Origin of the sequence: Methylobacterium sp. CB376 (assembly GCF_029714205.1) — a bacterium.
Lineage (GTDB): Bacteria > Pseudomonadota > Alphaproteobacteria > Rhizobiales > Beijerinckiaceae > Methylobacterium.
Genome location: NZ_CP121648.1, coordinates 4,330,644 through 4,442,750 on the forward strand (window position 1 = coordinate 4,330,644; position 112,107 = coordinate 4,442,750).

109 protein-coding genes, 2 tRNA genes and 6 pseudogenes (2 of these 117 running past the window's edge) are annotated in these 112,107 nt (G+C 70.4%); 60 read left to right on the plus strand and 57 right to left on the minus strand.

All coding sequences use genetic code 11. The features are described 5' to 3' along the window. From QA634_RS19570 to QA634_RS19620, 11 genes are all read right to left on the minus strand, one after another. Positions 1-253, minus strand: the 5' portion of a protein-coding gene (locus QA634_RS19570) for an ABC transporter permease (protein WP_012333627.1). Its footprint begins 560 nt before the window's first position; the window shows 253 of its 813 coding nt (coding positions 1-253); it begins with the start codon at positions 251-253; the stop codon falls past the left edge of the window. Between the two features lie 10 nt (positions 254-263). Further along, positions 264-1,097: an ABC transporter permease gene (locus QA634_RS19575; RefSeq protein WP_012333628.1), complete on the minus strand. Its 834-nt coding sequence runs from the start codon at positions 1,095-1,097 to the stop codon at positions 264-266. An 89-nt stretch (positions 1,098-1,186) separates the two neighbouring features. Then, on the minus strand, positions 1,187-2,263 hold the full coding sequence (locus QA634_RS19580) for an ABC transporter substrate-binding protein (protein WP_012333629.1): 1,077 nt from the start codon (positions 2,261-2,263) through the stop codon (positions 1,187-1,189). Between the two features lie 116 nt (positions 2,264-2,379). Continuing rightward, complete coding sequence (locus tag QA634_RS19585; RefSeq protein ID WP_012333630.1) at positions 2,380-3,873, minus strand: aldehyde dehydrogenase; 1,494 nt, start codon at positions 3,871-3,873, stop codon at positions 2,380-2,382. 120 nt (positions 3,874-3,993) lie between these two features. Beyond that, a complete protein-coding gene (locus QA634_RS19590; protein ID WP_012333631.1) occupies positions 3,994-4,914 on the minus strand; it encodes a LysR family transcriptional regulator in 921 nt (306 codons plus the stop codon). 239 nt (positions 4,915-5,153) lie between these two features. Beyond that, positions 5,154-7,109: an oxidoreductase gene (locus tag QA634_RS19595; protein WP_012333632.1), complete on the minus strand. Its 1,956-nt coding sequence runs from the start codon at positions 7,107-7,109 to the stop codon at positions 5,154-5,156. A gap of 56 nt (positions 7,110-7,165) precedes the next feature. After that, positions 7,166-8,212 carry an ABC transporter substrate-binding protein gene (locus QA634_RS19600; RefSeq protein ID WP_012333633.1) on the minus strand — a complete coding sequence of 349 codons (1,047 nt, stop codon included), beginning with the start codon at positions 8,210-8,212 and terminating at the stop codon, positions 7,166-7,168. A gap of 15 nt (positions 8,213-8,227) precedes the next feature. Further along, a complete protein-coding gene (locus tag QA634_RS19605; RefSeq protein WP_012333634.1) occupies positions 8,228-9,307 on the minus strand; it encodes an ABC transporter ATP-binding protein in 1,080 nt (359 codons plus the stop codon). A gap of 5 nt (positions 9,308-9,312) precedes the next feature. Further along, a complete protein-coding gene (locus QA634_RS19610; RefSeq protein ID WP_012333635.1) occupies positions 9,313-10,098 on the minus strand; it encodes an ABC transporter permease in 786 nt (261 codons plus the stop codon). Then, the gene (locus QA634_RS19615) at positions 10,095-10,946 is read right to left on the minus strand and encodes an ABC transporter permease (RefSeq protein ID WP_012333636.1); all 852 of its coding nucleotides are present in this window, start codon (positions 10,944-10,946) and stop codon (positions 10,095-10,097) included. The genes QA634_RS19610 and QA634_RS19615 overlap by 4 nt, the downstream gene beginning before the upstream one ends. After that, positions 10,943-13,474, minus strand: a complete 2,532-nt coding sequence (locus tag QA634_RS19620) for a GcvT family protein (protein ID WP_012333637.1) — start codon at positions 13,472-13,474, stop codon at positions 10,943-10,945. The genes QA634_RS19615 and QA634_RS19620 overlap by 4 nt, the downstream gene beginning before the upstream one ends. 362 nt (positions 13,475-13,836) lie before the next feature. On the opposite strand from QA634_RS19620, the gene QA634_RS19625 reads away from it, so the two are divergent. Next, the gene (locus tag QA634_RS19625) at positions 13,837-14,442 is read left to right on the plus strand and encodes a helix-turn-helix domain-containing protein (protein ID WP_012333638.1); all 606 of its coding nucleotides are present in this window, start codon (positions 13,837-13,839) and stop codon (positions 14,440-14,442) included. A gap of 56 nt (positions 14,443-14,498) precedes the next feature. On the opposite strand, the gene QA634_RS19630 is transcribed toward QA634_RS19625, so the two are convergent. Further along, complete coding sequence (locus QA634_RS19630) at positions 14,499-15,836, minus strand: aspartate aminotransferase family protein (RefSeq protein ID WP_012333639.1); 1,338 nt, start codon at positions 15,834-15,836, stop codon at positions 14,499-14,501. 145 nt (positions 15,837-15,981) lie between these two features. Between QA634_RS19630 and QA634_RS19635 the strand changes: the two genes are divergently transcribed. Continuing rightward, positions 15,982-16,533, plus strand: coding sequence for a cupin domain-containing protein (locus QA634_RS19635; protein WP_012333640.1), 552 nt, complete (start codon positions 15,982-15,984; stop codon positions 16,531-16,533). 386 nt (positions 16,534-16,919) lie between these two features. Here QA634_RS19635 and QA634_RS19640 read toward each other — a convergent pair whose 3' ends face one another. Further along, a complete protein-coding gene (locus QA634_RS19640) occupies positions 16,920-17,330 on the minus strand; it encodes a hypothetical protein (RefSeq protein ID WP_012333641.1) in 411 nt (136 codons plus the stop codon). A gap of 253 nt (positions 17,331-17,583) precedes the next feature. Between QA634_RS19640 and QA634_RS19645 the strand changes: the two genes are divergently transcribed. Then, the gene (locus QA634_RS19645) at positions 17,584-17,805 is read left to right on the plus strand and encodes a DUF3606 domain-containing protein (protein ID WP_043701396.1); all 222 of its coding nucleotides are present in this window, start codon (positions 17,584-17,586) and stop codon (positions 17,803-17,805) included. A gap of 41 nt (positions 17,806-17,846) precedes the next feature. Here the strand turns inward: QA634_RS19645 and QA634_RS19650 are convergent, their stop codons facing one another. The 7 genes from QA634_RS19650 to QA634_RS19680 all read right to left on the minus strand — a co-directional run bounded on the left by QA634_RS19650 (position 17,847) and on the right by QA634_RS19680 (position 21,176). Then, positions 17,847-18,317, minus strand: a complete 471-nt coding sequence (locus QA634_RS19650) for a hypothetical protein (RefSeq protein WP_043701399.1) — start codon at positions 18,315-18,317, stop codon at positions 17,847-17,849. Positions 18,318-18,407: 90 nt separating this feature from the next. After that, positions 18,408-18,536, minus strand: a complete 129-nt coding sequence (locus QA634_RS35895) for a hypothetical protein (RefSeq protein WP_445928371.1) — start codon at positions 18,534-18,536, stop codon at positions 18,408-18,410. Between the two features lie 55 nt (positions 18,537-18,591). After that, the gene (locus tag QA634_RS19660; protein WP_150108696.1) at positions 18,592-18,990 is read right to left on the minus strand and encodes a hypothetical protein; all 399 of its coding nucleotides are present in this window, start codon (positions 18,988-18,990) and stop codon (positions 18,592-18,594) included. Between the two features lie 556 nt (positions 18,991-19,546). Then, entirely contained in the window at positions 19,547-20,095 is a 549-nt protein-coding gene (locus tag QA634_RS19665) for a hypothetical protein (RefSeq protein ID WP_012333645.1), read from the minus strand. Beyond that, positions 20,092-20,346: a DUF6074 family protein gene (locus QA634_RS19670; protein WP_012333646.1), complete on the minus strand. Its 255-nt coding sequence runs from the start codon at positions 20,344-20,346 to the stop codon at positions 20,092-20,094. Before QA634_RS19670 ends, QA634_RS19665 begins: the two co-directional genes overlap by 4 nt. Continuing rightward, entirely contained in the window at positions 20,343-20,591 is a 249-nt protein-coding gene (locus QA634_RS19675) for a DNA-binding protein (protein WP_043701402.1), read from the minus strand. The genes QA634_RS19670 and QA634_RS19675 overlap by 4 nt, the downstream gene beginning before the upstream one ends. A gap of 12 nt (positions 20,592-20,603) precedes the next feature. Further along, positions 20,604-21,176 (minus strand): hypothetical protein, encoded by a 573-nt coding sequence (locus QA634_RS19680; RefSeq protein ID WP_012333648.1) that lies wholly within the window; start codon positions 21,174-21,176, stop codon positions 20,604-20,606. 119 nt (positions 21,177-21,295) lie between these two features. Between QA634_RS19680 and QA634_RS19685 the strand changes: the two genes are divergently transcribed. Beyond that, on the plus strand, positions 21,296-22,438 hold the full coding sequence (locus QA634_RS19685; RefSeq protein ID WP_012333649.1) for a tyrosine-type recombinase/integrase: 1,143 nt from the start codon (positions 21,296-21,298) through the stop codon (positions 22,436-22,438). A 147-nt stretch (positions 22,439-22,585) separates the two neighbouring features. Here QA634_RS19685 and QA634_RS19690 read toward each other — a convergent pair whose 3' ends face one another. Genes QA634_RS19690 through QA634_RS19700 form a run of 3 tightly spaced genes read right to left on the minus strand, consistent with a single transcriptional unit; the run spans position 22,586 to position 24,403 of the window. Continuing rightward, positions 22,586-23,635 (minus strand): tyrosine-type recombinase/integrase, encoded by a 1,050-nt coding sequence (locus tag QA634_RS19690; RefSeq protein ID WP_012333650.1) that lies wholly within the window; start codon positions 23,633-23,635, stop codon positions 22,586-22,588. Continuing rightward, positions 23,619-23,813 carry a hypothetical protein gene (locus tag QA634_RS19695; RefSeq protein WP_012333651.1) on the minus strand — a complete coding sequence of 65 codons (195 nt, stop codon included), beginning with the start codon at positions 23,811-23,813 and terminating at the stop codon, positions 23,619-23,621. The genes QA634_RS19690 and QA634_RS19695 overlap by 17 nt, the downstream gene beginning before the upstream one ends. A gap of 11 nt (positions 23,814-23,824) precedes the next feature. Continuing rightward, positions 23,825-24,403, minus strand: a complete 579-nt coding sequence (locus QA634_RS19700) for a hypothetical protein (protein ID WP_150108697.1) — start codon at positions 24,401-24,403, stop codon at positions 23,825-23,827. 577 nt (positions 24,404-24,980) lie between these two features. Here QA634_RS19700 and QA634_RS19705 point away from each other — a divergent pair. The 7 genes and pseudogenes from QA634_RS19705 to QA634_RS19735 form a co-directional block, all read left to right on the plus strand. Beyond that, positions 24,981-25,403 (plus strand): hypothetical protein, encoded by a 423-nt coding sequence (locus tag QA634_RS19705; protein WP_415926889.1) that lies wholly within the window; start codon positions 24,981-24,983, stop codon positions 25,401-25,403. 160 nt (positions 25,404-25,563) lie between these two features. After that, a pseudogene (locus QA634_RS19710) lies at positions 25,564-25,710 on the plus strand (divalent metal cation transporter); the annotation flags it as partial. A gap of 130 nt (positions 25,711-25,840) precedes the next feature. Then, positions 25,841-26,065: a hypothetical protein gene (locus QA634_RS19715; protein WP_265576380.1), complete on the plus strand. Its 225-nt coding sequence runs from the start codon at positions 25,841-25,843 to the stop codon at positions 26,063-26,065. A 51-nt stretch (positions 26,066-26,116) separates the two neighbouring features. Continuing rightward, positions 26,117-26,323 carry a hypothetical protein gene (locus tag QA634_RS19720; RefSeq protein WP_265576381.1) on the plus strand — a complete coding sequence of 69 codons (207 nt, stop codon included), beginning with the start codon at positions 26,117-26,119 and terminating at the stop codon, positions 26,321-26,323. 193 nt (positions 26,324-26,516) lie between these two features. Further along, a complete protein-coding gene (locus QA634_RS19725) occupies positions 26,517-27,116 on the plus strand; it encodes a cysteine hydrolase family protein (protein ID WP_012333652.1) in 600 nt (199 codons plus the stop codon). A 504-nt stretch (positions 27,117-27,620) separates the two neighbouring features. After that, on the plus strand, positions 27,621-28,793 hold the full coding sequence (locus QA634_RS19730; RefSeq protein ID WP_012333653.1) for a hypothetical protein: 1,173 nt from the start codon (positions 27,621-27,623) through the stop codon (positions 28,791-28,793). Positions 28,794-28,969: 176 nt separating this feature from the next. Further along, positions 28,970-29,566: pseudogene (locus QA634_RS19735) on the plus strand (IS6 family transposase); the annotation flags it as partial. Positions 29,567-29,634: 68 nt separating this feature from the next. On the opposite strand, the gene istB reads toward QA634_RS19735, so the two are convergent. Continuing rightward, the gene (gene istB / locus QA634_RS19740) at positions 29,635-30,510 is read right to left on the minus strand and encodes an IS21-like element ISMtsp8 family helper ATPase IstB (RefSeq protein WP_012290057.1); all 876 of its coding nucleotides are present in this window, start codon (positions 30,508-30,510) and stop codon (positions 29,635-29,637) included. Further along, positions 30,507-31,790 carry an IS21-like element ISMtsp8 family transposase gene (istA, locus tag QA634_RS19745; protein WP_012290058.1) on the minus strand — a complete coding sequence of 428 codons (1,284 nt, stop codon included), beginning with the start codon at positions 31,788-31,790 and terminating at the stop codon, positions 30,507-30,509. The genes istB and istA overlap by 4 nt, the downstream gene beginning before the upstream one ends. 144 nt (positions 31,791-31,934) lie before the next feature. Here istA and QA634_RS19750 point away from each other — a divergent pair. The 3 genes and pseudogenes from QA634_RS19750 to QA634_RS19760 form a co-directional block, all read left to right on the plus strand. Continuing rightward, a pseudogene (locus QA634_RS19750) lies at positions 31,935-32,099 on the plus strand (IS6 family transposase); the annotation flags it as partial. 312 nt (positions 32,100-32,411) lie between these two features. After that, entirely contained in the window at positions 32,412-32,669 is a 258-nt protein-coding gene (locus tag QA634_RS19755; protein WP_150108698.1) for a hypothetical protein, read from the plus strand. Positions 32,670-32,878: 209 nt separating this feature from the next. Next, positions 32,879-34,072 carry an oxidoreductase gene (locus QA634_RS19760; RefSeq protein WP_012333655.1) on the plus strand — a complete coding sequence of 398 codons (1,194 nt, stop codon included), beginning with the start codon at positions 32,879-32,881 and terminating at the stop codon, positions 34,070-34,072. Positions 34,073-34,133: 61 nt separating this feature from the next. Here QA634_RS19760 and QA634_RS19765 read toward each other — a convergent pair whose 3' ends face one another. Together QA634_RS19765 and QA634_RS19770 are read right to left on the minus strand one after the other, a co-directional pair. After that, positions 34,134-35,354 (minus strand): ABC transporter substrate-binding protein, encoded by a 1,221-nt coding sequence (locus tag QA634_RS19765; RefSeq protein WP_012333656.1) that lies wholly within the window; start codon positions 35,352-35,354, stop codon positions 34,134-34,136. 563 nt (positions 35,355-35,917) lie between these two features. Then, positions 35,918-36,778, minus strand: a complete 861-nt coding sequence (locus tag QA634_RS19770) for a class II aldolase/adducin family protein (RefSeq protein ID WP_012333657.1) — start codon at positions 36,776-36,778, stop codon at positions 35,918-35,920. Between the two features lie 591 nt (positions 36,779-37,369). Here QA634_RS19770 and QA634_RS19775 point away from each other — a divergent pair. Next, positions 37,370-38,275, plus strand: a complete 906-nt coding sequence (locus tag QA634_RS19775) for a LysR family transcriptional regulator (protein ID WP_012333658.1) — start codon at positions 37,370-37,372, stop codon at positions 38,273-38,275. 217 nt (positions 38,276-38,492) lie between these two features. Here the strand turns inward: QA634_RS19775 and QA634_RS19780 are convergent, their stop codons facing one another. The 9 genes and pseudogenes from QA634_RS19780 to QA634_RS19820 all read right to left on the minus strand — a co-directional run. Beyond that, positions 38,493-38,822: a cytochrome C oxidase subunit IV family protein gene (locus QA634_RS19780; RefSeq protein WP_012333659.1), complete on the minus strand. Its 330-nt coding sequence runs from the start codon at positions 38,820-38,822 to the stop codon at positions 38,493-38,495. Positions 38,823-38,831: 9 nt separating this feature from the next. Further along, positions 38,832-39,530, minus strand: coding sequence for a heme-copper oxidase subunit III family protein (locus tag QA634_RS19785; RefSeq protein ID WP_085984498.1), 699 nt, complete (start codon positions 39,528-39,530; stop codon positions 38,832-38,834). Positions 39,531-39,572: 42 nt separating this feature from the next. Beyond that, the gene (locus tag QA634_RS19790) at positions 39,573-40,376 is read right to left on the minus strand and encodes a cytochrome c oxidase subunit 3 (protein WP_012333661.1); all 804 of its coding nucleotides are present in this window, start codon (positions 40,374-40,376) and stop codon (positions 39,573-39,575) included. Then, positions 40,373-42,142, minus strand: a complete 1,770-nt coding sequence (gene ctaD / locus QA634_RS19795; protein WP_012333662.1) for a cytochrome c oxidase subunit I — start codon at positions 42,140-42,142, stop codon at positions 40,373-40,375. Before ctaD ends, QA634_RS19790 begins: the two co-directional genes overlap by 4 nt. Before the next feature lie 11 nt (positions 42,143-42,153). Continuing rightward, positions 42,154-43,002, minus strand: coding sequence for a cytochrome c oxidase subunit II (locus QA634_RS19800; protein ID WP_198293052.1), 849 nt, complete (start codon positions 43,000-43,002; stop codon positions 42,154-42,156). Between the two features lie 128 nt (positions 43,003-43,130). Next, positions 43,131-43,922 carry a DUF2189 domain-containing protein gene (locus QA634_RS19805; RefSeq protein ID WP_236728660.1) on the minus strand — a complete coding sequence of 264 codons (792 nt, stop codon included), beginning with the start codon at positions 43,920-43,922 and terminating at the stop codon, positions 43,131-43,133. Positions 43,923-44,384: 462 nt separating this feature from the next. After that, complete coding sequence (locus QA634_RS19810; protein WP_043701405.1) at positions 44,385-44,582, minus strand: hypothetical protein; 198 nt, start codon at positions 44,580-44,582, stop codon at positions 44,385-44,387. A 445-nt stretch (positions 44,583-45,027) separates the two neighbouring features. After that, positions 45,028-45,279: pseudogene (locus QA634_RS19815) on the minus strand (integrase core domain-containing protein); the annotation flags it as partial. A gap of 51 nt (positions 45,280-45,330) precedes the next feature. Continuing rightward, positions 45,331-45,942, minus strand: a pseudogene (locus QA634_RS19820) (cache domain-containing protein); the annotation flags it as partial. Between the two features lie 588 nt (positions 45,943-46,530). On the opposite strand from QA634_RS19820, the gene QA634_RS19825 reads away from it, so the two are divergent. Both QA634_RS19825 and QA634_RS19830 read left to right on the plus strand, forming a co-directional pair. Next, positions 46,531-49,503 carry an EAL domain-containing protein gene (locus QA634_RS19825; RefSeq protein ID WP_012333666.1) on the plus strand — a complete coding sequence of 991 codons (2,973 nt, stop codon included), beginning with the start codon at positions 46,531-46,533 and terminating at the stop codon, positions 49,501-49,503. A gap of 29 nt (positions 49,504-49,532) precedes the next feature. After that, positions 49,533-50,156, plus strand: coding sequence for an Hsp20/alpha crystallin family protein (locus tag QA634_RS19830; protein ID WP_265576383.1), 624 nt, complete (start codon positions 49,533-49,535; stop codon positions 50,154-50,156). A gap of 479 nt (positions 50,157-50,635) precedes the next feature. Here QA634_RS19830 and QA634_RS19835 read toward each other — a convergent pair whose 3' ends face one another. Then, entirely contained in the window at positions 50,636-51,418 is a 783-nt protein-coding gene (locus QA634_RS19835) for a DUF6629 family protein (protein WP_265576384.1), read from the minus strand. A gap of 143 nt (positions 51,419-51,561) precedes the next feature. On the opposite strand from QA634_RS19835, the pseudogene QA634_RS19840 reads away from it, so the two are divergent. Together QA634_RS19840 and QA634_RS19845 are read left to right on the plus strand one after the other, a co-directional pair. Then, positions 51,562-51,702 (plus strand): annotated as a pseudogene (locus QA634_RS19840) (ATP-binding protein); the annotation flags it as partial. A 7-nt stretch (positions 51,703-51,709) separates the two neighbouring features. Then, entirely contained in the window at positions 51,710-52,057 is a 348-nt protein-coding gene (locus tag QA634_RS19845; protein WP_150108699.1) for a hypothetical protein, read from the plus strand. 25 nt (positions 52,058-52,082) lie between these two features. Here the strand turns inward: QA634_RS19845 and QA634_RS19850 are convergent, their stop codons facing one another. Then, a complete protein-coding gene (locus QA634_RS19850) occupies positions 52,083-52,322 on the minus strand; it encodes a hypothetical protein (RefSeq protein ID WP_012333669.1) in 240 nt (79 codons plus the stop codon). A 235-nt stretch (positions 52,323-52,557) separates the two neighbouring features. Here QA634_RS19850 and QA634_RS19855 point away from each other — a divergent pair, with 235 nt between their 5' ends. The 13 genes from QA634_RS19855 to QA634_RS19915 all read left to right on the plus strand — a co-directional run bounded on the left by QA634_RS19855 (position 52,558) and on the right by QA634_RS19915 (position 66,023). After that, positions 52,558-52,833 (plus strand): hypothetical protein, encoded by a 276-nt coding sequence (locus tag QA634_RS19855; protein WP_012333670.1) that lies wholly within the window; start codon positions 52,558-52,560, stop codon positions 52,831-52,833. A 528-nt stretch (positions 52,834-53,361) separates the two neighbouring features. Further along, positions 53,362-54,606 (plus strand): FAD binding domain-containing protein, encoded by a 1,245-nt coding sequence (locus QA634_RS19860; RefSeq protein ID WP_012333671.1) that lies wholly within the window; start codon positions 53,362-53,364, stop codon positions 54,604-54,606. 32 nt (positions 54,607-54,638) lie between these two features. Then, complete coding sequence (locus tag QA634_RS19865; RefSeq protein ID WP_012333672.1) at positions 54,639-54,938, plus strand: DUF485 domain-containing protein; 300 nt, start codon at positions 54,639-54,641, stop codon at positions 54,936-54,938. Further along, complete coding sequence (actP, locus tag QA634_RS19870) at positions 54,935-56,599, plus strand: cation/acetate symporter ActP (protein WP_012333673.1); 1,665 nt, start codon at positions 54,935-54,937, stop codon at positions 56,597-56,599. Before QA634_RS19865 ends, actP begins: the two co-directional genes overlap by 4 nt. Before the next feature lie 13 nt (positions 56,600-56,612). After that, positions 56,613-57,056 carry a hypothetical protein gene (locus QA634_RS19875; RefSeq protein WP_012333674.1) on the plus strand — a complete coding sequence of 148 codons (444 nt, stop codon included), beginning with the start codon at positions 56,613-56,615 and terminating at the stop codon, positions 57,054-57,056. Positions 57,057-57,167: 111 nt separating this feature from the next. After that, entirely contained in the window at positions 57,168-57,866 is a 699-nt protein-coding gene (locus tag QA634_RS19880) for a TetR/AcrR family transcriptional regulator (protein ID WP_018259910.1), read from the plus strand. Positions 57,867-58,275: 409 nt separating this feature from the next. Beyond that, positions 58,276-61,344 carry a GAF domain-containing hybrid sensor histidine kinase/response regulator gene (locus QA634_RS19885; RefSeq protein WP_012333676.1) on the plus strand — a complete coding sequence of 1,023 codons (3,069 nt, stop codon included), beginning with the start codon at positions 58,276-58,278 and terminating at the stop codon, positions 61,342-61,344. A 285-nt stretch (positions 61,345-61,629) separates the two neighbouring features. Beyond that, positions 61,630-61,944, plus strand: coding sequence for a hypothetical protein (locus tag QA634_RS19890; protein ID WP_012333677.1), 315 nt, complete (start codon positions 61,630-61,632; stop codon positions 61,942-61,944). 205 nt (positions 61,945-62,149) lie between these two features. Beyond that, a complete protein-coding gene (locus QA634_RS19895; RefSeq protein WP_012333678.1) occupies positions 62,150-63,193 on the plus strand; it encodes a phosphatase PAP2 family protein in 1,044 nt (347 codons plus the stop codon). A 119-nt stretch (positions 63,194-63,312) separates the two neighbouring features. Continuing rightward, positions 63,313-63,561 carry a hypothetical protein gene (locus QA634_RS19900; protein ID WP_012333679.1) on the plus strand — a complete coding sequence of 83 codons (249 nt, stop codon included), beginning with the start codon at positions 63,313-63,315 and terminating at the stop codon, positions 63,559-63,561. Between the two features lie 107 nt (positions 63,562-63,668). After that, on the plus strand, positions 63,669-64,049 hold the full coding sequence (locus tag QA634_RS19905) for a hypothetical protein (protein ID WP_018259908.1): 381 nt from the start codon (positions 63,669-63,671) through the stop codon (positions 64,047-64,049). A gap of 352 nt (positions 64,050-64,401) precedes the next feature. Continuing rightward, a complete protein-coding gene (locus tag QA634_RS19910) occupies positions 64,402-64,770 on the plus strand; it encodes a TadE family protein (protein WP_012333681.1) in 369 nt (122 codons plus the stop codon). Next, positions 64,767-66,023 (plus strand): TadG family pilus assembly protein, encoded by a 1,257-nt coding sequence (locus QA634_RS19915; RefSeq protein WP_012333682.1) that lies wholly within the window; start codon positions 64,767-64,769, stop codon positions 66,021-66,023. The genes QA634_RS19910 and QA634_RS19915 overlap by 4 nt, the downstream gene beginning before the upstream one ends. Before the next feature lie 385 nt (positions 66,024-66,408). On the opposite strand, the gene QA634_RS19920 is transcribed toward QA634_RS19915, so the two are convergent. Further along, positions 66,409-66,606: a hypothetical protein gene (locus tag QA634_RS19920; protein WP_018259907.1), complete on the minus strand. Its 198-nt coding sequence runs from the start codon at positions 66,604-66,606 to the stop codon at positions 66,409-66,411. Positions 66,607-66,873: 267 nt separating this feature from the next. On the opposite strand from QA634_RS19920, the gene QA634_RS19925 reads away from it, so the two are divergent. Further along, positions 66,874-68,454 carry an ABC transporter substrate-binding protein gene (locus QA634_RS19925; protein WP_012333684.1) on the plus strand — a complete coding sequence of 527 codons (1,581 nt, stop codon included), beginning with the start codon at positions 66,874-66,876 and terminating at the stop codon, positions 68,452-68,454. Positions 68,455-68,650: 196 nt separating this feature from the next. On the opposite strand, the gene QA634_RS19930 is transcribed toward QA634_RS19925, so the two are convergent. The 7 genes from QA634_RS19930 to QA634_RS19960 form a co-directional block, all read right to left on the minus strand. Next, positions 68,651-69,628 carry an ABC transporter ATP-binding protein gene (locus tag QA634_RS19930; RefSeq protein ID WP_012333685.1) on the minus strand — a complete coding sequence of 326 codons (978 nt, stop codon included), beginning with the start codon at positions 69,626-69,628 and terminating at the stop codon, positions 68,651-68,653. Beyond that, a complete protein-coding gene (locus QA634_RS19935) occupies positions 69,625-70,614 on the minus strand; it encodes an ABC transporter ATP-binding protein (RefSeq protein ID WP_012333686.1) in 990 nt (329 codons plus the stop codon). The genes QA634_RS19930 and QA634_RS19935 overlap by 4 nt, the downstream gene beginning before the upstream one ends. Positions 70,615-70,683: 69 nt before the next feature. Next, a complete protein-coding gene (locus QA634_RS19940) occupies positions 70,684-71,595 on the minus strand; it encodes an ABC transporter permease (RefSeq protein ID WP_012333687.1) in 912 nt (303 codons plus the stop codon). Continuing rightward, complete coding sequence (locus QA634_RS19945; RefSeq protein WP_012333688.1) at positions 71,592-72,533, minus strand: ABC transporter permease; 942 nt, start codon at positions 72,531-72,533, stop codon at positions 71,592-71,594. Before QA634_RS19945 ends, QA634_RS19940 begins: the two co-directional genes overlap by 4 nt. A gap of 16 nt (positions 72,534-72,549) precedes the next feature. Further along, a complete protein-coding gene (locus QA634_RS19950) occupies positions 72,550-74,151 on the minus strand; it encodes an ABC transporter substrate-binding protein (protein ID WP_012333689.1) in 1,602 nt (533 codons plus the stop codon). Between the two features lie 85 nt (positions 74,152-74,236). Beyond that, positions 74,237-75,376: an amidohydrolase/deacetylase family metallohydrolase gene (locus QA634_RS19955; RefSeq protein WP_012333690.1), complete on the minus strand. Its 1,140-nt coding sequence runs from the start codon at positions 75,374-75,376 to the stop codon at positions 74,237-74,239. Between the two features lie 131 nt (positions 75,377-75,507). After that, positions 75,508-75,987, minus strand: coding sequence for a hypothetical protein (locus tag QA634_RS19960; RefSeq protein WP_012333691.1), 480 nt, complete (start codon positions 75,985-75,987; stop codon positions 75,508-75,510). A gap of 149 nt (positions 75,988-76,136) precedes the next feature. Here QA634_RS19960 and QA634_RS19965 point away from each other — a divergent pair, with 149 nt between their 5' ends. Further along, a complete protein-coding gene (locus QA634_RS19965) occupies positions 76,137-76,853 on the plus strand; it encodes a 2-keto-4-pentenoate hydratase (RefSeq protein WP_012333692.1) in 717 nt (238 codons plus the stop codon). A gap of 24 nt (positions 76,854-76,877) precedes the next feature. On the opposite strand, the gene QA634_RS19970 is transcribed toward QA634_RS19965, so the two are convergent. Continuing rightward, positions 76,878-78,377, minus strand: coding sequence for a carboxypeptidase M32 (locus QA634_RS19970; protein WP_012333693.1), 1,500 nt, complete (start codon positions 78,375-78,377; stop codon positions 76,878-76,880). Between the two features lie 126 nt (positions 78,378-78,503). Between QA634_RS19970 and QA634_RS19975 the strand changes: the two genes are divergently transcribed. The 3 genes from QA634_RS19975 (at position 78,504) to QA634_RS19985 (ending at position 79,766) form a co-directional block, all read left to right on the plus strand. Then, positions 78,504-78,761, plus strand: a complete 258-nt coding sequence (locus QA634_RS19975; protein WP_012333694.1) for a hypothetical protein — start codon at positions 78,504-78,506, stop codon at positions 78,759-78,761. 92 nt (positions 78,762-78,853) lie between these two features. After that, a complete protein-coding gene (locus QA634_RS19980) occupies positions 78,854-79,498 on the plus strand; it encodes an RNA polymerase sigma factor (protein ID WP_012333695.1) in 645 nt (214 codons plus the stop codon). A gap of 13 nt (positions 79,499-79,511) precedes the next feature. Beyond that, positions 79,512-79,766 (plus strand): zf-HC2 domain-containing protein, encoded by a 255-nt coding sequence (locus QA634_RS19985; protein WP_012333696.1) that lies wholly within the window; start codon positions 79,512-79,514, stop codon positions 79,764-79,766. A 14-nt stretch (positions 79,767-79,780) separates the two neighbouring features. Here QA634_RS19985 and QA634_RS19990 read toward each other — a convergent pair whose 3' ends face one another. Beyond that, positions 79,781-80,881 (minus strand): CaiB/BaiF CoA transferase family protein, encoded by a 1,101-nt coding sequence (locus QA634_RS19990; protein ID WP_012333697.1) that lies wholly within the window; start codon positions 80,879-80,881, stop codon positions 79,781-79,783. Between the two features lie 179 nt (positions 80,882-81,060). Between QA634_RS19990 and QA634_RS19995 the strand changes: the two genes are divergently transcribed. Both QA634_RS19995 and QA634_RS20000 read left to right on the plus strand, forming a co-directional pair. Beyond that, a complete protein-coding gene (locus tag QA634_RS19995) occupies positions 81,061-82,191 on the plus strand; it encodes an acyl-CoA dehydrogenase family protein (protein WP_012333698.1) in 1,131 nt (376 codons plus the stop codon). A 607-nt stretch (positions 82,192-82,798) separates the two neighbouring features. Then, entirely contained in the window at positions 82,799-84,283 is a 1,485-nt protein-coding gene (locus tag QA634_RS20000; protein ID WP_012333699.1) for a flagellin N-terminal helical domain-containing protein, read from the plus strand. 400 nt (positions 84,284-84,683) lie between these two features. Here the strand turns inward: QA634_RS20000 and QA634_RS20005 are convergent. Next, positions 84,684-84,759, minus strand: a tRNA-Ala gene (locus QA634_RS20005). Between the two features lie 107 nt (positions 84,760-84,866). On the opposite strand from QA634_RS20005, the gene QA634_RS20010 reads away from it, so the two are divergent. The 3 genes from QA634_RS20010 to QA634_RS20020 all read left to right on the plus strand — a co-directional run bounded on the left by QA634_RS20010 (position 84,867) and on the right by QA634_RS20020 (position 86,593). Beyond that, positions 84,867-85,154 carry a YggT family protein gene (locus QA634_RS20010; RefSeq protein WP_012333700.1) on the plus strand — a complete coding sequence of 96 codons (288 nt, stop codon included), beginning with the start codon at positions 84,867-84,869 and terminating at the stop codon, positions 85,152-85,154. Position 85,155: 1 nt separating this feature from the next. Next, a complete protein-coding gene (locus QA634_RS20015; protein WP_012333701.1) occupies positions 85,156-85,470 on the plus strand; it encodes a DUF167 family protein in 315 nt (104 codons plus the stop codon). 76 nt (positions 85,471-85,546) lie between these two features. Beyond that, positions 85,547-86,593, plus strand: coding sequence for a MaoC family dehydratase (locus QA634_RS20020; RefSeq protein ID WP_012333702.1), 1,047 nt, complete (start codon positions 85,547-85,549; stop codon positions 86,591-86,593). Between the two features lie 12 nt (positions 86,594-86,605). Here the strand turns inward: QA634_RS20020 and mntR are convergent, their stop codons facing one another. Then, a complete protein-coding gene (gene mntR / locus QA634_RS20025; protein WP_012333703.1) occupies positions 86,606-87,097 on the minus strand; it encodes a manganese-binding transcriptional regulator MntR in 492 nt (163 codons plus the stop codon). 210 nt (positions 87,098-87,307) lie between these two features. Between mntR and QA634_RS20030 the strand changes: the two genes are divergently transcribed. The 4 genes from QA634_RS20030 to QA634_RS20045 all read left to right on the plus strand — a co-directional run bounded on the left by QA634_RS20030 (position 87,308) and on the right by QA634_RS20045 (position 91,233). Further along, entirely contained in the window at positions 87,308-88,003 is a 696-nt protein-coding gene (locus QA634_RS20030; protein ID WP_012333704.1) for an ABC transporter permease, read from the plus strand. Further along, entirely contained in the window at positions 88,000-88,731 is a 732-nt protein-coding gene (locus tag QA634_RS20035; RefSeq protein WP_012333705.1) for an ATP-binding cassette domain-containing protein, read from the plus strand. Before QA634_RS20030 ends, QA634_RS20035 begins: the two co-directional genes overlap by 4 nt. Continuing rightward, a complete protein-coding gene (locus QA634_RS20040) occupies positions 88,701-89,516 on the plus strand; it encodes a substrate-binding domain-containing protein (protein WP_012333706.1) in 816 nt (271 codons plus the stop codon). Before QA634_RS20035 ends, QA634_RS20040 begins: the two co-directional genes overlap by 31 nt. Positions 89,517-89,589: 73 nt before the next feature. Continuing rightward, positions 89,590-91,233, plus strand: a complete 1,644-nt coding sequence (locus QA634_RS20045; RefSeq protein WP_012333707.1) for a hypothetical protein — start codon at positions 89,590-89,592, stop codon at positions 91,231-91,233. A gap of 60 nt (positions 91,234-91,293) precedes the next feature. On the opposite strand, the gene ctrA is transcribed toward QA634_RS20045, so the two are convergent. Next, positions 91,294-91,995, minus strand: a complete 702-nt coding sequence (gene ctrA / locus QA634_RS20050; protein WP_012333708.1) for a response regulator transcription factor CtrA — start codon at positions 91,993-91,995, stop codon at positions 91,294-91,296. A gap of 576 nt (positions 91,996-92,571) precedes the next feature. Here ctrA and fliI point away from each other — a divergent pair. After that, positions 92,572-93,852, plus strand: coding sequence for a flagellar protein export ATPase FliI (fliI, locus tag QA634_RS20055; protein WP_283026727.1), 1,281 nt, complete (start codon positions 92,572-92,574; stop codon positions 93,850-93,852). A 126-nt stretch (positions 93,853-93,978) separates the two neighbouring features. Beyond that, positions 93,979-94,386, plus strand: a complete 408-nt coding sequence (gene fliJ, locus QA634_RS20060; RefSeq protein WP_012333710.1) for a flagellar export protein FliJ — start codon at positions 93,979-93,981, stop codon at positions 94,384-94,386. A gap of 273 nt (positions 94,387-94,659) precedes the next feature. Here fliJ and QA634_RS20065 read toward each other — a convergent pair whose 3' ends face one another. Continuing rightward, the gene (locus QA634_RS20065) at positions 94,660-95,250 is read right to left on the minus strand and encodes a GNAT family N-acetyltransferase (RefSeq protein ID WP_198292998.1); all 591 of its coding nucleotides are present in this window, start codon (positions 95,248-95,250) and stop codon (positions 94,660-94,662) included. A 150-nt stretch (positions 95,251-95,400) separates the two neighbouring features. Between QA634_RS20065 and QA634_RS20070 the strand changes: the two genes are divergently transcribed. The 3 genes from QA634_RS20070 (at position 95,401) to QA634_RS20080 (ending at position 98,328) form a co-directional block, all read left to right on the plus strand. Further along, positions 95,401-96,288 (plus strand): alpha/beta hydrolase, encoded by an 888-nt coding sequence (locus QA634_RS20070; RefSeq protein ID WP_012333712.1) that lies wholly within the window; start codon positions 95,401-95,403, stop codon positions 96,286-96,288. Between the two features lie 129 nt (positions 96,289-96,417). Further along, positions 96,418-97,470 (plus strand): lysylphosphatidylglycerol synthase domain-containing protein, encoded by a 1,053-nt coding sequence (locus QA634_RS20075; protein ID WP_012333713.1) that lies wholly within the window; start codon positions 96,418-96,420, stop codon positions 97,468-97,470. A gap of 6 nt (positions 97,471-97,476) precedes the next feature. Next, positions 97,477-98,328: a class I SAM-dependent methyltransferase gene (locus QA634_RS20080; protein ID WP_012333714.1), complete on the plus strand. Its 852-nt coding sequence runs from the start codon at positions 97,477-97,479 to the stop codon at positions 98,326-98,328. A gap of 240 nt (positions 98,329-98,568) precedes the next feature. Here QA634_RS20080 and QA634_RS20085 read toward each other — a convergent pair whose 3' ends face one another. Then, positions 98,569-99,513, minus strand: a complete 945-nt coding sequence (locus QA634_RS20085) for a cation diffusion facilitator family transporter (RefSeq protein ID WP_012333715.1) — start codon at positions 99,511-99,513, stop codon at positions 98,569-98,571. A gap of 89 nt (positions 99,514-99,602) precedes the next feature. Then, on the minus strand, positions 99,603-101,039 hold the full coding sequence (locus tag QA634_RS20090) for a CoA transferase (RefSeq protein WP_012333716.1): 1,437 nt from the start codon (positions 101,037-101,039) through the stop codon (positions 99,603-99,605). A 60-nt stretch (positions 101,040-101,099) separates the two neighbouring features. Here QA634_RS20090 and QA634_RS20095 point away from each other — a divergent pair, with 60 nt between their 5' ends. Then, positions 101,100-102,260, plus strand: a complete 1,161-nt coding sequence (locus tag QA634_RS20095) for a citrate synthase (RefSeq protein WP_012333717.1) — start codon at positions 101,100-101,102, stop codon at positions 102,258-102,260. Between the two features lie 155 nt (positions 102,261-102,415). On the opposite strand, the gene flhA is transcribed toward QA634_RS20095, so the two are convergent. Continuing rightward, positions 102,416-104,542: a flagellar biosynthesis protein FlhA gene (gene flhA, locus QA634_RS20100; protein WP_012333718.1), complete on the minus strand. Its 2,127-nt coding sequence runs from the start codon at positions 104,540-104,542 to the stop codon at positions 102,416-102,418. Between the two features lie 337 nt (positions 104,543-104,879). On the opposite strand from flhA, the gene QA634_RS20105 reads away from it, so the two are divergent. The 3 genes from QA634_RS20105 to QA634_RS20115 all read left to right on the plus strand — a co-directional run bounded on the left by QA634_RS20105 (position 104,880) and on the right by QA634_RS20115 (position 106,987). Next, positions 104,880-105,269: a hypothetical protein gene (locus QA634_RS20105; protein ID WP_012333719.1), complete on the plus strand. Its 390-nt coding sequence runs from the start codon at positions 104,880-104,882 to the stop codon at positions 105,267-105,269. 45 nt (positions 105,270-105,314) lie between these two features. Further along, complete coding sequence (locus QA634_RS35900; protein ID WP_012333720.1) at positions 105,315-106,139, plus strand: hypothetical protein; 825 nt, start codon at positions 105,315-105,317, stop codon at positions 106,137-106,139. Positions 106,140-106,675: 536 nt separating this feature from the next. Further along, positions 106,676-106,987 carry a hypothetical protein gene (locus QA634_RS20115; RefSeq protein WP_012333721.1) on the plus strand — a complete coding sequence of 104 codons (312 nt, stop codon included), beginning with the start codon at positions 106,676-106,678 and terminating at the stop codon, positions 106,985-106,987. Between the two features lie 221 nt (positions 106,988-107,208). On the opposite strand, the gene QA634_RS20120 is transcribed toward QA634_RS20115, so the two are convergent. After that, positions 107,209-108,513, minus strand: a complete 1,305-nt coding sequence (locus QA634_RS20120; RefSeq protein WP_283026729.1) for a hypothetical protein — start codon at positions 108,511-108,513, stop codon at positions 107,209-107,211. 98 nt (positions 108,514-108,611) lie between these two features. Here QA634_RS20120 and QA634_RS20125 point away from each other — a divergent pair, with 98 nt between their 5' ends. Together QA634_RS20125 and QA634_RS20130 are read left to right on the plus strand one after the other, a co-directional pair. After that, positions 108,612-108,821 carry a hypothetical protein gene (locus QA634_RS20125; RefSeq protein ID WP_012333723.1) on the plus strand — a complete coding sequence of 70 codons (210 nt, stop codon included), beginning with the start codon at positions 108,612-108,614 and terminating at the stop codon, positions 108,819-108,821. A 304-nt stretch (positions 108,822-109,125) separates the two neighbouring features. Further along, positions 109,126-109,356, plus strand: a complete 231-nt coding sequence (locus tag QA634_RS20130; RefSeq protein ID WP_012333724.1) for a hypothetical protein — start codon at positions 109,126-109,128, stop codon at positions 109,354-109,356. On the opposite strand, the gene QA634_RS20135 is transcribed toward QA634_RS20130, so the two are convergent. Then, positions 109,331-109,732, minus strand: coding sequence for a response regulator (locus tag QA634_RS20135; RefSeq protein ID WP_012333725.1), 402 nt, complete (start codon positions 109,730-109,732; stop codon positions 109,331-109,333). The genes QA634_RS20130 and QA634_RS20135 overlap by 26 nt on opposite strands. Positions 109,733-110,134: 402 nt before the next feature. Here QA634_RS20135 and QA634_RS20140 point away from each other — a divergent pair. The 3 genes from QA634_RS20140 to QA634_RS20150 all read left to right on the plus strand — a co-directional run. Next, positions 110,135-110,224, plus strand: a tRNA-Ser gene (locus QA634_RS20140). Between the two features lie 462 nt (positions 110,225-110,686). After that, positions 110,687-111,514: a DUF4344 domain-containing metallopeptidase gene (locus tag QA634_RS20145; protein ID WP_012333726.1), complete on the plus strand. Its 828-nt coding sequence runs from the start codon at positions 110,687-110,689 to the stop codon at positions 111,512-111,514. 244 nt (positions 111,515-111,758) lie between these two features. Next, positions 111,759-112,107 carry the beginning of a VOC family protein gene (locus QA634_RS20150; protein ID WP_012333727.1) on the plus strand. 602 nt of this gene lie beyond the right edge of the window, so the window shows 349 of its 951 coding nt (coding positions 1-349); its start codon is at positions 111,759-111,761; its stop codon lies off the right edge, out of view.

The window sequence follows — 112,107 nt, forward strand, 5'->3', positions numbered from 1 at the left end:
TCGTCACCATCGTGAGAATGCCGATCTTCAGGCTCTGGAGTGTCGCGCCCCACCAGGACGGGTCCGTGAAGAACTCCCGGTAGAGGCCGAACGAGAGCTCCCGCGGCGGGAAGCTGAGCTCGCGCGCCCCGCCGAGCGAGATCGGGACGATGATCAGCGTCGGCATGAGCAGGAACAGGAACCCGGCCCAGGCCGCCAAGCCCCCGGCGAGGCGCCATGCGCGGGTCGGTCGATCGACGAGAGCGCGGTTCACGGCGCGCGGCTCACAGGATCGCGGCGTCGCCACGGCGAACGCGCGTGAGGAGCAGCACCATCGCGCCCGTGATGGCGAGCAGCACCATCGCGACCGCGGACGCCATTGGCCAGTCGAGGGTCTGGCGCGTGTAGAAGTCGATGAGGTTGGCCATCATCATGTCGGTGCGCCCGCCGAGCAGGGCCGGCGTGATGTAGGACCCCACGGACAGGGCGAACGACATGATCACGCCCGACAGCACGCCCGGCAGGCTGAGCGGGAGCGTGATGCGCCAGAAGATGCGCACCGGCCCCGCCCCCATTGTCTCCGCCGCGCGGCGCAGGGCCGGATCCTGCGCGAGGAGGTTCGCGAAGATCGGCAGGACCATGAACGGCAGCAGGAAGTTCATCATCCCGAGCAGCACGCCGACGCGGTTGAACAGCATCGAGACCGAGACCGCCCCGCCCGAGATCCAGCGGAGTGCCGTATTGACGAGCCCGGCATCGCCGAGGACGATCGTGAAGGCGAAGCTCTTCACCAGGATGCTGGTCCAGAACGGCAGCATCACCAGGATCATCAGGAGGGCGCGGCGGCGCGGCGGTTGCCGCATCAAGTATATCGCCATGGCGTAGCCGAGGACGAGGCTCGCCGCCGTGGCCTCCAGGCTGATCTCGAACGTGGCCGAGAGCACCCGCCGGATGAGGGTGCTCGTGGCCATCTCGCGGTAGGCTGTCGGGTCGAGCGCGGCTCCCCCGACGCTCGTCCAGGCGATGGTCAGCGTCGGGAACAGAAAGAACGCCAGCATCACGAGGACGAGCGGGGCGAGCAGCAGCACGGCGGCCCGCGTGTCGATGGCGTGGCTCACATCCCTCTCCGTTGATATCCGACCATGACCGCTCGGTCGCTGACCGCGGCCCTCGCGCAGGCGTCGCGTCATTAAGTCCGGGGATTCCGTCAGACCAGGAGCCACTCCGTGAAGCGCTTCTGAAGCGGCGTGTAGCGGTCCGCCCACCAATCGTCGTTGAGGATCGCGTTCTTCGGGCTCGCCATGTCGGGCATGTACTGGCGGGCGGCCGGGGTGGAGGCCTCGAATCCCTTGCGCGAATTTGGGCTGAAGAACAGCATTTCGCCGAAGGCCGCTTGGCGGTCGGGCCTCAGGCAGAACGCGATGTAGCGGAACGCGGCCTCCCGGTTGCGGGAGCCTTTGGCGACGGCCAGATATTCGAGGGAGTTGAGCGTCTGCTGCGTCGACAGGGAGACGGAGCTCCCGGCCAGCTGCGCCGGCCGCACGCGCGACATGTAGGTGTAGGAGAAGTCGATTTCGTTCGTGGTGACGAGAGACAGCGATTGTGGCGTGGTCTCGATCCACTTCTTCACGGCAGGCTTGATCTGATCGAGCAACCGAAAGGCTCTCTCGACGTCCAGCGGATAGAGGTCCTTCGGGGCGACGCCGTCGGCGAGCAGCGCGATCTCAAGGTTCTCGCTCACCCTGGTGCGCAGGCCGCGGCGGCCCGGAAAGCCGTCGACGTTCCAGAAATCCTTGAAGGTGACGGGATACTTGCCTTCGGGAAACCGCTTGGGATCGTACGCGATCCCGCCCGCGAACAGGTAGGTCCCGACATAGCTCGGCCCGCCGGGAGCGGTGAGGTCCGAGCGGTCCACGATCTTGCCGTCGACCTCCTCCCAGAGGCCCTCCTTCGCGCCGGCCGTGATCTGCGGTCCGACACTGTCGAAAACGTCCCATTCGACGCGGCCGGTCTGGACCTGCGCCTTCATGCGAGCGAGGTCGGCATTGTCAACGAGACGGACGGCGATCCCGGTTTCCTTCGTGAAGGGCTGCGCGAAGATCCTGTCGATGCCCGCCCGGTAGTCGCCGCCCCAGCAGGTCACCGTCAGGGTCGTGTCCGCGCGCGCTCTGCCGGTGAGGACGGCCGGGGCCGCCAGGAATCCGGCGGCTCCGGCGAGGAGAGAGCGGCGCGTCGGCCGCGTTCCACTCGCGACACCAAGTCCGGGTGCGCTCGGCTTCGACATGTCGGCTCTCCATCGCTAGAGCTGGCTTCGTTCGTAGTGCCTGGTGCTGCTGTGCGCCTCGTTCCGCAGCATCCTGCGAGGGGCCGGGCTCCGGTCCGTCGCAGGAGGCTGAAGGCTCAGGTCGCGAACCAGACCGCCTTCAGGTCCATGTACTTGTCGATGGCGTGCAAGGACTTGTCGCGTCCGAAGCCGGACTGTTTGAAGCCGCCGAAGGGCACGGACATCGACCCTTTGTCGAAGCAGTTCACGTAGACGACGCCGGACCGGATCGCGCGGGCCGCCCGGTGCGCCTTGGTCAGGTCAGTCGTCCAGATCGAAGCGGCGAGGCCGTAGATCGTGTCGTTCGCGACGGCGATCGCCTCGTCGAAGCCGGACACGGAGATCGTGGAGAGGACCGGCCCGAAGATCTCCTCCTGGGCGATCGCCATGCGGTTCTCGACGCGGTCGAACACGGTCGGCTCGACGAAGTAGCCGCCGGTGTCGAGCAGGGTGCGCCCGCCGCCGGCGACGACCGCCGCGCCTGCCTCCTGGCCCTTCCGGATGTAGCCGAGCACGCGCTCCATCTGGGGCTCGCTGACCAGCGGCCCCAGCCGGGTCTCGGGATCGAGCGGGTCGCCGGGCTTGAGCGCGCGGGCGCGGGCCACCACCTTCTCGAGCAGTTCCTCGCGGACGCTCTCCTGGACGATCAGCCGCGAGCCCGCGTTGCAGACCTGCCCGGCATTGGTGAAGATCCCGGCGGCGACCGCCTGCGCGGCGGCGTCGAGATCCGCGCAATCCGCCATGACGATCTGGGGCGACTTGCCGCCGAGTTCGAGGCTCACCCGCTTCGCGTTCGATCGTCCCGCATATTGCAGGAAGAGCTTCCCGACCTCCGTCGATCCGGTGAAGGTAACGCAGTCGACGTCCATGTGGAGGCCGAGCGCTCGGCCGGCCGTCTCGCCCAGGCCCGGCACGACGTTGAGCACCCCCGGCGGGAGTCCGGCCTCCATCGCGAGTTCGGCGATCCGCAGCGCCGTGAACGGCGACTGCTCGGCCGGCTTCACGACGACCGAGTTCCCGGCGGCCAGGGCGGGGCCGAGCTTCCAGGCCGTCATCGACAGGGGGTAGTTCCACGGCACCACGGCCGCGACCACCCCGAGGGGCTCGCGCGTCACCAGGGTGGTGAAGTCGGCGGGCGCGGGGGCGACCTCGCCGTAGATCTTGTCGATCGCCTCGCCGTAGAACGCGATGCAGTTCGCCGCGCTCGGGATGTCTCCGGACAGCGCGCTCGTGATGGGCTTGCCGACGTTCAGGGTCTCCAGCAGCGCGAGTTCGTCGCGGTTCGCCAGGAGGAGGTCCGCGAAGCGCAGCATGACGCGCTTGCGATCGGCCGGCGCCATCCGCGACCAGGATCCCGCCTCGAAGGCGCGCCGGGCCGAGCGGACCGCGCGATCGACGTCGTCCGCTTCGCAGGCCGCCACCTGGCTCACCCGCCGTCCGGTGCCCGGGAAGACGCAGTCGAACGTCCGGCCCGATGCCGCAGGTACGAAGCGGCCCTCGACGAACGCGTCGTTGCGGATAGAGAGGGCCCGTGCCCGCTCGCTCCAGCTGCCTAGGGTTTGATCCGTCATGAGAGCCCGCGACTTCGTTGGTCAGCCGACGCTATAGGGCCGCGCCTATAGCTCCCAATACAAAATCCGCAGCGAGTTCGTGCGCAAAAGCTATGGTTACCGGAACGGACGGGCGAGGGCTCAGGCCCGCGCCCGAATGTTCGGGTCCGAGGCGGCGAACAGGGCGATGACCGCGCGAAGCTCCTGCTCGAACGCCAGGGCGGGCTGGGAGGGCGGACGGTCGAAGCGGCGCAGGACGGCCGGCCGGACCAGGATGTGGGGAACGAAGGGCCGGGTGATCAGGCCGCCGAAGGCGCCGGCCGCGACCGGGAACGGGTCGATCAGCGCCACCCCGACCCCCTGTCCGACCAGCGCGCAGGCCACGGTGGACTGGTTGATCGTGCTGGCGACCTGGTAGCGGGGGTTGCGCTCGTTCAGCGCCTCGCGGATGGCGCGGCCGAGCACAGTGTCCTCGGAGAAGGCGATCACGGGCTCGGCGAGCAGGTCCGACACCCTCACCTCGGCGTGCCCGGCCAGGGGATGGTCGGCGCGCATCACGCAGACCATCTGGGCTTCGCAGAGCTCCTCCACCCGCAGTTCGGGGTCCCGCACGGGCGTGTCAGCGATGCCGAGATCGGCCTCGTTGCGGGCGACGCGCTCGACCACCTCCTTCGTGGCGTAGGCCATGACGTCGACGGTGACGCCGGGCCACAGCGCCCGGAAGCGGGCCACGGCCTCGGGCACGACCGAGTTCGCGACCGTGGAGTTGCAGACGATCCGGATCCGGCCCGTCCTCCCGTCGCGGATCTGGTCGGCGAGCTCCTTCAGGGTCTCGACGAAGCCGGACAGGCGCCTGACCTCGGGCAGGAGGAGCCGGGCTTCCGGCGTCGGCTGGAGGCGCCCTCCGACCCGCAGGAAGAGGCTGATGCCGAGTTCCTGCTCCGCCATCCGGACGGTCTTGGTGATGGAGGGCTGGGAGATGCGCAGCCGCCGGGCTGCCGCGCTCACGGAGCCGAGTTCCATCACGAGGTTCACGACGAGGAGGTGGCGGATGTTGATCACGGGGACACGGCGGCGTGCGCGCGGCCCCGCTCCCCCGTGTCGAGCCCCTGCATCCCGCTATCCGCGGGTCGCAGGAGCCCGGCGCGCGGGAGGTCGAGCGGGCTCGAGGGCATCGGACTCTCCCTTCCGGCGGCCGCCGGAGCGACGCAGCACCTTGCCACCGTCATGCTGAACGATCGCTGCGGAGGGCGTCGCCGTCGTAGTCCGGCGCATGCCCGAGCCGTCGCACCGGCGGCCGATCAGAGGCCACGCGCGACCACGAACCCTTCCAGGATGGCTTCCTCCGCGCTGCGGGGCGAGAGGCAATCCCCGATGGGATGAACCGGCACCGGCAGGCCGTCGAGCTCCCGCTCCAGATCGGTCGCGGAGGCGTGGCCGGTGGCCAGCACGATCGTGTCGACGTCGTCCCGGACGATCGCCTCGTTCGACGCATTGTGGACCAGGTAGGCGGTCGTTCCGTCGGCGCCGTAGATGCGCGCATCCGTGACGATCTGGACACCGAGCTTGTGCAGCTTGGAGATCCAGTAGTTGCGCAGGTAGATCTGCAGATTGTAACCGGCATGGGGCGCATTGACCGCCAGCGTCACCTGATGCCCGTCGCGCACCAGCTTCTCGGCCACGCCCATCCCGACCCAGTCGGCGCGCCAATCCGCGACCAGGACCCGGGTCCCGAGATTGGCGCCGCCGTTCAGCACCGCCCAGGCGCCGACGACGTGGGCGTCCTCCCGGCCCTCGATCGCGGGTTCGTACGGGAGGGCGCCGGTGGCCACCACCACCTCGTCGGGCCGCAGCTCCTCCACGAGGGCGCGGTCGACTCGGGTGTCGAGGCGGATCTCGATGCCGGCCTGCGCGATCTCGCGCTCCAAGTTGGTGATCAGGCCGCCGAACTCGGCGCGGTCGGGAAGCAGCTGCGCGAGCAGCGCCTGGCCGCCGAGCCGACGTCCCGCCTCGCACAGGACGACGTCGTGTCCGCGCGCGGCCGCGGTGGCGGCGGCCTTCATGCCCCCGGGGCCGCCGCCCGCCACGAGGACGCGCTTGCGCCCCGACCGGGGCATCGCGGGCAGCCGCGCCTCGCGGCCCGTGACCGGGTTCTGGATACACGAGATGGAGTAGCCGGCGTGAAAATGGCCGATGCAGGCCTGATTGCAGGCGATGCAGGCCCGGATGTCGTCGAAGCGGCCCGCCGCGGCCTTGTTGCCCAGGTCTGGGTCGGAGATCATCGCGCGGGTCATGCCGCACATGTCGGCGAGGCCTGCCCGCAGGACCTCCTCGGCGACCTGCGGCTGGTTGATCCGGCCGGCGACGAAGACCGGCAGGCCGACCTGCGCGCGCAGGGTCCCGGCCTGCGGCGCCACATAGGCCGGTGCGATCCCCATCGGCGGCACGACGTGGACCGAGCCGCCGGGCCCCGCCATCGATCCCGTCGTGGTGTTGACGTAGTCGAGGATCCCCAGCGCCGCCAGCGCCTTGCAGGCGGCCAGCACCTCGGCCGCGTCGAGGCCGTCGAGCTCCACCTCCTCGACCGAGATCCGCATGCCGACAACGCGGCCGCCCACCGCCTTGCGGACGGCCGAGAGGCACTCGGCCAGGAAGCGGAGCCGGTTCTCGGGCGTCCCGCCGTATCGGTCGGTGCGCAGGTTGGTCCGCGGGTTCAGGAACTGGGCGAAGAGCAGCCCGTGGCTGGCCACGATCTCGACCCCGTCCAGGCCGGCCTCGGCGAAGCGGCCCGCCGCCGCCCCGCAGGCCTCGACCACCTCCTCGACCATCGCCGTCGGCATCTCCCGTGGCATGGTCTGGAAGCGGTTGTCGGGCACCGCGGAGGGCGCGAACGCGACCTCGCGCACGCCGCCCCGGATCCGCCGCGTCAGGCGCCCGGCGTGGGAGAGCTGCCCGAACACCCTGCCGCCGTGACGGTGGACCGCCTCGGCGAGCGCCCGGTAGCCCGGGATGCAGCGGTCGTCGCTGACGTTCAGTTCGGGCGCGTCGCTCAGGGCCGAGGCGTGAAAGCGGGCCGACTCGACGATGATGAGGCCGGCGCCCCCCCGCGCCCGGGCCTCGTGGTAGGCGACCAAGTCCTCGCCGGGCACGCCATCCCGGGCGAGGAAGGTCTGATGCCCCGTCGAGAGGATCCGGTTGCGGATCTCGACGTCGCGGATCCGCAGCGGTGAGAACAGGTGTTCGAGCCGGCGTGACATGTTCTCTCGCTCCTCCGTATCCTGGCCTTTGCAGAGTCCGTCGATGTCGAGGCGCCTCAGGACAGCAGGAACTTCTGCCACTCCTGTTCGTACCGGGTCGCGTAGCGCGCCACTTCCTCGTCGTTGAAGATGCAGGCCTGCGCGAGGTTGGCCGGATAGCTGACGTAGGCCTTGGCTTGGTCCGGGGTCGCCTTGGCGGCCGCGCTCTTCAGCACGGGCCCGTAGACGCCGAGCGGCAGGAGGGCCTCCTGGGCCTCCTCGGAGATCGCGTAGTTGATGACCCTCATCGCCGTCTCGGCGTTCGGGGCGCCCTTGGGCACCACGAACGCCTCGCCCCAGGCGATCGAGTCCTCGTACGTGAAGGCGACCGGCGCGCCCTCCTTGATGACGTCGAGCACCCGTCCGCTCCAGACCAGCGCCATTGCCACCTCGCCGGTCGAGACGAGCTGGGCCGGCTGCGCGCCCGTCGTCCACCAGACCTTCACGTGCGGCTTGATCTCGCGCAGCTTCTCTAAGGCGAGCTTGATCTTGTCCTCGGTCGCCGGGTAGACCTCGCCGCGCGGCACCCCCGCGGCCAGCAGGGCCGCCTCGTAATTGTAATAGAATCGTGTGTAGAGCGTCCGAGGACCCGGGAAGCTCTTCACATCCCAGAAATCCTTCCAGGTGTTCGGAGTGGCGCCGGCCGGCATCTGCTTCGTGTTGTAGGCCATCACGGTCGCCCCGACCAGGACGTAGATGCCATAGTCGGTGACCCAGGCGCGATCGAGCCGGGACGCGTCGATGATCGAGTAGTCGAGTTTCTCCAGCAGGCCCTGGTCGCGGCCCTGGAAGATGAATTGGCCGCCGGTATCGACCAGATCCCACTCGACGGCCTTGGCCTCGACCATCGCCTTGAGCTTGGCGTAATTGGTGGGAGAGGTGTTGGCGATGCGGATGCCGAACTTCCGTGCGGCCGGATCCATGAAGGCGGTCTTGAACACGGTGCCGATGGCGCCGCCGAAGGAGCAGAAGGTGAAGGGCCGCCCCTGTGCGGCGGCCGGCGCCACGCCTCCGGCGAAGGCGGCACCGGTCAGCCCCTGGAGGAGGATGCGTCTGTTGAGCATGGTCGGCCTCTCGTGTCAGGTGGGGTCAGCGGGAAGGATCAGGATCGCGGCCGGATCGCACGCGAGTGTCGTCTGCGCCCCTTCCGCGGGCTGATCGCCCGAGGAGAAGGTGCGCACCCAGACGGACTGCCCGGGTGCCAGTTCCACCCGGGCGGCGAAGATCTCGCCGAGGAAGATCGTCTCCTCGACCCGGCCCCTGAAACCGCCGTGGGGTGCGAAAGACAGGGTCTCGGGCCGCAGCAGCGCCGCCGCCTCCTCGCCGACCCGGAACGGCCGGGCCGCGCGCCCGCGCAGCGTAGTGCGCAGGGCCGGCAGGTCGATCGCGGCCGCGCCGCCCTCGCACCGCGTCACCCGCCCGCGCAGCAGGTTCGATTCGCCGAGGAAGGCCGCCACGAAGGCATTGGCTGGGCGGGCGTAGAGGTCCCGTGGGCTGCCGACCTGTTCGAGGCGGCCGGCCCGCATGACACCGACGCGGTCGGCCATCATCAGCGCCTCCTCCTGGTCGTGGGTCACGAAGACCGTGGTGCAGCCGAGGGCGCGATGGAGGCGGCGGATCTCGAGCTGCACATGCTTGCGCAACTGCCGATCGAGCGCGCCGAGCGGCTCGTCCATCAGCAGCACGTCCGGCTCGGTCACGACCGCCCGAGCCAGGGCGACGCGCTGCTGCTGGCCGCCCGAGAGCCCGCGGATCCGCCGCTGGCCCAGTCCGTCGAGCTGCACCATGGCGAGCGCCGCCTCGACGCGCTCCGCGACCTCGGCCCGCGGCCGGTTGCGGACCCGCAGCCCGTAGGCGACGTTCTCGAACACGCTCAGGTGCGGGAACAGGGCGTAGCTCTGGAACATCATGCCGATATTCCGCTTGCGCGGCGGCAGCGGCGTCACGTCCTGGCCGGCGATAACGACCCGGCCGGCGCTCGGGGCGACGAAGCCGGCCGCGATGTTGAGAAGTGTCGTCTTACCCGATCCGCTCGGCCCGAGCAGTGCCAGGAACTCGCCGGGTTCGAGGGCGATGTCGATGGCGGACAACGCCTCGAAGCTGCCGTAGCGCTTCGCGATGCCCGCGAACGCGACCGGGCGTCCCGCCTTGGTGTGCATGGCGTTCACCCTTCCGTCTCGCTGCGGCCGCGGATCGCCTGGACGGCGGCGAACAGCACCACCGTGATGGCGATGAGGATCGTCGCGGCGACGGCCGAGACCGGCGTGAACTCGACCCGGATGACCTCCCACATCTTCACCGGCAGGGTCTTGGCTTCGATCCCGGAGAGGAAGATCGACAGCACGACCTCGTCGAAGGAGGTGATAAAGGCGAAAGCGGCGGCACCGGCGAGGCCCGGGGCGATTAGCGGCAGCGTGACGGTGCGGAACACGCGCCAGGGCGCGGCACCGAGGCATTCGGCCGCCCGGGCGTAGTTCGGATCGAGGGCAGAGAGTGCCAGGCCGACATTGATGACCACGAAGGGCAGGGCGAGCAGCGTGTGGCCCAGCGCGAGCCCGAGGACCGTGCCGTGCAGCCCGAGCGGGCGCGCCACGGCGTACAGCGCGATGCTGATCATGATGACCGGCACGATCAGCGGCGAGAGCACGACCGCCATGATGGCGGCGCGCGGCCTGGGCGAGACCTGCTGCAGGCCGAGCGCCGCGAGCGTCCCGATCCCCAGGGAGAGCGCGCTCGCGAGCACGGCGACCCGGATGCTGGTCTCGAACGAGCTGAACCATTCCGGATCGGACCAGAACGCCTCGTACCAGCGGGTCGACCAGATCGCGGGCGGGATCTGGATGAACGACGCGCGGCTGAACGAAGCCGGCACGACCGCGGCGAGCGGCGAGACGAGGAAGGCCAGGGTCGCCGAGCCGACGGCGTAGACCAGGATGCGGGCCGCGCTCATCGGGCGGCCACCACGTTGACGAGGCCGACGAACCGGCTCGCCACGGCCATCAGCAGCACGATCACGGCCAGGAGCCAGACCGAGGCCGCCGCCGCGAGCGGCCAGACCAGCCGCTCGGTGACGAACTGGTCGATCAGCATCGCGATGGTCATGTTGCCCGGCCCCCCGAGGATCGCGGGCGTGATGTAGAAGCCGAGGCCGAGCAGGAAGACGAGCGTGAAGCCCGCCATCACGCCCGGAAGCGTCAGGGGCAGGTAGACGCGCCAGAAGGTCGTGATCGGGCGGGCGCCGAGCGCGTCGCTGGCGAGCAGGAGCCGCCCGTCGAAGGTCCGCATCGACGTCAGGATCGGCAGCAGCGCATAGGGCAGGAGCACCTGGACCATGCCGATATGCACGCCGGCCGAGTTGAACAGCAGGCTCACCGGCGTGTCGACGAGGCCGGAGGCGAGCAGGAGCCGGTTGACCGGTCCGTTCCGCTCTAGGAGCAGGATCCACGAGAAGGTCCGGACGAGGACGCTGATCCAGAGCGGGAACAGCACGCACCAGAGGGCGAGGCTCCGCTTCCAGCCCCTCAGTTCCGAGACCATGTAGGCGGTCGGATAGGCGAGGAGCGTCGTCAGGGCCGCCACCGACAGCGCCAGCACCACCGTGTTGGCGAACACCGCCCGGTAGACGGAGCTGCTCGCGATCTCGATGTAGGACGCGAAGGCGCCTTCCGGCGAGGAGAGCGAGAGTTCGATCAGCCTCAGCATCGGCAGCGCGAAGGCCAGGGCGACGAAGAGCACGAACGGCAGCAGCAGGGCCGCCGTCACCAAGCGTGCGCGCAGGGAATGCGGAGCGGACCTCATGGCGTTTCGGATCGCAGTTGCCGAGGCAGCGGCATCGATGGCGTGATGGCAGGTCCCCGGCCGAGTTCCGTCTCGGCTGGCAGATCCTGGATCCGCCGGTCCTCGGGATCGTAGAATGGCTCTAGGCTCAGGCGGGCCGGTACGCGCTCACCCGCCACGTCGACTTCGATGCGATGGGCTGCGAGGGCGTCGGCCGTGAGGGCTTGGCCGTTGGTCGCGACGTAGCCGAGGCCGAGCGCCCTGCCCACCGTATGCCCGAACATGCCCGAGGTGACACGGCCGATGATCCGGCCGTCCCGGAGAATCGGCTCGTTGTGGTAGAGCAGGTGGTCCGGGCTCTCGAGGGCGATGCCGACGAGGCGGCGAGAGGGGACGTGATCGCGCCGGCGCAGGAGTGCCTCGCGGCCGATGAAGCCGCCGTTCTTGTCCCACGCCACCGCGAAGGAGAGGCCGCTCTCGAGGGGGGTGTCCTCGTCGGTGATGTCGTGCCCCCAGTGGCGATACCCCTTCTCCATCCGCAGGGAGTTGAGGGCGTGGTAACCGGCGAGGCGCAGGCCGAGATCCCGGCCGGCTGCCATGAGGGCGTCGAACACGCCCTGGGCGAACTCGGTCGGGATGAAGAGCTCCCAGCCCAGTTCCCCGACATAGGTAATCCGGCTCGCCCGGACGCGTGCATAGGCGAGGTCAACGACCCGCGACGTCCCGAACGGAAAGGCCGCGTTGGAGAGATCGGCATCCGTCAGCAGTGAGAGGAGCTCGCGCGAGCGCGGGCCCATGATCCCAAGAACGGCCTGCGCGGAGGTGACGTCGAGGGCCGTGGCCCGCGCCTCCGCCGGTATGTTCCGCGTCAGCCACGCGAAATCCCGCGCCTGCGTCGCCGCCGCCGTCACGATCAGGAAGCGGGTCTCGCTCTCCCGGGTCACCGTGACGTCCGCCTCGATGCCGCCGCGCTCGTTCAGCCACGGGGTGTAGACGACTTGGCCGACCGGGATCGCGATGTCATTGGCGCAGATCCGGTTGAGCGCCGCCTCGGCATCGGCGCCGTCGAGCACGAATTTGGCGAAGGAGGACAGGTCGAAGAGGCCGACCGCCTCGCGCGTCGCGCGATGCTCCGCGGCGGAGTGCGGGAACCAGTTCTGGCGCCCGAAGGTGTAGCGGTACTGCGCCGCCTCGCCCTCCGGCGCGAACCAGTTGGGACGCTCCCATCCCGCCGCCTCGCCGAAGCAGGCCCCCCTTTCCGCGAGGCGGTCGTGGAGGGTCGAGCGGCGCACGCCGCGCGCCGTCGTCGGCTGCCGGAAGGGCCAGTGCATGTCGTAGAGGAGGCCGAGCGACTCGACGGTCCGGTCCCGCAGGTAGCGGCGGTTGCGCTGGAACGGCAGGGTGCGCCGGATGTCCACGTCCCACAGGTCCATCGGCGGGTGGCCGTCGATGATCCAATCCGACAGGACCTTGCCGGCTCCCCCCGCCGACTGGATGCCGATCGAATTGAAGCCGGCCGCCACGAAGAGGCCCCGGACCTCGGCCGTCTCGCCGAGGAGGTAGCGGTCGTCCGGCGTGAAGCTCTCCGGGCCGTTGAAGAACAGCTGGATGCCGGCCTCGCCGAGGGCCGGGACGCGCCGGACCGCCGCCTCGAGCAGGGGCTCGATGTGCTCCAGGTCGTCGGGAAGCGAATCGAACGCGAAGCTCTCCGGGATCCCGTCCATGCCCCAGGGCTTGGCGACCGGCTCGAACCATCCGACGAGGAGCTTGCCGGCGTCCTCTTTGATGTAGGTGCAGTTGTCGGCATCGCGCAGGACCGGCAGGTGGGGCGGCAGGCCGGGCATGGGCTCGGTCACGACGTAGAAGTGCTCGGCGGCGTGCAGCGGCACCGTCGCGCCGGCGCGGGCCCCGAGGTCGTGCGCCCACATGCCCGCGCAGTTCACGACGGCCTCGGCGCGGATGTCGCCCAAAGCCGTCCGCACGCCCACCGCGCGGCCGCCCTCCACCACGATCTCGTCCACGGCCAGGTTCTCGAAGATCCGCGCGCCGCGCATCCGGGCGCCCTTTGCAAGGGCCTGCGTGGTGTCGATCGGGTTCGTCTGCCCGTCCCGCGGCAGGTGGACGGCGCCGACGAGGTCGTCGGCCGCCATGAGCGGCCAGAGCGCCCGCGCCTCGTCGGAAGTGAGCACGTTGACCTCCAGCCCGAAGCAGCGGGCCATGGCGGCGCCGCGCCGGAGCTCCTCCATGCGCTCGGCGTTCGTGGCGAGGCCGAGCGAGCCGATCTGGAGAAAGCCGGTGGCCTGTCCGGTCTGGGCTTCGAGCGTGGCGTAGAGTTCGGTCGTGTACTGCGCCAGCCGGGTGAGGTTGTGGGTGGCCCGAAGCTGTCCGACGAGGCCGGCCGCGTGCCACGTGGTGCCGGAGGTGAGCTGCTTGCGTTCGAGCAGCACGACGTCGGTGCAGCCCCGCAGGGTCAGATGGTAGGCGACGCTGCATCCGACGATGCCGCCGCCGACGATCACCACCTGCGCGCGTTCGGGAAGAGAAGCCACTCGCTTGCCTTTCGTCAGTCTGCGCAGGGCCGGCCTCGCTTCGGCGGCCGGCTCGTCGTGTTCGAGGTCGATCGCACGGCCGACGCGGCCTGCCGCGCAACCGGTTGGAACGACGGCCGTGGAACGCGAATCCGCCATCCGTGAAAAAATGAACATACTTTTTTTCATATGTGAAGCGGATTTCATGAGGCACGCGGTCTCCGCCTGAAGCAGAATGAGCCGCCGGCCCCTGCATGCGGCTCGGGCGACCGGCGGACCGCGTTGGTCCGCCCCCGAACTTCGCTTAGAAGCCCCGAGAGGTTCGAACGACCGTCCCCATGCCTTCAGCCCGTTCCTCCCGCCCGAGACCCGAGCCGGCCGACATGCCGCGCGACGAGGTGGACGCCGCCTCTCCCGCGGCTGCCGGCAACGAGCAGGAGCTCCTGCTCGGCGAGCAGATCCGCGCCCTGCGGAAGATCAAGGGCCTGACCCTGCAGCAGATCGCCGGCGAGATCGGTGTGTCGATCGGGTATCTCAGCCAGATCGAGCGCAACCGCTCGAAACTGCCGATCGGCGTCCTCAAGCGCATTGCGACGATCCTGGGGGTCCAGCTGAGCTGGTTCTTTCAGCCGCAGACCCTCGGCCCGCCCGAGGAGCAGGATTTCATCGTGCGGGCCGGCCGCCGCCGCAGGATGTCGTTCACGGGCACGGGCATCGCGGAGGAACTGCTCTCGCCGAACCTGAACGGTCCGCTGGAAGTGCTGCTCAGCACGATCGCTCCCGGCTCCGACAGCGATTTCTACAGCCACGACGGCATGGAGGCCGGGCTGGTGCTCGCAGGCACGCTCGACCTGTGGATCGGGGACAGGACGTTCCGCCTCGAGGTCGGCGACAGCTTCTCCTTCAGCAGTAGGGAGCGGCATCGCTGCGCCAACCCTGGCGAGATCGAGACCAAGGTGGTCTGGATCATCACGCCACCGCACTATTGATCCGTGCGGCCGAGCGCGGCCCGCTGGGCAAGCGCCCGGCGCGGCCGCGTGGGGTCTCAGGCCGCGCGCCCGAGCGCGTCCGCCAGCATCGACACCATGTCATCGACGTGCCGGCGCTCGGCGATGAGCGGCGGCGAGAGGGCAATGATGTCCCCGGTGACCCGGATCAGCAGGCCCTTCTCGAAACAGTCGACGAAGGCGTCGTAGGCGCGGGCTCCGGGCGCGCCCGCCCGGGGCGCGAGTTCGATGCCGGCGATCAGCCCGATCGTGCGGACGTCGATGACGTTGCGCGCGGCACGCAGGCCGTGCATGGCCTCGTGCCAGAATTCCTGCAGTTCCGCCACCCGGGTCAGCAGGCCCTCCTCCTCGTAGACGTCGAGGGTGGCCAGGCCCGCCGCGCAGCCGGCCGGGTGGCCCGAATAGGTGTAGCCGTGAAACAGCTCGATCGCGTCCTGGGGGCCGCGCATCAGGGCATCGTGCACGGCCCGGCTGGCGAAGACCGCGCCCATCGGGACCGTGCCGTTGGTCAGGCCCTTGGCGGCGGTCACGAGGTCGGGGGTGACGCCAAAGAAGTCCGTCGCGAAGGGGGCGCCGAGCCGCCCGAAGCCCGTGATCACCTCGTCGAAGATCAGCAGGACGCCGTGGCGGGTCGCGATGTCGCGCAGGCGCTCGAGGTAGCCCTTCGGAGGCACCAGGACGCCGGTGGAGCCTGCCACCGGCTCGACGATCACGGCCGCGATCGTCTCGGCCCCGTGCAGCGCCACCATGCGCTCGAGGTCGTCGGCGAGTTCGGCGCCGTGCTCGGGCTGGCCCTTGACGAAGGCGTTGCGGGCGAGGTCGTGCGTGTGGCGCAGATGGTCGGCGCCCGGCAGGAGCGGGAACATCCGGCGGTTGCTGACGAGCCCCCCGACCGAGATGCCGCCGAAGCCAACGCCGTGATAGCCGCGCTCGCGTCCGATCAGCCGCGTGCGCGTGCCCTGGCCGACGGCACGCTGGTAGGCCAGCGCGATCTTCAGCGCCGTGTCGACGGATTCGGAGCCGGAGCCGGTGAAGAAGACCCGATCCAGGCGGCTCCCGTCCGGCCCGGGAGCGATCGCGGCCAAGCGCTCGGCGAAGTCGAAGGCGATCGGATGGCCCATCTGGAACGAGGGCGCGTAGTCGAGGGTGGAGAGCTGATGCGCCACCGCCTCGACGATGCGCCGTCGGCCGTGGCCGGCATTGACGCACCACAGGCCGGCGGTGCCGTCGAGGACCGTTCGGCCGTCGTCGGCGGTGTAGTGCATGCCCTCGGCCGCGACGAGCAGCCGGGGCGCCGCCTTGAATTGGCGGTTGGCCGTGAAGGGCATCCAGTAGGCGTCGAGGCGCGGGCGGTTGGCCCGCAGCGGGGTGGTCATGGCACGCTCTCCACAATGGGACAGGGGCAGACACACCGTTCTGGCGAGGCCAACAAGTCCTTTTCTGCCCGCGTTTAACCCTTTGACAGAGCACATGCGGCGCATCAATGTTGGGGAATAGGCATCAACCCGAACAGGGGCCCTGGTGACGAACGACGAGGTGGGGGCGCGGCTGCGCTACGTGCGAACCCTGCATGGCCTGTCGCAGCGGGCGCTCGCCCGGAAGGCGGGCATCGTGAACTCGACGATCTCGCTGATCGAGTCGGGGCAGACGAACCCCTCGGTGGGGGCGCTCAAGCGCATCCTCGACGCCGTGCCAATCGGCCTCGCGGAGTTCTTCTCGCTCGAGCCCGCGCGCACCGAGAAGGCGTTCTACGCCGCCGAGGACTTGGTCGAGATCGGGAAGGGGCGGATCTCCTACCGGCAGGTCGGCGAGACCCTGATCGGGCGCGCGCTCCAGATCCTGAAAGAACGCTACGAGCCGGGGTCGGACACGGGGCGGGTGCCGCTCGTCCACGACGGCGAGGAGGGTGGGCTCGTCCTGTCGGGCCGGCTGGAGGTCACGGTGGACGATGAGCGCAAGGTGCTGGGGCCGGGCGACGCCTACTACTTCGCGAGTCGTCGCCCGCACCGATTCCGCTGTGTGGGCCCTCTGCCGTGCGAGGTCGTCAGCGCCTGCACCCCGCCGACGTTCTGACCCTTGGTTGAGCCGCCCTGATTTGCTTGAAGCCATTTGGCTCGTCCCGGCAGATGAGGATACCATGGCGGAAGGCCGAGTGTCCGGACAGGGCTCAGGACCGGCCATTCCCGACGTGCGCCGCCAGAGACCGCTTTGGGTTCAGGCTGTGTGAAAACTCAGGCGCATTCCGGAATTGTAGAACAATCTTCTAAGCGGCAGACATGCGCGTCCACCGGATGGCCATTCCGATGTCGTCAGAATGCCCGTTTCGATGCTGCCAGGGTGCTCACGAGAAGATCCTTCTAACCCCGCTGTGTTTTCACACACCCTAGGTCACGAGCTTCCGTTGATTAGACACCAGGCAAGTTGGCAGCAGCCAGCATGCGGCCAGTGAACGGCTAGGTTCAATGGCAGGGGCCCGCTCCGTGCCGCGTGAAGAAGGCACACTCAAGCGAATCAGCATCAGTCGGATATCCACCAGCAGGGGCGAGATCCTCGCCCCACTCAGTACCGTCTCCCGCTGTCTGCGCTTCGCGATGAGCCCGCTCCTTCTTCCCGAGCTTCGCGGGCTTCGGCTCGGCTGCGAGACGTTTCTCCGCTTCGATGGCAGTCATGCGCGCCAGCAGCCACTGGATGGCCTGCCAGTTGCCCGCTCGCGCCTTCGCCCACACCAATCCGATCAGCTCGGCGCGTAGCCGCGCGGAGCCGCGCAGCAGTTGGTCACGGTATTCCCGCTGCAGTTGGGTATACGTGATGCTGAGCGCTCGCGCGATGACCTTGGGAGCCTCGCCGAGCGCCGCCATTTCCTCAACCATGTCGTCCGGTGCGGCACAGGACACTGGCAGTGGGCCCGGCTTGCGCCCCGCACCTGGCCTTGCACCACCGCGGCCGATTCCCAATGACTTCGTCATGTTGCGTCCCTTTGATTTAATTCACATGCTGGAAAAAAGATCTGCGAATGAGACCCGATGCGGTATTTTGCCCTTGTAACTCTAAACTTTCGAGCCCCCCCTGGGGCACACCTCGTTGAATACGGTTGGGAGCATGCTGACATCTGGACCAGAGAGGATGAGGAGGAGAGCCATAGCAGACGCCAATCACAGCCGGCCTGTTGGTGATCCGGAGGTCGTGCTTCTGGACGATCCGGGTACGCGAGCGTTCTGGGCCCGGCGCTTCCAGGAGCCTGCCAAGAAGATCGAGCAGGCAGTCGAGGATGTCGGAAACGATCCGGCTCGCGTGGCCCAGTACCTCGGGAAGCCCTGGCCGTACGAGAAGAGCGGCATCGTCTGACACGCGCCGAGTAGGCCCATGGCAAGTGGCGTGGCTCACCATCAGGAGGCTGGCCCCGGCCTCGCGGCTTCCTGCTGCCGACGCTTCTGCTCGGCCCACTCGCGATCGCGGCGTGCCTGCTCCTCTCGAATCGGTGCCCAGTATGCCTCCTGCTCGGCGATGATCCTGGCGTCCTCTCGCTGTTGCCGTGTGGCTCTACGCTTGAGGTGCTCGGCGTACTTGGCCCTTTGCCGAAGCAGCTCTTCGACGGTGATGGGCTCGACCACAGGCTTGGAAGGTGCTGGACGCGTTCGCTGTGCGCGAGGTGGGCCGCTGGGATGGCTCGGTGACGGCTTAGGCGAGGCGCCACCGACGATCTTGACCGCCTCGTCGAGCCTGAGGCCGGCAGACCTGGCAACGCGCTCGGCAGCGGCCCGAGCAGCCGCGCGCTCGCCGGCAGTGGCACCACGTTCGGCCAGAGCAATGCACTTCGCGAGGCGGTCGCGATCCAGGGATGTCGGTGAGTCCGTCATCGGGTCTTTTCTCGGGCTGGCAGATGGAGAAACGCGAAGCCGCCCCTCGTTCACGGAGGCTGGCAGTTAAAAAGCGATCGTAATGGTGATCTAGGTGGTGCTGCCGTTACCGACGGTGCGGACCTCGCCAGCCCAATGTTTGTTCATCACGCGCTTGGCGCCCTCAATGGTCAGGCCAGCTCGGTGCAGCAGCGCCTGCAGCCCACGCAGCAAGGCCATGTCGTCCGGCTGGTAGTAGCGCCTTTCGTTCCGAGCTACTGGCTGCAGATCTGGATTACCAGTAGTCCTTAAAGACACCATCAAGTGGGTCAGAATCGTCGCGTTCGTTCTCTGCCTCGATCATTTGCTCCAGAGTGTCAATTGCATCTGGATACGTAAGCACCTCCTCTCCCGGCGGAATAGCTTGGCCCAGCAAAACCACGTTGTGGAAGAGTTGCTTGACGTGCTCTGGCACCGGGCCGATCAGCAGGCCAGTCGCATACTGACAGATTTTCGAGATTTTTACGTATTCACCTTCGAACATTATCGATGGCTCAGATTGGTAGCGATGGCTCCCGTCTGCCTGCCGAGTACCATTGTGCTTGATATCATCATTCCACTTCTCCCAAGCCACATACTCAACTACAGCACACAAAAAAGCCTGCTCCAAGCAGGGCGAATTATGAATGAACATCGCAGCCTATCTCCTAATTTGATTATCATTCGACGTCGTCGTTTTCAAGATTAGCGTGGCATATGCGGTTAATACGCGATCTGAGCGATTTGTTTATTCAAGCCGAACATGCGTATTAGAAAATTCTCTGTGCCGGGCGTGACCAGACGGCCAGCACAGGTGAATGGCGACGCTTCTATCCGACGCACCTATGAAGGTTGCCGGTTTCCATTCGCCTCTGCCTGGGCGATGACGTTGATGATGGCGCGGCCATCGCCTGCTCGCGTGTGTTGCTCTTGGTCATCGTTCTCCTCGTCGGTGGCTAGCCTCAAACAGCCGGCAGGCTTCACGCACCAGGGTGGCGCGCGATCGGTGGGCTTTCGATTTTCAGATCCCAGGTTCGGGAAGGTGGCGGACTTAGCAGTGAGCAGGCGCTGCACGTGCCACACCCCACCCGGAGATATTTATAGATGTACCGGAAGTGGTACTGGAGATTCCCGGTACCGGAAGTGGTGGTACTAGATGTACCGGAACTGGTACTGGAGAGAGTACCGGAACTGGTACTGGGGAAAAATCCTCACGCCGCATTTGGAACGGGGTTGACCCGGTTGCGGCGAGCCGGCCGGCTGGAGGCACTCTCTTCGACCCGCTGCCGTGCGTTCTTGGCGGCTTGCTCAGCTTCCTCACGGCTGCCGAACCGCTTCCACTCGTTGCTCGGGGGGCGTCCGTCGACCGTTCCGAACCAAGTCAGTCCGAACATGGCCGCCCGGCCCTTGAACGCTCCCCAGGCGCGGTGCCCTTCACGCTCCCGCCGGATGAGACCGAGGGCGATCGCTTCTTCGATGGCTGGCAGAACGGAGTTGCCCCGGATGCCATGCCGCCCGAAGTCGGCGTGAGTGACCGCCAGGGCGCCGTTCGTGAGTCCACCATGCCCGATGTGCTCCAGGAGGATCCTGTCGATCACACGGCGGCAGTTGATCGACTGGGCCCGCCAGGCATGGCTGTCGAGCAGATCCCGACCGAGCGAGGTCCAGTGGCCCTGCCAGATCGCAGGACCCTGCTGGGGGTCGCTCTGGACGGTCGAGCGGCCCGTCTTGTCCGCTTTGGCCGGTTTCCGACGCCTCACGCGGCACCTCCCGGCGCGAGCAGGAGGCTCCAGACAACCGCCCTGACGTGACCCTGGATGTCCTGGAGCTCAGCGTCGATCGTCGCGGAGTTGATCCCGCGGCGCTCCATGGTCTGGCGCTGCAACTCGAGCTGCCGGCGGAGGTGTGCCTCAGCCTTCGCCGTCGTCGCGGCCGCAGTCATGATGCTCGCGTGCCTGGAGATGAACGCCCGGTCCCGCGACCGGGGGAAGGGCAAGACGATGGCGCTCACGACACCCCTTCCTGCTTCTCGATCCACGCCAGGATGGTGGAACGGCGGGCGTGCACACGCCCCCCCAGCTTGAATGTCGGCAGGTCGCCTTTCGCGATTGCGTGGTAGATTCGCCGGATGTTGGTCTCGCGGATCCCTTCCTCGGGCCCGTAGATCGCGACGGAGATGCCTTCCGCGCCGATGATCACGTCGTCGGGCATGGCTCCGCCGTTCACGCCTTCGTGGCGCGCTGTTCCAGCGTTCATTTTGAACTCCCGTTAGCTGGCCAAAGCTCTCGCGACAGCGATGAGTGTCTTATGCGAGATTATCGTTTGATCTAAGCGATCTCCGTACGAATCCAATTTATCGTGGTCAACCGAGCCGTACTCGACATGTACAAATCTGTCTTCTACCCACTTCTCCTCAAAAATTAGAAAAATCTCCGCCCTCAGGATAGGTCGCTCGAATCTAATGGATATAGAGCCCGGATAATCATCCGTTACACCGAGATAGTTCTGGATCCCCATTTCCTTGATTAAGGTCTCAAGGTCGTCACCGAGCGTTGACCACCGCTCTCCGACTCCGGTATAGTTTTTGGCTCCGGCTTTACTCACGCGTAGATCTCTAAATAGAGGCAGGTTCTCCTTTACATCTTTGGCAAGAGCACAACCGTTGACGGCGATCAGCAAGTTGGCAGCGTCTCTCTCATTCATTTTTGCAGCAGAGCGTCCCCTACCACCTTGGGATAGGTACCCAGATTCACGTGCAGCGCGCGCGAAGATGCCGACAGAAACTTCGTCGAGTCCTTCGACCAGAGCCACAGTGCGGACCAGATCGCTTAGGAGCGCCATGAACCCTGCTCCCTCATATGAAATAGCTTCAGATGGTTGACGGGTCAAGGCCCATCTGAGCTTATATCAGAAGGGCGCGGACCGCGTGAACCTCGCGCCCCTTCATGGAAGAGGTGTCAATGGCTACGATTCGTAAGAGGGAACTGCCGAGCGGCAAGATCGCTTGGCTCGCCTCCTACACGGATGGAGGCGGCAAGCGCCGTTTTAGGCAGTTCGCGACCCGAAAAGAGGCAGACGCGTTCCTGACACGGGCACGCTCAGAGGTCGCACACGGCGTCCACATTCCGGACTCTCAGAGCATGACGGTCGGGCAGGCCGCCGACGCTTGGCTGAAGCACGCGGAGGAGGGCGGCCTGGAGTGGTCGACGGTGCTGCACTACCAGCAGCACGTGAACGAGCACATCCGGCCGCTGATCGGGAGTCTCCGGCTGACGCAGGTCACGACGCCACGGGTCTACAGCTTCGCCGAGGAGCTTCGGGCGAAGGGACGGTCGCCGGAGATGGTGCGCCGAGCCGTACAGTCGCTCGGGCGGATTTTCCGCTTCGCGAAGGGCAGGGGGCTTGCCGGTCAGAACCCGGTAGCGGACGTGAAGCTGAAGCGCTCGAAGCGCGATCAGGCCCGGGTTGAGATTCCGACCCGCGAGGAGCTGCGCGCGATCCTCGGTGCGGCTCAGGGTCGCTGGCGGCCGCTCATTGTCACGGCGATGTTCACGGCCCTGCGGGCTAGCGAGCTTCGAGGCCTGCGGTGGTCCGACGTCGACCTGAAGCGGCGCGTCCTCACGGTGAGGCAGCGCGCCGATGCCTGGAAGCGGATCGGGCCGCCGAAGAGCGAAGCTGGCACTCGTGACGTGCCGCTCGCGCCCATGGTGGTGAACACGCTTCGGGAGTGGCGCCTCGCGTGCCCGAAGGGCGAACTCGACCTCGTTTTCCCGTCCGGGGCCGGGCAGGTGGAGCACCACCCCAACATCATCGCCCGCGGCTGGGAGCCGACGCAGATCGCGGCAGGCGTGGTCGAGATGGTCGACGGCAAGGACAAGGCCGGAAACCCGGCGAAGGCCGCCAAGGGGCGCTACAACTTCCACGCCCTCCGGCACGCGGCCGCCTCGATGTTTATCGAGAGCGGCATGACGCCCAAGCGCGTACAGGCGATCATGGGCCATTCGAGCATCATCGTAACCTATGACACCTATGGGCACCTTTTCAGCGACGACGAGGCTGACCAGAACGCGATGCGAACCATCGAGGAGCGTCTCCTCGGCTAATTGCACAACACGGCTGCAACACCGCTGGAAAAACTCTTAATAATTCAAATAGGTTGGTTGGACTCTGACTCCGTTAGTCGTGGTTCGAATCCACGTCCCCCAGCCACTTGAATTCCCTACGCTTTCTCCATTCCTTGATAAGAGCATTCAGGCACGGTCGGGTGTCCGGTCGGGAGAATTCATTCTCGTTTCGAGCTTGCGCACCGCGGCCAGGGCCAGTGCCGGATCGCGGTTGAGGTAATGGGCATCGAGGATTGACCTGACGTCTCGCAGCGAGTGCCCGGTCAGCGTCGCGATCTCGGCCTCGGAGCAGCCCGCCAGCGCCAGCCGGCTCACAGCAGTGCCGCGCAGGTCGTGGAAGGTGAGCCCCCGGATGCCGGCCGCGCGGCACGCCTTACCCCACGACGAGCGGAAGCCGTCGCCGGTCCAGGGCCGGCCCTCCGAGTTCACCAGGATCACGGGGCTCACCCGAGGCGCCGCGTCGAGCGCGGCCCTGAGCGGGGCACCGACCGGGATGACGACGCGCGCGCCGGTCTTGCCCTGCTTCAGGCGGACCGTCTCCCCGTCGTAGGCGGACCAGGGCAGGCGCAGCAGGTCGCCCTGCCGCTGACCTGTCCAGAGCGCCAGGATGAGCGGCAGGTGCAGGTGGGCGGGCGCCGAGGCGAGGAATCGCCGCTCGTCGTCATCGGTCCAGACCTTGTCCGTGCGACTGGCCCGGTAGAGGCGTCCGCCGCGCTCACAGGGGTTCGCCAGGATCAGCCCGCGGTCGAGGGCCCACGACAGGATCCGGGCGAGCACGCTCCACGCGTAGTCGGCTTGTCGGCGGGAGCGCACCGCGAGCCGGTCGCGCCAGGTCAGGAATTCGCCGCGCGTGCGCCGATCAGTCAGGGCACCGAGCGGGAAGTCGCCGAACTCCTGTTCGATGACCTTAATGTGCCTGACGTAGTCGGCCCGGGTCCGCGGCTCCTTCCCGAGGAAGGAATCGCTCGCCTGGAAGCCCTGGATGAGGGAGAGCAGGACGCCCTGCTTCGTCTCCACCCTCCGCGCCACGGCGGTGTTGTAGGACGCCATGAACTCGGGCGTGCCGGGTTCGCCCTCCAGGCGCGGGCCGCCTTTCCACGCGTACCAGTACGTGCGCCACGTGCCGTCCGCGAGTCGCTTGCGACGGGAGTTGATGCCCTTAAGCCGGACGCGCATCGCGTTTGGCCCTCCACGCGTCGAATTCAGTGGCCGTCTCGGCCTTCGCTGGCTCGCCGGAGTGGATCACGATCGTGCCGTCCGCAATCTCGACGCGATCGACCTTGAGGCCTCCAGCCTGTGCGCCGGATACAGCCCGGGCGATCTGTGCCTTGGTGATGGTGCGGCGGCGCGGCACGGTCAGCTCTCCTAACTGCCCCGGCGATTGCTGCGAAGATCAGCAAGTCTTTCATTCACGCGATTGTACAATATATTTAGATTGATTATCAGCCTTGTAGACTTGCTACTAAATGTTTCGCTGCCCTCGAAAAGTTGTGCATACTGGTCGCCCGTCCTTACATTTACTAAATTGACTGCGGCGGAATTGACAACTCCCTCTTCCGGATCTTGGAAAGTTTCGTGACCAAATGTTACCAGAAACGTCTTTCCTTCTGGAAACAATTGCCCGGGCTCGAGATCGACCAAATCTTCTGGATTATGAGCTACAGAAACGAATAATGTGTAACGAACCGCTTCTGTAGCGACTATGCCCGCCTTATCTGGAGAGAATCCGAATTTAACGAGTTCATTCATTATAGCATAGCAATACATACTCCTTAACGTTATAATAGTTCTGCCTCCTTTTGATTTAGGTTTTTGGTCGAATTTACTAAGATAAACTGCCCCTCTCTGAATCCATGAGCGCAATGTGTTGAATTCCATTCCGACAACATCTGCCGCATCGGATAGCAGCAATTGGGGAATATCCAAATACGATGTCGTGACCATCGCGCCTCTCACAGATCGAACTATGCGCGAGATGCCTACCTGATGCAAGTGCGTCATTTCGGCTGCAAGCTCATCGAGTCGGCGCTTATGATGCCGCCGTGGGAATCATCAGCTCTCTCACCACAATAACCGCGAGCTGTTTGAAGGGCTCGTCGCGGTCCGGGCTGCCGGCGAGAGCGAAATCCTAAAGTAGGCGTGCCTTGGCGAGCATGTCCGCCGTCGGCCGGGACGGTTCCGCGATGGCGCGACTTATCGGGGCTTGTCCTGGGAGGAACTCCGCATCGTAGCGGCCGCTGGGCCAATCGTCCACAGAAGCAGCCTGCTCGACTCAGGGCGTTACTCAGCAGCCCAGGCGCAGGTATGGGCGAGGTCGGAGTGCTCCGTTGTAGCCTCGTTCGGCAGGGTAGGATCCACAGCGAGCGGGAGCGTGGCCGCACAGCACGGTGCGGCGCGCCTGCGTCGAGCCCCAGAACGCCGAAGATTCCGCCGAGCTTGCCGCCGCCGCTGGGCGGCCTCTGGGCGGCTCCCTCCGGCCCTGGCGGCCCGGTTCACGCCCGGCGAGGTCGCGGTCCTGGCCGTGGTAGCCGCCGAAGCCTGCCGGCGCGGCGACTGCCGCCTCGCTGTGGGCCACATCGCGGCGCTGGCGGGCGTCTGCGAGACCCTGGTGAGGAACGCCCTCCGGGAGGCCGCCCACCTCGGCCTGGTGACCGTCGAGGAGCGCGCGATCACGGGCTGGCGCAACGATACCAACGTGGTGCGCCTCGTGTCGGAGGAGTGGCGCTCCTGGCTGCGCCTCGCCACGGGCCGGCAGGCGCCCGCCCCGGCGCTCCGGTTGCCCCACGACCAGGGCGGCCGCAGACCCGCCACCTCGTATGCGGGGGGAGGGTGCAGATCCGTGCAGGGCACGCCTACTGAGAGGGATAAACCTGTGAATCCAGGGCAGCGGAGCCCGGGTCAGGCTGCCGGGGGGCAGGGTCGCAGGCCCGCCACCGCCACCTAGAGGTGCGGGCCAGGATTCGCGGAAGCGGGGCGCGGCAGGGCCGGGAGCTCATGCGTGGTCGTCATGCGATGGATCGCGAGCGTCCGCTCGGCCGAACATGGACACCCGGCTTCATCACGGCTCAGAACCGGCACCAGACCATTTGGCGCAAGAGGATCCGATGCAGGAGGTCAGCCGAGACGACGATCCCGAGGAGACGAGCGCGGTCGTGGGGCCGTCGAAGCCCCGGCTCCTGCGGGTGCTCGGCCCCGGCCTCACCACGGGCGCCTCGGACGACGACCCGAGCGGCATAGCCACCGAGGGTCAAGGCGTTTGAGGTCCACCGTTATGAACCGGGTTCCGGCGAGAACCCCCGAATGGACACCCTCGAGGTCGGCCTTGAAAATTGCGCCCGATGGTCCTTGCGAGCGCGCATGTAGGGGGCAGGGTTGCCGGACATGGATGAGGCAGCGATTGCGCGGGCCATTCACGTCACTGCGGTGGTCGTCTGGATTGGAGGCGTGGCCATGGCCACCACAGTCGTTCTGCACCTGGTGCGGCGCAAAGGGGCGCCAGTGGAGAAGCGGCTCGCATTGTTGGAGGCGGTGGAGGGCCGGTTCGTCTGGCAAGCCAGAATTGCGACCGTGCTGGTCGCGCTCAGCGGCTTCTACATGATACAGTGATATAACCTCTGGAGCCGCTTCGCCTCGCCCGAGTTCTGGTGGATGCACGCGATGCTGACCACTTGGCCGATCTTTACGCTCCTGCTCTTCGTGATCGAGCCCTTCCTGATGCATGGCTGGGTCCGCAACCGGGCGCTGTCTGGAGACGAGTCCGCGTTGTCCCAGCTGCACGGAGTTCACTGGGTCTTGCTGATGCTCGGTCTCGTCACCGTACTCGCCGCAGTGGCCGGAACCCACGGCGTGGCGTTGCTGCCCTGAACGGTCCGCTATGCGGCCCAGCGCTCCGAACTCGCCAAGAGCATTGGCCTCGGTCAGCAGCGCCGTAAGCGCAAGTGACTGCTGGCTCGACATGAACCGAATATCTAGGGTGCCGGCCAAGCAGCAGGTGGTAAGTTCCTGTCCTGCCGTGAATGCCACTGCAAGCTGGTAGCGGTGGCGAGGGAGAAGCCGAATGTCAGATCTTGCAACCCTGCGCGGCCTCTCCGGTCTTAGTCCGGAGCCCGCATCGCTCAAGCGGTCGGCGCTCCTGCTGATCGACTTGCAGGAGACCTACCGCAACGGGGTGATGCGCCTTGAGGGGGCTGAGCCTGCGATCCGCGAGGCTGCAGCCCTGCTGGCGCGGGCGCGCGACACCGGCATTCCCGTCTTCCATGTCCGCCACGATGCCGGGCCTGGCTCGCCCTACGATGTTTCGGCACCGATCGGTCAGATCAGCCCGGAGGTGGCGCCGCAGGGTGATGAGGCGGTGATCACCAAGACCTACCCGAGCTCCTTCGTCGGCACGGATCTGGAGAAGCGGCTGCGCGCGGCGAATGTTCAGGACGTGATCGTAGCGGGGTTCATGACGCATATGTGCGTGAACTCCACCGTGCGGAGCGCCTTCAGCCTCGGGTTTCGTCCGACGGTGGTGGCCTCTGCGACGGCAACCCGCGACCTGCCTGCGCCAGACGGCAGCGTGGTGCCCGCGTCCCAGCTGCAAGTCGCAAGTCTCGCTGCTCTCGCCGACCTCTTCGCCGTGGTCGCGCCGAAGCAAACTGATATCCCGGACTGAGTTTCGCGCCGAGTTTATCCTGCACGGCACATGGACAGGATGTTTGTTATTGGGCGGCCAAAAGGCCGCCCTTTCTGATTATCTCACAATTCAAGACCGAAATACGTGCCCGCTAGTATGGCGAGAGAACGACGATTTTTCAGCCACTTACATCTGTCAGGCTCGCGTGTTAGAAAATCAAAGTCGGACGGCAGCGGCTTCCCGCACGCCTGTCACACCGGTGAAGGATGCTTTCGGCAGTGCGGTCAGCAACGCCAAGCTCCCGGCCGCAGGCAAGATGGAGAAAGCCGAGGGCCGTGCCCAAAGATGCCTACGGCGGGGTGAAGGACACCCTGCGCGGCCGCTGAGCCTCAACGCACCGGTGGAGGCCTCTCGGCACCCACTGCGCGCAGCCCGCCGAGACGTCCGAGCGGGGAGCGAAGCCCGAACTGCCGGGTTATCACCTCGCAGAAATCGGCATCGTGGTCGCGCCTCATCGCGCAGCCGTTCTGCGGGGAGAGGCATATGGCTATCGACGTTCGTTCTGACCTTCGCCGGCCGACCACGCTGGCCTTGGCCGCGCTGAGTGTGCTGCTCCTGGTCATTCTGCTCGTCTCGAGCATCTCGCACTCTCGGCAGCGGCAAGCCCAGGAGCAGCAGATTGGAAATCTGAATAGCCAGCTTGCAGCGGTACAATCAGAGCTGCAACAGCAGACGCGGGCTGCGGGAACGCTCAAAGAGTTGCAAGCAAAAATTGCAGCGACAGAACAGCAAAACACGCAGACCGCGCAAGCTGCACAGCAAGCACAAGCGCAGCTCCGCGAATTGGAGCAGAGCAGGCAGGTCGCCGAGCAGAAGGCCAGGGATGCCCTGCAAGCCGCTCAAGCACCAACGCAGCGCCTTGCAGAGCTGCAGTCCGATGTCCAGAAGGCCGGCCAGCAGGTGGCGACTCTACGCGAGGCGGCCATCTCGGCAGAGCAAACAGCGGCGGCCCGCACCCAGGAACTCTCGGACGTCGGACGGCGGGTAGAAGAGGCGCGCAAGCAGGAAGCGAAGCTGCGAACCGACTTGGCCGCTCTGGCGCAGGAAGCGACCGCGAAAACTGCCGAGTTGGCTGACGCCGAACAACGACAGCAGCAGGCCCGTGAGGGCTTGGCGGCGGCGCAGAAGGAACTGCTGCAAGTCCGAGCCGATCGGGAGCGCGTCGCCCAGCAGCGAGGTGAGTTGGATCAGACCATCACCAGCCTCACTCAAGCTCGCGATAAGACATCGGCCGACAAGAGTCAGATCGAGCAACAGCTCCAGCAGACCCGAGACTCGCTGATGTCCGCACAGAAGGACGTGGCCGCTGCGCAGGCTGAGCGTGACCGGCTGACGGGCGAGCGTGGACAGGTTGAGCAGGCCATCAAGGCTCTGACCGGCAATCGAGAGAAGCTCACCAGCGACCTCGAGTCCGTTCAGAAGCGGTATGCGGAGGCCCAGGCACAGCTTGCGACGCTGACGGAGAACCTCGCGGCGAAGAACAAGGAGGTTGCCGACCTGGAGGGTCGTCTTCGCACGACCCGGCAGGAACTCGCCGAGGCACAGGGCAAGCTGGCCGACGCCCGCCAGCAGTTATCCGGTCAGCCCGCTGCGGACGGCTCCGCGCCCGCCGCGACAGGAAGCACATCACCTGAAGGTGAGACGAAGCCGCAGTAGAGAGGCTGGCCCGCAACAGCCTTTCCCTTGCCCCGGAGGTGTAACCGAGATCCAAGAGTTCCCGACGGTGTGCGAGGCGATCCGCACGGCGGGCCTGTCGCAAATGCGAACGGGCCCCGTTCACGGCCCATTAGCTATACCCACCCAGCTTGCCGCCTCCGCCTCGGAGCCGGCCCATGATCCTGAATGCCCTCGCCCTCAAGCTGAAGCGCCCAGCCGGCGGAGATTTCCGGGGCCGGCACTTCGAGGCCACCCTGATCGTGCAGGCCGTGTCCTGGTACTTGCGCTACGCCCTGAGCTACCGCGACATCGAGGAGATGCTCCTGGAGCGCGGGATGGTGGTCGATCACTCCACCATCAACCGCTGGGTGCTGTCCTACGCGCCGACCATCGAGAGCCGCCTGCGCCGGTTCCGCAAACCGCACTGCGGCTCCGTGCGCGTGGATGAAACGTACATCAAGGTACGCGGCCAATGGCGCTACCTGTACCGGGCCATCGACAAGCATGGCGAGGCGGTCGACTTCCGGCTCACCGCCAACCGCGATCTGGATGCGGCCAAGCGGTTCTTCCGCAAGATGCTGCAGGATCAGCCGCTTCTCGCGCCCGACCGCATCGGCACCGATGGCGCCGGCCCGTACCCGTCGGCGATTGCTGAGAGCCGCAAGGAGGGCCTGCTGCCGCGCACGCCCACGCACCACGTCACCAAGCGCCTGCAGCAAGGGATCAAGAGCGACCACTTCCGGGTCAAGCGGGCGATGCCGCGGGTGGGCGGGTGTCAACGGGCTTCGAACCTTCCGCAATTTCGGGCGCGCAATTTTCCTCAGATCGGCGGGCTCGGCGGTCAGGCGATGCCGAGGTGAGCACCTCCATTCTTGGGCGGGCGTCCGCGCCGACGCGGAGGCGGGGCGAGCGGCGGAGCCTGCAGGGCTGCCTTCGAGCGGATGTGCTCGGGCATGAGCGCGGTGTGCTGGCGCAGCCGGTAGCTTGAGCCCTCGATCTGCACCACCACGGCGTGGTGAAGCAACCGGTCCAGCAGCGCGGTCGCCACCACCGGATCGCCGAACACCTCCCCCCACTCTGCAAAGCCGCGGTTCGAGGTCAGGACCATCGCGCCCCGCTCGTAGCGCGCGTTGACGAGCTGGAAGAACAGGTTGCCCCCGCCCGGCACCACCGGCAGGTAGCCGATCTCGTCCACGATCAGCAGCGCCGGCCGGCAGAAGTAGCGGATCTTCTCGCGCAACGTTCCTTCCCGCTCGGCCCGCGCCAGCGTTCCCACAAGGTCGGCCAGGGTGGTGAAGTACACGCTGCGGCCCGCCTTCACCGCCTCGACCCCGAGGGCCACCGCCAAGTGGCTCTTGCCGGTGCCGGGCGGGCCGAGGAAGTGCAGCACCTCGCAGCGGTCCACGAAGCCCAGCTCGGCCAGGGCCAGGATGCGGGTGCGGTCGAGCGAGGGCTGGAAGGCGAAGTCGAAGCCCGACAGCGTCTTGACCGTCGAGAGCCGCGCCATCACCAGCGCGGTCTTCACCCGCCGGCTCTCGCGTAGGCTCAGCTCCTCGCTCAGCAGGGCATCGACCGCCTCCAGCGCGCTGAGTTCGCCGCGCTCCAGCCGCCGCACGGTGGTGTCGACGATCTCCAGGGCGCGCGGCATCTTCAGCCCTACCAGCGTGGCCTTGATCCGCTCGACCAGTGGGGGGATCAGCTCGCCAGTTCCGCTCATGCCGCGTCTCCCCGGTCGGTCCTGGGCACGCCGGCTCCCGCGAGTTGGCGGGCTACGGCGTCGTAGATGGCCAGCGGGCGACGCGCGACCTGGTCGCCGGCGCGCCTGACGACCACCGGCTCGGCAGGGTCTCGTGGCTCGGGCGGGGGAGATCGCGGCCGCCGATGGGCTGGATCGACCTGCGTCAGCCCACGCCCTTCCAGGGGCAGGTGGCAGGCAACGAGCTCACCCGCCTCGTAGATGCGGATCTGATCGGCCAGCACGTGCACCTCCAGGGCGCGGCGGCGGGTGGTGTCGGGCACGCTGTAGAGATTGCCCGCCACCGAGACGAAGCCCTCGTGGGTGACGCGCCGCTCCAGGCTGAGCACGGCTTCGTAGGGCACGGGCGGCAGCGCCCGCAGCTGGCTGCGCTCCTCCGCGAAGGCGTCGGCGACGATCCGCTTGGTCGTGGCGTGCCGGCGGGCGTTGGCCACGGTGTCGAGCCAGTGCCGCAGCTGGTCGTTCAGGTCGTCGAGGTTGCGGAACGAGCGGGCGAGGAAGAAGTCCTCGCGCAGGTAGCGGAACGGGCGCTCGACCTTGCCCTTGGTCTTGGCCCGGTAGGGACGGCAGGCGCGCGGCAGGAACCCGTAGTGGCGCGCGAGATCGAGAAGGCTGCGGTTATAGATGACCAAGCCGTCGGGATCCTCGCCGATCACGGCGGTCTTCATGCGGTCGTAGAGGATCTCGCGCGGGGCGCCTCCAAGGGCCTGGAAGGCGGCGATGTGGCAGCGCAGGACCGTCTGCAGATCCTGGTGGACGACGAAGCGGGCCCAGAGATAGCGCGAGTGGCCCAGCACCATCGCGAACAGCCAGACGATGCGGGTCACGCCCGGCTCGTCGGCGAAGACGACCTCGAAGCGGGCGAGGTCGACCTGGGCCTGCTCGCCCGGCGGGGTCTCGAAGCGGCGCTCGATAGGCAGAGGAGCTGAGGGGCGAAGCAGGGCCACGGCTCGCTTCACGGCGGTGTAGGCCCCTGCGAAGCCGCGCTCCTTCAACTCGCGCCAGAGACGGACGGCCGTAAGCTGCGGGTAGGCGGCCAGGCGCTCGCGCAGGTAGGGCAGGAAGGCGTCGGTGGCCCGCGCGCGGGGGGATCGCGGTCCGTAGACGGGCGGCTCGAGGCCGCGGGCGATGTACTTGGCGACGGTCTTGCGGTCGAGGCCGAGCTGGCGGGCGATGGCGGTGACCGAGAGGCCCTGCCGGTGGAGGTCCAGGATCGTCATGAGTTCCCCGAGGCTGACCACCGCGCCGCTCCCTCCCGCCACGGGGACCAGCTTCGGTGAGACGGCCGCCGCGCGGGCATCCCGCCTCAAACAGGAGGCTCAGGGGCGGCCGGGAGGGTGGGGAAAATTGCAGGCCCACAAGTGAGGAGGATCCAACGCCCGCTCACAGGCGGGTTCCGGTCGTTCTCCACGGCCCGACGCACGATCCGGGGCTTCGAAGCCATGTTGTGGCTGCGCAAGGGCTTCGGGTTCTCGGGGGCATGGACCGTGCGCGAGCAGAACCAGCTGCTCACCTGCTGCTTTGGACTTCCCGTCGCGAACAAAGCGTGAAAGCGGGGCCGAGCAGGCCCTTCTGCGGCCTGGACCCAAGATTGCGACAGGCCCGTCCGTCCCACGCTGCACTGCCCACCCCTCCCAGGTCGAGCGGTAGATCCGGCGATTTGGGCGACCCCGTCTGTCGGGGGTCGATACTGGCCCGGCCCCGCCCAGGGTGACGGCAGCAACGTTCTCGATACTCGTAGCTCCTAGCACGTTTGAGGGATGACATTGTCATCATTGCTAACTACAATGTCCTAATTGGTGGGAATACATCGAATTGAGCGCAACCGATCATCCTGTGGTGCGGGACTAGCAGGTCAGGCCATGCATAGCGAGATCCGCTTTGAGCCGATCAAGAGCGCAACCCGGTCTAACGGCGAGGAAGCTGTGCTGGTCTGGGCCAATCATAATCTGGTAGCCCTGCTTGTGAGAGCTGATGCGCAGTGGTTTTTGCAATTTGGACTAGGACCTTGTGAGCGAGAGGGCCTGCTATTTCACGATTTAGCCGATGCTGAGCATTGGTTTCTTGAGTGCATTGCGCGAAATAGCTGGAGAACTAATTACAACCTGTTCCAGGCCTGAGAACATGTGGACACCAAAGTGGTCTTGAAATAGGATCTCAGTCCTATGAGCGGCGCTCGGAGGACAGGTGTTAGTCGGACTGCCTCTCCTGAAGGCATTTGAGCGAATATGCTGCGGAGGCAGGCAGGACACGACGAGGGACGAGTTTCGCTATCACTCCGTGCCTGCTCGGGTATAACTCGGGCGCTGATCCGTCGGACGGAGTTCTCATGCCTGACCTCTTTTCGCCGTTCATGCTCAAGGATGTCACGCTGCGCAACCGCATCGTCATGTCTCCCATGACGATGTACCGCTCGCCGCCTGACGGCACGGTGACGGACTTCCACCTCATGCTGATCGGCTCGCGGGCCGCGGGCGGCTTCGGGTTGGTGTTTCCGGAACAGATCGCCATTCAGCCCGACGGCCGCACGTCGACGCACTGCGCCGGCCTGTGGGACGATGCACAGATCGACGGCCTGCGGCGCATCAACCGTCTCGTCAAGGACATGGGCGCGGTGCCTGCGATCCAGCTCGGGCATACCGGCCGCAAGGGCAGCGAGAACCGGCCCTGGGACAAACCCCGCCAGCAATACGCCCCCGATCATCCCGAGGGGTGGCAGGTGCGCGGCCCCTCCGCCGTGCCCTACGGCGGCCGCTTCCACCACCCCGTGCAGGAAATGTCCGTGGCCGAGATCCACGAAGTCCATGCGAGCTACGCGTCCGCCGCGCGCCGCGCCGCCGAGGCGGGATTCGAGTGGCTCGAGCTGCACTTCGCGCACGGCTATCTCGGCGCGAGCTTCTTCTCGCCCATCGCGAACAAGCGGACCGACGCCTATGGCGGATCGCTCGAGAACCGCGTCCGCTTCCACCTCGAAGCGATCGACGCGGTCAAGGCGGTCTGGCCGGAGCGCTTGCCCTTGACGATGCGCCTCGGCTCCGACGACCTGAACGAAGAGGGCGTTCAGTTCGACGAGTCCGTCGTCGCGGTGGGCTGGATGAAGGAGCGCGGGCTCGACTTCGCGGACCTGTCCATCGGTCTCAACACGGATGACATGAGAGCGCCGCCGTTCAAGCAACTCGCTTTCATGGTGGAGCGTGGCGCGCGCGTTCGACGCGAGTGCGGCATCCCCGTGGGCGTGAGCTGGAACCTCGGCGTTCCCGCGGAGGCCGACCGCGTGATCCGCGACGACCTGATCGACCTCGTGTTCATCGGGCGCCCGGCGCTCGCCAACCCCCACTGGCCGGTCTGGGCCGCGCGCGAACTCGGGCACCCCGATCCGTTCTCGCTCGTGCCGGAGGATTGGGCGTGGTGGCTGCGGAACTTCCGCGCGAGTTCCGAGGCCATCGGTTGGCCGCCCTTACCGAGCCCTCCCGTCGATCCGACGTCTCCCGCTCAGCGCGGCTCCGTCGCGCGCTCCGAGTAATCCGTCAGTCTCGGACGGCCGCGCCGCCCCTGGCGCCGATGGCGCCCGTCCGGACGGGACCTTACGGCTTCGTCACGAGCGGGCACCTGCTCTTGGAGAGGGGCTGGAAGGCTTCGTCGCCCGGAATCGTGGCCAGCACCTTGTAGTAGTCCCACGGAGCCTTGGACTCGCCCGGCTTCTTCACCTGGACCAGGTACATGTCGTGCACCATGCGCCCGTCGGCGCGGACCTTGCCGCTCTCCGTGAACATGTCCGCGATCGGAAGCTCCTTCATCTTGGCGGCGACGGCCTTGCCTGCATCCGTGCCGGCGGCCTCGACCGCTTTCAGGTAGTTGGTGACCGCGGAATACGCGCCCGCCTGAATCTGAGACGGCATCTGCTTCGTGCGCTCGAAGAAGCGTTTCGACCAAGCGCGCGTCTCTGGCGTGCGGTCCCAATAGAACCCGGTGACGAAGGTGAGATTCTGCGCCTCCTGCAGGCCGAGCGAATGGACGTCTTGGATGTACATCAGGAGCGGCACCACGCTTTGAGTCGTGGTCAGCCCGAACTCGCGCGCTGCTTTGATGGAGTTCACCGTGTCCGAGCTGGCATTGCCCAGCGCGATCACGTCCGCCTTCGAGGCCTGGGCCTGCAGCAGAAACGACGAGAAATCAGGGGAATTGAGCGGGTGAAAGACTGTGCCGACGAGCTTCGCGCCCGCCTCTTCGGTAAACTCCTTGAGCGCGCCGGCCACCCCTTTGCCGTAGGCGTAGTCGGCGGCGAGAACGAACCACTTCTTCTTCCCGAGTTCGCTCATCGACTTCACGACGCCATGCGCTGCCGAATACGTGTCGTAAACGTAGTGGATCGAATTGGGCGTGCAATTCTCGTTCGTCATGATCAACGAGGCGGTGCCCGTCATCAGGGTCAGCCGATTTCGTTCTACGGCCAAATTGTTGACGGCGAGTGCCACGGACGTGTTGTTGAGGTCGACGACGGCATCAACCCCCTCGCGGTCGAACCAGTTGCGAGCGATGCCCGCGCCGGTGTCCGCCTTGTGCTGATGATCGGCCGATACGATCTCGATAGGCCTGCCGAGAACCTTGCCGCCGAAGTCTTCGACAGCCATGCGGGTCGCCTCGACTGAGCCCTTCCCGCCCACGTCGGCATACGGACCGGACATGTCGGTAAGGACGCCAATCACGACCTTGCCGTCTGTCAAATCCGCGGCGAGGGCCGGTGCGCTTGCGAGCGGGTTCAACGCCAGGCACAGCGCGCTGGCGACCAGTCCTGCGGTTTTCATCGAGGTGCCCCTGTCATTTGGCGTGAAACCGCCTTGGTCGACATCGCGCGCCGCGCGTTGGCTGTCGCGAGGGTGGCGAGCACGTCCGAGTGCGCTCCCGCATCTTGTATGTTGCAAATCAGTGATCGCACCCGGAGGCGAGATCCGGGACCGGCCGACATGCGCGATCTCGATCCGAAAGGATCCGCTTCCCCCCCCTCTTGCGGCGCTTCGTGTTGTCCGACTCACGTTGGCTGCCTGCTCAATCACGTTCACCTCCGCGAGCCGAACGCCGCGGTCTTCGTCACTGGAATTTATCGTCGAGCCACTCCGTGCACTCGGGCGCGTTGCACTTGACGCAGCCAAACCAAGCATTCGTCAGGACCGTCAGTCAGAAAATTCTGGCAAGTACTCATTTCAGTATTTTCCAAGGATTTAAATTCTCGGATGACCAGCAGATTTTATCCCGAAGCCGTATGCATTACATTTTTGGTGTACTTCCAACTGTGAAACTGGGATCGGTCCGCAGACCGATCCCATGGCTTCATCATCGAGGCAGTTCGGAGTGCGCCGTGCCGCGCCCCTCACTCGAACATATCTGGCTGCGTCTCGGCGATGTGGCTGTACAGCGTCTGGAAATGCAGCCAGCCAATGTAGTCGCTCCCGACGTGCTCACGGCTATAGCGGGCGGTTTTCTCCGACAGCACCTGCGGCTTGATCCCGGTGGCTTCGATCAGGAGTTGCTGCTGACAGGCCCGCTCCAAGGCGATGAACCAGAAGGCCGCATCATCGATGCTGTGGCGACTGCAGGTGAGCAGGCCATGGTTCTGATGCAGCACGCCACGATTGAGGCCGATTTGCTGAGCAACCGAGAGTCCACTCTTCTCTTCAACCGCTACAGCGCCCGCCGAAGCGCCGATCACCGCGTGGCTGTTGTAGAAAGCAGCCGCATCTTGGCTGATCATATCCAGCGGGCGGCCCGTGGCGCACCAAGCCGTGCCGTAGGTCGTGTGCGCGTGGCACATCGCCATCACGTCGGGATACTCTTCGTGCACGGCGGCGTGCAGGACAAAACCGGCGCGGTTGATCGCGTGGCGGCCTTCGACGACGCGGCCCTTGTGGTCGGCCAGGATGAGGTTGGACATCCTCACCTGGGAGAAGTGCACGCACATCGGGTTGGTCCAGTACAACTCCGGGCGCTCGGGGTCGCGGACCGTGAGGTGCCCGGCGAAGCCGTAGTCGAAGCCGTGCATCGCGAAAGCGCGGCAGGCTGCAACGAGGTGTTTCTTGCGGTACTCGCGCTCCTCAGCGTAGCTGGCGAATTCCGGCACATCCGGAAAGATCAGGTCGGCCTGCTCAGGCTGATAGATCGAGGTTCTCTTGCGGCCGGCGCTGTCGTTCGGCAGATCGATGGCGATGTCGTGGTCGGAATGATCGTCAAGCATGAGAAATCCTTTCGTCGGTGTATGGGAGAGGGATCGGCATCAGCGGTTGGCGGGGCGCTAAGCGCGCAATACAGAAATATCTCTGGCCCGCGCAAATCCTATCCGAGAGCCGCGACGGCTTTGACCGTTACTCCGTCGGTGTGAAGCGAGAAGATTCTTCGCCTCTGCTTCTTTGAGATCCTCCTTGGCGAACAGCCCGGTCGACAGGAGGTGAAGGTGATGGTGACGAACAAGGGCGGATGCAGGTGTGATTGATCCCAGCCGAGGCCGGCATACGCCTCGGCAGCATCACCGGGATGCCCGTGGCGCGGGCGATCAGCCCACCAAGTGCATGGAGCCACACGTGCCGGCGCCGATCAGGCCGACCCGGACAGCCCGGCCTTCGCTCGCACGCCACTGCGGCTTGAAGAACGAAGCCATGTCGCGACGTCCCTGAGGGGCGCGGTCGGTCCGATCTCGGGTTCGGTCCCCGCCGCGGTTGCATTCTTTCGCGAGATCGTCGTTAGCATTCGATTCCGTGCACGCCCATGCGAAGAAACGCAAAGGCGCCGTGCACGAATGCGCATTCCTCGACGCGGCGGTCCGAGAGCGATGTCCGACTTCGACTGGAACGACCTGCGGGCCTTTCTGGCGGTTGCCCGGGCAGGGCGGCTGACGGTCGCCGCGCAGCGCATGGGGATTGATCACTCGACCCTGAGCCGCCGCCTCTCCGCCCTGGAGAGCGCCCTCGGTACGCGCCTGTTCGGACGCCGCCCGTCAGGCTTCGTCCTGACCAGTGACGGCGAGCGGCTGCTCGGCGATGCGGAGCGGATCGAGAGCGTGGCGATCACCCTGCGCGCGCGCCTGGACGAGGCCTCTCACCAGGTGAGTGGCACCGTGCGGGTCGGCACACCCGAGGCCTTCGGAACCACCTTCCTCGCGCCACGCCTCGCCCAGCTCTTCGCCGCCCAGCCGGCGCTCGAGATCGAACTCGTGGCCAATCCGCGGAGCTTCAGCCTGTCGAAGCGCGAAGCCGATCTCGCCGTCACCCTGACTCGACCGGAGACCGGCCGGCTCTTCGCCCGCAAACTCGTCGATTACGCGCTCGGCCTCTACGCGGCGCGCAGCTACGCGGAGGCTGCGGAGGCGATCCGCACGGTGGACGACCTGCATCGCCACCGCTGGGTCGGGTACGTCGAGGATCTGCTCTGGACGAGCGAACTCAACTATCTCCCACAGGTCTCGTCCGCGATCCACCCGCAGGCGCGGATCTCGAATGTCATTACTCAGATGGAGGCGGTGCGCGGGGGAGCGGGCCTTGGCATCCTGCCGCACTTCCTGGCCCGCGGCCACCCGGACCTCATCGCCGTCCTTCCGCAGGAGGTGCGGATCGTTCGGGCCTACTGGCTCATCGCTCATGCGGATACTCGCGACCTTCCGCGAGTCAGGCTGGTCTCGGAGTTCCTGACTCGGCAGGCCGAGGCCGCTGGCGATGCCTTCTGGCTGGCCGCACCATAGGGCCAAGCCTGGGCAGGCGTTGGGCAGGGATCTCCACCGACTGCGCTCGGCTCTCCTCCACGCCCATGAGCCATCGGCGGTAGGCCTGGATCGTCTGCCGCGCACCACCGACGCGCCGGACGCCAGAGACCCGCCAGGTGCCCGGTGACGGGGAACCAAAGCCATACTTCAGGGCGGACCACTCCGATGGGGGCTGATCAAGACGGCATCAACACGATCAATGTCCAGAATACGCGATCCGCGTGAACAGCGTGTAGTTCGACTCGAAGCTCATGATTGTGACGAAGATCAGGATCGCAGTCGGTGGCACTAGGATCGCGTAGATCAAGGCCAATCGCTCCCAGGCAAGATGCATGAACACGGCCACGATGAGCCCTGCCTTGACGATCATGAACAGGAGGATCAGCGACCAGCGCAGGGCGCCCTCGAGATGAAAATAATCGACCAGATAGGAGCAGGCGCTCAGCACGAACAGCCAGCCCCAGACGAGGAAATAGAGCCGGATCGAGTGGCTCTCGCCCGTGCCCTGGCTTCCAGCCGCGTGCATCGGATCCTCCTACCAGAGATAGAACAGGGCGAAAATGAAAACCCAGACGAGGTCGACGAAGTGCCAGTACAAGCCGACGATCTCAACGTTCTCGTAGCGCCCGCGCTGGCTCGTGAAGAAACCGCGTCGACCGGTGTCGAAATCACCCCGCCAGACTTTCCGGGCGATGATCAACAGCACGATGACGCCGATGGTCACGTGGGTGCCGTGGAACCCGGTAATCATGAAGAATGTCGAGCCGAACTGATGCGCTCCCCAGGGGTTTGACCAGGGGCGCACGCCCTCGCGGATCAGCTTCGTCCACTCGAAAGCCTGCATGCCCACGAAGGTGGCGCCGAGCAGCGCGGTGACTCCCATGAGCAGGGCCGTTGTCCGGCGGTCACGCCGATAGCCATACGCGACCGCCATTGCCATGGTGCCGCTGCTGGAGATCAGCACAAAGGTCATGATAGCGATCAGAAGCAGGGGCAGCTTCGCGTGCCCGATCTCAAGCGAGAAGACCTCGCTCGGATTCGGCCATGGCACCATCGTCGACATGCGGACCGTCATGTAGCCGACGAGAAAGCAGCCAAAGACGAAGGTGTCGCTGAGGAGGAAGATCCACATCATGGCTTTGCGCCACGAGGCGCCGGTGAAGGCCTGGCGGTCGGCTCCCCACTCGTCCGAGAGGCGCTGCCGCCGGGTCGGCGGGCTCTCCGCGGAACTCATCGATCGTAGGAGCGTGTCGGTCATGGCGGCCTCTCGCGGCGGTCAGACGGGGCGGCACACGGCGTCGATGAGACCCGACCACGGTGTCCTGAACAGGAATCCGAAAACGACGAGCCAGATCGCCAGGAGCGCGTCCCAGTAGAGGATGCAGAGATCGATTCTCCCGCTCACCCGCGCCCGCGATCCGGCCCGTGGAGCGGCGAGCGTGATCAACCCGAGGGCGGCGATGCCGCCTGCGAGGTGCAGGCCGTGCAGGGCTGTGATCAGGTAGAAGAAGGATCCCGCGGCATCTGCCGTGCGCCCGAGCCCCGCCTCCCAGAGCAGCCTCCATGCGAGGCCCTGTCCGCCGAGAAACATGACACCTGCCACCGCCGCGACGCGGAGCGCGACTTGCGCCCCGTCCGAGTCGCCTCGCCGCTCTGCCGCTCCTGCCCCGTGGAGCGCGAGGCTCGCGACGGCCAGGAGGCCTGTACTGAGCCAGAGAAGGCGCGGATCGACCGGGATCCGCGCGCTTCCGGGCGGCACCCGCATTCCGTAGGCCGCGATCAGCAGCGCGAAGAGCAGACCCACCGCAGCCAGGAAGACCCCGAGACCCAGCTTGGCGGCCCCCATCTCTCGTCCCGGCGCCAGGACCGCGGGCGGGCCGGCCCCCGGACGATGTCCGGTTGCTTGCTTCGCCATGCGGAGATCGGCTTCGCTCAGGCGCCGCGCCGGCTCGCTGAGCCCGGATCCGCCTGGATCGAGCGGATCCGAGATCAGCCAGGGCTTGGCGGTGAGCTGCTGCCGCGCCAGCCACCGCGCCGCGATGGCGCCGAGCCCCGCGAGATAGAGGAGCACCAGGGTCACGGCGCCGCTCCCCCCGGAAGTGGGCCGGGCTGGTTCTGCGGCACGAAATCCTGGTCGGCGCCGGGCACGCTGTAATCGTAGGGCCAGCGATACACGACGGGCAGCTGCGCGCCCCAATTGCCGTGCGCGGGCGGGGTCTCGGGTGTCTGCCACTCCAGGGTCGTGGCGCGCCAGGGATTGCTTCCGGCGGGCGCCCCGCGCGTGAGGCTCCGGATCAGATTGCCCAGGAACACGACCTGCGCGGCTCCGACCAGGAAGGCCGCCACGCTGATGAAGGCGTTGAGCGAGGCGACCGAGTCGGGGACGAAGCCGAGCCCCGTGATCTCGAAGTAGCGTCGCGGCACGCCGAGCAGTCCGAGATAATGCATCGGAAAGAAGATCGCGTAGGCACCCAGGAACGTGACCCAGAAGTGCACACGGCCGAGCCGCTCGTCGAGCATCCGCCCGGTCACCTTGGGGTACCAATGATAAATTCCGCCGAAGATCACGAGGATCGGCGCGACGCCCATCACCATGTGAAAATGGGCGACCACGAACAGGGTGTCCGAGAGCGGGACATCAACGACGACGTTGCCGAGGAACAGGCCGGTGAGGCCGCCGTTCAGGAACGTCACGATGAACGCGATCGCGAACAGCATTGGGACCGTAAGGTGAATGTCACCCTGCCACAGCGTCAAGATCCAGTTGTAGACCTTGATGGCGGTCGGCACCGCGATGATGAGCGTGGTCGTCGCGAAGAAGAATCCGAAATACGGGTTCATGCCGCTCACGTACATATGGTGCGCCCAGACCACGAAGCTGAGAGCGCCGATCGCGACGATCGCCCAAACCATCATTCTATAGCCGAATATGTTCTTTCGGGCATGCGTGCTGATGAGGTCGGAGACGATGCCGAAGGCCGGCAGAGCCACGATGTAGACCTCGGGATGGCCGAAGAACCAGAACAGGTGCTGGAACAGAATCGGCGTGCCGCCGCCGTACTTGAGGCGCTGCCCGGCCTCGATGATGGCGGGCATGAAGAAGCTTGTCCCGAGGAGGCGATCGAGAAGCATCATCACGGCCCCGACAAACAGGGCCGGGAAGGCGAGCAGGGCCAGGACCGTCGCCGTGAAGATGCCCCAGATCGTGAGTGGCATGCGCATCAGCGTCATTCCGGGTGCCCGCGCCTGCAGCACCGTCACGACGTAGTTCACCCCGCCCATCGTGAAGCCGATGATGAACAGGATGAGCGAGGCGAGCATCAGCACGATGCCCCATTCCTGCCCGGGCGTGCCCGAGAGGATGGCCTGGGGCGGATAGAGGGTCCATCCGGCGCCGGTCGGCCCGCCAGGCGCGAAGAAGCTGGCCACCAGCACCAGCACGGCAAGCAGGTAAATCCAGTAGCTCAGCATATTTACGTAAGGAAATGCCATGTCCCGTGCGCCGAGCATCAGTGGGATCAGGTAATTGCCGAAGCCGCCGAGGAACAGGGCCGTCAGCAGGTACACCACCATGATCATTCCGTGCATGGTAATGAACTGGTAGTACTCGGAGGGTCCGATAAAAGAGAGGAGGCCCGGGAAGCCGAGCTGGAGCCGGATGAGCCAGGACAAGACGAGGGCCACGAGGCCGATCGCCATGGCGGTGCCGGCATACTGGACGGCGATGACCTTGGCATCCTGACTGAAGACGTAGCGCGTGAGCCAGCTGTGCGGGTGATACAGCTCGACCTCATCCAGTTCCGAACCCGGGAAGGGACCTGCGGTCCCGACAGGCGTATCGGCCATGGCACGTCCTCTCAGTGGTCCTCGGCCATCCGTCGTCGGAGGCCGGCGTCGCGTGGTTCCCTGGTGGGTCGGGCGGCGAAGTTCGAGAAAGTCTTCTGCTGGTCGAGCCAAGTCCGGTAAGCGGGCTCCGCGTCCACAACCACGCGTCCGCGCATGGCGTAATGGTTGACGCCGCAGACCTCGTTGCAGATCGCGTCGAAAGCGCCCGTCCGGGTCGGCGTGAACCAGAAATAGGTCACCGTCCCGGGGATCACGTCCATCTTGGCCCGGAATTCCGGAACGTAGAAGTCGTGTACCACGTCGAACGAGCGGAGCAGCAGCTTCACGGGCCGCCCGAGCGGGAGGTGCAGGTCGCCCTCGTCGATCACGACGTCGTCCTGCCCGGCCGGGTCGTCCGGATCGAGGCCGAGCGGATTCGTGTCGCTGACGAACTGGATCCCGGCGGCACCCAAGCGCCCATCGGCGCCGGGCAGGCGGTAGCTCCAGCGCCATTGCTGGGCGACGACCTCGACCTGGGAGGCCGAGTCCGGGACTCGCACGAACTGCGCCCAGACCGCGAGACCCGGGGCCAGCATCGCCGCCACGCCGAGCGCCGTGACCGCCGTGAGCCAGCCCTCGAGACGCCGGCTCTCCGGCTCATAGGCCGCCCGTTGCCCGGGGCGATGGCGGAAGCGGGCAAGACAATAGGCGATGAACAGCACGATCAGCGTAAAGACGGTGCCCGTGATCCAGAACGTGATGATGAGCGTCGTGTCTATGTAGCCCCAGTTGGATGCGATCGGCGTCCACCACCATGGGCTGAGGAGATGGAAGGCGACCGAGCCGAGGGCGATAAGCACGAGAACCAGCGGCATGGCCAGCTCCTGCATCCGTCTCAAGGGCCGGGACAGGATCCACGCGGCCCATCGTGACGAGGCGACGACTCCTGGAGCGCTCCTCGCCAGCGGGGAGACCGGTTCGGCGTAACGGAGCGCGAACACTCACGGCTTCAGGGAAGCACGGCACGCCGGTAGAGGTGCCACGTTGCGTGCCCTAGGATCGGCAGAACGAGTGCGAGCCCGACGAAGAGCGGCACCATGCCGATGACCAGCAGGCCCGCAACGATGAGGCCCCAGAGGATCATCACGAGCGGGTTCTCCTGCAACAGCGCCACCGACGTCTCGATCGCCGTCCCGGCATCGGCTCCTCGGTCGATGATCAGCGGGAACGACACCGCGCTGACCGCGAGCGCGACAAGCGAGAAGGCTGCGCCGACGAGGTTGCCGAACACGATCAGCATCCAGCCCCTCGGGGTTGTCAGCACCTCCTCGGCGAACGCGAACACCGAGTCGTGCGTCGCTCGGCCGAAGAGAGCCCAATACAGCCCCATCGCAGCGATGAGCCAAGCGATGAGAATCAACATCAGAAGGAACCCGACCGCCGCGATCGCTCCGCCGTTCCGGCCGGTCAGGAGCTCGTAGGCATGGGTCCAAGCGGTGTCGAGGCCCTGCTCCCGCCGCCGGCTCAGCTCGTAGAGCCCGACCGCCGCGAAGGGGCCGATCAACGCGAAACCGGAGGCGAGCGGGAAGAGGATCGGGATGAGATCATACTCGAAGATCACGGCCGCGATGATGATGCCCGCTATGGGGTAAATGGCGATGAGGAAGATCACATGCGTCGGCATTGCCACGAAATCTTCAAATCCTCTTGCCAGGGCCGTCAGAAGGTCCTGGCGAGTGATCGAGCGCAGGCGCGGACGCACGAATGTCTGGTGTGAGTACTCGGCATGAAGCATCGTCATCGCCTCGCCCTCCATATGGAAGACTCGAACTGCGTCAGGTCGTGAATTCGTCCTTATCTCGTAAATACTGCCAAGCTTTCGCGCGCGAACCCGGACGCGCGAACCCGGACCTTATACGATTAATTTTTGCCGCTGTCGCGAAATTTCCATTGGTGAGTGGAGGCCCCTGTCGGCCCGACGTGGCCTTTCGATCGTCAGGCGTCCTCGCGCGCGCTTTCTGATCGTGTGCTTGCCGCCGAGCCGTCATGCCACGCTGCGTCTCGCATCGAGACGACCGATGATGCCGCGGATCATGGGCGTACGCCCGGTTGGGTGGCGGCCTCGTGCTTCTGAAGGAGTCATCAGGTGATCGCCCTGCGCGGCTCCGCCGTCGTGGCGCAGGGGGCCATCGACCGAAGACTGTCGTGCACTTCTCCGCCCTCCTGTCGCGGCTTCGCCCGCGGCAGCAGGGGTTCAGGCCCCTCAGGCTTCCTCCGTGCTGCGCGCGTGCTGCGCGCGAGCCCCGATCGCGAACAGGTGGGCCCACACCGCACGCTCCCGCGTGAGCCGCGGAAACACTTTCTCGAACGCCGCGATACACTCCTCTGCCGACGGATCGTGGAGCCGCCTCACGATCTCGATCGAGCGCTCATGGCCAGAGGTCTTCACGCCCGCCAGCATCTGCACGTCATATCAAGGCTTATCACGATCCTCTTCGATCGGTCTCTCCAACTGTATGAACGGAATGTCGAGCACCTGTTCCAGTGAAACCGCCGATCGGCCGCCGAGCATTGCGCCAAGATTCTGCTTCCGTCACTGAAGAATGACTTTCACGCGACGCTCGAAGGCAGCCTCTTAGGGAGACAAGTTCTCGCGGCCGAGGCATGTGGGCTGACAGAGTGCGAGTGGGCGGACGAACTCGCCGGCCTCGGCTGCCGACGATCCGTCGCGGTCGCGATGGCGGCTCGTGCCTGGCGTTCTGTCCTGGCGACGCCCCGACGAGTTGCACGGCCCGCCTGCGCCGCACGATCAACGGTACCGCGTTCGGCCAGGAGGTTGATCCACGCCTCCTGCGCGTTGACGGTCCCCCGGATCTTGGTCCGGCCGAAGGGTGAGCCCCCGGGTCTCATTCGGCGGCCTCTCGGGCCGCCGCCGAGGCGAATTCCTGGGGCGTCCGCCACCCCAGGGCTTTGTGAGGGCGGCTCTCGTTGGACTGCCGTCGCCACGCCTCGATCTTGGCCCGGGCATCGGCCAACGACGAGAACCAGTTCGCTTTCAGGCACTCGTCGCGCAGGCGACCGTTGAACGACGAGACCAGCGCATTGTCGGTCGGCTTGCCAGGACGCGAGAAGTCCAGCGTGACGCCGGTCTCGTACGCCCCGATCTCGTCCTGCCGGGCCACGGAGGGGACGTCTCGCGCAAGGTCGCCGGCAGCCAGGTCGCGCGTCACGGCCGTGAGGGCCCCCACGCGCCGGGCGACCGCCCGACCGATCAGCGCGGCCAGGAGGGCGACCATGCCGGCGGCCGCAACGACACGCTCGAGGAGGCTGAGCCGGGCGGCCCTCCGGGCGGCCCTCACCTGGCCGGCCGTGTCGTCGGCGTAGACGCCCGATCCGATGATCCAGCCCCAGGGCTCGAAGCCCTGCACGTAGGAGATCTTGTCGACCGGCCGGCGCTCGCCCGGCTTCGCCCGAAGGTACGGCACGAACCCTGCTCCGGCCTTGCGGACCGTGTCCACCATGTCGCGGAACAGCGCCTTGCCGGTCGGGTCGAGGGTCTTGGTGAGGTCGGCTCCGTCCAGGTCGGGCCTGAGGGGATGCGCGATCATGCGGGGGTGCATGTCTTTGATCCAGAAATACTCCTTGCCGTCGCAGCGCATGGCCCTGAGGGCCGCCACGGCGAGAGCCTGGGCCTGCTCGCGGGTCATCTTGCCGGCCCTCTCCTGGTCCGCGAAGCCGGCGACGGCGCCGTGGGCCGCCTCGACCAGCTGGCGCGCCTCGACCAGCTGGCGCGCCTCGACCAGCTGGCGCGCCTTGGCCATCCGGGCCTCGACGACGCTGTCGCGCAGGGCGAGCCCGGCGAGGGCGATGACGACGCCGATCCCGACGAGAGCGGCGGCGGGAATGGCGTGGAGCTGTGCCCTGATCCCGAGCTGCACCGGATCCTCCCCCTGAATGCCCGCCTTTGCGACGGATGCAGGCCTGAGAAGATGCCGTGTCTACACTTATATCTTCTTGGCAGGGCGCTTTCTCATTTAATGCAGGGCGCAAACACACAGCACATCCGAAGCCCTGAAGGAATTTCGGCTTATGTCATTCGGACGAGACTGGCGCAAACGCGGCCGCACCAGCGGATGTGGGCCGTTGGATCCACGCACCCGGCTCGCCGCTGCGGCTCCGGGATGCGGTGAGAACCACCATCGCGGCCCATCGTTGCTCCAGCGCTCAATGGGATCGCAGAAATCCAGCTTAGATAGATTGTTCTAACTCTTTCTGCGGCCAAAGATCGAATTAGAAGGCAAATATGAGCTGAAGGACAGTCACGATTTAGGCAAAGTTTACGTTCTCCTGCTCTGACAAGGGTCAGAACGGCAAGACAGAGTACGATGATATTCGAAAAGGCGGCGGCCATGCTCCTTGAGAATGACGAGGCGCGCGACGCCTGCGACGATGGGACGGGGACGGAACAGGGCAATGCTGCCCTCCTCCCGGCCGTCCTGGAGACCATGGATCAGGGTCTCATGATGATCGACGCCGAGGGTGTCGTGCGCGTCTGCAACGGCCGCGTCATCGAGATGCTCGATCTGCCTCCCGAGATGATGCGGGCGCAGCCCAGCTTCGACCAGGTGCGCCAGTACCAGCTCGGTCGGGATGAGTTCCGCCGCTCTCCGAAGGAATTCCGCCAGTGGGTCGCGGATACCGGATTGAGGCCGCGCCACCACGTCTACGAGCGGGAGCGACCCAACGGCCGCATCCTGGAAATCCGCACCGTGCCCCTCCCCGGGGGCGGCGCCGTCCGCACCTACACCGACATCACCGACCGCAAGCGCGCCGAGCAGCAGGTCGCCGCCAGCGAGGCCCGCTACCGCGCCCTCGCCGACGGCCTGCCGCAGATGGTCTGGGTCATGCGCGCCAGCGATGGCGAGTTGCTCTACCGCAACGCGCGCTTCGCGCACTACTACGGCGAGATCGGCACCGCGCGGGGGGAGCGCGTGGAGCGCAGCCACCCCGACGACGCCGCGCGGGTCGCGGCGGAGTGGGCGCGGTGCCGGGCCGAGGGCTGCCCCTTCGAGATCGAGGTGCGCCTGCGCCGCCACGACGGCGTCCATCGCTGGCACAAGCTCGTCAAGATCCCGGTGCGCCACGCGGGCGAGACGGTGGAGTTCCTCGGCACCGCCCTCGACATCGAGGAGATCGTCGCTGGTCGCGAGGCCCTGCGGGTCACGACCGACCGGCTGCGCCTCGCCCAGGAGGCGGCCGGTGCTGGCCTGTTCGACTGGAGCCTGATCGACGGCAGCGCCCTGCTCTCGCCGGAGACGCTGCGGCTGTTCAACCTGCCCGAGGACCGCGCGACGCGGGTCACGCAGGCGGAGTGGGCTGCCGCCATGCACCCGGACGACCTGCCGGTGCTGGCGGCCGAGACCCGGCGGGCGGTCGCCACCGGCACGACCCTGCGAGTCGAGTTCCGAATTCCCCTGCCGGACGGGTCCGATCGCTGGATCATGGGCACGGGCCGGGTGATGGCGGACGGGGATGGGCGCGCCGTCCGCGTGGTCGGCATCAGCATCGACGTCACGGACCGCAAGAGGGCCGAGCAGGCGCGGCAGGCCAGCGAGGCCGCGCTGCGGGTCAGCGAGGAGCGCCTCGCCCTCGCCCTGGAGAGCGGCAGCGACGGCCTGTGGGACTGCGACCTCACCACCGGCACGTCCTGGGTCTCCGACCAGTGGCTGACGATGCTCGGGTACCGGAAGGGTGAGCTCGACGCGGGCTACGAGACGTGGCTGCGCCTGCTGCACCCGGACGACAGGGAGGCGGTGCTGGCGCGCGTGCGCGACCACCTGGAGGGCCGCACACCGAGCTACGAGTGCGAGCAGCGCATGCGCCGCAAGGACGGCGGCTGGGCCTGGATCCTGGAACGCGGCAAGGTCGTCTCGCGGGCGCCGGACGGCACCGCCCGGAGGGTGGTGGGCACCCACATCGACATCACCGCGCGCAAGGAGGCCGAGGCGCGGGTCACCCACATGGCCCGCCACGACACCCTCACGGACCTGCCCAACCGGGCGCTCTTCCGCGAGCGCCTGGAGCAGCGGCTGGCCGAGATCCGCCGCCACGGCGGGCACTGCGTGCTGCTGGCGCTCGACCTCGACGCCTTCAAGGCCGTGAACGACAGCCTCGGTCACCTCGCGGGCGACGCCCTGCTGCGCGAGATCGCCCGGCGGTTTCGGTCGGTGCTGCGCGCGGAGGACACCGTCGCCCGGCTCGGCGGCGACGAGTTCGCGATCCTTCTCGGCGGCACGCCCCGCCTGGAGAGCGTCATGGACTTCGCCGAGCGGCTGGTCGCGTCCGTGCGCGAGCCGGTCACGCTGGAGGGGCAGCAGGTCGGCGTCGGCGTGAGCATCGGCATCGCGATCGGCCCCGAGCACGGGGAGGATGCCGACACGCTGTTCCGGCACGCCGACCGCGCGCTCTACCGCGCGAAGAGCGACGGGCGGAACACCTTCCGGTTCTTCGAGCCCGCGATGGACAGGGCGGCCGAGGAGCGCCGCCGGCTCGAACTCGACCTGCAGCTCGCCCTGCGGCGCGGCGAGTTCGTGCTGCACTACCAGCCGGTCCTCGACGTCGCCTCCCGGGCGATCGTCGCGGTCGAGGCGCTGGTGCGCTGGAACCACCCGACCCGTGGCCAGCTCGGCCCGGGCGTGTTCATCCCCCTCGCGGAGGAGACGGGTCTGATCGTGGCGCTCGGCGAGTGGGTGCTGCGGACCGCCACCCGGGACGCGCGGCACCTGCCGGAGCACGTGCGGGTGGCGGTCAACATCTCCGCAGTCCAGGTCCGGCACGCCAGCCTCGGGCAGACCGTGCGGGCGGCCCTCGACGCCGCCGCGCTCTCTCCGGACCGACTGGAGCTCGAGATCACCGAGAGCGTGCTGATGGGCGACAGCAGCCTGGTGCGGGACGCGCTGTCCGGGCTGCGCGAGCTCGGGACCCATCTGGCGCTGGACGATTTCGGGACGGGGTACTCGTCCCTGAGCTACTTGCGGCAGTACCCGTTCGATCGGCTCAAGGTGGACCGCTCGTTCATCGCCTCGATCCCGGACCAGGGGACGGTGACGATCCTGCGGGCGATCGTCGGCCTGGGCACGGGGCTCGGCATGACCGTGACGGCCGAGGGTGTGGAGACGCCCGCGCAGTTCGCCTTCGTGGAGGCCGAGGGCTGCGCGCAGGTGCAGGGCTACCTGACCGGCAAGCCGCAGCCCCTCCCTGACCTGCTGGCGACCCTTGAGGGACGCAACGACCAGCCTCCTCTGCAGGACACCTTTCCGCCCTCGCCGACACTGAAACCTCGCTCGCCGAAAGCCGTTGAGCCACTGACCCGCAGGCCGTGAGCATGCGTCAGCGTCGGTCGCCTCGCGGCTTGCAGGAGATCATCCTCAACAGCTGGAGGACTTCGAGCATGGCGCGCAATCCTCTCACTCCCTTCTCCGGCGGCCTGATCGGGGGCGGTGACCCCTTCCTGTCTCTCCACCGCGAGATGAACCGGCTGTTCGACGACGTCTTTCGCGGCGCCAGCCTGCCGGCCTCCGGAGGTCAGGGCACGGGCGCGGGCGGCTTCATCGCCGCCCACATCAACGTGTCGGAGACCGACAAGGAGATCCGGGTGACCGCCGAGCTGCCCGGCGTGACGGACAAGGACATCGACGTCAGCCTCGATGACAACGTGCTGACGATCCGGGGCGAGAAGAAGTTCGAGCAGAGTCAGGGTGGCGAGAAGGAGAACTTCCATTTCGTCGAGCGCTCCTACGGCACCTTCCAGCGCTCGCTGCGGCTGCCCTTCCCTGTTGATCCGGAGCAGGTCAAGGCCAGCTTCGAGCACGGCGTGCTCACGATTGCTCTGCCCAAGACCGCGCAACAGGAGCGCTCGCGCAGGATCCAGGTCCAGAGTGCCGGAGGCCCGCAGGGCGGCGGGTCGGGCGGCCAGGGCATGAGCGAGGCCCAGGGCACCTCCCCGCAGAGCAGCCAGGGCGGATCCGGAGCCTAGAGCCGTGGCCGGCCCGCGCGGTGCGGGCCGGTAAGGCCACGCCGAAGACCTGATCCGCTGTCCGGACGATCACGTCCGGACAGCGGATGATCCGGGATCTGGTTGATCGAAGCGGATCCCGGATCACAAGCCCGCGCGGCGCCTGAGCGCGGCGCCTGAGCGAAGCCCACATCCGCATGGCGACGCAATCCGTCGGATGTCGGATGATAGTGTGAACGGCTCCTGCCACACGTGCCGAAGTGCCGGGGTAAGATCGTTCGTTCGGATCTCAGGAGCCGTTCATGGTACATGTTGAGCACTGCCGGCCTCGGTCCGACGAACAAGGTCATGCAGATCCACGGCATCAATGATCACGGCGGCGTCGCCCTCAAGATCGACTTGAATTCGCTGAAACCGATGGCGATCGCGAGGAATACGGCTGTGATCGGATGCTCTGCGAGCCGAGCATCTCACTCCCGAAGGGGCCGGATCGAGACCGATCAAGAGCGATGGGTCACTCGGTCCCGGGTGGCGGCCTGCGAGCCCGACGGCCTCCTCGAACGCGCTGTCGCGATGGCGCGGAAGTGCTGATATATCAAAATGCTCGCAACCGCGGCGAAGAAGCACCACACTGATATATAAGTTAATGGATAGAAATATTTTGAACCAATAAGGATTAGCACGTTGCCGAGGCCCATCATAATGATCATTCGATGACTGGAAAGGAGCAACGGAATGCTGATCCCGGCCAAGTAGATGTATTCGATTCCGGCGATCCGACTGAAGTCGCTGTGGTAGAAAATGCTGTGACCGAGGACGTTGGCCCGGTAGGGTGAACTGATCATGCCGAACAAGAGATAGGCCGCCACGGCCAGCCCATACGGAATGAAGAGGCTGATGAACCTGCGGCGGCGAAAGTCTACCTCTGCGAGAGCTGCGCTGATCGGGATGAGCACCGGCCATATCACCTCCGCGAAGGCCAGGAAGGCATGGGTCAAGGCTGCGGTGATCAAACCACCCGTCTGAGTTTCAAGCCGAAGCCAAAGGGCGCCTTCAACCCACTGTTGGAGTCCGAAGGCGAGGGGAATGGCCGCGAGCGGCACTTGCCGCCACGCCTGCGCCCGCGCCAATGTCACGGCACCGAGGGAAATCAGGGCCGCACCGGCCGTAAAGCTTGCTGTTGCCGAAAAGCACATCCGGAGGGCCGCCTCTGCCGTACATCTGGCGCCATGCTCGCGGGATCCTCCGAGCTGGCATTGATTTCGATTAATGGCGGTGATCAAGCGCTGCGGGCGGTGCAAGGAGGCCGAACAGGTCGTGGCCCTGCCCCGGTTCGTGGTCCGGGGCCTGTGCAAGTTCTCGGGCGAAACAGGGCCGTCCCCACGTCGCGGATCCGCCCAGGGAGCGTCGCCGAGACGCGCAGACGGGGGTGGGGCTATCGATCTGCCGGACCATCGCGGAGGCCCATGGTGGGCCTCTCACGGCCGAGCGCAACAGAGCCGGCGGGGCGACGTTCCGGTTGGCGCTGCCGGCCGTGACCGAACGAGAGCTGATCGATGCCGGTTAGAGCGGTCGTGCACGCCGTCGATGGCCCGGAGGCGATGCGGGAGTGCGTGGCGTTCCTGCTCGCCGCGCAAGGGTTTGCGGCAGGCAACGCGACGGCGCGGAGCTGGTGCTTGCCGCCCCACCGGATTGATGATCGGCTGCATGGTTTCCGGCATTCGCCCGCTCGCTCCGCGAGGGGGCCGGTTCCTCATGGCGGCATACGCCATCCGGTTGATGGCTTCGCCATCTCCGATTTCGGCCATGCGGATGTCGGCTTCGCTCAGGCGCCGCGCTCAGGCGCCGCGCGGGCGCGCGATCCGGGATCCGCTTCGATCAAGCCGATCCCGGATCAGGGGGCAGTATGTCGTGACGCCTGACGATAGCGATGACCGATGTCGCATGTCAGGCGCAGATGTCCTGGAAGAGGTAGAAGCCTAACCGGTCGGCCGCCTCGCGGGCAGCCCAGGGCTGAAAGCCGACCGGCACGTCTGCCTCGCTGCGGGCCGTGTAGCCGTAGGACCAGTTCTCTGGCGCGAGAAAGGCCGGCACCGGCATGTCTTCACGGACAGCGCAGCACACGCCCGGTTTGTGCTTGCGCAGAAATACATTGTAAGCGTCGCGCAGCTGATCTTGTGCCAGCATGGCGTCCTCCCTTGCTCCCTCGGCTCGGCTATTCGAGCGGCCTGAGACCCGCCGCTCATTGATCCAGCGCAAACGGATCCAGCAGGATGCGCGCCACGGGACCTATGTAGAAACCCCTAAGGGATGTCGCGGAATTTTCAGATCGAGAGGTTGTCTGCCACACGTCTGTCGACTCACCCCAGCAGGTCACGCGCGCCTCGGTCTCACGGCCGCGCAGGCCGAGGGAGCACCGGCGATGGTCCTGAAGCACTCCGGCCTCATCGCCTTTGCGGCAAGAGCGGCGCTCGGAGCGGCCGCGATCGTCGCCGCCGCAGATCCTGGCATTCGGATCGCTTACTCGGATGGAGCAGTGCAGGCGCGTGTCGAAAAGGCGGCGCGGCAAACGGACCGGGTGATCCGCGCCAGGATGATCGAGGCGGCCCAGCACTCCGAGCTCCAAGTCGGGCAGGTGACCGGCGGTGATGGGACCAGCGCCCGCGGGCGAATGGTCGTGGCTTCCCACGCGCAGTGAGAAGGCTGGACAGCCATGGTGTTTCCCGATGCATCGCTCCTCGACGAAGCGGCTGAGGAACTCGCATTCCTGAGGACCGTCCTTCGGTCGAGCCGGCCAAGTCCCGCTTCCACGCCCAGGGCTGGAAAGGCGGGAGCGGTCTCTGATGCGCGTGCACTCGAGCTCGCGGCCGACCGCGATCTGGGTCGTGTCCCTGACGGCGGTGTAGCGCGACGCTAACGAGGCAGCCGGCCCGCGCGCCCGTCACAGCTCTGCGCCCGCGAGACCGGCACGTCGACCTGCCGCAGCTTGGCCACGACCTCCTCCGGCTCGCGCTTCCTCGTTCCCATCGCGCCCGTCCTCCGGCCCAAAGCCATGATTCGGACCGGACCACTCCGACGGCGGCTGAGCGGGGGCGGTGGCCGGTGTTAGTGTTCAATCGATAAATAAGCATTGACAGGATCTCCCGCTGCCGTCAGTTTATCACTTGATAAATGACTGCGGCCCGGGCCGGTGCATTGCGGCGCCCGCCCACCATGGAGGAACGTCATGGCCATTCGGACGGGGTCCGCCGGCAGGCGGGCGATCATCGTCGGCGGCTCCCTGGGAGGGCTGTTCGCGGCCCTGCTGCTGCGCCGGGTCGGCTGGCAGGCCGAGATCTACGAGCGTGTCGGCGCCGAGCTCTCCGGCCGCGGCGCCGGGATCGTCACCCACGCGGAGCTGTTCGACGCCCTCGAGCGGGCCGGCATCGAGCGGGGGCGGGCCGAGATCGGCGTGGCGGTGGCGGGGCGCCGGGTCCTGGCCCGTGACGGAAGCATCCTCGCCGAACGGGCCCTGCCGCAGGTGCTCACCGCCTGGGGCCACCTCTACACCCTCCTCCGGCGGGCCCTGCCCGACAGCTGCTACCATCGGGCCCGCGGCCTCGTGCGGGTCGAGGAGGGCCCCGAGGCGGTCACGGCCCATTTCGCGGACGGCTCCACCGCGCGCGGCGACCTCCTGATCGGGGCCGACGGCATCGGCTCGGCGGTGCGGGCGCAGTTCGCGCCCGAGGCGGCGCCCCTCTACGCCGGCTACGTCGCCTGGCGGGGACTCGTCGAGGAGGCGGACCTGTCGGGGGAGACGCGCGCCGCGCTCTGCGACCATTTCTGCTTCGCGCTGCCGCACGGGGAGCAGATCCTCGGCTACCCCGTCGCCGGGGCGGGCGACGCGACCGTGCCGGGCCGGCGCCGCTTCAACTTCGTCTGGTACCGGCCGGCCGCTCCGGAGACCGGGCTGAGGACGCTCCTCACCGACCTCGACGGGGTGACGCACCCGCTCTCGATCCCGCCGAACCGGATCCGTCCGGAGGTCACGGCCGCGATGCGGCGGGACGCGCGCCGGCTCCTCGCGCCCGCCTTCGCCGAGGTGGTGGAGCGCACGGCGCAGCCCTTCCTGCAGGCGATCCAGGACCTTGAGACGCCCCGCATGGTGCTCGGGCGCCGCGCCGTGATCCTGGGCGACGCCGCCTTCGTGGCGCGGCCCCATGTCGGCATGGGCGTGACCAAGGCCGCCGGGGACGCGCGCGCCCTCGCGGAGGCGCTCGACGCCCACCCGCACGACCTCGCGGCGGCCCTCGGCCAGTTCGAGCGGGCGCGCCTCGCGCCCAGCCGCGCCGTGGTCCGGCGGGCGCGGGAACTCGGCGCCTTCATGCAGGCGCAACTCCTCACGCCGCGGGAGCGGGCGCTCGCCGAGCGCCACCGTGCTCCCGAGGCCGTCATGGCCGAGACGGCCGTGGCGACCGGGCTCGCGGCCTGAGCAACGATCACCACAGCAGGAGGGACGACACCATGGAGATCGAGCGGATCGCGGGCCATCCGGCCTTCCGCCGGCTCGCCTTCGAGCGCGGCTGCCTCGGCCTCGGCCTCGCGGCGGCGATGGCGGGGGCCTACTTCACCTACATCCTCACCATCGCGTTCCGCCCGGCCCTCCTCGGCCTGCCGGTCGCCGAGGGCTCCGCGATCAGCTGGGGCATCGTCGCCGGGGTGGGACTCCTCGGCCTCGGCTTCCTGCTGACGGCGATCTACGTGCTCGTCGCCAATACCCGCCTCGACGCCCTGAGCCGCCGCCTGCAGGAGGACCTGCGATGAGGCCGCGCCTCCTCCCGGCCCTGGTGCCGCTCGCCCTCGCGGCGGGACCGGCGGCGGCCGACGCGCTGTCGGGCCCGTCGAGCCGCCAGGCCCTGAACCCGGTCGCCATCGGCCTGTTCCTCGCCTTCGTGGCCGTGACCCTCGCCGTCACAATCCGGGCGGCCCGGCGCGGCACCCGCACGGCGAGCGACTTCTACGCCGCGGGCGGCTCGCTCGGCGGCGTCCAGAACGGGCTCGCCATCGCGGGCGACTACACGTCCGCGGCCACGTTCCTCGGAGTGACGGCGCTCGTCTACGGCTCGGGCTACGACGGGATGATCTACGCGGTCGGCTTCCTGGTCGGCTTCCCGATGATCCTGTTCCTGATCGCCGAACCCCTGCGCAATCTCGGCCGCTACACCTTCGCGGACGTGGCCGCCTACCGGCTCGCCGAGATCCCCGTGCGGCTGGTGGCGGGGCTCAACACCCTGGTGATCGTGCTCCTCTACCTGATCGCCCAGATGGTCGGGGCCGGCAAGCTGATCGAGCTCCTGTTCGGCCTGCCCTACGCCACGGCGGTGGCGCTGGTGGGCGTGCTGATGATGCTCTACGTCGCCTTCGGCGGCATGCGGGCGACCACCTGGGTGCAGATCATCAAGGCGGTGCTCCTGCTTGCCGGGACGGCGCTGATGGCGGCGCTCATCCTCGCCCGGTTCGGCTTCAGCCTGGAGGCCCTGTTCGCGCGGGCCATCGCGCTGCATCCCAAGAGCCGCGCCATCATGGCGCCGGGCGGGCTCGTGCGGGATCCGGTCTCCGCGCTCTCGCTCGGCCTTGCGCTGATCTTCGGCACCGCCGGCCTGCCGCACATCCTGATGCGGTTCTTCACCGTGGCGGATGCGCGCGAGGCGCGGCTCTCGGTGCTGGTCGCCACCGGCTTCATCACGGTGTTCTACACGCTGCTCTTCGTGCTCGGCTTCGGGGCGATCGCCCTCGTGCTCGGCGAGCCCGCCTTCACGGACGCGGCCGGCCGCCTGATCGGCGGCCCGAACATGGTGGCGCTTCACCTCGCCGACCGGCTCGGGGGCGCCCCGCTCCTCGGCTTCATCTCGGCCGTCGCCTTCGCGACCATCCTGGCGGTGGTCTCCGGGCTCGCGATCGCCGGGGCCTCGGCGGCGAGCCACGACCTCTACGCCCGCGTCCTGCGGCGCGGCCGGGCGAGCGAGGCGGAGGAGGTGCGCGTCTCGAAGGGCGCGGCGGTGGCGATCAGCCTCGCCGCCATGGCCCTCGGCCTCGCCTTCGAGAACCAGAACATCGCCTTCCTGGTCGGGCTCGTCTTCGCCATCGCGGCGAGCGCCAATTTCCCGGTGATCGTGCTCTCGGTCTCCTGGCCGGGGCTGACCACGCGGGGAGCCGTCGCGGGCTCGCTCGCCGGGCTCCTGTGCGCGCTCGGCCTGATGATCCTCGGCCCGGGCGTCTGGACCGCCGTGCTCGGCCTCGGGGCGGCCCCGTTCCCCTACGACAACCCCGCGCTCTTCTCCGTGCCGCTCGCCTTCGTGACCGCGGTGGCGGTCTCGCGCCTCGACCGCAGCGCGGCCGCCCGCGCCGTCCGCGCGGCCTACCGCGCCCAGCACGTCACCGCCCAGACCGGCTTCGACCGGCCCCGGCCGGTCGCCGCCCACTGACCGAGGAGGACCCATGACCGAATCCCCCGCCCATGCCTGGCCCGCGCCGCCGGCCGACTGGCCCGAGGCCCTGCGCCGGGACTTCGCCGACCGCGCCGGCAACGGGCAGGTCGGCAGCCGGCTCGTCTCCGAGACCGACCGCGTCCGCGTCTGGCTCCTGACCCTGAGGCCCGGCGAGCGGATCGGCTTCCACACCCACGTCCTCGATTATTTCTGGACCGCCATCACCGCAGGGCGCGCCCGCTCGCATTACGGGGACGGGCGGGTCGCGGAGGTGTCCTACGCCCCCGGCGACACGCGGCACCATCGCTACGCGCGGGGCGCCTTCATGGTCCACGACCTGGAGAATATCGGCGACACCGACCTCGTGTTCACCACGGTGGAATTCCTCGACAGCGCCAACCCGCCCCTGCCGCTCGGTCGCGACGCGGCCATCGCGGTCCCGGCCGGGCGGTGACCGGCCGGTCAGCCCCCTCGGCCGCGCAGCCCGCGCGGCCCCGCCCCGGCCCGGTGGTCTTCCCGCGACGCCGCGTGGTAACCTGCCGCCGTGGATGCGACGACGAAATTCGTGACGGCCCCCCGACGCCCGTCCGCGGCGCAGCGCGCCCCGGTCCGCGCGGGCGAGGCGGGGCGCCGGCGCCTGAGCCCGGCCCAGCGCGAGGAGGAGATCGTCCGCGAGGCGGTCGGGTTCTTCGCCGAGTTCGGCTTCGAGGGCCAGACCCGGGAACTCGCCAAGCGGCTGAACATCACGCAGCCGCTCCTCTACCGCTACTTCCCGACCAAGGACGCCCTGGTCGAGCGCGTGTACCAGGAGGTGTTCCTGCGCCGCTGGAACCCGGCCTGGGAGGAGGCCGTCCAGGACGCCTCCCGCCCCCTGCGCGAGCGGCTGACCGCCTTCTATACCGATTACGCCAGCGTCATTCTCACCTACGAGTGGATCCGCCTGTTCATGTTTGCCGGGCTCAAGGGCCTGGACTTCAACACGCGCTATCTGGATCTGCTGCGGGAGAGGATTTTTTCGGTCATCATCGGACAGTTGCGCGAGGAGTTCGGCAGGCGCCCGCTCGCGGACAAGCCGGCCACGCCGCTCGAGATCGAGGCGATCTGGAGCCTGCATGCCGGCATCTTCTATCTCGGCGTGCGCAAGTTCATCTACAGCATGCCGGTCGACGACATCCCGGCCATCGTCGGCATGAAGGTTAAGATGTTCCTCGACGGCGCGGCCTCGGTGATCGGCGTCGAGGAGGACGCGCCCTGCGCCCGGTGAGGCGGTCCGCGGCCGGGTCGGGATCGGGGCGCGGGCGGCGCCGCGCCCCGGGAGGCCGGTGAGGGCGCGTCGCGCGTGGGCGCGGGAGAGCGCTTTCGGACAAGATGACATGGCTCTGGTTGTCTCTCGGAAGCTCGTCCGGGGAGAGAATCCCGTGATGGCGACGGGCCGCCATGGTGCCGGAATCGATGATGCCGGGGCCGCGCCGCACGGCGCCGGCTGAATCTGCGGGACGAGGAGGCGCGGATCGCCGGGCTGCGGGCCGACCTCGTGGGATCCGGCCGCCGCCAGGGGGCTGCCGGCCTGACCGGGGCGGCCCGGTGGCTCGGGCGCGACTCGGTTGCACGCTGCCGCGTTGCGACCACGAACGTGTCACAGTGCTCCTCGCGAGACCGTGAGGAGTATCGGCGTGAACGCCTGCAGCCTGCCGCCCGAGCCGCCCGACCACCCCTTCATCCCGGGTGGCAGCGAACTCGGCGCGCTCGTGCGCGCCCACGATTGGGCGGCGACTCCCCTCGGGCCCCTCGAAACCTGGCCCCAGAGCCTGCGCACCGCGGTCGGGATCGTGCTGCTCTCGCCCGTGCCCATCGTGATGCTGTGGGGCGAGGACGGCATCATGATCTACAACGACGCCTACTCGGTCTTCGCCGGGGGACGGCACCCGCAGCTCCTCGGCTCCAAGGTGCGCGAGGGCTGGCCCGAGGTCGCCGATTTCAACGACCACGTCATGAAGGTGGGGCTCTCCGGCGGCACGCTCGCCTACAAGAACCAGGAACTGACCCTGCACCGCTACGGCCGGCCCGAGCAGGTCTGGATGGACCTGGACTACTCGCCGATCCTCGACGAGCGCGGCCGGCCCGCCGGGGTCGTCGCCATCGTGGTCGAGACCAGCGAGCGCGTGCGGGCGGAGCGCCGCGAGGCCTTCCTGGCCGGGCTCGCCGACGCGCTGCGCGACCTCGCCGACCCGCTCGCCGTGCGGGAGGCCGCGACCCGCAGCCTCGGCCTCCATCTCGGCGCGGACCGCGTCGGCTACGGCGAGGTGAGCGACGCGGACGGCGCCCCGCGCCTGACCATCGCGCAGGATTGGTGCGCGCAGGGCGTCGCCTCCATCGCCGGCCAGCACGACATGACCCGCTACGCCTCCGCCTTCCTGGCGGATTTCCTGGCCGGCCGGACGGTCGTGTTCGAGGACATGCGCAGCGATCCCCGGACCGCCGGCCAATCCTCGGAGGCGGCCCACGCGCGCCTCGCCGTCCGGGCGCAGATCGTCGTGCCGCTGGTCAAGGCCGGGCGCCTCTCGGCCGTCCTCTTCGTCCACTCGGTCGAGGCCCGGCCCTGGTCGGCCGACGACGTGTCGCTGGTCGGGGAGGTGGCCGAGCGCACCTGGGCCGCCGTCGAGCGGGCCCGGGCCGAGCGCATGGTCCAGGAGCGCAACGCGCGGCTGGAGATCCTCGCCGAGGCGATCGAGCGCGCGCCCGCGGCGCGCACGCTGGGCGAGCTGATGGAGATCGTGGGGGCCGCGGCGCGGCGCCTGTCGGGGGCGGACGGCGTCACGGTCGTGCTGCGCCGGGGCGAGCAGTGCTTCTACGCCATCGAGGACGCGGTGCAGCCGCTCTGGAAGGGACGCCGCTTCCCGCTCGTCTCCTGCATCTCGGGCTGGGCCATGCTCAACCGCCGGACCGCGATCGTGGCGGATGTGCGCGCGGATTCCCGCGTGCCGCAGGATCTCTACACGCCCACCTTCGTGCGCAGTCTCGTGATGGTGCCGATCCTGGCGGACGGCGAGGCGACCGCCGCCATCGGCGCCTACTGGCCGGAGGTCCATCGGCCGCCCGAGGGCGAGGTCGCGACGCTGGAGGCGCTCGCGCGCACGGCGGGCGCGGTGCTGCGGCGCCTCGACGCCGAGGAGGCGCTGCGCCGCCTCAACGAGACCCTGGAGACGCAGGTCGCCGAGCGCACCGCCGACCGGGACCGCATGTGGCGGCTCTCGACCGACGTGATGCTGGTGGCCCGCTTCGACGCCACGATCACGGCCGTGAACCCGGCCTGGACGACCCTGTTCGGCTGGCGCGAGGACGACCTCGTGGGCGGCCGGTTCACGGATTTCGTCCACCCGGAGGACAGGGAGGCGACGCGGGAGGAGGTCGGCCGGCTCTCCGAGGGGCTGACGACGCTGCGCTTCGTCAACCGCTACCGGCACCGGGACGGCAGCTACCGCTGGCTGTCCTGGACCGCGGTGCCGGACGAGGGGCTGATCCACGCGGTCGGCCGGGACATCACCGTCCAGCGCGCCCAGGGCGAGGCCCTGGCCAAGACCGAGGAGGCGCTCCGGCAGGCTCAGAAGATGGAGGCGGTGGGCCAGCTCACCGGCGGCCTCGCCCACGACTTCAACAACCTGCTCACCGGCATCGCCGGCTCCCTCGAATTGCTGCAGACGCGCGTGGCGCAGGGCCGGACGGGCGAGCTCGACCGCTACATCGAGGCGGCGCAGGGGGCCGCCAGGCGCGCCGCGGCGCTCACTCACCGGCTCCTCGCCTTCTCGCGGCGCCAGACCCTCGCCCCCAAGCCCACCGACGTGAACCGGCTCGTGGCGGGCATGGAGGAGCTGATCCGGCGCAGCATCGGCCCGGCGATCGCCCTGGAGATCCTGGCCGGGGACGGCCTCTGGCCGATCCTGGTCGATCCGAGCCAGCTCGAGAACGCGCTGCTGAACCTGTGCATCAATGCCCGCGACGCGATGCCGGACGGGGGCCGCATCACGATCGAGACCTCCAATGCCTGGCTCGACGAGGAGGCGGCCCGCCCGCTCGATGTCCCGGCGGGCGAGTACCTGCTCCTGTGCGTGACGGATACCGGCACCGGCATGCCGCCCGACGTGATGACCAAGGTCTTCGACCCGTTCTTCACGACGAAGCCCCTCGGCGAGGGCACGGGGCTCGGCCTGTCGATGATCTACGGCTTCGTCCGGCAATCCGGCGGGCAGGTGCGGATCGCCTCCACCCTCGGCCAGGGCACGACGATGGGCCTCTACCTGCCGCGGCACCGCGGCGAGGCGGAGGCGCCCGAAGCCTCGCCCGCCCTCGCCGTCGCCCCCCGGGCCGGGCAGGGCGAGACGGTGCTGATCGTCGACGACGAGCCGAGCGTGCGCATGCTCGTCACCGAGGTGCTGGAGGATCTCGGCTACGTCGCCATCGAGGCGGCGGACGGGCCGTCGGGCCTGAAGGTGCTGCAATCCGGCGCGCGCATCGACCTCCTGATCACCGATGTGGGGCTGCCCGGCGGCATGAACGGCCGGCAGGTCGCCGACGCGGCCCGGGTCACCCGCCCGGACCTCAGGGTGCTGTTCATCACGGGCTACGCGGAATCGGCGGCGATCGGCCGGGGGCTGCAGGAGGCCGGCATGGCGATCCTGACCAAGCCGTTCGTCATGGACACGCTCGCGAGCCGCATCAAGGACCTCATCTCCGGCCAGGGCTGATCCCGACGGTGACGGGAAACGACCGTCGGTTCCGTTGTCGAATCGTCGTCCCGAGGCGTCGGCTTCGTTCGCCGTCGACGGCAGAGCGGCGTCGCCGATCGCGGTCCTGGGCGCCGCCGCGCGGGGAGGGACGCGTCACGGTCGGCCCTCACGGTCGGCCCATGCGGCGCCCGCCGGGCTTGCAAGACGCGGTCCCGTTCCGCACGAGGGCGGTGGTGGGGCGCAGCGGCGGGGAGCGGCGGCATGACGGGGCTCAGCCTTCAGGACGCGGCCAGGAGGGCGGGGGTGAGCCGGTCCGCCATCTGGCGGGCGATCAGCGCGGGCCGGCTCGCCGCGCAGCGTCGCGAGGACGGGGAATTCCGCATCGCGCCCGCCGAGTTGCAGCGGGTCTACCCGCGCGCCGCGCCGCCGGACAATCCTCTCGACCAGGAGGCGCAGCGGGCCGACGCGGTCGCGCTGCGCCTCCGGCTCGCCGCCGCGGAGGCGGAGATCGGGGGCCTGCGCGAGATGGTGGAGGAGCTCCGCCGCGCCCGCGACCAGTGGCAGCAGCAGGCCGAACGGCTGACGCGCGCGCTCGCGGCGCTCGGCGCGCACCGGTAGCCGCCCGTCTCGGCGGGGGGCGGCGTCTCGGACGCGTGCCGACGATGCACCCGCCCGTGCCGGGCCGAGCGGCCTCATCCGGCGAAGCGGGGCGCCCGCACGCGGCGCGCACTGCCCGCCGGGGATCCGGCCCGCACCCACGAACCAAGCGCGGCCTCGCGCGTAAGACTGCCCGCGCGAGGTTGCGCGGACGAGCAGCGGGCCCATGACGCGGCAGCGATTCCGGCACGAGGAACGGCGGACACGGCGGGGCGCCCGGATCGTCGAGGGCTTGCGGTGGGTCACGCGGCCGCTCGCCGCGCCCGATCCGCTCCTGTGGGCGTTGATCGCCGCGCTCCTGGCAGTCGACGGGGCGTGGCTGTGGGCGGCCGGGATCGCCCTCGACCCGGCGGGTTTCGGGGGGCTCGCCGGCCTCGTGGCGGTGCTGCTCCTCGGCGCTTTGTTCTGGAGCCGGGCGACCTCGCATCCCGCCCTGCGCGGCATGGCGCTCGCCTCGGCCGGCCTGATGGCCGGCACGGCGGCGCTCGGCCTGCTCCACTACCTCGCCGCCACGCTGGGGCGTCCCCTCGCCGACCCCGTGCTCATGCGGGCCGAGGCGGCGCTCGGCTTCGACTGGCGCGCGCACGTGGCGCTGGTGGAGCGCCACCCCGCCGTCGCGCGGGCCCTCGCGCTCGCCTACCATTCGAGCGGTCCGCAGATCGCCCTGGTGGTGATCGTGCTCGCGGCGACCCGCCGCATGGGCCGGCTCTGGGCCTTCGTGCGCCTGTTCTGCGCCGCGCTGGCCTGCGCGGTCGCCGTCTCGGCCCTGCTGCCGGCGGTCGGCCCCTACGCCGCCTACGGCCTCGCCCCGCCGGATCCGGATTCGGTCGAGACCGTGGGCGCCCTCTGGCACCTCCACCCCCTCGCGCAGCTGCGCGCGGGCAGCCTGCGGGTGATCGCGCTGCAGGACATGCGCGGCCTCGTCACCTTTCCGTCGTTCCACGTCAGCCTCGCGCTGATCACCGCTTGGGCGCTCGCGCCGGTGCCGGGCCTGGGAAAGCCGGCGATCCTGGTGAACGCGGCCGTCGTGCTGGCGACGCTGAGCGCGGGCGGGCATTACCTGCCCGACCTGCTGGCCGGCGCGGCCGTGGGCGGCGCGCTGCTCGCCCGTCTCGTCCTGGCCCGCCGGCCGGCCGCGCCCACCGAGGCCGCCGGCCGGCTGATCCCGAGCGCACTCTCCCGCATCGTGCCGCGCCGGGAGCGCGCCTGATCCCGCCGGCGTCCCCCCGGACCGAGGGGCCGCCGCGCCGTGCGCGACCGCACGGAAGCCGGCGGCGCGCCCGTGTCGGATGGGCGCCAGGGAGACTCTCGATCACCGAGGAGGCGCGCATGACCCGCCGCGACACCGATCCGGGACGCACCATCGCGGCCCTGGCCGACGACCTTCCCGACGACGTGCTCGACCGCGCCGTCGGCGGCCGAAGCTACTCCGATTTCGGCCTGGGCGAGCTGACGCCGAAGGACCCGATCGCGGTCGGGTCGCAGCAGGCGGGCATGACCTTCCGGATCTCGGCCTTCCAGATCGTCGACATCTTCACGCAATCGCGCGGATCCGGCGGCGGCGGCGGCGGAGTTTGATGAGCGACGCCATTGACCGCCGCGTGGGCGGGCGGGGTCGGCCGCGCGAGCGCGGCACACCACGAGTTGCGCTCGCGCCCTCGCACGCGCCTTGCTACGGGCAATCCATGTCTCAGCACACCCTCCGCGCCTGTCTCAGCGCGCTCCGTCTCGCCAGTTGGTTCTGTGTCGTCCTGATCGTCTGGCTCTCGTGGATCCCGCGCGAGTGGGAGATCCGCACCGGCCTGCTCGGCCAGATCGAGCACGTCATCGCCTATTGCGGGGCGGCGGCGCTCCTGGCTACCGCCTACCCGCACATCCGCCGCGCCCCGCTGAGCGCCGGCCTGGTCGGCCTCGCGGGCCTGCTCGAAGTCGGGCAGATCTGGGTTCCGGGCCGGACCCCGCAGGTGATTGACTTCGCGGCCAGCAGCGCGGGGGCGATCCTCGGCGTCCTGCTCGGGCGCGCGGCGCTCGCGGCGGCCGGCTGGGCGGCGCGTCGGGGCGCCTGAGCGCCCGCGCCCGGCGTCGATGGCGCGCCCGCCCGGCGCCGGCGGCGCGGGGCCCGCCTCGCGCTGGCGCGGGGCCCGGGTGGCACCGGTCGCCGTCCCGCTCGAGGATGGATCCCGCCTGCGCCGACCCGCCCTCCCGCGCGGCGCGCGAACCGCCGCCGCCACGCCGGTCGCACTCAGCCTTTATCAGTCAAATTGCAATAAAATTGTCCGTGACGAACGCGATGAGTTGGACGATCAGTATCAATCGAAAGTTAGGACCGGAAGCCTAGCCTCAGCTGGTCTAATTTGCGGCCGGCCCGTCATGCTCCTTCGAAGACATTTCTTGCGCAGTCAGGACGGGAGCAACTCCGTGGAGTTCGCCCTGCTCACGCCCGCGCTGATCGTGCTCGCCTTCGGCCTGATCGAGTTCGGGCTGATCGTGTACACGCTCAACAGCGCCGAGAGTGCCGCGCGCGACGTGACGCGCCAGCTCGCCACCAACCGGATCAGCGCCGCCCAGGCGTCGGACGCGGTGATTCGCCAGCTCCCGGCCTGGGTCGCGGCCGGGACCACGATCAGCGTCACCCAGACCGCGCCGGGCGACCCGGCCAACAACCGCTTCACGACGGACGTCGCCTTCTCGGCCGCGGCGGCGACCCCCACCACGCTCCTGAACTGGGCCTATGGCAGCGTCGTCCTGCACGCCCGGGTCAGCATGCAGCAGGAGCCCGGCTCATGAGGCACTTCTTCCGCGACCGCGCCGGTCAGATCACCGTGCTGGCGAGCCTGCTGTCGCCGGTCGGGCTCGGCGTCGCCGCCCTGGCGATCGACCTCTCCACCCTGCAGATGGTCAAGCAGCGGCTCAAGGTGACGGCCGACGCCGCCTCCCTGGCGGCCGTGGCCGTCCTGCCCGACACGGGCACGGCCCTGAGCCGGGCCCTCGCGATCGCGGCGGACAATGCCGGGGCGGGCGCCGGTTCGGTGACGACGGCCGCCGACGTCCAGTTCGGCAGCTACGATTCGGCCACGCGGACCTTCACGGCCGGCGCTACGCCGGCCAACGCCGTGCAGGTCACCGCCTCCCGCAGCGAGGCGCGCGGCAACCCGGTCATCACCGGCTTCGCGCGGGCGCTCGGCTGGGCGACGCCCGACCTCTCGGCCAGCGCGGTGGCGGTGCGGTTCTCGCCGGCCTACTGCTTCCTGGTCCTCGACCCCTCGGCCTCGGGCGCCCTCAGCGTCTCGGGGACGGGCCGCCTCTCGGTGCCGAATTGCGGCGTGCAGGTGAATTCCACCTCCGCCTCGGCCGCCACCACCGGCAACAACAGCACCGCCCAGGCCCGCAGCTTCTGCATCACCGGGGGCTATTCCGGATCGAGCTTCAGCCCCGTGCCGATCACCCGGTGCCTTCCCGCCGCCGATCCCCTGGCGGACATCCCCGAGCCCGCCCCACCCACCGCCGGCTGCTACTACAACGGCCTCAACACCGGCTCCGGCATGACGCTTCCCTCGAACGTCACCTATTGCGGCAAGATCACGCTGAACGGAAACGGCAATTTCAACCTGCAGCCTGGCCTGTACTATTTCAAGAACGCCACTGTCGAATTGCTGCAGAACGCGTCCCTGGCGGGATCGGGAGTGACGATCTTCCTCGACGCGACCTCCACCCTGAAATTCGCGGCCTCCGGGACGGTGAACCTGAAGGCGCCGAGCACCGGCCCCTATCGGGGCTTGCTGATCTTCCAATCCCGCAGCGCCTCGGCGACGACCACGAGCGTGGTGCGCGGCAGCCCCGACATCCTGCTCGACGGGACGATCTACCTGCCCAGCGCGACACTGAGCATGACCGGCTCCGGCACCGTCAGCGACGTCGCCAAGAGCGGCTACGTCATCGCCGGGCGGGTCAACTACAACGGATCGGTCACGTTCAACTTCGACGTCTATTCGGACGTCCTGCCCGCGGGCTTCAAGTACAGTTCGGGCTTGGTGGAGTGAGGCCGGGCTCGCCCGGCGGCCCTCTGCCCCTGCACCTCCGTCCGGGCGCCCGGCCGCGGGATCCGGGGCCGGACCGTTCCCGAACCGGCGGGGGCCGGGTGGGCGGTGGGACCCGCGCGTCGAGCGGGCCGGCGGACCGGGGAGAGCCGCTCCCTCGCCGGCAGCCGACGCGGCCGCCGCGCACGCGGCCCGGAGCGCCTCCTCACGCGCGGCGGCCCGCTGGGGCATCCCCATGCGACCGCGCCCGCGCAGGCCCGCGACCACGACGGCGAGGTGGCCCTCGGCCGTGTCCCGCGGCGGGGGCCACCAGTTGCAAGATGCTCTCGGCGCGCGGAGCGTCCCTCCGCGCTGAACGGACGGGAGAGAGGGACAGCCGCCCCGCCGCTCAGGCGACCGAGTGCCTCGCCATCAGGCGCGCGAGTTCGGCCTCGGCGACCTCGCGCGCCTCCGCCTCGGATCGGTGCGGCCGGTCCGACCGGCGGTAGAGCTTGCCGTGGTCGCGAATCGCCCAGGTGTAATGGCCCGCCGCATCGCGGCTGGGCCGGATCTCCAGCGTGAAGCAATGCTGCCCGTGCGCGTCCATGACCCGGATATGGAGGCCGGCGCCGCGGGTCCAATGCGGCGAGATGGCTAGTGGCCGTGATGGACGGCGGACGGGCGTCGCGCCGGCCACGCCAGCCGCCGGCGGAGGGGCCGCCCGTCACCGGCCCGACCGCCTCACGGCCTCGCGGCGCCGCCGCCGCAGTCCCAGGATGGTGCCGGGCGCGTCGCGACCAGCCGCGCGGCGCGGGCGGAGGCGGATCGCTGGCCCCCCTCTTGCAAATCCCGCCGCGCACCGGAGGGGTCCCGCATGAACCGACGCCAAGTCCTGACACTCGGGGGCGCCGCCCTGGCCTGTCCGGCCCTCGCCCGCGCGGCGAGCGAGACGACGCTGCGCTTCGTGCCCTACGCCGACCTGGCGCTGCTCGACCCGATCATCACCACGAACTACGTCACGCGGACGCACGCGCTCCTGGTCTTCGACACGCTCTACGGGACCGACGCGCAGTTCCGGCCTCAGCCCCAGATGGTGGCGGGGCACGAGGTCGAGGCCGACGGGCGCCTCTGGCGGCTGACCCTGCGGGAGGGCCTGCGCTTCCACGACGGCAGCCCGGTCCTCGCCCGCGACGCGGTGGCGAGCCTCAGGCGCTGGGCCGTGCGGGACGCCTTCGGCGGTGCGCTCTTCGCGGCCCTGGACGAGATCTCGGCACCCTCCGACCGCGTGGTGCAGTTCCGCATGAGGCGGCCCTTCCCGCTGCTGCCCCAGGCGCTGGCCAAGCCGACCTCGTACGTGCCGGTCATCATGCCCGAGCGCCTCGCCGCGACGCCCGCGACGAGCGCGGTGCCGGAGATGGTCGGCAGCGGTCCCTACCGCTTCGTCGCGCAGGAGCGGGTCCCGGGGGCGCTCGCGGTCTACCGTCGCTTCGCCGAGTACCGGCCGCGGGAGGGGGGCGAGGCGAGCTTCACGGCCGGGCCGCGGATCGCCCATTTCGAGCGGGTCGAGTGGCGCACCATGCCCGATCCCGCCACCGCGGCGAGCGCGCTGCGGGCCGGCGAGGTCGACTGGATCGAGCAGCCCGCGATCGACCTCGTGCCGCAGCTCGCGCGCGCCCGGGGCGTCACGGTGGCGGTGGTCGAGCCGGCGGGGCTGATCGGGCAGATCCGCTTCAACCACCTGCAGCCGCCCTTCGACAACCCGGCCATCTGCCGGGCCTTCCTGGGGGCGGTCGACCAGACCGAGATGATGGACGCGGTGGCCGGCACCGATCCGGCGATCCTGCGCGGGCCGGCCGGCATCTTCACGCCGGGCGGGCCGATGGCCTCCGAGGCCGGGATGGAGATCCTGACCGGTCCCCGCGACATCGCCCGCAGCCGGCGCGAACTGGAAGCGGCCGGCTACCGCGGCGAGCCGGTGGTGCTCCTCGCCGGCACGGACGTGCCGCGGATTAACGCGGTCTGCGAGGTCATGGCGGAGGTCTGCCGCCGGCTCGGCGTCGCCCTCGACTACGTCGCCACCGATTGGGGCACGGTCAACCAGCGCATCCTCAACCCGAAGCCCCTGGACCAGGGCGGCTGGAGCCTGTTCGGCATCTTCTCCGGCGGGCTCGATCACCTCTCGCCGGCCTACCACCTCGCGACCCGCGGCATCGGCCGGGCCGGCGTGCCGAGCTGGCTCACCGACGCCCCGCTGGAGGAGCTCCGCGACGCGTGGTTCGCGGCGCCCGACCTCGCCGCCCAGCAGGCGATCGCGGCGAAGATCCAGGCCCGCGCCCTCGCGGTCGGCGCCTACATTCCCTGCGGCCGCTACGTCCAGCCGACGGCCTACCGGTCGGAGCTGACCGGGATGCTCACCGGGCTGCCCCTGTTCACCAACCTGCGGCGGGGCGGGTAGCGCGGGAGATCGGCACGTCGTCGCGCGGACGGCTCGGCCGGCCCTCGGCGGCCTGCGGGACCGGTCCGCTCGCCCCGGACGACGGCGACCGGACCCCCTCATCCCCGATCCGCCAGATCCCTTCGGGATGGCGGATGTGGGCGTCGCTCAAGCGCCGCGCGGGCTTGTCATCCGCTGCGATCAACCGGATCCCGGATCAGGCCAGCGGGTTCTCCGCCGCGGGCCGGTCGTGGAGGTGGCAGGCGGCCTCCTGGTCGGGGGCGATCCGGCGCATCCGAGGCACCTCGCGCCGGCAGCGCTCGAACGCGAAGGGGCAGCGGGTGTGGAAGCGGCAGCCCGGCGGCGGGTCGATCGGGCTCGGCACGTCGCCCTTCAGCACGATGCGGTCGCGGGCGGCGCCCGGCTCGGGCACCGGCACCGCCGAGAGCAGCGCCGCGGTGTAGGGGTGCTTGGGAGCCGCGAAGATGCGGGCCCGCGCGGCGATCTCGACGATCTGGCCGAGATACATCACCGCGACCCGGTGCGTCATGTGCTCGACGATCGCGAGGTCGTGGCTGATGAACAGCAGCGCGAGGCCGAGATCCCGCTGCAGGTCCTGCAGCAGGTTCACCACCTGCGCCTTGACCGAGACGTCGAGGGCCGAGACCGCCTCGTCGCAGACGATCAGCGCCGGCTCGGGGGCGAGCGCCCGCGCGATGCCGATGCGCTGGCGCTGGCCGCCGGAGAATTCGTGCGGGTAGCGCGCGCCCGCATCCTTCGGCAGGCGCACGAGGTCGAGGAGGGCGGAGATCCGGGCGTCGAGGTCGCGGCCGCTCCGCGCGAGGCCGAAATTGCGCAGCGGCTCGGCCAGGATCTCCCGCACCCGCATGCGCGGATTGAGGCTGGAGAACGGGTCCTGGAACACCACCTGGATGCGCCGCCGCAGCGGCCGCATCGCGCCCGCCGAGAGGTCGTCGATGCGCTGGCCGTCGAGCACCACCTGGCCCGAGGTGGCGTCGGTCAGGCGCAGGATCGTGCGGCCGACGGTCGATTTTCCGCAGCCGGATTCGCCCACGATCGACAGGGTCTCGCCGCGCTCCAGCGTGAAGCTGACGCCGTCGACCGCCCGCACCGCGCCCCGGCGCAGGGGAAAGTGCTTGGTGAGGTCGTTGACTGCGAGGAGCGGCGGCTTCATGCGGCGGCCGCCTCCGCGGGGGCGTGGTGGCAGGCGGCGAGGTGGCCGGGCGCCTTGGGGGCGATCGCCGGCGCCACCGCCCGGCACAGGTCGGTCACGGCGGGGCAGCGCCCGGCGAAGACGCAGCCGGTGATGCGGCTCTTGAGGCTCGGCACCTGCCCGGGGATCTCGGCGAGCCGGGTCTGGCTCCCGCCGAGGGAGCTGCCGAGGCGCGGCACCGCGCCGAGCAGGCCCCTCGTGTAGGGGTGGCGCGGCCGCGCGAACAGGGCCTCGACCGGCGCCTCCTCGATCTTGCGGCCCGCATACATCACGATCACCCGGCTCGCGACCTCGGCCACCACCCCGAGATCGTGGGTGATCAGGATGATGGCGGCGCCGACCCGGCGCTTGAGGTCGCGCATCAGGTCGAGGATCTGGGCCTGGATGGTGACGTCGAGGGCGGTGGTCGGCTCGTCGGCGATCAGGAGCTTCGGGCTGCAGGCGAGCGCCATGGCGATCATCACCCGCTGGCGCATGCCGCCCGAGAGCTGGTGGGGGTAGCCCCGCACCCGCCGGGCCGGCTCCGGGATGCCGACGAGGCTCAGCATCTCGACGGCGCGCGCCTCCGCCCGGCGCCGGTCGAGGCCCTGGTGCAGCCGCAGGGTCTCGCCGATCTGGCGGCCCACGGTGAGGACCGGGTTGAGGCTCGTCATCGGCTCCTGGAAGATCATGCCGATCGCGTTGCCGCGGATCTGCCGCATGGCGCGCGGCGGCAGCGCCAGGAGATCGCGGCCCTCGAAGCGGATCGCCCCGGTCGAGCGCCCGACCCGCTCGGGGATCAGGCGCAGGATCGAGTTGGCGGTGACGGACTTGCCGCAGCCGGATTCGCCGACGATCGCCACGGTCTCGCCGGTCTCGACCTCGAACGACACCCCGTCCACCGCCCGGTTGATGCCGTCCGGCGTGCGGAAATGGGTCCGGAGGTTCTCGACTTCGAGGAGGGCCATGGCGGCTCCGCGGCGGGTCAGGATCGGAGGGAGGGGAGCCGCGCGCGCCGCCCTCCCGGCGCGGGCGCGTCACAGCCGCTTGGCCATGCGCGGGTCGAGGGCGTCGCGCAGCCCGTCGCCGACGAGGTTCACGGCGAGCACGGTGAGCGACAGGAACAGGGCGGGGAAGAACACGATCGTCGGCTTCACCTGCCAGAGGGCGCGGCCCTCCGCCATGATGTTGCCCCAGGAGGGCGTGGTCGGCGGGGTGCCGGCGCCGATGAAGGAGAGGATCGCCTCGGTGATCATCGCCGAGGCGCAGATGTAGGTCGCCTGCACGGTGAGCGGCGCCAGGGTGCCCGGCAGGATGTGGCGCCCGATGATCGCCGGCACGGTGCTGCCGCTCGCCACCGCGGCATCCACGTAGGGCTGCTCGCGCAGGGACAGGACCACCCCGCGCACGAGGCGCGCGACGCGCGGGATCTCCGCCACGGTGATCGCCGCGATCACGTTCCCGACCGAGCCGCGGGTGAGCGCCATCAGGGCGACCGCGAGCAGGATCGGCGGGATCGCCATCACCCCGTCCATCACCCGCATGACGATTCCGTCGAGCGACCGCAGGAAGCCCGAGACGAGGCCGATCGCGAGCCCGATCCCGGAGGCGAGCGCCGCCACCGCGAAGCCGACGAGGAGCGAGACCCGGGCCCCGTAGATCACCCGCGAGTAGATGTCCCGACCGAGCATGTCGGTGCCGAACCAGTACTGCGCCGAGGGCAGCCGCGTGCGCCGCGACGGCGACAGGGCGGTCGGGTCGACGGTGAACAGGTACGGCGCCAGGACCGCGCAGGCCAGCATCAGCAGCAGGATCGCCGCCCCGACCGCCACCGCCGGGTGGCGCCGGATCAGGCCCGGGAGGCCGCCCCGGCGGCGCACCGGCGGGAAGAGGTCGGGCAGGTCCGGCGCCGCCGCGACCGGGCCGGAGGGGTCGACGGTCGCGCTCAATAGCGGATCCTCGGGTCGAGCAGCACGTAGACGAGGTCGATGCCGAGATTGACCAGCACGTAGCAGAAGCTGAACAGCAGCACGACGCCCTGGATCACCGGGTAGTCGCGGCGCAGGATGGCGTCGACGGTGAGCCGCCCGAGCCCCGGGATGACGAAGACGCTCTCGGTGACGACGGCCCCGCCGATCAGGAGCGCGATGCCGAGGCCGATCACCGTGACGATCGGCACCGAGGCGTTCTTGAGCGCGTGCACGAACAGGATGGCGCGCCGGCCCAGGCCCTTGGCGGTCGCGGTCTTGATGTAGTCCTGCGCCAGCACTTCGAGCATCGTCGCGCGGGCGATCCGGGCGATCAGCGCGATGTAGACCGAGCCGAGGGCGACCGCCGGCAGGATCAGGTTCTGCAGCCAGGGCCAGAACCCGGCCGAGAGCGGCGTGTAGCCCTGGACCGGCAGCCATTCGAGTTCGAGGGCGAAGACGTAGGCGAGCAGGTAGGAGATCACGAAGACCGGCACCGAGAAGCCGAACACCGCCAGCGTCATCACCAGCCGGTCGATCAGGCTCCCGGCCTTCCAGGCCGCCGCGACGCCGAGCGGCACCGCGACGGCGATCGACAGGACCAGCGTCACGACCATCAGCGACAGGGTCGGCTCGATGCGCTGGCGGATCAGCGCCGTCACCGGCAGGGCGGTGAAGATCGAGGTGCCGAGGTCCCCCTGCAGGATCTGCCAGGCCCACTCGCCGAAGCGCACCAGGAAGGGCCGGTCGAGCCCGAGGGTCGCCCGGATCCGGGCGACGTCGTCGGGCGTCGCCTGGTCCCCGGCGATGATCGCCGCCGGGTCGCCGGGCGCGATGTAGAGCAGGCTGAACACGAACAGGGCGACGACGGCCATCACCGGGATCGTCGCCAGGACCCGCCGTCCCGCATAGGCCAGCATGCGCGTCTCCGCGGGTTCACGCCGATTTCGACACGCCCCAGAAGAAGGGCAGGGGGCCCTTGGTGACGCCGCTCAGCGATGTCCGCCACGCCTGGTAGGTGAGGAAGAAGCCGGTCGGCACGTAGACCACGTAGTCGAGGGCGGCCTTGTTGAGGCGGCGCATGGCGGCCTTCTCGTCCTCCGGCGTCGCCGCCTCGAACCAGCCGGTGATCGCGGCCTCCACCGGCGGGCTGTCGGGCCAGCCGAACCACGCCTTGTCGCCGTTGGCCCGGATCGCCGTGTAGCCGACCGGGCTCAGGCAATCCGCCCCGGCATGCCAGGTGTGGAACATGCTCCAGCCGCCGTCCTTGGGCGGCGCCTTGGAGGCGCGGCGGGCGCCGACGGTGCCCCAGTCGGTCGCCACGAAGTCGACGTTCATGCCGAGCTTCTTGAGCAGGTCGGCGGTGACGTCGCCCTGCGCCTTGGTGATCGGCTGGTCCTGCGCCACCACGCAGGTCACCGGCTCGCCCTTGTAGCCGCTCTCGGCCAGGAGCTTCCTGGCCGCCGCGAGGTCGCCGCCGGGCTTGACCACCTCGCCGCCCTCCTCGTTGTAGAGCGGCGTCCCGGGCGTGAAGTAGCCGGGCAGCGGCTTCCACAGCGCGTCGTCGTCGCCGACGATCGCCCGCATGTAGTCCTCCTGGTTCATCGCCATCAGGACCGCGCGGCGCACCAGCTGGTTGTTGAAGGGCGGGTGCAGCGTGTTCATCCGGAACGAGCCGACGTTGCCGAGCGGGTCGGCGATGTCGACCTGGATGTTGCGGTTCTTCTTGAGCAGCGGGACGAGGTCGGCGATCGGGTTCTCCCACCAATCGACCTCGCCGTTCTGCAGGGCCGCCGAGGCGCTGGCCGGGTCCGGCATGATGATCCACTCGACCCGGTCGAAGGCGATCTGCTTGCCGCCCGCGAGCCAGGAGGCCGGCTCCTGGCGCGGGACGTAATCGGCGAAGCGCGTGAACACCGCCCGCGCCCCCGGCACCCACTCGTCGCGGGCGAAGCGCATCGGCCCGGAGCCGACATACTCGGTGATCTGCTTGAACGGGTCGGTCTGGGCGATGCGCTCGGGCATCACGAAGGAGCAGGGCGCGTTGTTCTTGGCGAGCGCCAGGAGCATCTTCGGGTAGGGCTTGGTCAGCACCCAGCGGAAGCTGCGGTCGTCGACCGCCGAGAGCTCCGCCTGGATCGCCCGGATCATCAGCCCCATCGGGTCGCGGGCCGACCAGCGCACGAGGCTCGCCACCGCGTCCCGCGCCCGCACCGGCTCGCCGTCGTGGAACTTCAAGCCCGGCCGCAGGGTGAAGGTCCAGGTCAGCCCGTCCGACGAGACGGTCTCGGATTCGACCATCTGGCGCTGGGGCCGCAGCTGCGCGTCGACCCCGTAGAGCGTGTCCCAGACCAGGGCCGCGGCGTTGCGCACCACGTACTGGGTCCCCCAGATCGGGTCGAAATTGGCGAGGTTCGCCTGCGGGACGAAGCGCAGGGTCTTGGCCGCGCCCTGGGCGAGGGCCGGGGCCGGGAAGGAGGGTCCGGCGGCGAGCGCGCCCGCGCCGGCCATTGCCTTCAGCAGCGATCTGCGATCCATGCGGGTCACCTCCCCTTCGGGGCGTCGGCTCGCGCCGCGCTCCGGCTGTCTCGGGCCTCCTCGGCAAGCAGAGCGCGTGCCAAGCTCAAGCGGGATGCCACCAGCGGCCCCCGACCACCACGCCCGACGAGGTCAGGCGCCGGTCGCCGGCGAGGTGCTCGCCCGTGGTGTCGACGTAGTCGAAGCGGCCCTCGTCGAGCCGCAGGATCGTGGCGTCGCCGACCGATCCCGGCCGCAGGGAGCCGAGTTCGGGCCGCCGCAGGGCCGTCGCGGCGTTCACGGTCGTGGCGGCGATCACGTCCGGCAGGCTCATGCCGAGGCAGAGGAACTTCGACAGGGTCGTGGTCTGGTCGAAGACCGGGCCGTCGATGCAGAGGGTGTGGATGTCCGACGAGATCGTGTCGGGCGGGAATCCGTTCGCCAGCATGGCCCGGGCGGTCTTGAAGGCGAAGGAGCCCTTGCCGTGACCGATGTCGAAGAGCACGCCGCGGCGGCGCGCCGCCACCACGGCCTCGCGCACCCGGCCCTGGCCGGAGAGGGGCGCGTTCGGGAAGGGCCGGAAGGCGTGGGTCAGCACGTCGCCGGGGCGCAGGCGCTCGACCACCTCCTCGTAGCTCGGGGGCGGGTGATCGATATGCACCATCATGGGCATGCCGACCTCCTCGGCGACCTGGAGCGCCGCCTCGAAGGGCTGCAGGCCCGAGCGGCCGGAGGCGTGCAGCCCGACCCGGACCTTGATGCCGACGACGACGTCGCGGTTCGCCTCCGCGACCGCCGCCGCCTCGGCCGGGGCCATCAGGCGGATCTCCTCGCTCTCCCCGACCATGATACTCTTCGAGAAGGCGAAGATGCCCGCGAAGGACACGTGCAGGTAGGCGAGGATGCGGACCGGCGAGGGCTCGATCACGTGCTTGCGGAAGCCGAGGAAGTTGCCCGGGCCGGCGCTGCCGGTGTCCACCGCCGTGGTGACGCCGCTGTCGCGGGCGAACTGCGCCGCGTCGATGCCGAGCGAGGTGCCGCCCCAGTAGACGTGCGTGTGCAGGTCGATCAGGCCCGGGACGACGATGAGGCCGCGCAGGTCGCGGACGTCCGGGCAGCCGGTCGTGTCGATGCCCTCGCCCAGGGCGGCCACGCGGCCGCCCGCGAAGGCGACGCGGGTGACCCGGTCGATCCCGGCGGAGGGGTCGATGACGCGCGCGCCATCCAGGATCAGCTCATGAGCCATCAGACGAACTCGGTCGAACCCGCGCTCAAGCGAGCATGGCGGACCGCTCTTGTCCAGCTTATCCCTTCGCCGCGACGCGCGCTGTCCTCGGATGACGGCCCCGGATCGGGTCCGTGATCCGCCGAACCGGCTCAGGCGGGGCGCCGGATCAGGCGCGGGCGCCAGATCCCCAGCACCACGTTGGCGGTCGCGACGGCGAGCAGCACCAGGAGCGTGCCGCGCTCCGGGCCGAGGGACTGGGCGAGGGTCGCGGGATCGATCTCGCCGGCGAGGGCGCGGGCGCTGCGCCGCGCCTCCTCCTGCATCGGCCCCTGCACGCCGACGAAGCCGTACTCGAAGAGCAGGATGCCGGTGGCGAGCTTGGCCCAGGCCCAGCCGGCGGCGTGGAAGCCCCGGTGCGCCGCGATGGCGAGGAGGCCCGCGACCAGCGTCACCGCCAGCGAGGGCAGGAAGATCCAGGTCGAGACGGCCGCCATCGCCTCGCGCATCAGCGCGTAGCCGGCGAGCGAGCGCGGCGAGGGCGCGACGCTCATCATCGCGACGAGGCAGGCCATCGCGCCCATCAGGCCGATCGAGCCCATCGTGTGCAGGAATTTCAGGAAGCGTCGCATCCGTCGCGTCCCCGGGACCTCGCTCGCGCGGGAGAGTATCCCACCTCGCCGCCGCCGGGGAACCGGGGCTTGCGCGCGATCCCCGCGCCGCGCCAGGGAGGAGGCCGCGCAGCGCACGACCGGAGCGGCCCGCGATCAGCATCGACACGGTGGCGGATCTCCTCCTCGCGGCCCGCGGCGGCGCGCGGGTTCCCTGGCGGGCGGTCGCCCCGGCCGATCCGGCCGGCGCCTACGCCGTCCAGGACGCGGTCGCCGCCCGGCTCGGTCCCGTCGGCGGCTGGAAGGTCGGCGCGGCGAATCCGGAGGCGGTGCCGAACGCCGCGCCGTGCCCGGCCGCTTGCCTGCGCGGGAGCGGAGCCGTGCTCGACGGGCCGGAGTGGCGCCTGCGGGGCATCGAGGCGGAGGTCGGGCTGCGGCTCGGGCGCGACCTCGACGGCGCGGCCCCGCGGGCCGAACTGGCGGCGGCGGTGGAGGCGGTCCTGCCGGTGATCGAGGTCGTGGAGACGCGCCTCGACGGCTGGGGGGAGGCCGACCCGCTCGCGCGGCTCGCCGATCTCCAGAGCCACGGCGCGCTGATCCTCGGCCCACCCTCCCGCCTCGATCCGGCGGCGCTCGACCTGCGCACCGTCGCGGCGGACCTCAGCGTCGACGGCCGGGCGGTGGCCGCGACGCGGGGCGGCAACCCGGCGGAGGATGTCTGGCGGCTGCTGGCCTGGCTCGCCGACCACGCCGCCGCGCGCGGGCGCCCGCTGCGCGCCGGGCAGGTCGTCACCACCGGCTCCTGCACCGGGATGCTGTTCTGCGCGCAGGGGACGCGGGTGGCGGCCGAACTCGCCGGGATCGGCGCGGTGGCGATGCGCTTCTGACGCCGCGGCTCCCGGCCCCGCGGCTCACCCGGCGTCCGCCTCCCCGAGATAGCGCTGCCGCAGGTGGCCCAGGAACGGCGCGCTGGAGAGGGGCTGGCCGGTCGCCGCCACGAGGAGGTCCTGCGTGTCGAGGAGGCTCGCCCGCTCGTGCACGTGGCGGCGCAGCCAGCCGACGAGGGGCGCGAAATCCCCCCGCGCGAGGCCGGGCCGGATCCCGGGTTCCGCCGCGCAGGCCGCCGCGAAGAGCTGCGCGGCCATCATCGCCCCGAGCGTGTAGGTCGGGAAATAGCCGAAGGAGCCGCCCGGCCAGTGGATGTCCTGCAGGCAGCCGAGGGCATCGTTCGGCACCGCGAGGCCGAGGAGGTCGCGCATTCCGGCGGCGAAGGCCTCGGGCAGGTCGGCGACCGCGAGGTCGCCCGCGATCATCGCGATCTCCAGCTCCGTCCGCAGCAGGATATGGGCCGGATAGGTGACCTCGTCGGCATCGACCCGGATGAGGCCGGGCGAGACCGCGGTCGCGAGGCGGGTCAGGTTCGCGGCGCTCCAGGCGGGCCCCTCGCCGGCGAAGTGCCGGCCGAGCAGGGGGGCGAGGAAGCTCAGGAATTCGGGCGAGCGGCCGGCCTGCATCTCGATGATCAGCGACTGGCTCTCGTGCAGGCTCATGCCGCGGGCCTGCCCGGCCGGCTGGCCCCGCCACGCCGCCGGTCGGCCCTGTTCGTAGAGCGCGTGCCCGGTCTCGTGCAGCACGCCCATCAGCGCCCGCATCACGTCGCGCTCGTCGTAGCGGGTGGTGATGCGCACGTCGTCGGCGGCGCCGCCGCAGAACGGGTGCAGGCTGACGTCGAGGCGCCCGCGCCGGAAGTCGAAGCCCGCGGCCCCCATCAGCGCGAGCCCCACCGCCCGCTGGGTCTCCACCGGGAAGGGGCCCGGGAGCGGCAGCGCGGGCGGGGCCGCCGCCTGGCGCGCGCGGACGGCCTCGATCAGCCCCGGCAGGACGGCGCGCAGCTCGGCGAAGAGCGGCTCGATCAGGCCGCGCCGCAGGCCCGGGTCGTAGGCGTCGAGGAGCGCGTCGTAGGGCGAGAGGCCGAGGGCCGCGCCCTTGGCCGCGCCGATTTCGCGCTGGAGCCGCAGCACCTCGGCGAGGTGGGGCGCGAGCAGGGCGAAATCCGACCGCGCCCGCGCCTCCCGCCACACCATCTCGGCCCGCATCACCGCGCGGGCATTGGCCTCCACGAGGTCGCGCGGGACCGCCGCGGCGTGCCGGCGCACCCGGCGCATCTCGCGCAGGTTGGCCCGCGCACCGGGGTCGAGGGGCTCCTCCTCGGCCCGGGCGAGCTCCTCGTCGAGGGCCGGGGCGGTCAGGAGGTCGTGGATCAGCCCCTGCAGGGCGGCGAGCTGGTCGGCGCGGCCCTCCGCGGCCCCGTCCGGCATCTGGGTGCGGGAATCCCAGTCGAGGATGCCCGCGGCGCCCTCCAGCGCCGCGATCCGCCCGAAACCCTCCGCGAGGGAGCGATATGCGTCCATGCCCCGATCGATCCCCTGGCTGCCGACCCGCCGCGGGTCCGGCTCGCCGACCCGCCCCGCCCTGGCTATCATCCCGGCGGCGGCGCGGCGACCCGGTCGGGCCCGGCCGCGACGCGGAGCGAGACCATGGAGGATCCCACCGGCCCGGCCCTCGATCTGGCGCGCCGCCTCGAGCGCGCCTGCCTCGATCACGGCCGCAAGGCCCTCGACCTGCACAAGGCCGCCGCCTCGGCCGCCCAGGCCCGGGACCTCTACGCGGCGCAGCAGGCCTACCGGACCGCCCAGGATTCCCTGAGGCTCGCCCAGGAAACCGTCGCGGAGGTGCTGGCCGCCGTCTCGGATTTCCTGAAGCCCCTGGGGAAGGACCGCGATCCGGCGCGGTGAGGCCTGCCGGATCGCCGTAACCGGCGTGCCGGTCCGGCGAAGACGGGGCGACGGGGCGGCCCCGCGGGGCGGGCGCCGTCCGAGGAGGCGTGATGGCGAGCGCGACCGAGCCGAGCGACGAGGCGCTGCTGCCGCGCCTGCGGGCGCGGGACGAGGCGGCCTTCCGGCTGCTGGTGCGGCGCCACCACGTCCGCCTCGTCGCGGTGGCGCGCGGGGCGGGGCTGCCGCCGGAGGCGGCCGAGGAAGTGGTGCAGGAATCCTGGATCGCCGCGATGCGCAACCTCGACGGCTTCGAGGAGCGCTCCGCCCTGCGCACGTGGCTCACCGGCATCGTGGTGAACCTCGCCCGCAAGGCGGCCCGGGCCCGGCGGCGCACGGCCACCTTCTCGGACCTCGCGCCCGCCGACGCGGAGGAGGACGGGTTCGACGCCGACGCCTTCCTGGCCGACGGGCACTGGCGCCAGCCGCCCTGGCACTGGTCGGAGGTCGATCTGGAGCGGGCGCTGGCGGGGCGGCAGGTCTGGGCCGCGGTCGAGGCGGCGATCGCCGCGCTGCCGCCGCTCCAGGCCTCGGTGCTGCGCCTGCGCGACGTCGAGGGCTTCGGGGCGCGGGAGACCGAGGGCCTGCTCGGCCTCAGCGAGGCGCGCCAGCGGGTGCTGCTCGACCGGGCGCGGTGGCGCGTGCGCGCCACCTTCGAGCGCCTGACCCGCGAGGCGCCCCTGCGCAGTGCCTCGTGACCGGAACAGGGGGATGCCGATGATGCGATGCCGCGAGGTGGCGGAGCGGGCCGGGGCGGTGCTCGACCGTGAGGCGGACCTGCCGACCCGGCTGCGGGTGCGGCTGCACCTCGCCGCCTGCGCGCCCTGCCGCCGCTTCCTCGCGCAGATGCGGGCCGCCCGCGCCCTGCTGCGCGGCGCCGCGCCGCCGCCCCTCGACCCGGCCCGGGAGGAGGCCCTCGTCGCCCGGGTCCTGGGTGGGGAGCCCCGCGGCGACGAGGGCGCCTGACGCCCCGGCGCCGGTCAGGGTGCCGCGCCGCGCCACGCCGCCGCCACCGCTTCCAGGCTGGTCGCGGGCAGGTCCCGGCGGATCGCCGCCGGGCTGCGCGAGAAGCGCGGCGCGGGGGCCGGCTGCATCACCCCGTCGACCTCCAGGTAGGTCCCGCGGGCCGCGAGGTGCGGGTGGGACGGCGCCTCGCTCAGGGTGAGGACGGGGGCGAGGCAGGAATCGGTGTCCTCCAGCAGGCGGCACCACGCGTCGCGGGTCCGGGTCAGGAACAGGGCCTCGAGCCGCCGGTGCAGGGCCGCGCCGTCGCGGTCGTCGAAGGCGGGATCGTCCTCCAGCCCGACCCGGCGCCGGAACTCGGCGAAGAAGTGCGGCTCCAGCGCCGCGAGGGCGACGAAGCGGCCATCCGCGCAGGCGTAGGTCCGGTAATAGGCCGTGCCGCCGTCGAGCAGGTTGGCTTCCCGCGCCTGCGTGCCGAGGCCCTGGGCCGCGAAGTCGCTCGCCATCGCCATCAGCGAGGCGGCGCCGTCGCAGATGGCGCAATCCACCACCTGCCCGTGCCCCGTCCGCCGGGCCGAGAGGATCCCGGCCAGGATCCCCATCGCGAGGTAGAGCGCGCCGCCGCCGAAATCGCCGACGAGGTTGAGGGGCGGCACCGGGTGGCTCTCCGGCCCGATCGCCGCGAGGGCCCCGGTCACCGCGATGTAGGTGAGGTCGTGCCCGGCGCGCGCCGCGAGCGGCCCCTCCTGGCCCCAGCCGGTCATCCGCCCGTAGACGAGCCGCGGGTTGCGGGCGAGGACCACCTCCGGCCCGAGGCCGAGCCGCTCCATCACGCCGGGGCGAAAGCCCTCGATCAGCGCGTCGGCCTCGTCGAGGCAGGCGAGCACGCGGGCGCGGTCGCCCGGCGCCTTGAGGTCCGCCGTGACGGTGCGGCGCGAGCGGGTCAGCACGTGGCGGGAATAGGGATCGGCCCCGCCGGGCCGGTCGACGCGCAGGATGTCGGCGCCGAGATCGGCGAGCAGCATGGCCGCGAAGGGGCCGGGGCCGATCCCGGCGAACTCGACGAGGCGCAGCCCCGCGAGGGGCCCGGTCGCGGCGGGCGGGGCAGGCGGGGTCATGGCGCGGCAAAGCTCCCTGCGGCGCTCCCCGGCGGCGCCGGGCCGGTTCGGCGGGGGAGCGGGGTGTTCGGCGGCCCGGGCCCGCCGGCCTTCCTGGCCGGCGCCCGCCCGCATGCTACAGGATCGGGCCTGAGCGAGGGCAAGGATTGGTTCGCGCCCTCGCCGCCGGGAGGCCGCCGATGCTGTCAGACGACCAGATCCTCATCCGCGACACGGCCCGCAGCTTCGCGCAGGCGCGCCTGAGGCCCTTCGCGGCGGAGTGGGACCGGGACTCCCGGTTCCCGCGCGAGGCCGTCGCGGCCCTGGGCGAACTCGGCTTCCTGGGCATGCTGGTGCCGGAGGCCTATGGGGGCTCGGCCGTGGACCACGTCTCCTACGCGCTCGCGATCGAGGAGATCGCGGCGGGGGACGGGGCGGTCTCGACCATCATGAGCGTCCACAATTCGGTGGCCTGCGTGCCGATCCTGCGCTTCGGCACCGAGGCGCAGAAGGAGCGTTTCCTGGTGCCGCTGGCGCGGGGCGCGCAGCTCGGCGCCTTCTGCCTGACCGAGCCGGGGGCCGGGTCGGACGCGGGCGCCGTCACGGCGCGGGCGCGGCGCGTCGGCAACCGCTACGTCCTCTCGGGCACCAAGCAGTTCATCACCTCGGGGCGCAGCGCCGACCTCGCCATCGTCTTCGCGGTGACCGATCCGGAGGCCGGCAAGAGGGGCATCTCGGCCTTCATCGTCCCGACCGCCACCCCGGGCTACCGCGTCGCCCGGATCGAGCACAAGCTCGGGCAGCGCGCCTCGGACACCGCCCAGATCGTGTTCGAGGACATGGAGCTGACGCCCGACCTGCTGCTCGGGCAGGAGGGAGAGGGGCTGCGGATCGCCCTCTCCAACCTGGAGGGCGGGCGAATCGGCATCGCCGCCCAGGCGGTCGGCATGGCCCGGGCCGCCTTCGAGGCGGCCCTCGCCTACGCGGGCGAGCGGGAGACCTTCGGGCAGAAGCTCACCGCCCACCAGGCGGTGGCCTTCCGCCTCGCCGACATGGCGACGCGGATCGAGGCGGCGCGGCTCCTCGTGCACAACGCCGCGCGGCTGCGCGATGCCGGGCAGCCCTGCCTGAAGGAGGCCGCGATGGCCAAGCTCTTCGCCTCCGAGATGGCCGAGGCCGTGTGCTCGGACGCGATCCAGATCCACGGCGGCTACGGCTACCTGGCGGATTATCCCGTCGAGCGCATCTACCGGGACGTGCGCGTCTGCCAGATCTACGAGGGCACCAGCGACGTGCAGCGCATCGTGATCAGCCGGGCGCTGACGGGCTGAGCGGCGGCAGCGCCGAGGCCGGGCGATTCGCCCCGACCGGCACCGGGATGGCGCGGTCCCGGATCCGGTTCGGGCGCGGTCCGAGGTATGGGTCCGATCCGGCGGCGTGACCCCTCCCGCGCGGCGGGCGCGGGGACCTGCGCGACCCGAGCCACCCCGAAGAGGCGCCGCGCGCCCAGGATGATCCTGGCAGAGCGCCGCGGCCAGGGCGCTTGTGATCGACGAGAGAGTGCCGCGGAAGCGATGAGGTCGGGCTGTCCGCCCCGACTGACCCTGCTGAGAAGCAGGACCGACTGCCCGCTTCAAGGTCGATCGCCCCGCATTAATTTCATATGAACCATATTTCCGCTTTGCCGCGGGATCGCAGCGGTCATGCAAACGGGTGCGGGAACGGCACAGAACGGTCGAGCCGACCCGAAACCACTTGTTATCCTTAACGGCATTTTAACCCCGCGTGCGACAAAGATCGTCCCGCGACGACCGGGGCAGGCCGCCGCCGCCTCCCGCCGCACAGGCGGCGGCCGGCAGCAGGGCCCGGAAGACCCGACACGATTCGATCCTTCGCCAGCGCGAGCGGCCCGGAGCGGGGCGCTCCAGGAGGGCAACCTTGACGAGCCTGCTGACCAACTCCGCCGCGATGACGGCGTTGACCACGCTGAAGTTGATCAACGCGAACCTCGACACCACGAGCAACCGGGTGTCGACGGGCCAGCGCGTCTCGGCCGCGGCCGACAACGCCGCCTACTGGTCGATCGCGACCGCGGTGCGCTCCGACAACGCCTCGCTCGGCGCCGTGAAGGACTCGCTCGGCCTGGGGGCCTCCGCGGTGGGGACGGCCTATAACGGCATCAATAGCATCATCTCGGACCTGCAGAACATCCGGGCCAAGCTGCAGACCGCCCTCCAGGGCGGGACCGATCGCAGCAAGGTGCAGACCGAGATCTCCGCCATCCAGAACAAGATGAAGGCCACGGCCGACTCGTCCGTGTCGAACGGAGTGAACTGGCTGTCGGTGGATTCCTCGGCCACGAACGCGCGGTTTCGTCCGGTGGAGAGCGTGGTGGCGGGCTTCGCGCGCAATGCCGCCGGCACCGTCTCGTTCTCGACCATCGACGTCAACGTGAACGCGATCAAGCTCTACGACGTCAACGCGACCAGCATCACCTCGGCGGCGACCCAGGCGCAGTTCACGGCAGGCCAGTCGCTCACCGGGACGCCGCTCTTCACGAACGGGACGGCCGACTTCTCGGGCACGAACGAGGTCAACTTCACCCTCCAGATCGACCGGCTCGGCACCGCGGGTGGGGCGGCCGGAACGGCCGCGGGCGCCTATGGCGGCAAGGTGAACATCGTCCTGAACAATTCGACGCTGATAACGGCGGCAAACGATCGCTCGAAGGTCACGACGGACGAATTCCTGAGAGCCATCAACAACGTCATCGGCGCGAGCACGTTGCCCCAGACGGGAGCCGGCGGCTCCGCGGTGGCGATCACGACGGGCGGGCTGAAGGGCCTGATCACCGCCGCCCTCGATTCCTCGGGCCGGCTGGTCTTCCGCACCACGGATACCGGCGCGACCCTGACCGCCACCCTGACCGTCGGGACCGCCACGGCGGGCAACACGCTGAAGGATTTCGGCTTCGGCACGACGGCGGGGCTCGCGGCCACCGGCAAGGGCACGGATGCGGGAACCACCACGGCCCGCGGCATCATCGACACGAGCGTCGGCAGCTACGATGCCTCCTTCGGCGGCGGCAGCTACTCGATCGCCAATTTCGACATTTCGAAGCTGGTCGGGACGGCCGGCGACAGCAACCTCAAGGACATTATCGCGGCCGTCGACAAGGCCCTGGCGGCGGTCACCGATGCCGGCACCAAGCTCGGCGCGGGCAAGAACCAGATCGAAGGCCAGACGAGCTTCGTCGACTCGCTCATGAAGGCGAACACCGCCACGATCGGCACCCTGGTCGACGCCGACATCGAGGAGGAATCGACGAAGCTGAAGGCGCTGCAGACGCAGCAGCAACTCGCCGTCCAGGCGCTCAGCATCGCGAATTCCTCAGGGCAAGCCCTGCTCACCCTGTTCCGCTAAGCTCCATTCCGCCGGCCGGTGCCGATGCGGTCACCGGTTCGGCAGCCCGATGACGCGGAGACGGGACGTACGGGCGGACTGGTCCGAGGCCATTCGGCTCGGGACGACATCGCCCCGCAGCCCCGATCCCGCCCCGCACCGCCGGCGGTGTCCGCGCGTCGGGGCGGTCCTGCCGGGCCGCGGCCTCGCGCCGGCGCGATGGCAATCAGGGGGAGCGGGAAGCGCAGGCGGTCCGTCCCGTCGCGCGCAGACGGCAGGATCACGGCCGTCCGTGCCGCAGCGGAGGGCGCCCCCTTCGGAGGGCCTTCGCATCCACAATCTTCAGGACAATCCGGGCGGCATTTCGGCTCGCCCTCCTGATCGACCTTGCCACCAATGCCCTACGCTTCGGTAAGGAAGTTGGTGGAGCTGAGGGGATTCGAACCCCTGACCTCCGCAGTGCGATTGCGGCGCTCTCCCATCTGAGCTACAGCCCCGGCGAGGCGGGGGCCTTGTAGGCCGGCCCGCTTCACCCTGTCAATTCCCTTCCCGCTCCGAACCGCACGCCGTGCCTTCTCGGGCGACGAGGACCTACGGACCGCGCATGCGCTCGCTTCTCTGGCTCATCGACAACGTCATCACGCTCTACGTCTATCTCCTGATCGCGAGCGCGGTCCTGAGCTGGCTCGTCGCCTTCAACGTCGTGAACGTCCGCAACCCCATCGTCTCCCAGATCGAGGATTTCCTGTTCCGGGTGACCGATCCGGCGCTGCGGCCGATCCGGCGCATCCTGCCGAATCTCGGCGGGATCGACATCTCGCCGATCATCCTCGTCCTGCTCCTGTTCTTCCTGCGCAACCTGATGTTCGAACTCTTCGCGACGCTGGCCTGACATGACCCGGCCCTGGCGCCTCCTGACGGACGGGCTCGAAGTGCGGGTGCGGGCGACCCCGCGGGGCGGCCGCGACGCCGTCGAGGGGATCGAGACCCGCGCGGACGGCCTGCCGGTCCTCAAGGTCCGGGTGCGGGCAGCCCCCGAGGACGGGGCCGCCAACGCGGCGATCCGCGCCGTCCTCGCGGAGGCGCTCGGCTGCCCCGCCCGCGCCGTCACCCTGGCGGCGGGCGCCACCGCGCGGGTGAAGCTCTTCCGCGTGGCCGGCGACGGCCAGGCCCTGGCTGCCCGCATCGGCGCCCTGCTCGGGCCCTGACGAAAGGCGTATCGCACCGCGCCGCGCCGCGGTGCGACAAGGCGCCGAGCTCCGCACGCTCCTCCGAGGGACGACGATGAAAACGAATCCGGGCCGGTTCTTCGAGGATTTCCGCCTCGGCGAGACCATCCGCCACGCCACGCCCCGCACCGTGACCACCGGCGACGTGGCGCTTTACACCGCCCTCTACGGGCCGCGCTTCGCGGTGCAATCCTCGGACGCCTTCGCGCGGGCCTTCGGCTACGAGCGGGCGCCCCTCGACGACCTGCTCGTGTTCCACGTCGTCTTCGGCAAGACGGTCCCGGACATCTCCCTCAACGCGCTCGCCAATCTCGGCTACGCGGAGGGCCGCTTCCTGCGGCCGGTCTATCCGGGCGAGACCCTGTCCTCGGTCTCGGAGGTGATCGGCCTCAAGGAGAGTTCGAACCGCCAGACCGGCGTGGTCTACGTGCGCTCGACGGGCTACGACGCGGGCGGGGCGCCCGTCCTGACCTATTGCCGCTGGGTGCTGGTGCGCAAGCGCGACCCCGCCGCGGCGATCGCCGAGGAGGCGGTGCCGACGCTTGCCAAGGCGGTCGAGGCCGCCGACCTGGCCGCCTCCCTGCCGCCCTTCGATCCGGCCGCCTACGACACGGTTCTGGCGGGCAGCCCGCACCGCTTCGGCGACTACGCCCCGGGCGAGCGCATCGACCACGTCGACGGCATGACCGTCGAGGAGGCCGAGCACCAGATCGCCACCCGCCTCTACCAGAACACCGCCAAGGTCCATTTCGACGCGCACGCCGTGAAGGAGACGCGGTTCGGGCGGCGGCTGATCTATGGCGGCCACGTCATCTCGCTGGCGCGGGCGCTCAGCTTCAACGGGCTGGCCAACGCGTTCTCGATCGTGGGGATCAATGCGGGCCGCCACGTGGCGCCGCTCTTCGCGGGCGACACCGTCTACGCCTGGAGCGAGGTGCTCGCCGCCGCCGACCTGCCGGGCCGCAGCGACGTCGGGGCCCTGCGCCTGCGCACGGTCGCGGCCAAGAACCAGCCCTGCGGCGCCCATCCGGACCGCGCCGGGGACGGGTACGACCCCGCGGTCATCCTCGACCTCGATTACTGGGCGCTGATGCCGAAGTGAGCGGCGGGGGCCTCAGGCGTCGCCGCTCCCGGCCGTGAAGCGCCGGAAGGCGTCGAGGGTCTCGCGGCTGACATGGTGCTCGATGCCCTCGGCGTCGCAGCGCGCCACGTCCGGGCTCACCCCGAGGGCCAGCAGGAAGGCCTCCACGACCCGGTGGCGCTCGCGCGATTCCGTCGCGAGCGCCCGGCCCGCCTCGGTCAGGAAGACGCCCCGGTAGGGGCGCTGCTGCACCAGCCCGTCCTCGGCGAGGCGCTTGAGCATCTTGGCGACGGTCGGCTGCGCCACGCCGAGGCGCGCCGCGATGTCCACCTGCCGGGCCTCGCCCGTATCCCCGATCAGGTCGGCGATCAGCTCGACGTAATCCTCCACCAGTTCGAGCCGGCGCGCCTCGCGCACCTGCCGGAAGCCGGCCGAATGCCGCTCGGCGTCGACGAGGCCGGTCTCATCCTGGGGGTCGCGCGCCGGAGGGCTGTCCGCCGCGTCGTCGTGGGGCAGGTGCTGCATGGGTCGGGACGATCCACCTCGGGGTCGGCTGCGCGTCGCGCGCCCTTCTTAGACGAGGGGGCGGCGGGTGTGCAGGGGGACGAGTCCGCGGCCGGGAACAAGTGGAGCGCGGCCGCCGCGGCGGAGCCGCCGCATATGCAACGGTTTTCCTATTGTGTGGCCGGCAGCGCCCATTGCATCAGCAGCGCAACCGGGAGATGCGCGAAGTCGATGGGCGAGACCGTTCGCGAGACGCTGGCGAAGCTGGCGGGCCTCGACCGCGAGGTCGTGGCGATCGCGTGGCTGTCCCTGCGGGTGAGCCTCTCGGCGGTGCTGATCGGGGCGGGGCTCGGCATCCCGCTCGGGGCCCTGGCGGCCGTGGCGCGGTTTCCGGGCCGGGACGCGCTCGTGAGCCTGCTCAACGCCCTCATGGGCCTGCCGCCGGTCATCATCGGACTCCTCCTCTACCTCCTGCTGTCGCGCTCGGGGCCGCTCGGGCCGCTGGGCCTGCTCTTCACCCCCGCCGCCATGATCGCGGCGCAGACCGTCCTGGTCACGCCGCTGGTCGCCGCCCTGGCGCGCCAGATCCTCGCCGACGCGGAGGCGCAACTCGGCGAGCAGCTGCGCTCGCTCGGGCTCGGCCCGCTCCGGCGCGCGGCGGCGCTCGTGCACGACGCGCGCTTCTCCCTGGTCACCGTGGTGCTGGCGGCCTTCGGCCGCGCCATCTCGGAGGTGGGGGCCGTGCTCGTGGTCGGCGGCAACATCGCGGGTCAGACCCGCACCATGACGACGGCGATCTCCCTCGAGACGCAGAAGGGGGACCTGCCCCTCGCCCTCGCCCTCGGCCTCGTGCTGATCGGCCTCGTGGTCGCCCTCAATGCCGCCGCCGCCCTGCTGCGCGGCTACGCGGCGCGGGCCTACGGATGAGCCCGGCCCTGCCGATCCTCCTCGACGGCCTGTCGTTCCGCGCCGGGGGGCGCACCATCCTCGACCGCGTCAGCCTGCGCATCGAGGAGCCGGGCATCACCGCGCTGATCGGGCCGAACGGGGCGGGCAAGAGCGTGCTGCTGCGCCTCCTCGACGGGCTTCTGCCCCTGAGCGCCGGCGCGGTGCGGATCGGGCCGGGCGGGGCACCCGCCCGGCGCGCCTTCGTGTTCCAGCGGCCCGGCCTCGTGCGGGCGAGCGCCGGGCACAACATCCGCCTCGCCCTCGCGGCGGCCGGCTGGCGCCGGGCCGAGGCGCGGGCGCGCTGCCGCGCGGCCCTCGCCCTGGTCGGGCTCGCGGACCGGGCGCGGGATCCGGCGACGCGGCTCTCGGGGGGCGAGCAGCAGCGCCTCGCCCTGGCCCGCGCCTGGGCGGTGGCGCCGGACCTCTTGCTCCTCGACGAGCCCACCGCCAACCTCGACCCGGCCGCGGCCGAGCGGGTCGAGCAGGTGGTCGCCGGGATGGCGCGGGAGGGCGTGAAGGTGCTCCTCGTCTCGCACCATCTCGGGCAGGTGGCGCGGCTCGCCCGCGACGTCGTGGTCCTGTCGGGCGGGCGGGTGGCGGAGCACGGCCCGGTCTCGCAAGTCCTCACCCATCCCCGCGCGCCCGAGACCCGGGCCTACCTCGCCGGAGAATTGCCGTGGACCGCCTTCGCCGCCTGTTCTGCCTGACTCTCGCCGCCTGGCTCGCCGCCGCGCCGGCGCGCGCCGGGGAGAGCATCACGGTCGCCTCGACGACCTCGACCGAGCAGTCGGGCCTGTTCGGTCACCTGCTGCCGCGCTTCACCGAGGCGACCGGAATCGGCGTGCGGGTGGTCGCCCTCGGCACCGGTCAGGCCCTCGACGTCGGCCGCCGCGGCGACGCGGACGTGGTCTTCGTTCACGATCAGCCCGCCGAGGAGGCCTTCGTGCGCGACGGCTTCGGCGTGGAGCGCTTCCCCGTGATGTACAACGACTTCGTGGTGATCGGGCCGAGGGACGACCCGGCGGGGATCGCCGGGCGGGACGTCGCCCAGGCCTTCCGCAAGATCGCCGCCGCGAGGGCGCCCTTCGTCTCGCGCGGGGACCGCTCGGGCACGCACGCCGCGGAGCTCAGGATGTGGCGGGAGGCCGGGCTCGACCTCGGCGCGGTGCGGGGCGAGTGGTACAAGGAGATCGGCCAGGGCATGGGCCCGGCGCTCAACGCCGCCGCCGCGACCAACGCCTACCTGCTCGCCGACCGCGGCACCTGGCTCGCCTTCAAGAACCGCCAGGACCTCAAGGTCCTGGTCGAGGGCGACCCGCGCCTGTTCAACCAGTACGGCGTGATCCTGGTCAATCCGGCCAAGCACCCGCACGTGAAGGCGCGCGCGGGTCAGGCCTTCATCGACTGGCTGGTCTCCCCCGCCGGGCAGGGCGTGATCGCGGGCTACCGGATCGGCGGCGAGCCGCTCTTCGTCCCCAATGCCGGGACGTGACGCGCCGGCTTGCCGGCGCGCGGCGCGCGGTGCATGGACGCGCTCCCGGGGATCCGCGGCGGAGACGACGTCAGTGCCTGCTTCGAGCCTGTGGCGCCGCGCGCGCGCCCTCCTCGGCCCCCGCGGTGCTGGCGAGGAGGCCTTCGATCCGGACTTCTACGCCCGCCGCTACCTCGACGCGCGGGCGCTGTCGCCCGAGGAGCGGGCGCGGCACTTCGCGGTGACCGGGCGCCGGGAGGGACGCGCGCCCAACGCGGAGGTCTTCCTGCACCGGCTCGCCGCGCATTACGGCCCGCCCGAGCCCGATTTCGACCTCGCCTTCTACCGCCGACAGCCCGACCTCGCGGAGGTCTTCGCGCAGGATTGGGAGTTCCTCGCCCATTACCTGGAGCGCGGGCGCGGGGAAGGGCGACCGCGCAACGTGGCGGACCACCTCGCGCGGCTCGAACGGGCGCACGGCCCGCTCGGGCCGCATTTCGAGATCGACGCCTACCGGCGCAACGAGGATCTGGCGCTGCTGTTCGACGACGAGTGGCAGTTCGTCGCCCATTTCCTGCAATGGGGCCGCGCGGAGGGGCGCTTCTTCCGCCACGCGCAATTCGCGCTCTGCGACGCGGCCCGCGAGGCGCGGGTGGCGGGCCGCTTCGAGGAGGCGATTGGGCACGCCCGCGCCCTGGTCGCCGCGCTGCCGCGCAACCGCGAGGCGGCGTCCCTTCTGGTCCACCTCCTCACCGTGACCGGACGCGAGCGGGAGGCGCAGGCGGCCCTCGCCGAGGCCGGGCTCGCCCCCGCGGAGGGCGCCGCGCTGCGGGCGCTCGGGGCCTATCTGCGGCGGGTCCCGCGGGAGCAGGCCCTCGCCCTCGTCGACGGGCTGCCGGGCCGCTTCACCTACCTGGAGCCCGGCGGGGTGGCGGAGCGCATCCTCGCCGCCAAGGCGGCGCGGCGCCCCTTCGCGCTGCTCCGCCTCGGGGATGGCGAGGGGTGCCTCCTGCGCGTCGACGCGGCCGACGAGGCCGCCTTCGCGCCGCTCTACGCGGCCAACCGCGAGACCTTCGCCCGGATCTGGTTCGGCGACCGGTTCGACGCGGCGGGGAGCGGCTTCTCGACCCTGGCCGCGGGCCTGTCCGAGGCGGCCGCCGAGGCCGACATCCTCGGCGTGCCCTACCGGGCCTGGATCGAGCACGAGTACCGGATCGTGACCCCGTCGGGCGTCCCGGGCGTCACCAACGTCCTGCGCTGGCTCGACGCCCGCGCCGCCGCTGGCCTGCCCGTGCCGCCGCTCTGCCAGCAGACGATCCACGTGGCCCTCGGCCAGGGCGACTTCTTCCGCGACCTCCTCGCGGGGGAGGCGGAGGTCGGGCTGATCGCCTGCTTCCCGGACCTGCCGGAGGCGATCCGGCGCCGCTTCGGGGTCGGGGCGGTCGAGTTCCACAAGATCCCGGGCGAGCAGATGTCGCGCCGTCTGATCGGCGAGCAGGCGGCCGGGGGCGCGCATTACCCCGACGTGTTCGAGGCGGTGACCGCCCGGCTCTCGCGCCCCCTCGACGGCCGGATCTTCCTGGTGGCGGGCGGGCTGCTGGGGAAGTTCTACGCCCTCACGATCCGCCGGCACGGCGGCATCGCCATCGACATCGGGTCGCTCGCGGATGTCTGGATGCAGAAGGTCACGCGGCCGGGCTACGAGCATCTCGCCGGACTCGCCCTGACCGAGACCTGATCCGGCGCGCCGTCACCGCGCCGCGGCCGCGCCGCGCGGCGGCGCGGGCCGGACCGGCCCTCAGACGGCGATTCGATCCTCGTCGTCGGTCGGCTCGCGCAGCACGTAGCCGCGGCCCCACACCGTCTCGATGTAGTTCTTGCCCTGGCTGGCATTGGCCAGCTTCTTGCGCAGCTTGCAGATGAAGACGTCGATGATCTTCAGCTCGGGCTCGTCCATGCCGCCGTAGAGGTGGTTGAGGAACATCTCCTTGGTGAGGGTCGTGCCCTTCCGCAGCGAGAGGAGTTCCAGCATCTGGTACTCCTTGCCGGTCAGGTGGACCCGGGCGCCCGAGACCTCGACGGTCTTCTGATCGAGATTGACGATCAGGTCGCCCGTGGTGATCACCGACTGGGCGTGCCCCTTCGACCGCCGCACGATCGCGTGGATCCGCGCGACGAGCTCGTCCTTGTGGAAGGGCTTCGTCAGGTAGTCGTCCGCGCCGAAGCCCAGACCCTTCACCTTGTCCTCGATCCCGGCCATGCCCGACAGGATCAGGATCGGCGTCTTCACCTTGGCGACGCGCAGCGACCGCAGCACCTCGTAGCCCGACATGTCGGGCAGGTTCAGATCGAGGAGGATGATGTCGTAGTCGTACAGCTTGCCGAGGTCGACGCCCTCCTCGCCGAGATCTGTCGTATAGGTGTTGAAGTTCTCGGACTTGAGCATCAACTCGATGCTCTGCGCCGTGGCGCTGTCATCCTCGATCAGAAGTACGCGCATCTCAGTCCCCAAGCCCTGGCCCATGAGGGTGAGGCAAACACCCGCCGCCCATCCGCCACCGGCCCGTGGCGGATGCCCGTCTGCATTCGACTCGCGACGCTATGCCCAAAGCGTTAACAAAGCCTGATTCCGTCCCGCAAGCGCCTCGAATCCGCCAAGCCCGGCAATCCGTTGCACGTTGTCGTTCCGTTCCGGCCCGCCATCGCCCGCGAGCCCTGTCGGTCCGCCCTGGGGCCGGGCTAACCGGCTCCAGGGATTCGCATTCATCCCTTTTGTGACTTCCGCGACACGCCCTCGGATTTCCGCCCTCGGGCTGCCGCTCGTCCGTTACCGCGCAGTGTTAAGGAGACGGGTAAATGGAAGGTTGATGGTGTCCCCGCGCCCGCGCCCATCCACAGAGCGTGGAACGGGTGCGGCGAGGCACGGTCGCCCCTTGTTCCACAAATTGCCGGGGGCGTCGAAAGGTTTCTGGGACGGGGCGAGGGGACGGGGCGAGGGTGCGATGGGGCAGGAAGGCGGGGGGCGGGGCGGCTCGCGGCGGCCCGGGCGGCGCTCGACGGGGTCGAGACCCTGGAGGTGTTCGGCCGGGTCGTGGCGATCCGCGGGCTCCTCGTGGAGGTGGCCGGCCCGGTCGCGGCGATGCGGCTCGGTGGGCGGCTCGACATCGCCGTGGAGGGGCGCGGCGGCGAGGGCAGCGTGCCCTGCGAGATCATCGGCTTCTCGGGGTCCCACGCCCTGGCGATGCCGTTCGGGTCGCTCCAGGGCGTGCGCCGGGGCTGCCCGGCCCGGGTGGGCGCCGAGGAGGCGGGGGCGATCCGGCCGTCCCCGGCCTGGCTCGGGCGGGTGGTCGACGCGCTCGGGCGGCCCGTCGACGGGCGCGGGCCGCTGCCGCCGGGACCGCTCCCCTATCCGCTCCGCGCCGACCCGCCGCCCGCCCACGCGCGGGCCCGGGTCGGGCCGCCCCTCGACCTCGGGGTGCGCTGCATCAACACCTTCCTGACCATGTGCGTGGGCCAGCGGATGGGCATCTTCGCCGGCTCGGGCGTGGGCAAGTCGGTGCTGCTCTCGATGCTCGCCCGGGCCGCCGCCTGCGACGTGGCGGTGATCGGCCTCGTCGGCGAGCGCGGCCGCGAGGTGCAGGAATTCCTGCAGGACGATCTCGGCCCCGAGGGCCTCGCCCGCTCCGTGGTGGTGGTGGCGACCTCCGACGAGCCGGCGCTGATGCGCCGCAACGCCGCCTACGTCACCCTCGCGCTCGCCGAGTCTTTTCGCGACGCGGGCGCGCAGGTGCTCTGCATGATCGACTCGGTCACCCGCTTCGCCATGGCGCAGCGGGACGTGGGCCTCGCGGCCGGCGAGCCGCCCACCGCCAAGGGCTACACGCCGACCGTGTTCAGCGAGCTGCCGCGCCTGCTGGAGCGGGCGGGGCCCGGCACCGGGGCGGGCTCCATCTCCGGCCTGTTCACGGTGCTGGTCGAGGGCGACGACCACAACGAGCCCGTCGCCGACGCGGTGCGCGGCATCCTCGACGGCCACATCGTGATGGAGCGGCGGATCGCCGAGGGCGGGCGCTACCCGGCGATCAACGTGCTGCGCTCGGTCTCCCGCACCATGCCGCGCGCCTGCGACCCGGCCTTCCTGCCGACGGTGCAGCGCGCGCGCTGGCTCCTCTCCACCTACGCCGACATGGAGGAACTGATCCGCCTCGGCGCCTACCGGCCGGGCTCCTCGCCCGACGTCGACGAGGCGATCGGCCTGATGCCCGACCTGGAGGCTTTTATGAGGCAGGGTAAGGAAGAAGCAACCTCCCTGGGGGAAGGATACCAGCGCCTGGCGGCGATCGTCGGCGGGCCCTGAGCCGGACCGCCGCAGCCGACGCCCTGAGCCGGGATCGCATCCCGGGCCTCGCGGCGCGTGCGCCGCGCCGCGCTCGGGCGAGAGCGAGGGTGGGGACACCGCCCGACGGCGTGGAGTGGGAGCACGATGAAATCGCGGGATACGCTCATCCGGTTGCGACGCTTCCAGGTGGACGAGAAGCGCCGCCGCGTCACCCAGATCGAGTCGATGATCGCCGATTTCGCCCGGATGGCGGCGGAACTCGACCGTGAGGTCGCGCAGGAGGAGCAGCGCGCCGGGATCACCGACCCGGCCCATTTCGCCTACCCGACCTACGCGCGGGCGGCGGCTCAGCGGCGCGACAACATCCGGCGCTCCGCCAGCGACCTCGACGCGCAGCTCGCCGAGGCCAAGGCGGCCCTGGCGGAAGCCTTCGAGGAGCTGAAGAAGGTCGAGATCCTCGACGACCGCGAGCGCTCGGCCGAGCGGGCCGCGGACGCGGCGCGCGAGCAGTCGGATCTCGACGCGATCGGGCTCGGCCGCGCCCGGGCCTGAGCCGCGGGCGGGATGTGCCGGTCGTTGCCCGGACGGCGCCTCTGCGGAGCTGGCGTCCCCGGCAGCGACAGACGATCAGCGTGTCATCCGCTGTCCGGACGATCACGTCCGGACAGCGTCTGCCAAGCCCGCGCGGCGCTTGAGCGAAGCCCCAATCCGCCATCCCGAAGGGATCAAGCGGATTTGGTATGACGAGCCCGCGCGGCGCTTGAGCGACGCCGACATCCGCATTGCCGAAATGGGAGATGGCGACGCAATCCGTCGAATGTCGGATCAGGCCAGCACCGGCACGTGCGGCGCTGCCTCGCGCGGGAGGTGGCCCGAGAGGCGCGGGTCCGGCACCACCTCGATCGCGCGGGCGAACGGCGTGAACCCGCTCGCTTGATAGAAACCGATCGCGGAGGGGTGGTCGAAGGTGCAGGTGTGCACCCAGACCCGGGAGACCGGTCGCGCCCAGGCGCGGCGCAGGGCCTCTCCCATCAGCTGCCGCCCGATCCCGCGCCCCACCGCCTCGGGAACCAGACCCAGGAAGGCGATCTCGACCTCGCCCTCGACCCGCGCGTCGAGTTCAACGAGGCCGATGTCGTGGCCGTCCCGCGTGAGCGCGAGCGCCTCGACCGCTGGGTCGGTCAGGATGGCGGCGAGCGCGGCGTCCGCCATCCGCCGCCGGCTGAACCAGAGCCAGGGCGTGCCGATCCGCGCGAACAGGGCGCGGTAGCGGGGGAGGTCCGCACCGAGCGCCGCCAGCGGCAGTTCCGGCGCGTCCGGCAGGGGAGGGCGGTTGCGCATCTCGAGCGAGGTCACGACCGCCGCCACGTGCGTCGCCGGGATGGGGGTGAGCCCGTCGCAGTTCAAAGGCGTCATGGCCGGCCCCCTACCGCAGGGTGAGGCGCCGCCGCAAGCCCCGCCCAAAGCCCCGCACAAGCCGCCGAGGGCACCTCATGCGGGCTGGCAGCGTTTGCAGCGGGCGCGCGCCGCGTTAGATCCGCCGGCGGGCGGTGCGGGAGCGGGGCGATGACGCAGGACAACGGGACCGGGGTCCACCGCTTCCCCGTCGCGGCCGGCCCGGAGGGGCCGACCGTGTCCGACATGATGGCCCGCCCGGACGGCCCGGCCCTCGAATGGGTGGAGGCGCGCCCCCTCGGCCAGCCCCGCGGCGCGCCGCTGCTTTTCGTGCACGGGGCCTTCGGGGGCGCCTGGATCTGGCAGGAGATCTTCCTGCCGCACCTCGCCCGGCGCGGGCGGCGGGCGCTGGCCTTCAGCCTGCGCGGCCACGGCCGCAGCCAGGGCGCCCGCCAGCTGAAGGAGGCCTCCCTCGCCGACTACCTGTACGACCTGCGCGCCGCGATCGCCCGCTGCGGCGAGCCCCCGATCCTGGTCGGCCACTCCCTCGGCGCCCTGCTCGCCCAGCGCCTGATCGGGCAGGTGCCCCTGCGCGGGCTCGTGCTGCTCGCGCCCCTGCCGCCGGACGGCCTCGCCCTCGTGGGCGCCCGCATCGCCCTCACGGATCCGGGCTTCTGGGTCGAGGCCCTGGCGGGCGCCCTGCTGCCCGGCCGCGGGCCGGCGGTGGCGCTCTCCCGCCACTGGCTGTTCTCGGAGGGCCTCTCCTTCGAGCGCGCCCGCGCCTACGCGGCCCGGATGTCGGCGGAGAGCCCGGTGGCGCTGGCCGAGGCGCATTGGCCGGCCCCGACCGTCCCGGCCGCCCTGATGGGACTGCCGGCCCTGGTGGTCGGCGGCGCCCGCGACCGCATGATCTGGCCGGTGACGACCTGGCGCACGGCGCTCTACCACGGCGCGCAGCACCGGACCGTGCCGGACATCGCCCATTTCCTGCAGCTCGATTACGGCGCCGAGGGCGTCGCCCGCCTCCTCATCGACTGGGCGGACGAGCGCGGCCTGTGAGGGGTCGCGGTGGCACGAAACCGTCATGATCGCGTGAAAGGAGGGCGCCCGGCCGCGACGCGCCTCCTTGCGGCCAGGACGGCGCTCGGGCATCAAGCGCCCCGACCCGGGAGTGCGACGGACATCGCCATGAAGAAGATTCGTGAGTTCATTTGGCCGGCGATCGGCCTCGCGGCCGTCGTGGTCTCGATCTACCTGCTCTGGCACCAGTTGAAGGGGCTCTCGATCGCCGATGTCGAGGCGAGCCTCAAGGCGATCCCGCCGCACCGCTACGCGCTCGCCGCCGCCTCGACGCTGATGGCCTACATGGCCCTGGCCTGGTACGACCGGATCGCGCTGATCCACCTCGGCGTGAAGGGCATCTCCTGGCTCTTCGTCTCGCTGTGCTCCTTCACCACCTACGCGCTGTCGCACAATATCGGCGCCTCGGTCTTCTCGGGCGCCCTCGTGCGCTACCGGGCCTACACGTCGAAGGGGCTCACGGCCGCGCAGGTCGCGGTGCTGGTGGCCCTGTGCTCCTTCACCTTCGGCCTCGGCACGATGCTGCTCGGCGGCCTCGTCCTGACCCTGCAGCCGGACCTGCTGACCCGCCTCACCGGCATGCTCCCCGGGGTGATGACCAACCCCGCCACCGCCCGCATCCTCGGCGCCGGCCTGCTCGGCGTGGTCGGGCTCTACGTCGTGGGCTCGATCCTGCACCTCAAGCCGCTGACGATCCGCAGCTTCAAGCTCGAATACCCCCGCCCGAACGTGATGGTGCGCCAGCTCATCGCGGCGCCGCTGGAGCTGATCGGCGCGGCCGGCATCATCTACTTCGCCCTGCCGGAGGCCGGGAATCCGGGCTTCCTCGTCGTGCTGGCGGTGTTCCTGGCCTCGTTCTCGGCCGCCCTGGTCTCGCACGCGCCGGGCGGGCTCGGGGTGTTCGAACTCGTCTTCATCACGGCGATGCCGGACCTGCCGAAGGTCGAGGTGCTCGCCGCGGTGCTGATCTTCCGCCTGTTCTACCTGCTCCTGCCCTTCGCCATGGCGATCGTGGTGGTGCTGCTGTTCGAGCGCGGCCGCCTCGCCGCCGCGATCCGCGGCAAGGCCGAGCTGTCCCCCGGCGCCCCGGCCGCGCCGGTCGACGGTCCCGGCCTCAAGCCGGACCTCCCGGCCTCGCCGCCGATCCGCAAGGTCGGCTGACCCGCGATGGGCCGCGCGCGGCTGCGCCGGGCGCGGCTCGGCTTGGCGGCCCTGCTCGGCCTCCCGGGCGGGGGCTACTTCATCCCCTACCGGCACGCCGCGGCGAGGGCGGCGCAGGAGGGCTACCCGGCCCTGGAGCCGCTGTTCCGGGAGGCCGAGCCGGATTTCCGCGCGCACCTCGCCGAGATCGCCGCCCGGGCCGGGGATCTGCGGCGCGTCGCCGAGGGCGGCCCCGGGCTCCTCGGGCCGCGCCCGCCCCGCCTGACCCAGGACTGGTTCCCGCGCCTCGACGCCGCCGCCGCCTACGCGATGGTGCGGCGGGCGCGGCCGCGGCGGATCGTCGAGGTCGGTTCCGGGCACTCGACCCGCTTCCTCGCGCAGGCCGTGGCCGATGGCGGGATGCCGACCGCGCTCACCTGCATCGACCCGCGCCCGCGCGCGCCGCTGCCGGCCCTGCCCGGCCTGCGGCACGAGGCGCGGCTGTTCGGTCCGCGCGACGGCGAGGCCCTGGCCTCGCTCGCGCCCGGGGACCTGCTCTTCATCGATTCGAGCCACGTGGCGATGCCGGGCAGCGACGTCGACCGGCTCCTCCTCGACGCGCTGCCGCGCCTCGCCCCGGGCGTGCTCGTCCACCTGCACGACGTCTTCCTGCCCGACGCCTACCCGCCCGAATGGGCGTGGCGCGGCTACAACGAGCAGGTCGTGGTGGGCGCGCTGATCCAGGGCGGCGCCTTCGCCCTCGCCTTCGCCAGCCGCTACGTGGCGACGCGCACGGATTGGCTCGCCGGCAGCCCGCTGGCGGGCCTGCCCCTCCCGCCGGGCGCCTTCGAGACCAGCCTCTGGCTGCGCAAGCGCTGAGGCGCCCTCGGGCGGGATCAGGTCGCCTCGCCCGCGGATCCCGCTCCGGGTTCTCGATCCCGCCGCATCGTCTGCGACGGTCCGGCGGCCCCGTCGCCGGGCGATCCGCGCAGCAGAATTGCACGGGGCAATCCTGCTTGGGTCTCTTGGTGTCGCATCGCGTTTCGCTGACGCGGTGCTTCGGTTCGCCGCCGAAAAGGTGACCACGTCGGCACCGGCCGGTCCCGGCCGGAAGGATGCTTAGACGACGTGGTCCGGGGCGAGCGCGCAGGCCGGGCCGCCCGCGATCTCCACCTGCAGCGTCGCGTGCGCGATGCCGAAGCGCTCCCGCAGCACCTGCCCGCACTCGGCCAGGAAATGGTTGCCCGGGTGCCCGGCCGGCATCACCAGGTGGGCGGTGAGCGCCGTCTCGGTGGTGCTCATCGACCAGACGTGCAGGTCGTGGACCTCGGCGACGCCGGGCCGCTCGGCGAGGCAGCGGCGCACGGCCACGGGGTCGATGCCCGGCGGCACCGCCGCGAGCGACATGGTCACGCTGTCGCGCAGCAGGCCCCAGGTGCCCGCGACGATCACCGCCACGATCACGAGACTCACCAGCGGGTCGATCCAGGTCCAGCCGGTGAGCACGATCGCGAGCCCCGCCAGGACGACCCCCGCCGAGACCGCCGCATCCGCCACCATGTGCAGGTAGGCGCCGCGGATGTTGAGGTCGCCCTTGCGCCCGGAGGCGAACAGCCAGGCGGTGAAGCCGTTGATGGCGATCCCGATCAGCGCGACGGTGATCACGGTGCCGCCGGCCACGGGGGGCGGGTCGGCGAAGCGCAGGATCGCCTCCCAGGCGATGGCCCCGACCGCCACCAGCAGGAACACGGCGTTGAACAGGGCGGCGAGGATCGAGCTGCCGCGCAGGCCGTAGGTGAAGCGCGCGGAGGGCGCGCGCCGCGCCAGCACCGCCGCCGCCCAGGCGATCAGGAGGCCGAGCACGTCCGAGAGATTGTGGCCCGCATCCGCCAGCAGCGCCACGGAGTCGCTCAGGACGCCGAACACCGCCTCGACCAGCACGAAGCCGGTGTTGAGGGCGACGCCGATCGCGAAGGCGCGGCCGAACTCGGCCGGGGCGTGGACGTGCCCATGGCCGTGATGATGGCCGTGATCGTGGTGGTGGTGCGCGTGGTCGTGTCCCATGGCACCGACATAGTCGATCACGCTGGGTCAGGCGAGCCTGGTCGGGCGGGCGGACAGGGTGTCGGCGCGGCCTGCGCATCGCGGCGCCGTCAGGCGGGCGGTGATTCCGCCCAGGAAGCGGGCCGCGATCCCAGCGGCCTCGCCGGCCGGTCCCAGCGCACCGGCGTTCCGGCGATCGAGACCGGGGGGCTCGCGCGCCGCGCCGGCCCCCAGCCGGTCGCCTCGACGGCCGCCTCCGCGAAGTCCGTCGCGACGTCGGTCTGTGTCGCGCCCTCGGAGCCGGGCGGGGCGGCCTCGCCTTGAACCGCCGCCAGCAGCGCCGCGGTCCGGGCGAGGGAGAGCCGCGCCGAGAGGCCCCGCCCGTCCGTCAGGCGATGGCGCAGGGCCCTGAGCACGGCCGCCGCCGCCAGGTAGCCGGTGGCGTGGTCCAGGGCCTGGACGGGCAGAGGCACCGGGACGCCGGCCCCGCGCCAGCGCATCCCCGCTTCGGCGATCCCGGAGGACATCTGGACGAGGCTGTCGAAGCCGCGCCGGGCGCGCCAGGGTCCCGACCAGCCATAGGCGTCGAGCGAGACGTCGATCAGGCCCGGCCGGAGGGAGCGGCGCGCGGCCTCCCCGTAGCCGAGGGCGTCCAGCGCCCCCGGCCGGTAGCCGTGCACGAGGACGTCCGCCCCGGCGAGCAGGCGCTCGAAGGTCTCGCGGTCGCGCGGCGCCCGGAGATCCAGGCGGGCGCAGCTCTTGCCGAGGGTGACCTCCGGGGCGACCGCGTCCTCCTCCCAATCCGGCGGGTCGATGCGCAGGACATCGGCGCCGAACCCGGCCAGGAAGCGCGTCGCCACCGGCCCGGCCAGGATGCGGGTCAGGTCGAGGATCCTCAGCCCGGCCAGCGGCCGGCCGGGGCTCGGCCGCCAGGCCGAGGGGGAGGTCTCCGCGGGCGCGAACGCCACCAGCGGCTCGGCGGCGACGGCGCACCCCTGCGGATGGCGGGCCCACTCGGCGGCGGACCGCATCGCCGCCGCGCATCCGCCGGCCGCGACCACCGCCTCCTCGAGCGCGGCGGCCTCCCAGCGCGACGCCGCGGCGGCGACGGAGGGTCGGTCGGCACCGCATCCCAGAACGGACAGCGCGGCGGCCCGGTGGCGCGGCGCGTTGGTGTGGAGCCGGATCCAGCCGTCGCGCGACGCATAATCGCCGGCGACGGGATCCCAGGCCGGCGGCAGGGTCCAGCCGATCGGCAGCAGGGATCGCGCGAACCAGAGCGCCGAGAGCGGGCGGGAGACGCGGATGGCGGGCGCTGTGGCGGTGGCGGCCAGTTCGGCGACGGCGAGCGCGGCCGTCCCGATCGCGGCCGCGGCGAGGGCCGCGACCGGGAAGGCGGAGGGCAGGAGCGCGGTCCCCTCGAAGCGGAGCGGCCCCGCGCGGCTTTCGGCGAGGCCGATGGCGGGCAGGATCCGGGCGAGGATCGGCGCCTCGCCCGACCGGCCGTCATCGCCCGCGGGCGGGGCGCCGCGCATCCGCTCCGACATGGTGCAGTCTCCTTGACGTGAGAGCCGCCAGCCTCTCGGCTGTGCCGCGGAGGATTAATCTTGATCGACACGATCAACATGCGGGAATGGATCGACCGCGACGCGGCGCTGCACGCGCTCGGCATCAAGCCCCAGACGCTCTACGCCTATGTCAGCCGCGGCCGCATCGGGATGTGCCCCGATCCGGGCGATCCGCGGCGCAGCCTCTATCGGGCCGACGACGTCGCGGCCCTGAGGGCCCGGCATATCCGGGGCCGCAAGCTCGCCGACATCGCCGCCGGCGCCCTCGCCTGGGGCGAGCCCTCGCTGGCCACCAGCATCTCGACCGTGCACCAGGGCACGCTCCTCTATCGCGGCGTGGGCGCGGTCGATTGGGCGCGGGCGGCCACCCTCGAGGACACGGCCGCGCTCCTCTGGCAGGGCGATCGGGAGATCCGCTTCCCCGCGCCGCGGGTGCGGCCGCGCGAGCCGTTCGCGGCGCTGGCCGCGCTCGCGGCGTCGGGCCGGGCAACGCTCGGGCTCGGCGGGAATGGCCTGCGCGGCGACGCCGCGACCGCGATCGGCCATCTCGCCGCGAGCCTCGGCGCCGCGCGGGGCGACGCGCCGGTGCACCGCCGCCTCGCCGAGGCCTGGTCCCTCGGCGAGAGCGAGGGCGAGCGGATCAGGCTCGCGCTGATCCTCCTGGCCGAACACGAACTCAACGCCTCCACCTTCGCGGTGCGCGTCGCGGCCTCGACGGGCGCTTCCGTCGCCGCCGGGCTGCTCGCCGGTCTCTGCGCGCTCTCGGGACCCCGCCATGGCGGGGCCGGCATGGCCCTGGCGGCCCTGATGGGGGATGCCCGCCGCTGCGGCGCCGGCGAGGCGGTCGCCGCGTGGCTGGCCCGCGGCCGGGCGCTCCCCGGTTTCGGCCATCCGCTCTACCCGGCCGGCGATCCGCGCGCGAGGGCGCTGCTGGCGGAGCTCGCGCCGGACGAGACGGCGCGCGCCCTGCAGGAGGCGGCCTTCGCCGAGACGGGGGACCTGCCCAACGTCGATTTCGCGCTCGCCTGCCTGGCCGAGGCGTTGCGGCTGCCGGGCGACGCGCCTCTGTCCCTGTTCCTGCTCGGCCGCAGCGTCGGCTGGAGCGCCCACTTCATCGAGCAATCCGCCGAGGGCGGCCTCATCCGCCCGCGCGCCCGCTACCGCGGGCCGGGGCCGCGATCGGGCCCGGCCGGGCCCTGACGGGGGTCGCGGGCCGGGTTCGCCCGCGGGCCGGTTCATCCGCCATCCGGTTGATGGCTTCGCCATCTCCGATTTCGGCCATGCGGATGTCGGCGTCGCTCAGGCGCCGCGCAGGCTTGTGATCCGGGATCCGCTTCGATCAAGCGGATCCCGGATCAGACCGACCCCACCGTCTTGAGCCTCGCCCGTGGGTGGATCTCCGCCTGGCTCATCACCGGCGTCTCGCGCCGGAAGCGCTCGATGATCGAGCGCACGAAGGGGCGGGCCTGGACCGAGGTGACCAGCACCGGCATCTCGCCCATCCGCGCCGCCTCCTCGAAGCGGTCGCGCACGGTCGTCACGAATTCCGACAGGCGCGAGGGCTGCATCGCGAGGTGACGCTCGTCGCCCTGGCCGACGATCGCGTCGAGGAAGGCGCTCTCCCAGGCCGGCGACAGGGTGATGATCGGCAGCACCCCGCCCGGGCCCTGGTACTGGGCGCAGATCTGCCGGCCGAGCCGGGCGCGGACGTGCTCGACGATGTCGCGCGGGTTCTTCACGTGGCCCGCCACCTCGGCGATCCCCTCCACGATCGTGCCGAGGTCGCGGATCGAGACCCGCTCGGCCAGGAGGTACTGGAGCACCCGCTGGATGCCGGTCGTGGCGATCTGGCTCGGGACGATCTCCTTGAGGAGTTCGGTGTGCTCCTTGGGCAATTCCCGCAGCAGCTTCTGCACCTCGACGTGGTTGAGGAGTTCGGAGACGTGGGCCTTGATCACCTCGGTGAGGTGGGTCGAGACGACCGTGGCGGCATCCACCACGGTGTAGCCGCGCAGCTGGGCCTGGTCGCGCAGCGAGGCGTCGATCCAGGTGGCCGGGAGCCCGAAGGTCGGCTCCAGCAGGTGCTGGCCGGGCAGCTGCACCTGGCCGCCCATCGGGTCCATCGCCATGAACTGGCCCGGGAAGACCTGGCCCGTGCCCGCCTCGATCTCCTTGACCCGGACGATGTAGGTGTTCGCGTCGAGCTGGACGTTGTCGAGGATGCGCACGGAGGGCATCACGAAGCCGAGCTCCGCCGCGAGCTGCCGGCGCAGGGCCTTGATCTGCTCGGTGAGCCGGTCCTGGCCGCCCGGGCCGTTGACCAGGGCGAGGAGCGCGTAGCCCATCTCGAGCTTCAGGTCGTCGAGGCGGAGCAGGTCCGCGACCGTCTCCTCCTTGGGCTGCGCCGCGCCGGCGCCGGGCGCGCCGCCCGCCGCCGGCGCCTCCGGGTCGACCGGCTTGGGCATCCGCGCGATCCGGCGCGCGAGGTAGGCGGCCCCGCCCGCGAGGAAGAGGAAGGGCAGCATCGGGATGCCGGGCAGGAGGGCGATCAGCAGCATCACCGCCGCCGACATCCCGAGCGCCTTGGGGTAATTGGCGATCTGGCGCCCGAGCGCCCGGTCCGCGGCGCCCCGCACGCCCGCCTTCGAGACCAGCAGGCCCGCCGCCGTCGAGACGATCAGGGCCGGCACCTGACTGACCAGCCCGTCCCCGACCGTCAGCAGCGTGTAGGATTGCGCCGCGGCGCCGAAGCCCATCCCCTGCTGCATCGTCCCGATGATGATGCCGCCCACCACGTTGATGAAGGTGATGAGCAGGGCCGCGACCGCGTCCCCGCGCACGAATTTCGAGGCGCCGTCCATGGCGCCGAAGAAGGCGCTCTCCTCCTCCAGCGCCTGCCGCCGGGCGCGCGCCGTCTTCTCGTCGATGAGCCCGGCCGAGAGGTCGGCGTCGATCGCCATCTGCTTGCCCGGCATGGCGTCGAGGCTGAAGCGCGCCGCCACCTCGGCGATGCGGCCCGAGCCCTTCGTGATCACCACGAAGTTCACGATGATCAGGATCGCGAAGACGATGATCCCGATCAGGAAGTTGCCCCCCATCACGAAGTGCCCGAAGGCCTCGATCACCTGGCCCGCCGCCGCCGTGCCCTCGTGCCCGTGGCCGAGGATGAGCCGGGTCGAGGCGAGGTTGAGCGCCAGCCGCAGCATCGTGGCGATCAGCAGGACGGTCGGGAAGACCGTGAATTCCAGCGGGTTCTCGATGAAGAGCCCGGTCATCAGGATCAGCACGGACAGGATGATCGACACGGCGAGGAGCAGGTCGAGCAGCAGCGCCGGCAGCGGGAAGATCAGCACCACCAGGATGCCCATCACCGCGATGGCGAGGACGAGGTCGCTGCGCCGCGTCAGGCCGACGAGGTCCGCGCGCGTCGGCAGCGCGAAGGCGCGCAGCGCATCGAGCCCCGTCGCCTTCGCGTCGCTCATCCCGGATTCCGCCCCGCCCTCACCCGGCAAGATCTGCCGGGTGCATGGTGAAGGATCCGTTAAGACACCCGCCCGGCCCGGCCGTTCCCGCGGCGCAGCGCCGTCGCTCTCATCACCGGTTGTTGGCCGGCTGCTCTTCGCGGCAGTGCAGCAAGGCAAGTGACATGCCCCGCTGTGCCGCAGCAAAAAACAAGCACAGGACCGGAACCGTGACGGTCAAGTTCGATCAATCCGGGAAGAACGACGTGGTGGCCCTGCGCCACCTCGGCGATTTTGCGGAACCAAGTGGCGGCATAACGATTGAGACGGTAACCCAAACCGACACGTCGAGGAGATCATGCGCACCACCCTGATCACCGTCGCGACCCTGAGCCTGCTCGGGGCCGGGATCGCGCAGGCCCAGACGACCGTGACCGGCGAGCCGGCGCGGGATGCCAAGCCCAGCACGCAGTCGCAGGGCCAGGAGGCCGTCACCCGGCCGAACACCGACACGGTCGACAAGGGCAATCCCGGCACCACCGGCACGCTCACCAACGCCAAGCTCGAGCCCGGTGCCAACAGCTTCACCGAGGGCCAGGCCCGCAGCCGCCTCGAGAAGTCCGGCTTCACCGAGATCAAGGACCTGAAGAAGGACGACCAGGGCATCTGGCGCGGCCACGCGATGCAGTCCGGCAAGTCCGTCCAGGTCGGGCTCGACTTCAAGGGCAACGTCGCCGCCAACCCGTGACCGCTGCCCGCGACGCACAGGATTCCTCTCACGAAGGAGCGCCCGATGGCGACCCGCACAATCTCGGCCCTGTTCGATTCCTACGATGACGCCGCCGCCGCCGTGCGGAAGGTGGAGGCGGCCGGCGTGCCGCATTCCGACGTCAGCATCGTCGCCAACAACGAGGGCGACCGCTATTCCGGCCACGCGACCGCGCACGACACCGCCCACAAGACCTCGGACGGGGCGGGGGCGGGCGCGAGCGTCGGCACGGTGCTCGGCGGCGGCGCCGGGCTCCTCGCCGGCCTCGGCCTCCTCGCCATTCCGGGCGTGGGCCCGGTCGTCGCGGCGGGCTGGCTGGTCGCGACCCTGACCGGCGCCGGCGTCGGCGCGGCGGCGGGCGGCCTCCTCGGCTCGCTCACCGGGGCCGGCCTGAGCGAGGACGAGGCCCACGCCTACGCGGAGGGCGTGCGCCGGGGCGGCACCCTGGTGACGGTGCGGGCGGACGACGCCACCGCCGACCGGGTGACGAGCCTGCTCAAGGAGCACGGCTCCGTCGACATGGACCAGCGCATGCAGGGCTGGCGCAGCGAGGGCTGGACCGGCCGCCACGACGCCACCGGCTCCTACAGCAACCCCGCCACGGTGGCGGGCGGCGAGGTCGGCAGCACGGCGATCGGGGCCGCGGGCTCGACCACGACCGGCCTCGGCACCGGCGCCCCGCTCCCGACGAGCGGCGTGCCGTACGGGGCCGGCCCGACCCCGGCCGGTCAGGCCATGGACGCGGCGGTCGAGCGCGACACCCTCGCGGGCACCACGCGCGAGCGCCACGCCGCGATCGAGGACGAGCTCCCCCCGGTCCGCCGCCCGGTCGAGACCGACCGGCGCTGACGCGATCCGGCGTCCGGACGCTCGGTCGGGACGCCGGACCACCGCGCGGCGCGACCGAGCGGATGACGGGTGATACCACCGGGCATTTCCAATGACCGGTGGTGCTGCGCTCGAATTTTCGCCAAGCCCTTGGCTTGAAATCGAAAATTCGAGATGGATCAACGGCTCGATGCGTCAGCATCCTGAGCCGTTGGTATGACGTGCAGCTTGGCTGACGGCCCGGCCGGGGATGCCCCGGCCGGGCCTTCTTCGTGGGCGGTCGGCCGGGTCCCGGCGGCCTGCGCCGCGAAAGCTGCTCGGCCCGCGGCGCGGGCGGCCTTGCCGGACGACCCCGCACTCCCCCCGTCGAACGATCCTCCCGGGCGCCCGGTGCGCCGATCGCCCCGCGAACCGAGTCCCGGGTTGAGGCCGCCGCGTCGCTAGGCGTGGCCGAGGGCGGGGGCGTAGACTGCGCCATCGTTGGCAGTTCCGACTCCGTAGGCGCCGACGGCTGAGAGACCCTGTGTGCTCCCGCTTACGTCAGGCAGGAGCCCACCATGCGGACGCCACGCGCGGACGCCTCCAGACTCGTCCGGCAAACGGAAGCGAGCATCGCGCGGTCGCGCCAGGTGCTGGCGCAATCCTACGCGATCCTCAGGCGCGCGAACCTGGTGCTGAACTCGCTCCGTCACGGTCGCGGCACGCGCTCCGCGCCGGGGGACGACGGGCCCGCCGAGGCGGGCGCGCGGGAAGTCACCGCCGCGAATCCCGACGATCCGGCCGGCAACGCCGGCACGTCCGGCACGCGCAGCCCGGACGGCGGGGATGCGCGGCCGCTCGCGGGGCACCCCGTCGCGCCCCGCCGCTGAGCCGGGGCGGCCAGCGGTGCGGCGGCGGCAATTCTGCGGGACCAGGATCGTGAGAGGGATCGCTGCGGGCGATCCCGCGCGGGGCGAGGGTGTCGGCGAAGGGTGTCGGCGAAGGGTGTCGGCTGCGGGCGTCCCAGGCCTCCGCGGTGAGCGCGTCGGCAGTCGGGGCGGCGGTGACGGCGGGGCTCGGGGACGCGGCCCTCGCCCGGCCCGTGGCGCCCTCAGGCGCGCCCGAGGTCGGGGCCGAGGTCGGGCTGCCGCCGCTGCCGCCCTCGGAGGTGATGCTGCACGCGCGCGACCAGGGCGCGCGCGCCGCGGGCGCCCTCAGGCTGATCGCCGGGGCCTTCCGGGCGGCGCCGGGCTGAGGGGCGCCGGAAGAGGAGGCGGCCGATCACGGTGCCGAGCCTTCGGCAGAACAGGGCCGCGGCGAGGAACCACGCGGCGGCGAGCCAGAGGGCCTGGAGCAGCGTGAGCGCCGCCGCGCCGAGCACCAGGGCGCCGCGGCCGAGGAGGGCGAGGGCCCCGCGGGCGCGGGTGCCGAGCCGTTCCGAGAGCCGGCCCGCCCGGCGCAGGTCGTCCGCGCTCTCGGCGAGGGAGAGGGCCTGCAGGATGCCGCGGGTACCGACCCGCCGCTGCAGGGCCGCCGCCTCCTCGCCGAGCCCGCGCAGGCGGCGCAGGGCGGCGGGGCGCAGGGCCCCGCCGAGCGTCGCCCGGGCGCCCGCGAGATCGAGGCGCGCGAGGGCCGCGAAACTGCCCCGGAGCGCGCCCGCATCGACCAAGCCCTCGGTGGCGCGGGCGAGGATTCCCTGCAGCGGCTTCGACAGGCGCCCGGTCCGGGTCGCGAGCTTGAGGGTGGTGGTGCCCGCATGGGCCGGCACGCCCGCCCCGGCGGCGAGCCCGAACGAGGCGACGGTGGCGCCCGTGAGGGTGAGGCCGACCGCCGAGAGGCCGAGCAGCATCGGGTCGTAGGCTTCCCGGCGCAGGAACTTGCCGCCCTCGCTCCAGAGGTCGCGCAGGTCGCCGTAACCGACGAGGTCGCCCGCGAGCGCCCCGGCGAGGCCCGGCACGCCCTCGCCCTGGCCGGTGGCGAAGCCGCGCGCCGCCTCCGCGACGGCCCGCGCCGCCGCGCTTTCCTCCAGGGCCGCCACCGCCGCCCGGCGCGCCGGCGCCACCGCCGCGCCCTCGTGCTCCGCCACCGCGACGAGGCTGCGGGCGAGGTCCGGATCGCCCGCCGCCAGGGCGGCATCGATCTCCCGGCCGAGGCGCTCCGGCGTCGCGGCCTCGCGCAGCCGCAGGGCCGCGAGCGCCCCCGGGTCGTCGGCCGCCTCGCGCAGCTGCCAGGCCGCCCCGGCCCGCGGCAGCAGCGCCGCCGCCGCGGCCGCGAGGAGGCAGGCGGCGCCCGCGAGCAGCAGCGCGCCGGCCGCGCGGCGCGGCCGCGCCGGGCGGGGAGGCGGGGGAGGGCGCAGGAGGGCATGCGAGCGGGATCCTTCTCGGCGAGAGATAGGAGCGCCCCCGCGCGCCCGCACGTGGCGGCCCCGCCACGCGGCCCGCTTTCCCGGGGGGCCCGGCCACGGGGCGGCCCACCTTTACCGGCGCTTAACCATGGCGCCCGCCCTATGCGGCCATGCCGCACGACGCTTCGCCCCCGCCTTCCTCCTACGATCCGCTGGCGGATGCGCGCGCGCTGCATGCCCGCATCGAGGCCCTGCGCCACGCCATGCGCCTGCAGATCCGCGCGCTGGACGGCCTGGAGCGCCGCCTGACGCCCCTGCGCCCCGAGGGACGGCAGGGCGCGGCGCGGCTTCGCGACCTCAAGGCGCTCGGGATGCTGTAGCCTCCGCGGCGGCACCCCGCCGGGCCGTGCCGAGGGCTGCGGGTTTGCCTGGCCCGATCGTGTCCCCTGGTGGGTGTCGTGCGCGACCGCCCGCGGCGGCTGCCGCGAGGGGCGAACCCCGCAGTTCCTGCTCGCGAACGGTCCTGGGGCCGCGGCGTCTCGCGCGCGCGGTCCTGTCGCGGAAGGACGGACTCCGCGGCCCTCCGGAAACGCGGTGAGGAACGGATAACCTTGGCGGGAGGACGCCCGGGACGGCCCGCGGGTCCGCGCGTTGAGCAAGGGAGCCGAAGGCGGGGAGCAGCGCATGCAGGACCGGTGCGGCCCGACCCCGGTGACGATCCGGCTCCGCGATCGGACGATCACCGCGAGCGTGCGGGCCGTGGGCGGGACCCTCGATCTGCCCCTCTGGCCCGACGGCCCGCCCCGCCGCCTGCGCCAGATCGTGCTCGATCTCGGCGCGGCGGGCGCGCCGGTGGAACTCTGGCTCGACGAAGCGGCGGCCGCCGGCCTCAGCGGGGGGCCATCACGGTCCTGAGCACCTCCAGGATATCGTCGCCGCGGCAGGGCCGGGCGACGAACTGCGCGTCCTCGGGCATCCGGTCCGGATCGGGCTTGGCGCGGCCCGACACGATCACGGTCGGCAGGCCGGGGCGCAGCTGGGAGGCCGTGCGGGCGAGGTCGAATCCGTCGGTCTTGCCCGACAATTCCACGTCCGTGATGAGGGCGACGATGTCGGGACGGCTCTCGAGCAGGGAGAGCGCCCGCTCCGCCGAGGCCGATTGGAGGGCCTCGAAGCCCGCCGCCTCCAGGACGTCGCTCAGGTCCATGATGGTGAGTGCCTCATCCTCCACCACCAGCACGACGGGCCGCTCGCCCGGCACGGTCTCGTTCTCGGTCCCCACGGTCACCATCCTCCGCGCTCGGCCCATCCGGCCGGTACGCCCGGTGGGCGATCCATGCGGAGGGCGTGTTGATCTGCGCCGACCGCCGGTCCACCGCCTGATGCGCCGACCGATGATCGAAACGAGGGACGGCACGCCCCGGTTGCAGGCCGCCCCGGGCCGGCGCCGCAGCGCCCGGCCGCGCCGCCCCGACGCGGTGGGGCGACACCCCTAAGGTTGGCCGGCCAGGCGTGGATGTCCAGCCCGGGCGGGTCCGCGGCCGGTGCGGCCGGCGCCGGGCCGTGGCCGCGCGGCCACAGCCTGCGCGGCCCGGGCAGGGGTTCGCGGGGTGCGCCCGCTTGCGCGGAGGCCCGCACCCCGCTAGAGGACGGCGTCCCGCCACCACGGCCCCGCGCCGCGGCGGCCCGGGTCGGAGAGGTGGCCGAGTGGTTGAAGGCGCACGCCTGGAACGCGTGTATACGGGCAACCGTATCGAGGGTTCGAATCCCTCTCTCTCCGCCAAGCCTTGAGCGTAAGCCCTTGAAGAAACGTGTTTTTTAGGGGCGCTTGTTGCGCTTGCCCCAACTATTACCCCAATGCGTTGCACGCTCGCACGAGGGGAGGCGCATTGTCGTCGCGGCCGGTCGCTCGCAGCGCCGGCCGGTCCAGGTCCCGTTTGATCAAGCACTGGCCGCGGGCGCGCTCATCCTCACGGGCGCGGGCCCATCGGCTCCACGGTTGACGTCGGTTGGGGCGCAGGCCGGCCCGCGCGGCACGGCGGGAGGCCCGAACGGCCACCGCGCGGGCGGCGCCCTCATCACGAGTCGGGGTCGGGCTGCTTTCCACCGGAGCCTGTCGGCCCTGGCCCGTTCCGGCTGCCGTCATCATGTCGGCTCGGCGGGCGGGACGATCGCCGCCCGTTCCGAGACGCGCCGGATTGTGCGCGTCAGTGCGCCCCTACGCGCGACCTCGGGAGGCGGCAGGATGCGGCACGTCCTCGGGCTCGCTACGGGCTTGGCGCTCCTCCTCGGCGACGAGCCGGGTCGGGCGAACCCGTCGCGGCATGATCAGGTCCGCATCGTCTACGACCGTCCCAAGAGCGCGGAGGCGCTCGCGATCTACCGGGACCTCAAGGGACGCCGCGTGCTCGAAGGCCTTCGGGAGATCGTCGGCGGGGTGCGCCTGCCGCGTTCGCTCACCCTGCGGTTCGCGGCGTGCAACGGTGAGGCCAACGCGTGGTACGCGCCCGAGAACCGGACCGTCACCCTCTGCTACGAGTACGTCCGGTACGTGCAGGACCGGGCGCCCAAACAAGCGTCCACAGCTGGGATCGGGCGCCGCGACGCGGTCTTCGGTCCCCTGGCGCAGGTGTTCCTGCACGAGGCCGGGCACGCCCTGTTCGATCTCCTCGACGTACCGGTGCTCGGCAGGGAGGAGGATGCCGCCGACCAGTTCGCGGCTCACGTCCTGCTCGAACTGCCGCCCGCGCAGGCTCGGCCCATCATCGACGGCATCGCACACCTGTACCGCAGCCACGCGGTCGAGGAAGAGGCGGAGGAGGCCGTGCTCGCCGACGATCACAGCCTCGCCTTGCAGCGCCTCTACAACCTCCTCTGCCTCGCCTACGGGGCGGACCGCCGCGCCTTCGGCTACCTCGTCGCGGGCGGTGCCCTGCCGCAGGCGCGCGCCGAACAATGCGGGGCGGAGTACGACCTCGCCACGGACTCGCTGCGCAGGCTCTTCCGGAGCCACCTCCGCGGCGGACGGCTGGAGCGCGCACGCGTCCGCCGCGCATTCCGATGGATGTTCTGACCCGTTGGCCGGATGCGGCTGGCGCTCGCCTTTTCGACCCGAAGGTGACGACCCGAACGGCACGGATCGCGTGCGCCTCGGCGTCGGCCCACACTCGGGGGCCAACCGCCGCCCCGAGTGGAGCGCTGCGATCGGCTCGAGCCTTGCCGGATGGTCTTGCCGAAACGGATTTCGGAGGACCGCGATAGGTCGATCGTCCGGTCCATGCGATGATGCGGGCGGCCCTTGGCGGCGATGCTCCGCGATGGGTGTGGCCCACCTCGGCGAAAGGCCCATGACTCCGTCCCAAGGCCGGTTCGTCTGGTTCGAGTTGATGACCTCCGACATGGTGGCGGCGCGGGCCTTCTACGCCGACGTCGTGGGCTGGGGCATGAGAGACGCCTCCGTGCCGGGCGCGCCCTACACGCTCCTGACGGTCGGCGGGACTTCGGTCTGCGGGATCATGGGGCTGTCCGGTGCGGCGCGGCGGGCGGGGGTGCAGCCGAGTTGGATCGGCTATGTGGGCGCCGGCGACATCGATGCCGCAACCGATCGTGCCGTGCGTCTCGGCGGCACGTTGCACATCCCACCGGCGGAGATCCCGGGTGTGAGTC

Coding starts and splice junctions, on each gene's coding strand:
- QA634_RS19580 (WP_012333629.1), bottom strand. CDS start 2,263: ATGTCGAAGCCGAGCGCACCCGGACTTGGTGTCGCGAGTGGAACGCGG.
- QA634_RS19585 (WP_012333630.1), bottom strand. CDS start 3,873: ATGACGGATCAAACCCTAGGCAGCTGGAGCGAGCGGGCACGGGCCCTC.
- QA634_RS19595 (WP_012333632.1), bottom strand. CDS start 7,109: ATGTCACGCCGGCTCGAACACCTGTTCTCACCGCTGCGGATCCGCGAC.
- QA634_RS19600 (WP_012333633.1), bottom strand. CDS start 8,212: ATGCTCAACAGACGCATCCTCCTCCAGGGGCTGACCGGTGCCGCCTTC.
- QA634_RS19605 (WP_012333634.1), bottom strand. CDS start 9,307: ATGCACACCAAGGCGGGACGCCCGGTCGCGTTCGCGGGCATCGCGAAG.
- QA634_RS19610 (WP_012333635.1), bottom strand. CDS start 10,098: ATGAGCGCGGCCCGCATCCTGGTCTACGCCGTCGGCTCGGCGACCCTG.
- QA634_RS19615 (WP_012333636.1), bottom strand. CDS start 10,946: ATGAGGTCCGCTCCGCATTCCCTGCGCGCACGCTTGGTGACGGCGGCC.
- QA634_RS19625 (WP_012333638.1), top strand. CDS start 13,837: ATGCCGCGCGACGAGGTGGACGCCGCCTCTCCCGCGGCTGCCGGCAAC.
- QA634_RS19630 (WP_012333639.1), bottom strand. CDS start 15,836: ATGACCACCCCGCTGCGGGCCAACCGCCCGCGCCTCGACGCCTACTGG.
- QA634_RS19640 (WP_012333641.1), bottom strand. CDS start 17,330: ATGGTTGAGGAAATGGCGGCGCTCGGCGAGGCTCCCAAGGTCATCGCG.
- QA634_RS19645 (WP_043701396.1), top strand. CDS start 17,584: ATGAGGAGGAGAGCCATAGCAGACGCCAATCACAGCCGGCCTGTTGGT.
- QA634_RS19650 (WP_043701399.1), bottom strand. CDS start 18,317: ATGACGGACTCACCGACATCCCTGGATCGCGACCGCCTCGCGAAGTGC.
- QA634_RS35895 (WP_445928371.1), bottom strand. CDS start 18,536: ATGGCCTTGCTGCGTGGGCTGCAGGCGCTGCTGCACCGAGCTGGCCTG.
- QA634_RS19660 (WP_150108696.1), bottom strand. CDS start 18,990: ATGTTCATTCATAATTCGCCCTGCTTGGAGCAGGCTTTTTTGTGTGCT.
- QA634_RS19675 (WP_043701402.1), bottom strand. CDS start 20,591: ATGAACGCTGGAACAGCGCGCCACGAAGGCGTGAACGGCGGAGCCATG.
- QA634_RS19680 (WP_012333648.1), bottom strand. CDS start 21,176: ATGGCGCTCCTAAGCGATCTGGTCCGCACTGTGGCTCTGGTCGAAGGA.
- QA634_RS19685 (WP_012333649.1), top strand. CDS start 21,296: ATGGCTACGATTCGTAAGAGGGAACTGCCGAGCGGCAAGATCGCTTGG.
- QA634_RS19690 (WP_012333650.1), bottom strand. CDS start 23,635: ATGCGCGTCCGGCTTAAGGGCATCAACTCCCGTCGCAAGCGACTCGCG.
- QA634_RS19700 (WP_150108697.1), bottom strand. CDS start 24,403: ATGGTCACGACATCGTATTTGGATATTCCCCAATTGCTGCTATCCGAT.
- QA634_RS19715 (WP_265576380.1), top strand. CDS start 25,841: ATGGATGAGGCAGCGATTGCGCGGGCCATTCACGTCACTGCGGTGGTC.
- QA634_RS19720 (WP_265576381.1), top strand. CDS start 26,117: ATGCTGACCACTTGGCCGATCTTTACGCTCCTGCTCTTCGTGATCGAG.
- QA634_RS19725 (WP_012333652.1), top strand. CDS start 26,517: ATGTCAGATCTTGCAACCCTGCGCGGCCTCTCCGGTCTTAGTCCGGAG.
- QA634_RS19730 (WP_012333653.1), top strand. CDS start 27,621: ATGGCTATCGACGTTCGTTCTGACCTTCGCCGGCCGACCACGCTGGCC.
- istB (WP_012290057.1), bottom strand. CDS start 30,510: ATGAGCGGAACTGGCGAGCTGATCCCCCCACTGGTCGAGCGGATCAAG.
- QA634_RS19755 (WP_150108698.1), top strand. CDS start 32,412: ATGCATAGCGAGATCCGCTTTGAGCCGATCAAGAGCGCAACCCGGTCT.
- QA634_RS19760 (WP_012333655.1), top strand. CDS start 32,879: ATGCCTGACCTCTTTTCGCCGTTCATGCTCAAGGATGTCACGCTGCGC.
- QA634_RS19765 (WP_012333656.1), bottom strand. CDS start 35,354: ATGAAAACCGCAGGACTGGTCGCCAGCGCGCTGTGCCTGGCGTTGAAC.
- QA634_RS19770 (WP_012333657.1), bottom strand. CDS start 36,778: ATGCTTGACGATCATTCCGACCACGACATCGCCATCGATCTGCCGAAC.
- QA634_RS19775 (WP_012333658.1), top strand. CDS start 37,370: ATGTCCGACTTCGACTGGAACGACCTGCGGGCCTTTCTGGCGGTTGCC.
- QA634_RS19780 (WP_012333659.1), bottom strand. CDS start 38,822: ATGCACGCGGCTGGAAGCCAGGGCACGGGCGAGAGCCACTCGATCCGG.
- QA634_RS19785 (WP_085984498.1), bottom strand. CDS start 39,530: ATGAGTTCCGCGGAGAGCCCGCCGACCCGGCGGCAGCGCCTCTCGGAC.
- ctaD (WP_012333662.1), bottom strand. CDS start 42,142: ATGGCCGATACGCCTGTCGGGACCGCAGGTCCCTTCCCGGGTTCGGAA.
- QA634_RS19805 (WP_236728660.1), bottom strand. CDS start 43,922: ATGACGATGCTTCATGCCGAGTACTCACACCAGACATTCGTGCGTCCG.
- QA634_RS19810 (WP_043701405.1), bottom strand. CDS start 44,582: ATGCTGGCGGGCGTGAAGACCTCTGGCCATGAGCGCTCGATCGAGATC.
- QA634_RS19825 (WP_012333666.1), top strand. CDS start 46,531: ATGCTCCTTGAGAATGACGAGGCGCGCGACGCCTGCGACGATGGGACG.
- QA634_RS19850 (WP_012333669.1), bottom strand. CDS start 52,322: ATGCTGGCACAAGATCAGCTGCGCGACGCTTACAATGTATTTCTGCGC.
- QA634_RS19855 (WP_012333670.1), top strand. CDS start 52,558: ATGGTCCTGAAGCACTCCGGCCTCATCGCCTTTGCGGCAAGAGCGGCG.
- QA634_RS19860 (WP_012333671.1), top strand. CDS start 53,362: ATGGCCATTCGGACGGGGTCCGCCGGCAGGCGGGCGATCATCGTCGGC.
- QA634_RS19865 (WP_012333672.1), top strand. CDS start 54,639: ATGGAGATCGAGCGGATCGCGGGCCATCCGGCCTTCCGCCGGCTCGCC.
- actP (WP_012333673.1), top strand. CDS start 54,935: ATGAGGCCGCGCCTCCTCCCGGCCCTGGTGCCGCTCGCCCTCGCGGCG.
- QA634_RS19875 (WP_012333674.1), top strand. CDS start 56,613: ATGACCGAATCCCCCGCCCATGCCTGGCCCGCGCCGCCGGCCGACTGG.
- QA634_RS19895 (WP_012333678.1), top strand. CDS start 62,150: ATGACGCGGCAGCGATTCCGGCACGAGGAACGGCGGACACGGCGGGGC.
- QA634_RS19900 (WP_012333679.1), top strand. CDS start 63,313: ATGACCCGCCGCGACACCGATCCGGGACGCACCATCGCGGCCCTGGCC.
- QA634_RS19905 (WP_018259908.1), top strand. CDS start 63,669: ATGTCTCAGCACACCCTCCGCGCCTGTCTCAGCGCGCTCCGTCTCGCC.
- QA634_RS19915 (WP_012333682.1), top strand. CDS start 64,767: ATGAGGCACTTCTTCCGCGACCGCGCCGGTCAGATCACCGTGCTGGCG.
- QA634_RS19920 (WP_018259907.1), bottom strand. CDS start 66,606: ATGGACGCGCACGGGCAGCATTGCTTCACGCTGGAGATCCGGCCCAGC.
- QA634_RS19925 (WP_012333684.1), top strand. CDS start 66,874: ATGAACCGACGCCAAGTCCTGACACTCGGGGGCGCCGCCCTGGCCTGT.
- QA634_RS19930 (WP_012333685.1), bottom strand. CDS start 69,628: ATGAAGCCGCCGCTCCTCGCAGTCAACGACCTCACCAAGCACTTTCCC.
- QA634_RS19935 (WP_012333686.1), bottom strand. CDS start 70,614: ATGGCCCTCCTCGAAGTCGAGAACCTCCGGACCCATTTCCGCACGCCG.
- QA634_RS19945 (WP_012333688.1), bottom strand. CDS start 72,533: ATGCTGGCCTATGCGGGACGGCGGGTCCTGGCGACGATCCCGGTGATG.
- QA634_RS19950 (WP_012333689.1), bottom strand. CDS start 74,151: ATGGATCGCAGATCGCTGCTGAAGGCAATGGCCGGCGCGGGCGCGCTC.
- QA634_RS19955 (WP_012333690.1), bottom strand. CDS start 75,376: ATGGCTCATGAGCTGATCCTGGATGGCGCGCGCGTCATCGACCCCTCC.
- QA634_RS19960 (WP_012333691.1), bottom strand. CDS start 75,987: ATGCGACGCTTCCTGAAATTCCTGCACACGATGGGCTCGATCGGCCTG.
- QA634_RS19970 (WP_012333693.1), bottom strand. CDS start 78,377: ATGGACGCATATCGCTCCCTCGCGGAGGGTTTCGGGCGGATCGCGGCG.
- QA634_RS19975 (WP_012333694.1), top strand. CDS start 78,504: ATGGAGGATCCCACCGGCCCGGCCCTCGATCTGGCGCGCCGCCTCGAG.
- QA634_RS19980 (WP_012333695.1), top strand. CDS start 78,854: ATGGCGAGCGCGACCGAGCCGAGCGACGAGGCGCTGCTGCCGCGCCTG.
- QA634_RS19985 (WP_012333696.1), top strand. CDS start 79,512: ATGCCGATGATGCGATGCCGCGAGGTGGCGGAGCGGGCCGGGGCGGTG.
- QA634_RS19990 (WP_012333697.1), bottom strand. CDS start 80,881: ATGACCCCGCCTGCCCCGCCCGCCGCGACCGGGCCCCTCGCGGGGCTG.
- QA634_RS19995 (WP_012333698.1), top strand. CDS start 81,061: ATGCTGTCAGACGACCAGATCCTCATCCGCGACACGGCCCGCAGCTTC.
- QA634_RS20010 (WP_012333700.1), top strand. CDS start 84,867: ATGCGCTCGCTTCTCTGGCTCATCGACAACGTCATCACGCTCTACGTC.
- QA634_RS20015 (WP_012333701.1), top strand. CDS start 85,156: ATGACCCGGCCCTGGCGCCTCCTGACGGACGGGCTCGAAGTGCGGGTG.
- QA634_RS20020 (WP_012333702.1), top strand. CDS start 85,547: ATGAAAACGAATCCGGGCCGGTTCTTCGAGGATTTCCGCCTCGGCGAG.
- mntR (WP_012333703.1), bottom strand. CDS start 87,097: ATGCAGCACCTGCCCCACGACGACGCGGCGGACAGCCCTCCGGCGCGC.
- QA634_RS20030 (WP_012333704.1), top strand. CDS start 87,308: ATGGGCGAGACCGTTCGCGAGACGCTGGCGAAGCTGGCGGGCCTCGAC.
- QA634_RS20035 (WP_012333705.1), top strand. CDS start 88,000: ATGAGCCCGGCCCTGCCGATCCTCCTCGACGGCCTGTCGTTCCGCGCC.
- ctrA (WP_012333708.1), bottom strand. CDS start 91,995: ATGCGCGTACTTCTGATCGAGGATGACAGCGCCACGGCGCAGAGCATC.
- fliJ (WP_012333710.1), top strand. CDS start 93,979: ATGAAATCGCGGGATACGCTCATCCGGTTGCGACGCTTCCAGGTGGAC.
- QA634_RS20065 (WP_198292998.1), bottom strand. CDS start 95,250: ATGACGCCTTTGAACTGCGACGGGCTCACCCCCATCCCGGCGACGCAC.
- QA634_RS20070 (WP_012333712.1), top strand. CDS start 95,401: ATGACGCAGGACAACGGGACCGGGGTCCACCGCTTCCCCGTCGCGGCC.
- QA634_RS20075 (WP_012333713.1), top strand. CDS start 96,418: ATGAAGAAGATTCGTGAGTTCATTTGGCCGGCGATCGGCCTCGCGGCC.
- QA634_RS20080 (WP_012333714.1), top strand. CDS start 97,477: ATGGGCCGCGCGCGGCTGCGCCGGGCGCGGCTCGGCTTGGCGGCCCTG.
- QA634_RS20085 (WP_012333715.1), bottom strand. CDS start 99,513: ATGGGACACGACCACGCGCACCACCACCACGATCACGGCCATCATCAC.
- QA634_RS20090 (WP_012333716.1), bottom strand. CDS start 101,039: ATGTCGGAGCGGATGCGCGGCGCCCCGCCCGCGGGCGATGACGGCCGG.
- flhA (WP_012333718.1), bottom strand. CDS start 104,542: ATGAGCGACGCGAAGGCGACGGGGCTCGATGCGCTGCGCGCCTTCGCG.
- QA634_RS20105 (WP_012333719.1), top strand. CDS start 104,880: ATGCGCACCACCCTGATCACCGTCGCGACCCTGAGCCTGCTCGGGGCC.
- QA634_RS35900 (WP_012333720.1), top strand. CDS start 105,315: ATGGCGACCCGCACAATCTCGGCCCTGTTCGATTCCTACGATGACGCC.
- QA634_RS20115 (WP_012333721.1), top strand. CDS start 106,676: ATGCGGACGCCACGCGCGGACGCCTCCAGACTCGTCCGGCAAACGGAA.
- QA634_RS20125 (WP_012333723.1), top strand. CDS start 108,612: ATGCCGCACGACGCTTCGCCCCCGCCTTCCTCCTACGATCCGCTGGCG.
- QA634_RS20130 (WP_012333724.1), top strand. CDS start 109,126: ATGCAGGACCGGTGCGGCCCGACCCCGGTGACGATCCGGCTCCGCGAT.
- QA634_RS20135 (WP_012333725.1), bottom strand. CDS start 109,732: ATGGTGACCGTGGGGACCGAGAACGAGACCGTGCCGGGCGAGCGGCCC.
- QA634_RS20145 (WP_012333726.1), top strand. CDS start 110,687: ATGCGGCACGTCCTCGGGCTCGCTACGGGCTTGGCGCTCCTCCTCGGC.